102 protein-coding genes and 1 pseudogene (1 of these 103 running past the window's edge) are annotated in these 115,343 nt (G+C 54.1%); 66 read left to right on the top strand and 37 right to left on the bottom strand.

Going from position 1 to position 115,343, the window contains the following annotated elements:
- Positions 1-885: the 5' portion of an AI-2E family transporter gene (locus FE839_RS03965; RefSeq protein ID WP_138359374.1), read on the bottom strand. Its footprint begins 165 nt before the window's first position; only the first 885 of its 1,050 coding nucleotides appear in the window; the start codon lies at positions 883-885; its stop codon lies off the left edge, out of view.
- 135 nt (positions 886-1,020) lie between these two features.
- On the opposite strand from FE839_RS03965, the gene FE839_RS03960 reads away from it, so the two are divergent.
- Complete coding sequence (locus tag FE839_RS03960) at positions 1,021-2,241, top strand: MFS transporter (protein WP_138359372.1); 1,221 nt, start codon at positions 1,021-1,023, stop codon at positions 2,239-2,241.
- Here FE839_RS03960 and FE839_RS03955 read toward each other — a convergent pair whose 3' ends face one another.
- Together FE839_RS03955 and FE839_RS03950 are read right to left on the bottom strand one after the other, a co-directional pair.
- A complete protein-coding gene (locus tag FE839_RS03955) occupies positions 2,242-2,799 on the bottom strand; it encodes a DcrB family lipoprotein (RefSeq protein ID WP_138359370.1) in 558 nt (185 codons plus the stop codon).
- Between the two features lie 73 nt (positions 2,800-2,872).
- Positions 2,873-3,538: a 7-cyano-7-deazaguanine/7-aminomethyl-7-deazaguanine transporter gene (locus tag FE839_RS03950; protein WP_138359368.1), complete on the bottom strand. Its 666-nt coding sequence runs from the start codon at positions 3,536-3,538 to the stop codon at positions 2,873-2,875.
- 291 nt (positions 3,539-3,829) lie between these two features.
- Between FE839_RS03950 and tusA the strand changes: the two genes are divergently transcribed.
- Complete coding sequence (gene tusA, locus FE839_RS03945; protein ID WP_004106582.1) at positions 3,830-4,075, top strand: sulfurtransferase TusA; 246 nt, start codon at positions 3,830-3,832, stop codon at positions 4,073-4,075.
- A 73-nt stretch (positions 4,076-4,148) separates the two neighbouring features.
- Here the strand turns inward: tusA and zntA are convergent, their stop codons facing one another.
- Positions 4,149-6,377 (bottom strand): Zn(II)/Cd(II)/Pb(II) translocating P-type ATPase ZntA, encoded by a 2,229-nt coding sequence (gene zntA, locus FE839_RS03940; protein ID WP_138359366.1) that lies wholly within the window; start codon positions 6,375-6,377, stop codon positions 4,149-4,151.
- Positions 6,378-6,455: 78 nt separating this feature from the next.
- Entirely contained in the window at positions 6,456-7,082 is a 627-nt protein-coding gene (locus FE839_RS03935) for a lysoplasmalogenase (RefSeq protein WP_138359364.1), read from the bottom strand.
- A 150-nt stretch (positions 7,083-7,232) separates the two neighbouring features.
- Here FE839_RS03935 and FE839_RS03930 point away from each other — a divergent pair, with 150 nt between their 5' ends.
- Positions 7,233-7,583 (top strand): DUF2500 domain-containing protein, encoded by a 351-nt coding sequence (locus FE839_RS03930; RefSeq protein ID WP_171034818.1) that lies wholly within the window; start codon positions 7,233-7,235, stop codon positions 7,581-7,583.
- 15 nt (positions 7,584-7,598) lie between these two features.
- Here FE839_RS03930 and FE839_RS03925 read toward each other — a convergent pair whose 3' ends face one another.
- Together FE839_RS03925 and rsmD are read right to left on the bottom strand one after the other, a co-directional pair.
- Positions 7,599-7,877, bottom strand: coding sequence for a DUF1145 family protein (locus tag FE839_RS03925; protein ID WP_138359360.1), 279 nt, complete (start codon positions 7,875-7,877; stop codon positions 7,599-7,601).
- Positions 7,867-8,463, bottom strand: a complete 597-nt coding sequence (gene rsmD, locus FE839_RS03920; RefSeq protein ID WP_138359358.1) for a 16S rRNA (guanine(966)-N(2))-methyltransferase — start codon at positions 8,461-8,463, stop codon at positions 7,867-7,869. The genes FE839_RS03925 and rsmD overlap by 11 nt, the downstream gene beginning before the upstream one ends.
- A gap of 192 nt (positions 8,464-8,655) precedes the next feature.
- On the opposite strand from rsmD, the gene ftsY reads away from it, so the two are divergent.
- The 4 genes from ftsY (at position 8,656) to rpoH (ending at position 13,036) form a co-directional block, all read left to right on the top strand.
- A complete protein-coding gene (gene ftsY, locus FE839_RS03915; protein ID WP_138359356.1) occupies positions 8,656-10,203 on the top strand; it encodes a signal recognition particle-docking protein FtsY in 1,548 nt (515 codons plus the stop codon).
- A gap of 2 nt (positions 10,204-10,205) precedes the next feature.
- On the top strand, positions 10,206-10,874 hold the full coding sequence (gene ftsE / locus FE839_RS03910) for a cell division ATP-binding protein FtsE (RefSeq protein WP_138359354.1): 669 nt from the start codon (positions 10,206-10,208) through the stop codon (positions 10,872-10,874).
- The gene (gene ftsX / locus FE839_RS03905) at positions 10,867-11,925 is read left to right on the top strand and encodes a permease-like cell division protein FtsX (protein ID WP_138359352.1); all 1,059 of its coding nucleotides are present in this window, start codon (positions 10,867-10,869) and stop codon (positions 11,923-11,925) included. The genes ftsE and ftsX overlap by 8 nt, the downstream gene beginning before the upstream one ends.
- Positions 11,926-12,181: 256 nt before the next feature.
- On the top strand, positions 12,182-13,036 hold the full coding sequence (gene rpoH / locus FE839_RS03900; RefSeq protein WP_138359350.1) for an RNA polymerase sigma factor RpoH: 855 nt from the start codon (positions 12,182-12,184) through the stop codon (positions 13,034-13,036).
- Positions 13,037-13,069: 33 nt separating this feature from the next.
- Here rpoH and pdxR read toward each other — a convergent pair whose 3' ends face one another.
- Entirely contained in the window at positions 13,070-14,584 is a 1,515-nt protein-coding gene (gene pdxR, locus FE839_RS03895) for a MocR-like pyridoxine biosynthesis transcription factor PdxR (protein WP_138359348.1), read from the bottom strand.
- A 118-nt stretch (positions 14,585-14,702) separates the two neighbouring features.
- Here pdxR and FE839_RS03890 point away from each other — a divergent pair, with 118 nt between their 5' ends.
- Positions 14,703-15,968: a 4-aminobutyrate--2-oxoglutarate transaminase gene (locus FE839_RS03890; protein WP_138359346.1), complete on the top strand. Its 1,266-nt coding sequence runs from the start codon at positions 14,703-14,705 to the stop codon at positions 15,966-15,968.
- Between the two features lie 315 nt (positions 15,969-16,283).
- The gene (locus FE839_RS03885) at positions 16,284-17,387 is read left to right on the top strand and encodes a branched-chain amino acid ABC transporter substrate-binding protein (RefSeq protein ID WP_138359344.1); all 1,104 of its coding nucleotides are present in this window, start codon (positions 16,284-16,286) and stop codon (positions 17,385-17,387) included.
- 109 nt (positions 17,388-17,496) lie between these two features.
- On the opposite strand, the gene FE839_RS03880 is transcribed toward FE839_RS03885, so the two are convergent.
- The 3 genes from FE839_RS03880 to panM all read right to left on the bottom strand — a co-directional run bounded on the left by FE839_RS03880 (position 17,497) and on the right by panM (position 20,683).
- Entirely contained in the window at positions 17,497-19,548 is a 2,052-nt protein-coding gene (locus FE839_RS03880; RefSeq protein WP_138359342.1) for a DUF2207 domain-containing protein, read from the bottom strand.
- Positions 19,549-19,552: 4 nt separating this feature from the next.
- Positions 19,553-20,095: a LemA family protein gene (locus FE839_RS03875; protein WP_138359340.1), complete on the bottom strand. Its 543-nt coding sequence runs from the start codon at positions 20,093-20,095 to the stop codon at positions 19,553-19,555.
- 204 nt (positions 20,096-20,299) lie between these two features.
- On the bottom strand, positions 20,300-20,683 hold the full coding sequence (panM, locus tag FE839_RS03870) for an aspartate 1-decarboxylase autocleavage activator PanM (protein WP_138359338.1): 384 nt from the start codon (positions 20,681-20,683) through the stop codon (positions 20,300-20,302).
- Between the two features lie 422 nt (positions 20,684-21,105).
- Here panM and livK point away from each other — a divergent pair, with 422 nt between their 5' ends.
- From livK to livF, 5 genes are read left to right on the top strand one after another with little or no spacing between them, the layout of a single operon-like run.
- Positions 21,106-22,215, top strand: a complete 1,110-nt coding sequence (livK, locus tag FE839_RS03860; protein WP_138359336.1) for a high-affinity branched-chain amino acid ABC transporter substrate-binding protein LivK — start codon at positions 21,106-21,108, stop codon at positions 22,213-22,215.
- A gap of 60 nt (positions 22,216-22,275) precedes the next feature.
- The gene (gene livH, locus FE839_RS03855) at positions 22,276-23,202 is read left to right on the top strand and encodes a high-affinity branched-chain amino acid ABC transporter permease LivH (protein ID WP_138359334.1); all 927 of its coding nucleotides are present in this window, start codon (positions 22,276-22,278) and stop codon (positions 23,200-23,202) included.
- On the top strand, positions 23,199-24,476 hold the full coding sequence (locus FE839_RS03850; RefSeq protein ID WP_138359332.1) for a high-affinity branched-chain amino acid ABC transporter permease LivM: 1,278 nt from the start codon (positions 23,199-23,201) through the stop codon (positions 24,474-24,476). Before livH ends, FE839_RS03850 begins: the two co-directional genes overlap by 4 nt.
- Positions 24,473-25,240 (top strand): high-affinity branched-chain amino acid ABC transporter ATP-binding protein LivG, encoded by a 768-nt coding sequence (gene livG / locus FE839_RS03845; protein ID WP_138359330.1) that lies wholly within the window; start codon positions 24,473-24,475, stop codon positions 25,238-25,240. Before FE839_RS03850 ends, livG begins: the two co-directional genes overlap by 4 nt.
- Positions 25,241-25,257: 17 nt before the next feature.
- On the top strand, positions 25,258-25,971 hold the full coding sequence (gene livF / locus FE839_RS03840; RefSeq protein ID WP_138359328.1) for a high-affinity branched-chain amino acid ABC transporter ATP-binding protein LivF: 714 nt from the start codon (positions 25,258-25,260) through the stop codon (positions 25,969-25,971).
- Positions 25,972-26,130: 159 nt separating this feature from the next.
- Here livF and FE839_RS03835 read toward each other — a convergent pair whose 3' ends face one another.
- The 4 genes from FE839_RS03835 to FE839_RS03820 all read right to left on the bottom strand — a co-directional run bounded on the left by FE839_RS03835 (position 26,131) and on the right by FE839_RS03820 (position 31,123).
- Positions 26,131-27,726, bottom strand: coding sequence for a UxaA family hydrolase (locus tag FE839_RS03835; protein ID WP_138359326.1), 1,596 nt, complete (start codon positions 27,724-27,726; stop codon positions 26,131-26,133).
- Between the two features lie 34 nt (positions 27,727-27,760).
- Positions 27,761-29,071, bottom strand: a complete 1,311-nt coding sequence (locus FE839_RS03830; protein ID WP_138359678.1) for an MFS transporter — start codon at positions 29,069-29,071, stop codon at positions 27,761-27,763.
- Between the two features lie 18 nt (positions 29,072-29,089).
- On the bottom strand, positions 29,090-29,989 hold the full coding sequence (locus FE839_RS03825; protein ID WP_138359324.1) for a dihydrodipicolinate synthase family protein: 900 nt from the start codon (positions 29,987-29,989) through the stop codon (positions 29,090-29,092).
- Between the two features lie 366 nt (positions 29,990-30,355).
- Positions 30,356-31,123 carry an IclR family transcriptional regulator gene (locus tag FE839_RS03820; protein WP_138359322.1) on the bottom strand — a complete coding sequence of 256 codons (768 nt, stop codon included), beginning with the start codon at positions 31,121-31,123 and terminating at the stop codon, positions 30,356-30,358.
- Positions 31,124-31,389: 266 nt separating this feature from the next.
- Here FE839_RS03820 and ugpB point away from each other — a divergent pair, with 266 nt between their 5' ends.
- From ugpB to ugpQ, 5 genes are all read left to right on the top strand, one after another.
- The gene (ugpB, locus tag FE839_RS03815) at positions 31,390-32,706 is read left to right on the top strand and encodes a sn-glycerol-3-phosphate ABC transporter substrate-binding protein UgpB (RefSeq protein ID WP_138359320.1); all 1,317 of its coding nucleotides are present in this window, start codon (positions 31,390-31,392) and stop codon (positions 32,704-32,706) included.
- Between the two features lie 96 nt (positions 32,707-32,802).
- On the top strand, positions 32,803-33,690 hold the full coding sequence (ugpA, locus tag FE839_RS03810) for a sn-glycerol-3-phosphate ABC transporter permease UgpA (protein WP_138359318.1): 888 nt from the start codon (positions 32,803-32,805) through the stop codon (positions 33,688-33,690).
- On the top strand, positions 33,687-34,532 hold the full coding sequence (ugpE, locus tag FE839_RS03805) for a sn-glycerol-3-phosphate ABC transporter permease UgpE (protein WP_138359316.1): 846 nt from the start codon (positions 33,687-33,689) through the stop codon (positions 34,530-34,532). The genes ugpA and ugpE overlap by 4 nt, the downstream gene beginning before the upstream one ends.
- Positions 34,533-34,540: 8 nt before the next feature.
- Entirely contained in the window at positions 34,541-35,611 is a 1,071-nt protein-coding gene (locus tag FE839_RS03800) for a sn-glycerol-3-phosphate import ATP-binding protein UgpC (protein WP_138359314.1), read from the top strand.
- On the top strand, positions 35,608-36,348 hold the full coding sequence (gene ugpQ / locus FE839_RS03795; RefSeq protein WP_138359312.1) for a glycerophosphodiester phosphodiesterase: 741 nt from the start codon (positions 35,608-35,610) through the stop codon (positions 36,346-36,348). Before FE839_RS03800 ends, ugpQ begins: the two co-directional genes overlap by 4 nt.
- 51 nt (positions 36,349-36,399) lie before the next feature.
- Here the strand turns inward: ugpQ and FE839_RS03790 are convergent, their stop codons facing one another.
- Positions 36,400-36,678, bottom strand: coding sequence for a DUF2756 domain-containing protein (locus FE839_RS03790; RefSeq protein ID WP_138359310.1), 279 nt, complete (start codon positions 36,676-36,678; stop codon positions 36,400-36,402).
- 121 nt (positions 36,679-36,799) lie between these two features.
- Here FE839_RS03790 and ggt point away from each other — a divergent pair, with 121 nt between their 5' ends.
- Complete coding sequence (gene ggt, locus FE839_RS03785) at positions 36,800-38,542, top strand: gamma-glutamyltransferase (RefSeq protein WP_138359308.1); 1,743 nt, start codon at positions 36,800-36,802, stop codon at positions 38,540-38,542.
- An 86-nt stretch (positions 38,543-38,628) separates the two neighbouring features.
- Here ggt and yhhY read toward each other — a convergent pair whose 3' ends face one another.
- Positions 38,629-39,117 carry an N-acetyltransferase gene (gene yhhY / locus FE839_RS03780; protein ID WP_138359306.1) on the bottom strand — a complete coding sequence of 163 codons (489 nt, stop codon included), beginning with the start codon at positions 39,115-39,117 and terminating at the stop codon, positions 38,629-38,631.
- 583 nt (positions 39,118-39,700) lie between these two features.
- Between yhhY and yhhW the strand changes: the two genes are divergently transcribed.
- The 10 genes from yhhW (at position 39,701) to glgP (ending at position 54,676) form a co-directional block, all read left to right on the top strand.
- Positions 39,701-40,396, top strand: coding sequence for a quercetin 2,3-dioxygenase (yhhW, locus tag FE839_RS03775; RefSeq protein ID WP_138359304.1), 696 nt, complete (start codon positions 39,701-39,703; stop codon positions 40,394-40,396).
- 93 nt (positions 40,397-40,489) lie between these two features.
- On the top strand, positions 40,490-41,485 hold the full coding sequence (gene gntR / locus FE839_RS03770; protein WP_138359302.1) for a gluconate operon transcriptional repressor GntR: 996 nt from the start codon (positions 40,490-40,492) through the stop codon (positions 41,483-41,485).
- A gap of 183 nt (positions 41,486-41,668) precedes the next feature.
- Positions 41,669-42,202, top strand: a complete 534-nt coding sequence (gene gntK, locus FE839_RS03765; protein ID WP_138359300.1) for a gluconokinase — start codon at positions 41,669-41,671, stop codon at positions 42,200-42,202.
- Complete coding sequence (gene gntU, locus FE839_RS03760) at positions 42,199-43,539, top strand: gluconate transporter (RefSeq protein WP_138359298.1); 1,341 nt, start codon at positions 42,199-42,201, stop codon at positions 43,537-43,539. The genes gntK and gntU overlap by 4 nt, the downstream gene beginning before the upstream one ends.
- Positions 43,540-43,882: 343 nt before the next feature.
- Positions 43,883-44,989, top strand: coding sequence for an aspartate-semialdehyde dehydrogenase (gene asd, locus FE839_RS03755; protein WP_138359296.1), 1,107 nt, complete (start codon positions 43,883-43,885; stop codon positions 44,987-44,989).
- 253 nt (positions 44,990-45,242) lie between these two features.
- Positions 45,243-47,429: a 1,4-alpha-glucan branching enzyme gene (glgB, locus tag FE839_RS03750; protein ID WP_138359294.1), complete on the top strand. Its 2,187-nt coding sequence runs from the start codon at positions 45,243-45,245 to the stop codon at positions 47,427-47,429.
- Positions 47,426-49,402, top strand: coding sequence for a glycogen debranching protein GlgX (gene glgX / locus FE839_RS03745; RefSeq protein WP_138359292.1), 1,977 nt, complete (start codon positions 47,426-47,428; stop codon positions 49,400-49,402). Before glgB ends, glgX begins: the two co-directional genes overlap by 4 nt.
- An 80-nt stretch (positions 49,403-49,482) precedes the next feature.
- Positions 49,483-50,778, top strand: coding sequence for a glucose-1-phosphate adenylyltransferase (gene glgC / locus FE839_RS03740; RefSeq protein ID WP_138359290.1), 1,296 nt, complete (start codon positions 49,483-49,485; stop codon positions 50,776-50,778).
- A complete protein-coding gene (gene glgA / locus FE839_RS03735; RefSeq protein ID WP_138359288.1) occupies positions 50,778-52,211 on the top strand; it encodes a glycogen synthase GlgA in 1,434 nt (477 codons plus the stop codon). Before glgC ends, glgA begins: the two co-directional genes overlap by 1 nt.
- 17 nt (positions 52,212-52,228) lie before the next feature.
- Complete coding sequence (gene glgP / locus FE839_RS03730) at positions 52,229-54,676, top strand: glycogen phosphorylase (RefSeq protein WP_138359286.1); 2,448 nt, start codon at positions 52,229-52,231, stop codon at positions 54,674-54,676.
- A 69-nt stretch (positions 54,677-54,745) separates the two neighbouring features.
- Here the strand turns inward: glgP and glpD are convergent, their stop codons facing one another.
- Positions 54,746-56,266, bottom strand: coding sequence for a glycerol-3-phosphate dehydrogenase (gene glpD / locus FE839_RS03725; RefSeq protein WP_138359284.1), 1,521 nt, complete (start codon positions 56,264-56,266; stop codon positions 54,746-54,748).
- A gap of 201 nt (positions 56,267-56,467) precedes the next feature.
- Here glpD and glpE point away from each other — a divergent pair, with 201 nt between their 5' ends.
- The 3 genes from glpE to FE839_RS03710 all read left to right on the top strand — a co-directional run bounded on the left by glpE (position 56,468) and on the right by FE839_RS03710 (position 58,589).
- On the top strand, positions 56,468-56,797 hold the full coding sequence (gene glpE, locus FE839_RS03720) for a thiosulfate sulfurtransferase GlpE (protein ID WP_138359282.1): 330 nt from the start codon (positions 56,468-56,470) through the stop codon (positions 56,795-56,797).
- A gap of 184 nt (positions 56,798-56,981) precedes the next feature.
- Complete coding sequence (gene glpG, locus FE839_RS03715; protein WP_138359280.1) at positions 56,982-57,812, top strand: rhomboid family intramembrane serine protease GlpG; 831 nt, start codon at positions 56,982-56,984, stop codon at positions 57,810-57,812.
- Between the two features lie 18 nt (positions 57,813-57,830).
- The gene (locus FE839_RS03710; protein ID WP_138359278.1) at positions 57,831-58,589 is read left to right on the top strand and encodes a DeoR/GlpR family transcriptional regulator; all 759 of its coding nucleotides are present in this window, start codon (positions 57,831-57,833) and stop codon (positions 58,587-58,589) included.
- Between the two features lie 186 nt (positions 58,590-58,775).
- Here FE839_RS03710 and malT read toward each other — a convergent pair whose 3' ends face one another.
- Positions 58,776-61,481 carry an HTH-type transcriptional regulator MalT gene (malT, locus tag FE839_RS03705; RefSeq protein WP_138359276.1) on the bottom strand — a complete coding sequence of 902 codons (2,706 nt, stop codon included), beginning with the start codon at positions 61,479-61,481 and terminating at the stop codon, positions 58,776-58,778.
- A 621-nt stretch (positions 61,482-62,102) separates the two neighbouring features.
- On the opposite strand from malT, the gene malP reads away from it, so the two are divergent.
- Together malP and malQ are read left to right on the top strand one after the other, a co-directional pair.
- Entirely contained in the window at positions 62,103-64,493 is a 2,391-nt protein-coding gene (gene malP / locus FE839_RS03700; protein ID WP_138359274.1) for a maltodextrin phosphorylase, read from the top strand.
- A 10-nt stretch (positions 64,494-64,503) separates the two neighbouring features.
- Positions 64,504-66,600: a 4-alpha-glucanotransferase gene (gene malQ, locus FE839_RS03695; protein ID WP_138359272.1), complete on the top strand. Its 2,097-nt coding sequence runs from the start codon at positions 64,504-64,506 to the stop codon at positions 66,598-66,600.
- Between the two features lie 102 nt (positions 66,601-66,702).
- Here the strand turns inward: malQ and pckA are convergent, their stop codons facing one another.
- The 5 genes from pckA to FE839_RS03670 form a co-directional block, all read right to left on the bottom strand.
- Positions 66,703-68,325, bottom strand: a complete 1,623-nt coding sequence (pckA, locus tag FE839_RS03690; protein ID WP_138359270.1) for a phosphoenolpyruvate carboxykinase (ATP) — start codon at positions 68,323-68,325, stop codon at positions 66,703-66,705.
- A 354-nt stretch (positions 68,326-68,679) separates the two neighbouring features.
- Positions 68,680-69,564, bottom strand: coding sequence for an Hsp33 family molecular chaperone HslO (hslO, locus tag FE839_RS03685; RefSeq protein WP_171034817.1), 885 nt, complete (start codon positions 69,562-69,564; stop codon positions 68,680-68,682).
- An 18-nt stretch (positions 69,565-69,582) separates the two neighbouring features.
- Entirely contained in the window at positions 69,583-69,984 is a 402-nt protein-coding gene (hslR, locus tag FE839_RS03680) for a ribosome-associated heat shock protein Hsp15 (protein ID WP_138359266.1), read from the bottom strand.
- Positions 69,981-70,664: a GMP/IMP nucleotidase gene (yrfG, locus tag FE839_RS03675; RefSeq protein ID WP_138359264.1), complete on the bottom strand. Its 684-nt coding sequence runs from the start codon at positions 70,662-70,664 to the stop codon at positions 69,981-69,983. Before yrfG ends, hslR begins: the two co-directional genes overlap by 4 nt.
- 59 nt (positions 70,665-70,723) lie before the next feature.
- Positions 70,724-72,853, bottom strand: coding sequence for an intracellular growth attenuator family protein (locus tag FE839_RS03670; RefSeq protein ID WP_138359262.1), 2,130 nt, complete (start codon positions 72,851-72,853; stop codon positions 70,724-70,726).
- Positions 72,854-73,177: 324 nt separating this feature from the next.
- Here FE839_RS03670 and nudE point away from each other — a divergent pair, with 324 nt between their 5' ends.
- Positions 73,178-73,744, top strand: a complete 567-nt coding sequence (gene nudE, locus FE839_RS03665; protein WP_171034813.1) for an ADP compounds hydrolase NudE — start codon at positions 73,178-73,180, stop codon at positions 73,742-73,744.
- A gap of 298 nt (positions 73,745-74,042) precedes the next feature.
- Here nudE and mrcA read toward each other — a convergent pair whose 3' ends face one another.
- Complete coding sequence (gene mrcA, locus FE839_RS03660) at positions 74,043-76,601, bottom strand: peptidoglycan glycosyltransferase/peptidoglycan DD-transpeptidase MrcA (RefSeq protein ID WP_138359258.1); 2,559 nt, start codon at positions 76,599-76,601, stop codon at positions 74,043-74,045.
- Between the two features lie 117 nt (positions 76,602-76,718).
- Here mrcA and FE839_RS03655 point away from each other — a divergent pair, with 117 nt between their 5' ends.
- From FE839_RS03655 to trpS, 12 genes are all read left to right on the top strand, one after another.
- A complete protein-coding gene (locus tag FE839_RS03655) occupies positions 76,719-77,519 on the top strand; it encodes a type IV pilus biogenesis protein PilM (RefSeq protein WP_138359256.1) in 801 nt (266 codons plus the stop codon).
- A complete protein-coding gene (locus FE839_RS03650; RefSeq protein WP_138359254.1) occupies positions 77,507-78,046 on the top strand; it encodes a PilN domain-containing protein in 540 nt (179 codons plus the stop codon). Before FE839_RS03655 ends, FE839_RS03650 begins: the two co-directional genes overlap by 13 nt.
- Complete coding sequence (locus FE839_RS03645) at positions 78,030-78,467, top strand: HofO family protein (protein WP_138359252.1); 438 nt, start codon at positions 78,030-78,032, stop codon at positions 78,465-78,467. Before FE839_RS03650 ends, FE839_RS03645 begins: the two co-directional genes overlap by 17 nt.
- A complete protein-coding gene (locus tag FE839_RS03640) occupies positions 78,457-78,864 on the top strand; it encodes a HofP DNA utilization family protein (protein WP_138359250.1) in 408 nt (135 codons plus the stop codon). The genes FE839_RS03645 and FE839_RS03640 overlap by 11 nt, the downstream gene beginning before the upstream one ends.
- The gene (hofQ, locus tag FE839_RS03635; protein WP_138359248.1) at positions 78,773-80,014 is read left to right on the top strand and encodes a DNA uptake porin HofQ; all 1,242 of its coding nucleotides are present in this window, start codon (positions 78,773-78,775) and stop codon (positions 80,012-80,014) included. The genes FE839_RS03640 and hofQ overlap by 92 nt, the downstream gene beginning before the upstream one ends.
- Before the next feature lie 269 nt (positions 80,015-80,283).
- Complete coding sequence (gene aroK, locus FE839_RS03630; RefSeq protein ID WP_138359246.1) at positions 80,284-80,805, top strand: shikimate kinase AroK; 522 nt, start codon at positions 80,284-80,286, stop codon at positions 80,803-80,805.
- Positions 80,806-80,859: 54 nt separating this feature from the next.
- Positions 80,860-81,954 carry a 3-dehydroquinate synthase gene (gene aroB, locus FE839_RS03625; protein ID WP_138359244.1) on the top strand — a complete coding sequence of 365 codons (1,095 nt, stop codon included), beginning with the start codon at positions 80,860-80,862 and terminating at the stop codon, positions 81,952-81,954.
- An 84-nt stretch (positions 81,955-82,038) separates the two neighbouring features.
- Positions 82,039-83,295, top strand: a complete 1,257-nt coding sequence (damX, locus tag FE839_RS03620) for a cell division protein DamX (protein WP_138359242.1) — start codon at positions 82,039-82,041, stop codon at positions 83,293-83,295.
- A 78-nt stretch (positions 83,296-83,373) separates the two neighbouring features.
- Positions 83,374-84,198: an adenine-specific DNA-methyltransferase gene (dam, locus tag FE839_RS03615; RefSeq protein WP_138359240.1), complete on the top strand. Its 825-nt coding sequence runs from the start codon at positions 83,374-83,376 to the stop codon at positions 84,196-84,198.
- 20 nt (positions 84,199-84,218) lie between these two features.
- Complete coding sequence (rpe, locus tag FE839_RS03610; RefSeq protein ID WP_138359238.1) at positions 84,219-84,896, top strand: ribulose-phosphate 3-epimerase; 678 nt, start codon at positions 84,219-84,221, stop codon at positions 84,894-84,896.
- Positions 84,889-85,638, top strand: coding sequence for a phosphoglycolate phosphatase (gph, locus tag FE839_RS03605; protein WP_138359236.1), 750 nt, complete (start codon positions 84,889-84,891; stop codon positions 85,636-85,638). The genes rpe and gph overlap by 8 nt, the downstream gene beginning before the upstream one ends.
- A 3-nt stretch (positions 85,639-85,641) precedes the next feature.
- The gene (gene trpS / locus FE839_RS03600; RefSeq protein WP_138359234.1) at positions 85,642-86,646 is read left to right on the top strand and encodes a tryptophan--tRNA ligase; all 1,005 of its coding nucleotides are present in this window, start codon (positions 85,642-85,644) and stop codon (positions 86,644-86,646) included.
- Positions 86,647-86,723: 77 nt separating this feature from the next.
- Here trpS and cysG read toward each other — a convergent pair whose 3' ends face one another.
- From cysG to nirB, 4 genes and pseudogenes are all read right to left on the bottom strand, one after another.
- Complete coding sequence (gene cysG / locus FE839_RS03595) at positions 86,724-88,097, bottom strand: siroheme synthase CysG (protein WP_138359232.1); 1,374 nt, start codon at positions 88,095-88,097, stop codon at positions 86,724-86,726.
- A gap of 191 nt (positions 88,098-88,288) precedes the next feature.
- Positions 88,289-88,363: pseudogene (locus tag FE839_RS24820) on the bottom strand (hypothetical protein); the annotation flags it as partial.
- 78 nt (positions 88,364-88,441) lie between these two features.
- Complete coding sequence (gene nirD, locus FE839_RS03590; RefSeq protein ID WP_138359230.1) at positions 88,442-88,768, bottom strand: nitrite reductase small subunit NirD; 327 nt, start codon at positions 88,766-88,768, stop codon at positions 88,442-88,444.
- The gene (gene nirB / locus FE839_RS03585) at positions 88,765-91,308 is read right to left on the bottom strand and encodes an NADPH-nitrite reductase large subunit (protein WP_138359228.1); all 2,544 of its coding nucleotides are present in this window, start codon (positions 91,306-91,308) and stop codon (positions 88,765-88,767) included. The genes nirD and nirB overlap by 4 nt, the downstream gene beginning before the upstream one ends.
- A gap of 240 nt (positions 91,309-91,548) precedes the next feature.
- Here nirB and FE839_RS03575 point away from each other — a divergent pair, with 240 nt between their 5' ends.
- A complete protein-coding gene (locus tag FE839_RS03575; protein ID WP_138359226.1) occupies positions 91,549-92,871 on the top strand; it encodes a cytosine deaminase in 1,323 nt (440 codons plus the stop codon).
- On the opposite strand, the gene tsgA is transcribed toward FE839_RS03575, so the two are convergent.
- Positions 92,868-94,052, bottom strand: a complete 1,185-nt coding sequence (gene tsgA, locus FE839_RS03570) for an MFS transporter TsgA (RefSeq protein ID WP_138359224.1) — start codon at positions 94,050-94,052, stop codon at positions 92,868-92,870. The two genes, FE839_RS03575 and tsgA, sit on opposite strands and share 4 nt — an antisense overlap.
- A 277-nt stretch (positions 94,053-94,329) precedes the next feature.
- Here tsgA and ppiA point away from each other — a divergent pair, with 277 nt between their 5' ends.
- The 3 genes from ppiA (at position 94,330) to argD (ending at position 96,918) form a co-directional block, all read left to right on the top strand.
- Positions 94,330-94,899, top strand: a complete 570-nt coding sequence (ppiA, locus tag FE839_RS03565) for a peptidylprolyl isomerase A (protein WP_138359222.1) — start codon at positions 94,330-94,332, stop codon at positions 94,897-94,899.
- A 144-nt stretch (positions 94,900-95,043) separates the two neighbouring features.
- Complete coding sequence (gene pabA / locus FE839_RS03560) at positions 95,044-95,607, top strand: aminodeoxychorismate synthase component 2 (RefSeq protein WP_138359220.1); 564 nt, start codon at positions 95,044-95,046, stop codon at positions 95,605-95,607.
- Between the two features lie 90 nt (positions 95,608-95,697).
- The gene (argD, locus tag FE839_RS03555) at positions 95,698-96,918 is read left to right on the top strand and encodes a bifunctional acetylornithine/succinyldiaminopimelate transaminase (protein ID WP_138359218.1); all 1,221 of its coding nucleotides are present in this window, start codon (positions 95,698-95,700) and stop codon (positions 96,916-96,918) included.
- Here the strand turns inward: argD and FE839_RS03550 are convergent.
- Both FE839_RS03550 and crp read right to left on the bottom strand, forming a co-directional pair.
- Entirely contained in the window at positions 96,908-98,986 is a 2,079-nt protein-coding gene (locus tag FE839_RS03550) for a YccS/YhfK family putative transporter (RefSeq protein ID WP_138359216.1), read from the bottom strand. The genes argD and FE839_RS03550 overlap by 11 nt on opposite strands.
- A 51-nt stretch (positions 98,987-99,037) precedes the next feature.
- Positions 99,038-99,670, bottom strand: a complete 633-nt coding sequence (crp, locus tag FE839_RS03545; protein ID WP_000242758.1) for a cAMP-activated global transcriptional regulator CRP — start codon at positions 99,668-99,670, stop codon at positions 99,038-99,040.
- Between the two features lie 304 nt (positions 99,671-99,974).
- Between crp and FE839_RS03540 the strand changes: the two genes are divergently transcribed.
- Positions 99,975-100,379, top strand: a complete 405-nt coding sequence (locus FE839_RS03540) for an OsmC family protein (RefSeq protein ID WP_138359214.1) — start codon at positions 99,975-99,977, stop codon at positions 100,377-100,379.
- A 48-nt stretch (positions 100,380-100,427) separates the two neighbouring features.
- Here the strand turns inward: FE839_RS03540 and FE839_RS03535 are convergent, their stop codons facing one another.
- The 4 genes from FE839_RS03535 to FE839_RS03520 form a co-directional block, all read right to left on the bottom strand.
- Positions 100,428-101,297 carry a phosphoribulokinase gene (locus FE839_RS03535; protein ID WP_138359212.1) on the bottom strand — a complete coding sequence of 290 codons (870 nt, stop codon included), beginning with the start codon at positions 101,295-101,297 and terminating at the stop codon, positions 100,428-100,430.
- Between the two features lie 35 nt (positions 101,298-101,332).
- A complete protein-coding gene (locus FE839_RS03530; protein ID WP_138359210.1) occupies positions 101,333-101,551 on the bottom strand; it encodes a YheU family protein in 219 nt (72 codons plus the stop codon).
- On the bottom strand, positions 101,548-102,546 hold the full coding sequence (locus tag FE839_RS03525; RefSeq protein WP_171034816.1) for a hydrolase: 999 nt from the start codon (positions 102,544-102,546) through the stop codon (positions 101,548-101,550). The genes FE839_RS03530 and FE839_RS03525 overlap by 4 nt, the downstream gene beginning before the upstream one ends.
- A 184-nt stretch (positions 102,547-102,730) precedes the next feature.
- Positions 102,731-104,635: an ABC transporter ATP-binding protein gene (locus FE839_RS03520; RefSeq protein WP_138359206.1), complete on the bottom strand. Its 1,905-nt coding sequence runs from the start codon at positions 104,633-104,635 to the stop codon at positions 102,731-102,733.
- 178 nt (positions 104,636-104,813) lie between these two features.
- On the opposite strand from FE839_RS03520, the gene kefG reads away from it, so the two are divergent.
- The 4 genes from kefG (at position 104,814) to slyD (ending at position 108,055) form a co-directional block, all read left to right on the top strand.
- Complete coding sequence (gene kefG, locus FE839_RS03515; protein ID WP_138359204.1) at positions 104,814-105,374, top strand: glutathione-regulated potassium-efflux system ancillary protein KefG; 561 nt, start codon at positions 104,814-104,816, stop codon at positions 105,372-105,374.
- Positions 105,361-107,166, top strand: a complete 1,806-nt coding sequence (gene kefB / locus FE839_RS03510) for a glutathione-regulated potassium-efflux system protein KefB (RefSeq protein ID WP_138359202.1) — start codon at positions 105,361-105,363, stop codon at positions 107,164-107,166. The genes kefG and kefB overlap by 14 nt, the downstream gene beginning before the upstream one ends.
- A gap of 12 nt (positions 107,167-107,178) precedes the next feature.
- Positions 107,179-107,379: a YheV family putative zinc ribbon protein gene (locus FE839_RS03505; protein WP_138359200.1), complete on the top strand. Its 201-nt coding sequence runs from the start codon at positions 107,179-107,181 to the stop codon at positions 107,377-107,379.
- Between the two features lie 94 nt (positions 107,380-107,473).
- A complete protein-coding gene (gene slyD, locus FE839_RS03500) occupies positions 107,474-108,055 on the top strand; it encodes a peptidylprolyl isomerase (protein ID WP_138359198.1) in 582 nt (193 codons plus the stop codon).
- Between the two features lie 57 nt (positions 108,056-108,112).
- On the opposite strand, the gene FE839_RS03495 is transcribed toward slyD, so the two are convergent.
- A complete protein-coding gene (locus FE839_RS03495) occupies positions 108,113-108,331 on the bottom strand; it encodes a protein SlyX (protein ID WP_138359196.1) in 219 nt (72 codons plus the stop codon).
- A 222-nt stretch (positions 108,332-108,553) separates the two neighbouring features.
- Between FE839_RS03495 and fkpA the strand changes: the two genes are divergently transcribed.
- From fkpA to FE839_RS03445, 9 genes are all read left to right on the top strand, one after another.
- Positions 108,554-109,372, top strand: a complete 819-nt coding sequence (fkpA, locus tag FE839_RS03490) for an FKBP-type peptidyl-prolyl cis-trans isomerase (RefSeq protein ID WP_138359194.1) — start codon at positions 108,554-108,556, stop codon at positions 109,370-109,372.
- Positions 109,373-109,538: 166 nt separating this feature from the next.
- Complete coding sequence (locus tag FE839_RS03480) at positions 109,539-110,261, top strand: helix-turn-helix transcriptional regulator (RefSeq protein WP_110275001.1); 723 nt, start codon at positions 109,539-109,541, stop codon at positions 110,259-110,261.
- Complete coding sequence (gene tusD / locus FE839_RS03475; protein ID WP_138359192.1) at positions 110,261-110,647, top strand: sulfurtransferase complex subunit TusD; 387 nt, start codon at positions 110,261-110,263, stop codon at positions 110,645-110,647. Before FE839_RS03480 ends, tusD begins: the two co-directional genes overlap by 1 nt.
- Positions 110,647-111,006 (top strand): sulfurtransferase complex subunit TusC, encoded by a 360-nt coding sequence (gene tusC, locus FE839_RS03470; RefSeq protein WP_138359190.1) that lies wholly within the window; start codon positions 110,647-110,649, stop codon positions 111,004-111,006. Before tusD ends, tusC begins: the two co-directional genes overlap by 1 nt.
- A 7-nt stretch (positions 111,007-111,013) precedes the next feature.
- Positions 111,014-111,301, top strand: coding sequence for a sulfurtransferase complex subunit TusB (gene tusB, locus FE839_RS03465; RefSeq protein WP_138359188.1), 288 nt, complete (start codon positions 111,014-111,016; stop codon positions 111,299-111,301).
- A 124-nt stretch (positions 111,302-111,425) separates the two neighbouring features.
- Positions 111,426-111,800 (top strand): 30S ribosomal protein S12, encoded by a 375-nt coding sequence (gene rpsL, locus FE839_RS03460; RefSeq protein WP_002920115.1) that lies wholly within the window; start codon positions 111,426-111,428, stop codon positions 111,798-111,800.
- A 95-nt stretch (positions 111,801-111,895) separates the two neighbouring features.
- Positions 111,896-112,366: a 30S ribosomal protein S7 gene (gene rpsG / locus FE839_RS03455; protein ID WP_002436307.1), complete on the top strand. Its 471-nt coding sequence runs from the start codon at positions 111,896-111,898 to the stop codon at positions 112,364-112,366.
- Positions 112,367-112,462: 96 nt separating this feature from the next.
- Entirely contained in the window at positions 112,463-114,577 is a 2,115-nt protein-coding gene (fusA, locus tag FE839_RS03450) for an elongation factor G (RefSeq protein ID WP_138359186.1), read from the top strand.
- Positions 114,578-114,646: 69 nt separating this feature from the next.
- A partial coding sequence (locus FE839_RS03445) for an elongation factor Tu (protein ID WP_138359184.1) occupies positions 114,647-115,343 on the top strand: 697 nt, incomplete at its 3' end.

Genomic DNA, 115,343 nt, shown 5'->3' with positions numbered 1-115,343 from the left:
AACCACCAGCGTAGACATGCCCAGGCGGTGGCCCATCATGCGTGGTTCCAGAATATTACCGATAATCATATGCACCACCAGGAAAAGCGCGCCGACCAACATACATTCATAAAAACCATTAAACAGTAGCGCCTGAATCATCGGGGGAACGGCGGAAATCACTGAACCAATATTGGGTACATAGTTGAGCAGAAAAGCCAGTACGCCCCACATCAGCGCAAACTGTATCCCCATTATTACCAGCCCCAGCCAGACAATGACCCCGGTCCACAGGCTAAGTAATGTTTTTAGCGCCAGATAGTGCGAGACGCCTTTTAAGGCACGGTGGAGACCGGCGATGTGGATCTGGGGGTTACTGAGTGCAAAACGCAGTTTATAAGGGACATGACGGACTTCAAAGAGCATGAAGATAACGGTCATGACCAGCAAAACGACGCTGGCCATAGCGCCTGACAGCCCGCTCATTAGCGTGGTCGTTAACGTCATCAGTTTGTCGGAATCAATGCGTTGTAATATTCGCTCCGGAGATATGTGAATATGCAAAAATGGCAGAATCTCTTGCAGCCGCAGGAGCTTGACCGTCAGTTCCTGATTGTACTTCGGCAACATTGCGACGAATTCGTTAATGGAGGCCGCCAGCACGCCAATTAGCGCAGTAAGAACAATGAGCATCACTGCGACCACAATAGTGATGGCCACCGGACGTCGGATGCCACGGCGAATAAACCAGGTTACCAGCGGGTTGAGGACAATGGCGAAGAAAAGCGCCAGTAATAGTTGTACGATGATATCCGCTGCGGCATGAATACCGGCGAGAATAACGACCAGCGATGCCAGTTTGAGCAGAATATGCATGCCTGTTTTATCGGGCTGAGGGGTTGCCATTCACTGTTCCTTTTTGATGATATTCATTAAGTGTAGTGGCTGACTTGTCGCCGGACACAGCCTAATCTTGCTGCTGATTTTCAGCATGCAACATGGTAGAAACGAAACATTGTTGTAAAAATCTGGTGGAACCCGATGCCTGAAACCGTCGCCGAACCGGCGCTCAATGGATTGCGTCTCAATCTGCGGATTGTCTCTGTTGTGATCTTTAACTTTGCCAGCTACCTGACTATTGGCCTGCCGTTGGCGGTGTTGCCGGGTTATGTTCATGATGTGATGGGCTTTAGCGCATTCTGGGCCGGGCTAGTGATCAGCCTCCAGTATTTCGCGACGCTACTTAGCCGTCCCCATGCCGGGCGCTACGCCGACCTGCTGGGGCCGAAAAGCATCGTCGTCTTTGGTCTGTGCGGCTGTTTTTTGAGTGGTCTGTGCTATCTGTTAGCGGTTTTTAGCCATGGCTGGCCCATCGTTAGCCTGCTGTTGCTCTGTCTTGGACGCGTCATTCTTGGTATCGGGCAGAGCTTTGCGGGGACGGGCTCAACGCTATGGGGGGTTGGGGTTGTTGGCTCGTTGCATATTGGGCGCGTTATCTCCTGGAACGGGATTGTGACCTACGGGGCGATGGCGATGGGCGCGCCGCTCGGCGTGCTCTGTTACACCCTTATTGGGCTGCACGGTCTGGCGTGTACGATTATGGCTGTGGCGTTGGTGGCGGTGCTGTGTGCATTACCGAGAGCGGCAGTGAAGGCGAGCAAGGGCAAAGCGATGTCGTTTCGCGCGGTACTGGGGCGCGTCTGGCTCTACGGAATGGCGCTGGCCCTGGCGTCGGCCGGTTTTGGCGTTATCGCCACGTTTATTACCCTGTTTTATGATGCAAAAGGCTGGAGTGGCGCGGCCTTTGCCTTGACGCTGTTTAGCTGCGCCTTTGTCGGCACGCGTCTGCTGTTCCCGAACGGGATTAATCGTCTCGGCGGGCTGAATGTGGCGATGATCTGTTTTGTCGTCGAGATTATCGGGCTGCTGTTAGTCGGATTTGCCGGTACGCCGCTGATGGCGAAAATCGGCACACTGTTTGCCGGCGCCGGGTTCTCATTGGTGTTCCCGGCGCTTGGCGTGGTGGCGGTGAAAGCCGTACCGCAGCAGAATCAGGGGTCAGCGCTGGCAACTTATACGGTATTTATGGATCTTTCGCTGGGAATGACCGGTCCGCTTGCCGGGCTGCTGATGGCGTGGACGGGAATTTCATCGATCTATCTCGCGACAGCAGGGCTGGTGGCGGTGGCGCTGCTGCTGGGGTGGTGGTTAAAAAGACGGCCCCCGGTCAGGGAACCGGAGGCTGCGGGGTCAGGCCAGTGATTACTGAATGACGATAGTGTTAATGATATTTTCCGCTGCGGTCTGCGCCTGCTGCTGGTTGTCTGCGGGCAGCGTGACCTGAAGGGTCAGCAGCTTGTTATCCACTTTACCAAGAATGACGGAAGACCAGGCGGTCTGCCCTTTGGCAGAGATAATGCTGTCCAGCTGTTGCAGGGTGTGGCCTTTAATCTCAATGGATTTATTGGTTACAACCTGCAACTGCGGGTCGCGGCTGCGCTGCTGCTCTTCCAGACGCTGGGCCATCACGCCCAGGTCTTCAGGGGTGTTGTCGCCGACAATCACAATCACCGCTTTCTGGCCTGTGGCATCCGAATAGACGTGCATATTGTTAGCCTGGGTGCCCAGCTTGCCGCTCTGATCGGTCATACCGGCTGGCAGGGAGAAACTCAGTTTGCCATCCAGTAAGCTAATGGGTTGCCCGCTGGCGTTGCTTTCCGCGGCAGCGCCGGTAGTGGCTGTTTTTGTATCGCTGTTATCACAGGCCGCAAGCCCCATAACCAGCAGGCCAATACCGACATATTTAACCAAATTGCGCATTGACATCTTCCTTTCGATAAACGGCCATTAACGGCTCATTCGCTTATCTTATCACATCGTTCCGCCAGTACTCTTAACCTGGCTGCAATGCGGATAAATCAGATTTATCTGCCAGCTTTTTCAATAACATATTCAACAACATGCCATACATTGGCAAGAAGAATACAATGCTAATCAGTACCTTGAAGCAATAATCGACGATAGCGATTTCTCCCCAGTGCGCCGCCATAAACGGGTCCGGGCTGCGCCAGAAGGCGATAAAGAAAAAGGCCAGGGTGTCGCTGATGTTGCCGAAGAGAGTGGACGCCGTTGGCGCCAGCCACCAGCGACGATTCTGGCGCAGGCGATTAAAGACGTGGACATCGAGGATTTGCCCCAGCGCGTAGGCCATAAAGCTGGCGGCAGCGATACGGGCGACAAACAAGTTGAAGTGGGTTAATGCCGCAAAACCCTGCCACTCGCCCATATAAAACAGTGCCGAGACGACGTAGGAGATCATCAGCGCCGGAATCATTACCGCGAGGATAATCCGTCGCGCCAGCGGCGCGCCGAAAATCCGCACCGTCAGATCGGTGGCGAGAAAAATAAACGGAAAGCTGAACGCACCCCAGGTGGTATGAAAACCAAAAATAGAGATCGGTAGCTGTACCAGATAGTTACTGGAGGTTATTACCAGCAAATGGAAGAGCGAAAGCCAGACCAGCGCTTTTTTACGCTGAAGAGATGTAAACGGATTCATATTGTGACCTTTTTATGCCCGTTATACTTCAGGCTGCAGATGCGTTAGCTTTGTTACTCGGCTCATCCATGAGCCTCGCCCTTACGGGCCGTCGCTTCACTGCGTCGTCGCTTGTCTGCAACTCGAATTATTCAGGGACAGAGAGTTGGGGTGAGGGAACCCAATAAAACGGCTGCATAATACTGCGTTGTGTGCGTAATGCAATGGTTGTTTTTTGCGCAATCGTTAACCTGGCTTGCGAACTGGCGAACCAGGGGTAAACTAGGGCCGTTTTGTTAATGTGAGATAAAAATGAGCGAACTTTTCTCCAGCCCCGACCATACTCTTGATGCGCAGGGGCTTCGTTGCCCGGAGCCGGTGATGATGGTGCGTAAAACCGTGCGCACGATGCCGGTGGGCGAAACGTTGCTGATCGTGGCTGACGATCCGGCGACTACCCGCGATATTCCGGGTTTCTGCCGCTTTATGGAACATGAGCTGCTGGCGCAGGAAACCGAAGCGCTGCCGTACCGCTATCTGATTCGTAAAAGCCACTGAGCCCGTTCAGATTTCTCCGGGGCGGTGCTGCGCGCCTGGCCGCAGCGATGTGCCGCTTGTCGCCCGGTCAGCGTTAGCGCCGCCGGGGGCTTGCCGCTGACTGCTTACGCAGTAGCCGCAGGGCGTTGGCGGTGACCAGCACCGTTGCCCCGGTATCCGCCAGCACCGCCAGCCACAGGCCGGTCAGGCCGAGCAGGGTGGTGACCAGGAAAATCCCCTTCAGACCTAACGCGATGGCGATATTCTGCCGGATATTGGCGTGGGTGGCGCGCGCCAGGGAGATCATCTGCGCCAGCCCGGTCAGACGGTTATGGGTCAGTGCCGCATCGGCGGTCTCCAGAGCAACGTCGCTACCGCTGCCCATAGCAATACCAATGGTCGCGGCTTTCATGGCTGGCGCATCGTTGATACCGTCGCCGACCATCGCCAGCGGGGCTTGTGCGTTAAGCGCCGTCACCGCCTGTACTTTATCCTCAGGCAGCAGACCGGCGCGAAATTCCAGTCCCAGTTCGCTGGCGATAGCTGCCGCCGCGCGCGGGTTATCGCCGGTAAGAATTACGCCCTGAACGCCCAGTTGATGCAGTTCATCTACCGCCGGGCGGGCGTCGTCGCGCAGCGTATCGCGTAGCGCCAGAATTCCCAGCAGCATCTCATCGCGCAGTACCAGCACCACGGTTTGCCCGGCCTTCTCCAGTTGCTGGATACGCTCCTCGTACTGTGGGGCGGTATTTTTGCTGGCGGCGCAAATCAGTACCCGCCGTCCCTCGACTTGCGCCTCAATACCGGAACCGGCCAGCGCGCGCTGGCCGCTGGCCGACGGGAGGGTTAGCTGACGCCGTTCCGCTTCGCGTACGACGGCCTGAGCCAGCGGATGGCTGGCGCCCTGTTCGACGGCGGCCGCCAGCGCCAGTAGATCGTTTTCACCCATATCCGCGACGGTAATCGCGGCGGTTACGCGCGGCTGGCCGATAGTCAGCGTACCGGTTTTATCAAACGCGACCTGTCGTACGCGGCCGAGCTGCTCTAGCGCCGCGCCGCCTTTAATCAGCGCACCGTGGCGTGCCGCTACCGCCAGTCCGGAGGTGATCGCCGCCGGGGTGGAGATCACCAGCGCGCATGGACAGCCAATCAGCAACAGGGTCAAGCCTTTGTAGATCCACGGCAGCCAAACGCCGGCAAACAGTAGCGGTGGAATAACGGCAACCAACAGGGCGACAACCATAATCACTGGCGTATAGATTCGGCTAAAGCGATCGATAAAACGCTCAATTGGCGCGCGGCGTTCTTCCGCTTCTTCAATCAGCTTAAGGATGCGATCGATGGCGCTGTCGCCCGGTTCGGAAATAACCGCCAACTGTACCAGACGATCGACGCTGGTAGCGCCAGCCGCGACGCGTTCACCGGCGTTACGTTCTACCGGCACGGATTCGCCGGTCAGGGCGCTCTCATCAAAGCTGGCGAAGGGCGACAGCAACTGACCATCGGCAGGCAGACGCCCGCCAGCGGCCACTTCAATCACGTCGCCGGGGCGCAGGTCGTGCTGGGCCACGGTTTCGCGCACGCCGTTGCGAATGCGAATAGCGGTATCGGGTTTCAGCGCCATCAATGCGCTGACCCCCTGACGCGCGCGGCTGGCGGCCCAGCCCTCAAGGCGTTCGCCAATTAAGAACAGCAGCAGCACCATCGCCGCTTCGGCGGTCGCCCCGATAAACAGCGCGCCAATGGCGGCGACGCTCATCAGGGTTTCAATCGCGAACCAGCTACCGCTTTTGATCAGGCGTATTGCCTGTCGGGCGACCGGCCACAGGCCAACAAGGGTGGTGGCCACGAATGCCAGCTTGCCGAAGGGATGGTTGAACTGCTCCAGCCCCCAGCTTAACGCCATCATGAGGATCAGCGTGATGAGCGCCAGATTATCCCGTCGTCGGGTGGCCTGGCGCCCTTGCTGAGCGGTGTTTTCATCATGCAGTTCATAACCCGCGGCGCGCACGGCGCTTTCGACCTGTGCACGCACATCGCCATCAGCATTGACCAGCAGTTTTTCGGTGGTAAACAGCACCTGCACCTGGCTGACGCCCGGTACCTGGCGAACGGCGTTTTCTACCTTGCGGGCGCAGGCGGCGCAATCCATCCCTTCGATCAGCCAGCGATAGCGTGCGCCACTCAGGATGTTAGTTTCGATGGCGGTTTCGGCGGAGCACGCGTGGTCAGAGCAGCAGCCTTCTGGGGCCTGTGCCACAGGTGTAAATTTTAATGAGGAGAATTGTGGGACTTTTTTATCCTGCGATTCCGATGCCGACATGAGACCCTCCGGGTAATGATAATTTTCTCATTACCCGGAGGATACACTCTGGAGTCGACTCCAGAGTCAAGCGCTTAATTACAAATAAAGCGCCCGGACGATCAGGAAGTGCCCGGCGAAGTAAAATGCCGAAGAGATAGCGTTGTCAGCGCGGAAGCGACGACGATAATGGCTGATCAACCAGACTGCGTTACCGAGCAGCAGGAATGCTGCGCCAACAAAGCCTGACAGCGCGGTATCCGTCGGCCGGGCAAACCACAGTTCACCGGCCAGCCAGACCATCACCAGCGTCATACCAATAAAGGTAAATACCGGAATCCGCATCTCTTCCAGCCGGGTCCAGATAATCGCCAGCAGCAGAGCGCCGAGGATCAGCAGCACCAGCGGCAGCGGCCAGAAGAAAGACAGCGTTAGCTGGCTGGCAAACCAAATGGTGTAGAGCAGATGCGAGAGAAAGAATGCTCCCACGGCGTACATCACTCGCTGACGAGGCAGCAGGGTCAGCGCATCACCGACCAGTGAGGCGCAAAGTCCCGCCAGCACCAGGTAGCTGATGGCGTTAAACATCGGCGCTTGCCAGGCCAGTAACAGAAGCAGGATCAGCGTGACGGGTTTAAACACCCAGCGACGCCAGGCGGGCCCACGATAAGATGCATCGACGTAAAGCCATGCGGAGAAACAGACAGCAATAAATGACCAAAGCATAGTAAGTCCCTGTATCTGTTACCATTAGGTAAATGATTGTGCTGACGGTACTGCATCTCAGTGTAGTGGTTTGCAGTGGAAGATGACAATGTTAATCAAGCCACTGTACTCTTATTCCTGATAATTCCAGGGGGTAGGTGAATGACTAAAATTCCGCTTTTTTTTATTGTTGCTGTTGCCATCATCGCGATCGCCGCATCGTATCGCTATGTGCAGCAGCGTCGGGAAAAGATGGAGAATGATGCCGCGCCGCTGCTACAAAAACAGGTGGTGGTGAGCAATAAGCGGGAGAAGGTGATTAACGATCGTCGTTCACGCCAGCAGACGGTGACGCCTGCAGGGAGTGAAATGCGTTATGAGGCCAGCTTCAGGCCGCAAAGCGGTGGGCTGGAAATGGCGTTTCGTCTGCAGGCGGCGCAATATCATGCGCTCAACGTTGGCGATAAGGGCGTGCTCAGTTACAAAGGTTCGCGGTTTATCCGTTTTACGCCGGATCCCTGAACCCTTTGCCCGGTCTTATTTTTTCTTCATGGTCGCTTTGAGCTTCTTTTGCCAGGCGACCAGTTCAAATACGCCGAAGATGAAAATCCGAATTTGCTCAAAGCGCCCCAGCGGCGGCATCTCTTTTGTCTGCGTCGCCTTCAGCAGCGTCAACTGCAGGCCGTGCATCAGAATCATAAAGATCAGCGCCACGTTAACGAAGATATTCAGCGGTTTCGGGAACGGTTGAAACAAGTTTAGCAATAAAAACGCCCACACGCACAGCATCAGCAAGCGGCCAAAATTAATCAGCATGGGTTTCTCCTTGTGCCTCACGTTGGTAGAGGCGGTAGGCGACCTGTCCGGCCACTTTTTCACGGTGCAGATGCCAGCCCGCCGGCACTGGCGGTAAACCGTTTTCGACTTCACTCTCAATGTAGATGAGCGCTTCATCGCTAAGCCATGCGTTGTTTTCCAGCAGTTTCAGCGTCTCTTCAAGCAGCCCTTTGCGGAACGGGGGATCGACAAACACGATATGGTGCGGCGTGCCCGCCTGCGCGAGAAACGCCAGGGTGTTGGTATTAACGACCTTGCCGTTGCCAGCCTTTAGCGTCGCCAGATTTTTTTGCAGTTGCTGCGCGACGCCGCGTTCCATTTCCAGTAGCGTGGCGCTGGCCGCATAGCGGGAAAGGGCTTCAAGGCCCAACGCACCGCTGCCAGCGAAACAGTCCAGGCAGTTAGCGTCGACGATTGACGGCGCCAGCCAGTTAAATAGCGTTTCGCGGACCCGGTCAGTGGTCGGGCGCAGACCCGGGCTCTCCGGCACCGGTAATTTACGGCCTCGCCATTGCCCGCCGATAATGCGGATCTGACCGCTGCCTGCGTGGTTTGCTTTCTTCATCTCTTTGCTCAAGTCTCAACTTCCGGCCTGCTATTCTAGCGATCGATGGCAGTTGACGAAACCTTAATCCGGGGGCGGTGATGCGAGTTAAGTTAAGTGGTAGACTATCCGACTAATTTCATCATTTTTCAGCTTCCGCTATCAACAGGCCGAAGCTGTGCCATGAATTAACAGCGAGGAGTGTAGTCGCAAATGGCGAAAGACAAAAAACGTGGCTTCTTTTCCTGGCTGGGCTTTGGTCAAAAAGAACAGGCGCAGGCAACAGAAACAGAACAAAAAGTAGAAGCTCAGCAAGAGGGTGCGGAACCAGAACAGAGACCGGAGAGCCAGGCGCCAGCGCCTGTGGCGGAAACGGTTGAGGCGCAAGCGGCGGAAAAAGAAGACGCCGAGGCCTTTGCTGCCGACGTGGTCGACGTGACCGGGCAGGTTGCGGCAAGCGAACAGCCGCAGGCGGTTGTTGAATCGCCGGACGTTGAGGCGCAAACGGCGGCTGCAGAGATCGTCAGTGAGCCTTTGGTTGAAGAAGTGCTTGCCGAGCCGGTGGTCGCGGAAGCGGTGGTTGAACAGGCGCCGGAAGAGGCGGTGACTGAAACAGAATGTGTTGAAAACGCTGGAGATGCTGTCGTTGCAGAATCAGACGTTGAAGACGCGAAAATAGAAGAACCGGAAACAGAAGAGGCGGTAGAAGAGGTCGCACCGGCAATCACCGACGACGATCTGGACACCCAGGCGCTGGCAGCGGCCGATGCGGCGGAAAACGCCGTTGAATCGGCGGCGGATGAAGAAATCGTCACGCCGGCAGAGCAAGAAAAACCGACCAAAGAAGGTTTCTTCGCCCGCCTTAAACGCAGCCTGGTGAAGACCAAACAGAATCTCGGTTCCGGATTTATCAGTCTGTTCCGCGGCAAGAAAATCGACGATGATCTGTTTGAAGAGCTGGAAGAACAGTTGCTGATTGCCGATGTCGGGGTGGAAACCACCCGTAAGATCATTACAAATCTTACCGAAGGCGCTAGCCGCAAACAGCTACGCGACGCCGAAGCGCTGTACGGCCTGTTAAAAGAAGAGATGAGCGATATTCTCGCCAAAGTGGACGAGCCGTTGAATGTTGAAGGCAAAACGCCGTTTGTAATTTTGATGGTTGGCGTCAATGGCGTCGGTAAAACCACCACCATCGGCAAGCTGGCGCGGCAGTTCGAGCAACAGGGTAAGTCGGTGATGCTGGCGGCGGGGGATACTTTCCGTGCGGCGGCGGTTGAACAGCTCCAGGTTTGGGGGCAACGTAACGCTATTCCGGTCATTGCCCAGCACACGGGCGCGGATTCGGCATCGGTTATTTTTGATGCCATCCAGGCGGCGAAGGCGCGCAATATTGACGTCCTGATTGCGGATACCGCAGGGCGTTTGCAGAATAAATCGCACCTGATGGAAGAACTGAAGAAGATTGTCCGCGTCATGAAAAAACTGGATGTCGATGCGCCGCATGAAGTTATGCTGACTATTGACGCCAGTACCGGGCAGAACGCGATAAGCCAGGCCCGGCTGTTTCATGAGGCGGTTGGACTGAGCGGTATCACTTTGACTAAGCTGGATGGCACCGCCAAAGGCGGAGTTATCTTCTCGGTTGCCGATCAGTTCGGTATTCCGATTCGCTACATTGGCGTTGGCGAGCGTATTGAAGATCTGCGTCCGTTTAATGCGGGCGATTTTATTGAGGCACTTTTTGCCCGAGAGGATTAAAAATGATTCGCTTTGAACAAGTCAGCAAAGCCTATCTCGGTGGGAGACAAGCGTTGCAGGGGGTGACTTTCCACCTGCGCGCGGGCGAGATGGCGTTTCTGACCGGCCATTCCGGCGCGGGGAAAAGTACCCTGCTGAAGCTTATCTGCGGTATTGAACGGCCTAACGCCGGGAAAATTTTATTCGGCGGTCATGATATTACCCGTCTGAAGAGCCGCGAGGTGCCGTTTTTGCGCCGTCAGATCGGTATGATTTTCCAGGACCATCATCTGCTGATGGATCGCACCGTTTACGATAATGTGGCGATCCCGCTGATTATCGCCGGCGCCAGCGGCGATGATATTCGTCGCCGTGTATCGGCGGCGCTGGATAAAGTCGGGCTGCTGGACAAAGCGAGAAATCTGCCGATCCAACTTTCAGGCGGTGAGCAGCAGCGTGTGGGCATTGCCCGCGCGGTGGTCAACAAGCCGGCGGTTCTGCTGGCGGATGAACCGACCGGTAACCTTGACGAAGCGCTGTCAGAAGGCATTTTACGCCTGTTTGAAGAGTTTAACCGCGTTGGCGTGACGGTGTTGATGGCGACCCATGATCTGGGGCTGATCTCCAGTCGTCCGTACCGCGTCCTGTCTCTCAGCGACGGGCATATGCATGGAGGCCACATCGGTGAATAAGCGCGAGGCAATGAATCATATTCGCCGGTTCGGCAATAAGTTTGACCGTTTCCGCAATGCATCAGGCTCGGGCGCGAGCGGCGGGCGCAATGCGCCGAAGCGGTCAAAAGCGGCCCCGCCGCCAGCTTCTCGTAAGAGCAACGTGTTTAATGAACAGGTGCGTTACGCCTGGCACGGCGCGCTGCAGGATCTGAAAAGCACGCCGCTGGCGACGTTTCTGACGGTGATGGTGATCGCTATTTCATTAACCCTGCCGAGCGTGTGCTACATGGTGTACAAAAATGTCAGCGCCGCTGCGTCGCAGTATTATCCCACTCCGCAAATCACCGTTTACCTGGAAAAAACGCTGGATGATGATGCCGCTGCGCGGGTCGTCGGCCAGTTACAGGCGGAACCCGGCGTTGCGAAGGTCAACTATCTGTCGCGGGAAGAGGCCCTTGGCGAATTCCGTAACTGGTCAGGTTTTGGCGGCGCGCTGGATATGCTAGAAGAGAACCCGCTACCGGCGGTGGCGATTGTGGTACCGAAGATTGATTTCCAGAGCGTTGAGGCACTGAAGACGCTGCGTGACCGCGTGAGCCATGTTCAGGGGGTCGACGAAGTGCGCATGGATGATAGCTGGTTTGCGCGTCTCTCGTCGTTAACCGGGCTGGTGGGGCGGGTTTCGGCGATGATCGGTGTGCTGATGGTCGCGGCGGTGTTCCTGGTGATCGGCAACAGCGTGCGTCTGAGCATTTTTGCCCGTCGCGACACGATTAATGTGCAAAAACTGATTGGCGCGACCGATGGCTTTATTTTGCGTCCGTTCCTGTATGGCGGGGCGCTGTTGGGGTTCTCCGGGGCGTTTCTCTCGCTGATCCTGTCTGAAATTATGGTTATGCGCCTGTCATCAGCGGTCGCCGAGGTGGCGCAAGTGTTCGGAACGAAGTTTGAACTCAGTGGCTTAGGCCTGGACGAATGTCTGCTGATGCTGCTTATATGCTCAATGATTGGCTGGATCGCTGCCTGGCTGGCAACCGTCCAACATTTACGCCACTTTACTCCCGAGTAGTAAAAATCTGGTATAATCTTTCCCTGCACTGAATATCTCTCTGCAGGGAAAGCGCCCTGATGGCCGTTGCCCTTGACTTCATCTCCATGTCACATTTTGTGCGTAATCTATTCACATCATTGCATGGAACTTGTGGATAAAATCACTGTCTGATATTAATGTGGGTGATATTCTCGTTGCGCATCAATGCTGGCATATTTGTTGTTCTGTTGTGAGGACAGAATGGTGCCAGAAGATATCGATTGAGAGGATTTGAATGACCAAAGATATGCAAACTTTAGCTTTAGCCCCCGTTGGTAACCTGGAATCGTATATCCGGGCTGCTAACACCTGGCCGATGTTATCGGCTGATGAAGAGCGGGAGCTTGCTGAAAAGCTGCATTACCAGGGCGATCTGGAAGCAGCGAAAAAGCTGATTCTGTCTCACCTGCGCTTTGTTGTTCATATTGCTCGTAATTATGCGGGCTATGGCCTGCCGCAGGCGGATTTGATTCAGGAAGGTAATATCGGTCTGATGAAAGCCGTGCGCCGTTTTAACCCGGAAGTGGGCGTGCGCCTGGTTTCCTTCGCCGTACACTGGATCAAAGCGGAAATTCACGAATACGTGCTGCGTAACTGGCGTATCGTGAAGGTCGCGACCACTAAAGCGCAGCGTAAGCTGTTCTTTAACTTGCGTAAAACTAAGCAGCGTCTTGGCTGGTTCAACCAGGATGAAGTGGAAATGGTTGCCCGCGAGCTGGGGGTGTCGAGCAAAGACGTGCGTGAGATGGAGTCACGTATGGCGGCGCAGGACATGACCTTCGAAATGTCTGCGGATGATGAGTCCGATAGTCAGCCGATGGCGCCGGTGCTCTATCTGCAGGACAAAACGTCTAACTTTGCCGACGGTATTGAAGACGATAACTGGGAAGAGCAGGCGGCCAATAAACTGACCGACGCGATGCAGGGCCTTGACGAGCGGAGCCAGGATATCATCCGCGCCCGCTGGCTGGATGAAGATAACAAGTCCACGTTGCAGGAACTGGCGGATCGCTACGGCGTTTCAGCGGAGCGTGTGCGTCAGCTTGAAAAGAACGCCATGAAAAAGTTGCGCGCCGCTATCGAAGCATAATCTGAGCGCCAGCCTCCCCGATAACGCCCCACATTACGTTGGGGCGTTTTGTTTTTCAGCGCCAGCGAGAACCTGCGGGCAGTACCTTTGCAAACACTTCAGCAGCAGGTTAAATGCCGGTTCCATTTGCGCCTCCTCCAGGGAGGCGAAACCTATTAACAACCCTTTCTTACGCCGTTCCGTCAGGTAATAGCGCGACAGCGGACGCACTAAAATAGTGTCTTCGTTCGCATGTCGGGCAATGGTCACATCATCCACCTCATCCGGCAAATTCAGAATCAGATGCAGTCCGGCATTGTCGCTAAAATCCGACAATGCGTGCGGCCCGCAGTGGCGTTGAATCAGCTCGATCAGGCAGGCGCGACGGCGGCTGTATAGCAGACGCATGCGGCGAATATGCGCCGAGTAATGACCGGCGTTGATAAATTCCGCCAGCGCCAGTTGGGTAAGCGAATGGCCACCGCGATAGAGCTCGGCATGGGCGTTTTTGAGGTTGGCTGCCAGAGGGCGGGGGAGCACTACGTAGCCCAGTCGAAGCCCGGGATAAAGCGTCTTACTGAACGTGCCGATGTAGACCACCGGCGCTTCAGGGGCCAGGCCCTGCAATGCCGGTATTGGCTGGCCGGAAAAGCGAAACTCGCTGTCGTAGTCATCTTCTACAATCCAGCTTCCGTGTTGATGAGCCAGCGCCAGCAACCGCTGTCGGCGTTCGAGGCTCATCACCGCGCCGAGCGGATACTGATGAGATGGCGTAACGAAGATCAGCTTCGGCGTTTCGGCGAGGGTTTCGGGCGGGCACAGACCATTAGCATCGACGATAATGGGCTCCGCCTGTACTTCATTCATCGCCAGTACATGGCGAATGCCCCAGTAGGAGGGTTCCTCAACCCAGGCCAGATCGCCCCTGTCGCACAGCATGCGGGTAACCAGATCGATAGCCTGGTGGATCCCCTCGGTAATAAGAATTTGCTCTGCCTGACAATGGACGCCACGGGCTACTCTCAGATAATCGACCAACGCATGTTGTAGCTCGGCAGTCCCGCCGTTGCAGCTGTAGCTAAGCTGCTCTGGCTTTGGCCGTCGGCTGATACGCGCCAGGATTTTAGCGAACAACGGGTGAGGGAACGCGTTGACGTCCGGTACGCCGGGGATAAAGGCACCCCACTGGCGAGGGCTGGCGCTGACGTGGTCCAGCAGATGCAAGCCGCGCCGGGAGATCAGCGCGGTTGACGTTGATGCGGGAGCGTTTTTATCCGCGCGGGTTGCGGGGAGGAACATATCAGGCAGCGTTTTTGCCACGAATGTTCCGCTGCCGCGACGGGAAACCACATATCCTTCTGCCAGAAGTTGTTCGTAAACCGTTAGGATTGTGTTACGTGAAATGTGCAGCTCACCGGCCAGATCGCGTGAAGGGGGCAGGCGGCTGTGGGGCGGCAGAGAACCATCCAGAATTGAGCGGCGAATTGCCTTGTAAAGGCGTTTATGCAATAGCGGGTCTGATTCTTCCTGCAATCTGACCAGTAGCAAGTCTGCGACAAGCGAGCGCAATTGGATCTCTCAGATAATCTGAATTGGTACTCGATTATAGGGCCAAATACGGTGTAAATAAACGACATCATTTCGAATTTGTTGCGATAGCGTGATACACATGACAGGAGATTCTCGGGTGAAAAGTTCAGAACTGAATCAGCGTCGTCAGCAGGCGACTCCGCGCGGCGTAGGGGTAATGTGCGACTACTTTGTTGAAAAAGCAGAGAATGCCACCCTGTGGGATATTGAAGGCAATGAGGTGATTGATTTCGCTGCCGGTATCGCGGTGCTGAATACCGGTCATCGCCATCCTAAAGTGATGGCCGCTGTTGAACAGCAACTGCAGGCCTTTACCCATACGGCTTATCAGGTTGTCCCGTATGAAAGCTATGTCACGCTGGCTGAGCGGATTAACGCCCTGGCGCCAATTGCAGGCCCGGCGAAAACGGCATTCTTTACCACCGGGGCGGAAGCCGTTGAAAACGCGGTCAAGATTGCCCGCGCTTATACCGGACGCCCGGGATTGATTACCTTCGGCGGCGGTTTTCACGGGCGTACCTTTATGACCATGGCGCTGACGGGTAAAGTGGCCCCTTACAAAATTGGTTTTGGTCCGTTTCCGGGATCGGTTTATCACGCCGTGTACCCGAACGCCGTCCACGGCATCACCACTGCCGAAGCGATGAAGAGCCTGGAGCGCATTTTCAAAGCGGACATCGCGGCGGATCAGGTGGCGGCGATTGTGCTGGAGCCGGTTCAGGGTGAAGGCGGTTTTAACGTTGCCCCGCCTGACTTTATGCAGGCGCTGCGCGCGCTGTGCGATACCCACGGCATTCTGCTGATTGCCGATGAGGTGCAAACGGGCTTTGCGCGTACCGGCAAACTGTTTGCGATGCAGCATTATGATGTGAAGCCTGACCTGATGACCATGGCTAAAAGCCTTTCCGGCGGTTTCCCGCTTTCCGGCGTAGTGGGGCGTGCCGAGGTGATGGATGCACCTGCTCCGGGCGGCCTGGGCGGTACTTATGCCGGCAACCCGCTGGCGGTTGCGGCAGCGCTCGCGGTTCTGGAGGTGATCGAAGAGGAGAAGTTGTGTCAGCGTGCCGAACGGTTAGGTCAGCATCTGAAAGAGGTGCTGAATCAGGCGCGTCAGCACTGTTCAGCCATTGCGGATGTTCGTGGTCAGGGGTCGATGGTGGCGGTAGAGTTTAACGACCCGCAAACCGGGGAGCCATCGGCGGAAATTACCCGTCAGATTCAGCAGAAGGCGCAGGAAAACGGTCTGCTGCTGTTGAGCTGCGGCGTTTACGGCAACGTAATTCGCTTCCTCTATCCGTTAACTATCCCGGATGCGCAATTTACGCAGGCGCTGGATATTCTGTCCCGCATACTGAAGGACTAATCCTGTTGTTTGCGGCAGCCTCGGCTGCCGCAGATTTATCATCCCAGAACGTTATATAAGTCCAGTTTATCGTTCTGTGGGTGATGTTTTCTGTTGATGCAGATTTTTATTTGTCACTTATCTGTTACGTCTCTCTCATTTTCTCGTTCCCAATTCTCCTGAATGACGGTATGTTTAGCATAGTGTGCTGCATAAGCGCAGGCGGCAGACCCTAATCTAACTATCATATGCTTTTCTTATGTGTCTAATTAGAATAATGCGCTAGAAAACAACATCACAACAAATGCAAAAACCATGATAATGGGGAGCCTCAGGATGAATATGAAGGGTAAAGCGTTACTGGCAGGATGTATTGCCTTAATCATGAGTAGTGCGGCAATGGCCGAGGACATTAAAGTCGCCGTCGTAGGCGCGATGTCTGGCCCGGTAGCGCAGTATGGTGACCAGGAGTTTACCGGCGCAGAGCAGGCAATTGCGGATATCAACGCCAAAGGGGGTATCAAGGGCAATAAGCTGCAGATGATAAAATATGACGATGCCTGTGACCCGAAACAAGCGGTTGCAGTGGCGAACAAAGTGATTAACGACGGCGTGAAATATGTTATCGGCCACCTGTGCTCCTCCTCCACTCAGCCAGCGTCTGATATCTATGAAGACGAAGGTGTGCTGATGATCACGCCGGCCGCCACCGCGCCAGAATTGACCGATCGCGGTTATAAATTGATCCTGCGTACCACGGGTCTTGACTCCGACCAGGGGCCAACCGCCGCAAAATACATTCTCGACAAAGTGAAACCGCAGCGTATTGCGATCGTGCACGACAAGCAGCAATACGGCGAGGGGCTGGCCCGCGCGGTGCAGGATAACCTGAAGAAAGGCGGCGCTAACGTGGTGTTCTTTGATGGCATCACCGCCGGTGAAAAAGATTTCTCTACTCTGGTTGCGCGTCTGAAGAAAGAGAATATCGATTTCGTTTACTACGGTGGCTATCACCCGGAGATGGGGCAGATCCTGCGCCAGGCGCGCGCCGCCGGGCTGAAAACGCAGTTTATGGGGCCGGAAGGGGTCGCCAACGTTTCGCTGTCTAATATCGCGGGCGCTGCTGCAGAAGGCATGCTGGTGACCAAACCGAAGAACTACGACCAGATACCGGCCAACAAACCGATCGTGGATGCGATCAAAGCGAAGAAACAGGATCCGAGCGGCGCGTTCGTGTGGACCACCTACGCCGCGCTGCAATCTCTGGAAGCGGGTCTGAATCACTCTGATGATCCGGTTGAGATCGCCAAATACCTGAAAGGGACAACGGTGAATACCGTCATGGGGCCGCTCTCCTGGAACGAGAAGGGCGACCTGAAAGGTTTTGAATTCGGCGTGTTTACCTGGCATGCCAACGGTACGGCGACCGACGCCAAATAAATTTAACCTGCATCTTTCGCGCTGCAGGTGCGTTAGTTGCGTGTTTCAACCCCGGTTGCTTACTGATGTAAGCAACCGGGGGATTTCAGCGCTTGCCGCGCGACGGCATTTACCAGCCGCCACCACCACCGCCTCCGGAACCGCCACCAGACGATCCCCTGCCAGAGGAACCAGATCCGCTGTAGCCAGAACCTGATGAACTGCCGCTTCCTGAACTTCGGTCTGGCCTCTCGCTGGCAGCAGAATGACAGCTATGGCAAAAGTGATTCACACTAGCCCAATTTGCGTTCTCAAATACTTCCGACATCGCACCGCTAGTGGCCAGGTATTTGGCAAACGTATTCGCCCACGTTTTCCCTACGTCGAGCGCCAGTGCGACCGGCAATAGTTTTTCAAAGTGTGCAACCATCTGGTTGGGTGGATAAAGCGCCTGAAAGCGTGGTTTCTCAGCCGTTTTGATATACAGCTTCAGCCCTTTGGCTATGGCCAGGTCGTTCAGTCCACTCTGTGTATAGCGCGGGGTTTTCCAGCCAACGAACGCGCACAGTGCAATAGCGGTCAATAATGCGCCAATATAACCGGGTGGAATCTGGGTGACGGGCAACATAGTGAACAAAAAAATGCCACCGCTCAGCGTGGCGAAAGGGCCAAATATGAGCGCCATAAAAATGGGAATAGGTCCCCAACTGCGCCCTGTTTTTATCGGATGGCAAAAAAATTTCAGCAAAAATGACAGCAGCGAAACACCTACAGTCAAAAACAGCAGGCTTGGAATGGTCAGAAACGCTGCTGCCGGATTAAACAAGACGCCGCAAACGATCGGCACAAGCAGCGCTATGTAAATGCAACGCCGAAATGGTTTACCCCATTTTCGGCATAGCTGCGGTTTCTGCTCGTCGCAACGACTTTCCAGCCATTTACGGGCGTTAAGCATCAACTGTTGATGAGGGGTACTGAGGTTGATATTCTGACGTTTAGTGCTGAAAAGTATACTCAGCACCTTTTTGTCGGCGGCATTGAGCTGCCGATTATTTGCGTCGGGTGAGCGGGAAAGCCACTGTTCACCAACCGAGGCTGAAAGCCACACGCTTTCGGCCTTGCTCTTCTTTTTCTTCGTTAATGTCATCGCCCGTTTGGCAACCAGCCCCAGCAGATCGCTGCTGAATGCCACATCGTCATATTTACGCTGCGTGATGAAACGCAAATAGCCTGGCGACATCGCGTCAGGCAGCGAGAATTGTGGCACTACCGGCGGCATTTTTAGCCCTGTGATAGTGACGTTTTTGCGCCACCAGAGCCAGTAGTAGATGATAAGTAGTAACAGGGGGAGCCAGATAGCGCTGGTTGCAAACGTAGGCACCAGTAAATGAACCAGCGGCCAGACAGCTATCGGGGCGGCGGCATTGGTCAGGATGTCGCGCGGCCAGGTATAGACAACGGTTAACCCTTCTCCGGCGGCCAGGGGACGCGATGTCTGGACGCTGCCATCAGGCAAGATTGTCGCATTGTTTGTTTTTACGCCCGATTTACCGGTGTAAACGTCGATAGTACGCAACCTTGCATCTTTACCCTCGGCATCCAGGTTACCGATGGCATCAGGTAGTTCCACGTGAAAACGGACTTTGCTGATTGGCCAGTTCCAGTCGTTTCCTGTGACGTTCCAGTAAAGCTCATCCCACTCTGGAAAACGGCTGAAATGGTTGCTGACCAGGTAGCGGATTTCATAGTTATAAATACCAGGCTTCAGGATCTGTTCGGCGTTGCCTATACGAATGGTCAGCGTTTTTGTCGTATGATCGAGGCTGTATGGTTCTACCACTCCATCACGTAGGACTGATTTTATTGCATAATCCACACTGAAAATTTTGCCATCTTGCCGGTTCCAGGTAAGAGGCAGTGTGCGAAAAATCCCCCGCCGAATCTCGTTACTTAGCGAGAGCACTTTGATGTTTTCCTGCATCTCCATGCTGCCATCCGGATTAAAACGTGCCCGGGAATTGAAAGAGATAATATGTTCATATGCGGGTATCAACCGTGCGTTGCTGGGAAGCTGAGAGGCATCAGTGATGGTAATATTGTCGCTCGCAACTGAGCTAAAACCAATCAGCCACAGGATCAACACACCAAAACCGTGAAGGATCCGGGTGGGCAACCTCGACATGGGATCACTCCATCCTCGGCAATTTGGATTCTTCGAGTGAATCCAGTTCAAAGAAGAGTTCCGCTCTGAAATTAAACAAGCGAGCCAGCAGCAGGCTGGGGAATGATTCCACCAGAATATTATAATCGCGCACTGTACCGTTAAAATAGCGACGGGACATCTGAAGTTGCTCTTCTATTTCGGCCAGGGACTGCTGCAAAGAGAGAAAGTTTTCGTTGGCTTTGAGTTCAGGATACGCTTCTGCCAGGGCGAATATACGGCTCAGCGTCCTGGAGTATTGCTGCTCGCTGTCAGCAACTTGTCGGGGATCCCTCATCATGACGCTGCGCTGGCGAGCGATTTCTTCCAGTAGCTCTTTTTCGTGCTGCGCATAACGTTTTACCAGGCTGAGTAAATTAGGGGCCAGTTCGTGACGTCGCTTGAGCTGAACGGCAATACCGCTCCAGGCCTCGTCTTTAAACCGCCGCAGCGAGATAAAACGGTTATAGGTGATGATGGCCCAAAGAAGCATCACGGCGACAATTGCCGGTCCAATGTACATTTCCATATGGTAATTCCATGATTGTTGTCGATCATTGTCGATCAGATAGTTAAATATGAATGGTATCTGCGCAATTTTACGCGTTGGTGAATCTTACTTCACATGCAATGGTTGGGTAAATTGTGCATCCGTCAGCTGATATCTTGAACTGTCAGGAGAAAACAAACACGCTCTGCTTTACCCGATGAAATCGATTGGACAACGCTTTGACTAGCGCTTTTCCCAACCGCCGGTTTGTGCGCTAAAGCCCAGCGCCTGCATAAACGCCGCCATCACGCTTCTGTTTTCTACGCCGCTATCGGCTATTCGCCAGCAGGTTATTTCCGTGTTATCCCGCAAGGCTTCTTCCACTAAATATTGCCCGACGCCGCGGCGGCGAGTCACTTCACGCACGCACAGCGCGCTCAGTTCGCCTTCGACGCCAGTCAGCGTCACCCGAACGGCGCCCAGCAGGCGATCGTTAAAGCGAGCAGCATAGATACGATGATTATCATCCAGAATTAACGCCGACAGATTTTGTGACGGCCAGATTTTCCCTAAGTCGATGCGATCCTGATCGCTGAAGTGCTGCAAACGAATAATGGTCAGTTTCATGCGCGGAGAGTCCAGTTAAAACAGATGCGTCAGTGTAGCCAAATTCACTATCGGGCGGTGCGTTGTTTTTTTACCAATTCATCAGGGGATTCGTTTTCCTGGATGGGTCAGGGTAGCGCAATGCATTATGGATCGAAAAATAAGCAGAATTTTAACCTGGAATATAGCGTTTTATTCCGCCTTATGTATCGTTATTTTATGCTGTTTGTTGGACTTTTTTTGTTTATCTTCCCGCAAATACAGAATATTATATTTCCTTAATATCCTGAAAAATAGAGATTTTACTCTGTATTCAGGCAAAAAACCGCGCTAAATCATTAAAGATAATGATAAAAGTAGCGTTGTTTAATAAAAGCACAGAATGCTTTTTAACCATAAAAATACAAGATATTTACACCACATCACGAACGGGGTTCTGTAGTATGAAAAGGAGCGCGAAAACGGTTATCGCGGGGGTTGTCGCACTGGCGATGTCCCATGCGGTAATGGCCGGGGATATTAAAGTCGCGGTTGTTGGCGCGATGTCTGGCCCGGTAGCCCAGTGGGGCGATATGGAATTCAACGGCGCACGTCAGGCGATTAAAGATATTAATGCTCAGGGCGGCATTAAAGGCGATAAGCTGGTTGGCGTGGAATATGATGACGCCTGCGATCCGAAACAGGCCGTTGCGGTCGCGAACAAAATCGTCAATGACGGCATTCAATACGTTATTGGTCATCTCTGCTCCTCTTCCACTCAGCCTGCATCTGATATTTATGAAGATGAAGGCATTTTGATGATCTCACCGGGCGCAACCAACCCGGAGCTGACTCAGCGCGGTTATCAGTACATTATGCGTACCGCCGGTCTGGATTCTTCTCAGGGGCCGACCGCCGCAAAATACATCCTGGAAACCGTCAAACCGCAGCGTATTGCTATCATTCATGATAAGCAGCAGTACGGCGAAGGGCTGGCGCGTTCTGTCCAGGAGAACCTGAAAAAAGGCGGCGCGAACATTGTCTTTTTCGACGGTATTACCGCCGGTGAAAAAGATTTCTCTGCGCTGCTGGCGCGTCTGAAGAAAGAAAATATCGACTTCGTTTATTACGGCGGCTACTACCCGGAAATGGGGCAGATGCTGCGTCAGGCGCGCACCGTGGGTCTGAAAACCGTGTTTATGGGTCCGGAAGGCGTGGGTAACTCATCGCTCTCCAATATCGCCGGCAATGCGGCGGAAGGCATGCTGGTGACGATGCCGAAACGCTATGATCAGGATCCTGCCAACAGCGCTATCGTTGCTGCGCTTAAAGCCGACAAGAAAGATCCGAGCGGTCCGTATGTCTGGATCACCTACGCCGCCGTGCAGTCTCTGGCGCAGGCAATGGACAGAACCGGAAGCAAGGAGCCGCTGGATTTAATCAATGATCTGAAAGCGCACGGTGCGAAAACCGTGATTGGGCCGCTGAACTGGGATGAAAAAGGCGATTTGAAGGGATTTGAATTTGGTGTCTTCAAGTGGCACGCGGATGGGTCATCCACTCTCGCGAAATAAGCCATAAAACACGTTATCCCACCGCCCGCGCAACGCGGGCGGGTAGAGAAAGGTTACCTTATGTCCGAGCAGTTTCTTTATTTTCTGCAGCAGATGTTTAACGGCGTCACGCTGGGAAGCACCTATGCGCTGATCGCCATCGGCTATACCATGGTGTACGGCATTATCGGCATGATTAACTTCGCCCACGGCGAGGTATACATGATTGGCAGCTATGTCTCCTTCATGATCATTGCCGCCCTGATGATGATGGGAATTGATGCCAGTTGGCTGCTGGTGGCCGCCGGATTCGTTGGCGCAATTGTGATTGCCAGCGCCTACGGCTGGAGTATCGAACGGGTGGCTTATCGGCCCGTGCGCAACTCCAAGCGTCTGATCGCGCTGATTTCCGCTATCGGGATGTCCATCTTCCTGCAAAACTACGTCAGTCTGACGGAAGGTTCGCGCGATGTCGCGCTGCCAAACCTGTTTAACGGCCAGTGGACGGTGGGCAGCAGCGAAAACTTCTCTGCCACTATCACCACTATGCAACTGGTTATCTGGATCGTCACGTTCATCGCTATGCTGGCGCTGACCCTGTTTATCCGCTATTCCCGTATGGGCCGCGCCTGTCGCGCTTGTGCCGAAGATCTGAAAATGGCCAGCCTGCTCGGTATTAATACTGACCGCGTTATCGCTCTGACGTTTGTGATCGGCGCGGCAATGGCGGCGGTTGCGGGTGTATTGCTGGGTCAGTTCTACGGCGTGATCAACCCGTATATCGGTTTTATGGCCGGGATGAAAGCCTTTACCGCCGCCGTTCTCGGGGGTATCGGCAGTATTCCTGGCGCGATGATTGGCGGCCTGATTCTCGGTATCGCTGAAGCGCTCTCTTCTGCTTATCTCAGCACGGAATACAAAGACGTGGTCTCCTTCGCGCTATTGATCCTGGTTCTGCTGGTGATGCCGACCGGTATCCTGGGTCGCCCGGAGGTGGAAAAAGTATGAAACCGATGCATTTTGTGATGGCGCTGCTGTCAGCAGCGATGTTCTTTGTGCTGGCTGGCGTCTTTATGGGTGTGCAGCTGGAACTGTCCGGCACCAAACTGGTGGTGGATACCGCCGCCGATATCCGCTGGCAGTGGATCTTTATCGGTACCGCCGTGGTCTTCCTCTTCCAGTTGCTGCGTCCGCTGTTGCGGAAAACGATGAAGAACGTCTCCGGGCCGAAGTTTATTCTGCCGGCCATCGATGGCTCGACGCCTAAACAGAAGCTGTTGCTGGCTGCTCTGCTGGTTATTGCCGTGGCGTGGCCGTTTATCGTGTCGCGCGGGACGGTGGATATCGCCACGTTGACGATGATCTACATTATCCTCGGCCTGGGCCTTAACGTGGTGGTGGGGCTGTCCGGTCTGCTGGTACTGGGCTATGGCGGCTTCTATGCCATCGGCGCTTACACCTTCGCGTTGCTGAACCACTATTACGGTCTGGGATTCTGGACCTGTCTGCCGCTGGCGGGGCTGGTCTCGGCCGCAGCGGGTTTTCTGCTCGGCTTCCCGGTGCTGCGCCTGCGCGGCGACTATCTGGCGATTGTGACGCTTGGTTTCGGTGAGATTGTGCGCATCCTGCTGCTCAACAACACCGATTTGACCGGCGGCCCGAACGGCATCAGTCAGATCCCGAAACCGACTCTTTTTGGTCTTGAATTCAGCCGCAGCGCCCGCGAAGGCGGCTGGGATACGTTCAGCCACTTCTTCGGCGTGAAGTACGATCCGTCCGATCGCGTGATTTTCCTCTACCTGGTGGCCCTGCTGCTGGTGGTGTTAAGCCTGTTTGTCATTAACCGCCTGCTGCGTATGCCGCTCGGTCGCGCGTGGGAAGCGCTGCGCGAAGATGAGATCGCCTGTCGTTCGCTGGGCCTTAGCCCGACGCGTATCAAGTTGACCGCGTTTACCATCAGCGCGGCGTTTGCCGGTTTTGCCGGTACTCTGTTCGCCGCCCGTCAGGGCTTCGTCAGCCCGGAATCCTTCACCTTCGCTGAATCCGCTTTTGTGCTGGCGATTGTCGTCCTGGGCGGGATGGGCTCGCAGTTTGCGGTGATCCTCGCGGCGATTTTGCTGGTAGTGTCGCGTGAGCTGATGCGTGATTTTAATGAATACAGCATGCTGATGCTGGGGGCGTTGATGGTACTGATGATGATCTGGCGTCCGCAGGGCCTTCTGCCAATGACGCGTCTGCAGTTGAAGCTGAAAAACGGTCAGGCGAAAGGAGAGCAGGAATGAGTCAGCCATTATTATCTGTAAGCGGCCTGATGATGCGTTTCGGCGGCCTGCTGGCGGTCAATAACGTGTCGCTGGAGCTGCGTGAACGGGAAATTGTTTCGCTTATCGGCCCGAACGGCGCAGGGAAAACCACCGTTTTTAACTGTCTGACCGGCTTCTATAAACCGACCGGCGGCAGCATTATGCTGCGCGACCAGCATCTCGAAGGGCTGCCGGGCCAGCAGATTGCCCGTATGGGCGTGGTGCGGACTTTCCAGCACGTGCGTCTGTTCCGCGAAATGACGGTGATTGAAAACCTGCTGGTGGCGCAACATCAGCAGCTGAAAACCGGGATCTTCTCCGGTCTGCTAAAAATGCCGTCTTTCCGCCGCGCGCAGAGCGAAGCTCTGGACCGCGCCGCCGCCTGGCTTGAGCGTATCGGCCTGCTGGAGCACGCCAACCGCCAGGCCAGTAACCTGGCCTACGGCGACCAGCGGCGTCTGGAGATCGCCCGCTGTATGGTGACGCAGCCGGAAATCCTGATGCTGGATGAGCCTGCTGCGGGGCTAAACCCGAAAGAGACCAAAGAGCTGGACGAACTGATCGCCGAGCTGCGCAGCCATCACAACACCACTATCTTGCTGATTGAGCACGATATGAAGCTGGTGATGGGCATTTCCGACCGTATTTACGTGGTAAACCAGGGCACGCCGCTGGCCAACGGTACGCCGGAAGCGATCCGCAATAACCCGGACGTGATCCGTGCCTATTTAGGTGAAGCATAATGGTGGTGACGCATAAGATGGAAAAAACGATGTTATCTTTTGATAGCGTTAGCGCGCACTATGGAAAAATCCAGGCGCTGCACAACGTCAGCCTGCATATCAATCAGGGGGAGATCGTTACCCTGATTGGCGCCAACGGCGCGGGGAAAACCACGTTGTTGGGCACCCTGTGCGGCGATCCGCGCGCCTCCAGCGGGCGCGTTGTGTTCGATGGTAAAGATATTACTGACTGGCAGACGGCGAAAATCATGCGTGAAGCGGTGGCGATTGTTCCGGAAGGGCGTCGCGTCTTCTCGCGGATGACGGTGGAAGAGAACCTGGCGATGGGGGGATTTTTTGCCGATCGCGACCAGTTCCAGACCCGCATCAAGTGGGTGTATGAGCTGTTTCCGCGTCTGCTTGAGCGTCGGGTTCAGCGTGCGGGCACCATGTCCGGTGGTGAACAGCAGATGCTGGCAATCGGTCGGGCGCTGATGAGCCAGCCGCGCCTCCTGCTGCTGGATGAGCCTTCGCTGGGACTGGCGCCGATTATCATTCAGCAAATTTTCGATACTATCGAACAGCTACGCGAACAGGGGATGACCATCTTCCTCGTCGAACAGAACGCCAACCAGGCGCTGAAGCTTGCCGATCGCGGCTATGTGCTGGAAAACGGTCACGTGGTGCTATCCGATACCGGCGATGCGTTGCTGGCTAACGAAGCAGTACGCAGCGCCTATCTGGGCGGGTAGTTAATTAAAAACGCCGGGCGGCGCTTCGCTTGCCTGGGCCTACAGGCTCACAGGCCGGGCAAGGCATTAGCCGCCGCCCGGCAGAAATGCGAGAACGGCAAGTAACATCGGTTCGTTATCCATTCACGCCCGCCTTCTGGCGGGCGTTTTGCCCGATGCCTACAGTTCCAGAGAGCGTTTCCATAACATAAAATCAAACTGTTCGAGCGCATCCGCTTTGGTTCGCCAGCGTCCGCTGGCGGTGGCGATGATTTTCTCAAACAAGCCGTCGGCGATTTCTGCCAGCGGCGTGCCCTCAATAATAGGCCCGCAGTCATAATCGATAATATCCGGCATCTTTTTCGCGAGAGCCGAGTTGGTGGAGATTTTGAGTACCGGAACGATTGGGTTCCCTGTTGGCGTGCCTAATCCGGTTGAGAAGATAACGACATTGCATCCCGCAGCAACCAGCCCCGTCACCGCATCCACGTCGTTGCCCGGCGTACATACCAGCGAAAGCCCGCGCTCCGCCATCGGTTCTGCATAGTCGCATACCGCGCTAACCGGCGCTCTGCCGCCTTTTTTCGCCGCACCGGCAGATTTGATGGCGTCGGTGATCAAGCCATCGGCAATATTCCCTGGGCTGGGATTATCAGCGATGGTGGTGCCGAAGAAGTTAGCCACGTGTTCATAGTTTTTCATCAGCGACAGAAACTTCTCTTTTAGATCGCGACTGTTGCAGCGTTGAACGAGATCCCCTTCCGCGCCGCACAGTTCCGGGAACTCCGCCAGCCCGGAAGCGCCGCCCAGAGCGACGAGACGGTCCGAGACCTCACCCATTGCCGGATTCGCGCTGATCCCCGAGAAGCCGTCCGAGGCGCCGCATTTCACGCCGATTTTGAGTTCAGAGAGCGGGACCTCCTGCCGTTCAGCGACGGGCGCTTCGCGAATGGCGTTATAGGTCTCGGTCAATGCATCCTGCATCATTTTTTCTTCGCTGCTCCAGTCCTGCTGCCTGAAGTAGATCACCGGCTTGTTGAACTGCGGGTTGCGTTTCGCGAGCGCCGCTTTGAAATCGACAATACGCGCTTTTTCACAGCCCAGCGCAAAGACCGTTACGCCGAGCACATTAGGATGATCGGCATAGGCGGCCAGGACGTCGCACATGGTCATGCTGTCTGAGGAGGCGCCGCCGCAGCCTGAGTTGACGGTAATACAGCGGATGCCGTCAAGATGAGGGAAGGGGAGATGTCGCTTATCGTCGAAGACATCGGCCGAGGCCACCCGGCGCGCGAAATTTTTCAGGCCGTTATTGGCATAGCCCAGGGCGTCGTTCAGCGCATCGGTGACGCGCTGAACGTTGCGGTTTTCACAGAAAACCAGCGGAATGACCAGCCAGTAATTGGCCGTGGCGACCCGGCCATCTTCACGGACGATTCCCCGAAACGTCCGCGTCTGCCATGCGGAGATATCCGGCTGCTGCCAGTCATAGGGCGCGACGTCATCAAGCGAAACCGGGGCCGCGTAGTGTTTGATATTTTCGGTGGTGACGGCTTCGCCGCGGGCGATAGGCCGCGTTGCTTTGCCTACCGGGACACCGTACAGAGAAACAATATCGCCGGGTTCAATATCCTCGGTGGCGAACTTGTGTTTGGCTTTGACATCGCTACGCAGGAGATACTCTTCATTATTCCAGTTAACCCGCTGGTCTTTGCGTAAGTCTTGCAGCGCAACGATCAAGTTGTCAGTAGGGTCAATTTTTAAGATGGTCTGCATTTTAGTTATCCTTTGTTATCAGCACATCAGAACCTTAGTGATGGGGAACCGCGACGTTACTGGCCGCCTTTCTGCCCGCCAGCGCGGCAATCAGCAATGCGCAGCAGACGGTGATAAGGGACAGGGCGATCAGGCCCGCCGAATCATTGCCAAAGAACGCATCGACTTCAACGCGAATGAGCGGTGCCAGAAAGCTACAAAAAGCGCCCATCGTGGTACAAAAACCGATGCTGGCCGCCAGTGCCGACCCTGACACAATTTGCGCCGGAAAGGTCCAGAAAATCGGTTGTACAGAGAGGAAGCCGATTGCCGAGAGGGAGAGGGCGGCAATGGCCAGTACCGGGCCGGACCAGGCGGAAACGAACAGCCCCAGCGCCGCAGCCAGCATACAAATGACTGAAATCACAACCCGGCGGGTTGGCATTTTGTCCGCCAGACGTGGAATATAATAGACCCCTACTGCGGAACAGGCCCAGGGGATGGCGGCAACTAATGACTCCTTAAAGCCGAGCGTGGATCCCATCAGCGAGGCGACTTGCGAAGGCAGGAAGAACATCAGCCCATAAACGCTGATCTGGATGGTGCCGTAGATCAGCGCCAGGTGCCAGACTTTAAGGCTTTTCAGCGCGGTGATAACGCTGCTGGTTTCGGTCTGTTTCTGCTCCAGTTGAAGCTGCTCAATAAGGGCTTTTTTCTCCTCCTGGTTCAGGAAACGAGCCTGGGCCGGGGTATCGTCAAGCCAGAACCAGGCGAAGATGCCCATGATGACCGCCGGGATCCCTTCGATAAAGAACATCCAGAACCAGCCGGGCTTGCCGAGGAATCCGTGCATTTCCAGAAGCGCGCCGGAGATTGGCGAACCTAAGGTCAATGCCAGGGGAACGCCGAGCACGAAGATGCCGACCACAGATGCCCGAACCTTATTGGGAAAGTAGATCGAGGCCAGTAGCAGAATGCCGGGGTAAAAACCCGCTTCGCCCAGGCCCAGTAAAAAGCGCAGGACAATAAACTGAGTTTCCGTCTGGACCAGGCCGGTGAGCGCAGAGAGTACGCCCCACAGAATGGTGGTGATACTTAACCATTTTTGCGCCCCAATCTTATTCAGGATCAGGTTGGCGGGGATGCCAAACAGCGCATAGGCGGCGAAAAATATTCCTGCGCCGAGGGCAAAGGCGGAACTGGAGAGGCCAATATCGACCTGCATCGCCTCTTTGGCGAATCCCACATTGACCCTGTCGATAAAGGCGATGAAGTATAAAATAAACATCAGTGGCACCAGGCGCTTCCACGATTTCGTAATGGCGGAATTCAATACCGGGTTGTCGTAAGCGGCGATCGTTTTCATCATACCTCCGTGCTGGGGTCAGGCATTAATGGCGATACCAGCACGGGAAAGTATCTGCTGGATACTTGCGGTCTGGCAGGTTGATAGGGGGCTAAAAGGTGGCGTGCAGCGGTCGGACTCAATAATTCCGCGCAGTTGTAACGCTTTTTTGAATGTCGGAATGAACGGATCGTTAACCGCATAAATAGCCATTAAATCATCCACTTTTTGCTGATATAGCGAGATCTGGCGCAGATCGTTATCATTAAATGCCTGCATCCAGTCGCGGAAGATCTCAGGGCAAATATTGGATAAACCGCCAATACAGCCATTCCCTCCGGACAAGACATTGTGGGCAAAGTTATTGTCATAACCGGCATAGACTTCGAAATATGGTCGTTCAGATTTTACCTGGCGAATCACCTGCGAGGTATGACTGGTGTCCGCAACGGTGTCTTTCAGGCCGATAATGTTCGGGAATTCTCTGGCAAGCCGGAGACAGATTTCCGGCGAGACGGAATAGCCGGTGCGCTCCGGAAAGTTATAGATGAAGATTTTTGCGGCAGTTCGGCGCGCTATCTGACTGTAAAATGTATAAATTCCTTCATCAGTCAGGCGGAAGTACCAGGGGCTGATGATCATGACCCCATCAAGTCCGCACTCATCAGCGTAGTTTGCCAGTTCCACGCACTCATCAATATCCATGCGACTGGCGCCCGCATAAGCCTGTATTCCTCCGCGGGGAAATTCCGCCGCGATTTGAATAATCTGACGGGATGTTTTCATATCCAGGGAGAAAAACTCACCGGTGCTGCCCATGACGACAAATCCCGACACGCTATTTTTGATGAAATCGTACAGGCGGAAATTGCCTTCAGGATCCAGTCTTCCACGTTCATCAAAAACGGTTATTGCCGGGGTGATGTAACGACTTTGCATATTTTACCTCTTGCGTTGTTCGTATATACAAATGATGTTTGTATTTTCGATCATGAATAAGTAAACACATGGGGGAATGGGAAGTCAAATGGCGCAAAACGCGGCGGGATAAGTAATTAACTTAATGAATTAATAGATAAATAGACGGGCTGACAAGCAGCCACTACGGGGAATTAAATATTGATATTGTGTGGGTAATCACAATTCCGGCGGGATTGTCGACGAATCCATCTTAAATAATTTGAGTTGCATGACAAAGCGGTCAACCGTTTTGCACAGCGCTTGCGCGGGCCTCGTAGAGGTGAGGCCGTAGGCCGGGTAATCCACAGTCAACGCACAGGCAACGTGAAGGATGACGGGGATTGATCAGTAATTTTTGATATCGGGCAGCTTGTTCAGCACGCTTTCGATACGATTTTTCGCCTCTTGCAACGCATGAGTGACCTGCTGCGTTTTTTCATCGGTGGCGCGGAAAAACGGCAGTGAAACGCTGATCGCGGCCAGAATAATACCTTTCTGCTGCAGAGGAACGGCGAAGCAAATGGTATCGTCGTTGATTTCCCGATCGTCCATGGCATAGCCGTTGGCGGCGACCTGGGTTAACTGCTGACGAAGCTGAGTTATATTGCTGACGCTGCGTGCGGTGACGCGAGGAAAACCTTGCGGATAAAGTTCCAGAATCTCGTCGTCGCGGTGCTTATGTAACAGCGCTTTTCCTAATGCGGAGCAGATTGCCGGAAGGCGGGTACCGACCTTCGATACCAGTTGTACGGTCTGGTCGCCCTGGACTTTATCAACATAGAGCACCCAGGCATCATCAAGAATGCCGAGCTGGCAAACCTCATTGCATTCATTGACCACCGCCTGCATTTCGCTGTTGATCATTTTAAGCCAGAACTCTTTTTCCACCGTTGAACTGGCCAGAACCGCGCATGAGATGCCCAGGGTGTAAATACCGTTGCGATCATCGTAACTGATATATTTCCGGTATTGTAATGATTTGAGGATGGGAAATATGGTCCCTTTAGAAATGCCCGTTTTCTGCGACAGTTCAGAGAGCGTCATCCCCTCCGCGTTGGCTAATGTTTCCAGAATGAGTAAGACACGCTCGGTAGGTTTATGAAGCGCCTTCATATTTTTCCTTGTGACGGTTCGCCGGAGAGAACGTTTTAACAACCCCTATTTAACTACAGATCCTCATTTATCTGTAGTCCGCACAGCGTCTCTTTTTCACTTTGCCATTTATCGGCCCTTTTTCACTGTTTCATCACCATTTTGCCAATTAGCCGTAATGCTATTGTAATAAAACAGTTATTTTTCTGTCATTCGAGCGTGTCATGTTACTCCCGCGAACATAAAACGCGTGAAATCGCGCATTTGAAACACAAGAGAGATAACCGATGATATCGTTACGACATACAGCTTTAGGGCTGGCGCTTAGCCTGGCATTTGCCGGTCAAGCGCTGGCGGTAACCACTATTCCTTTCTGGCACTCAATGGAAGGGGAACTGGGGAAAGAAGTTGATTCACTGGCGCAACGTTTCAACGCAGCCAACCCGGACTACAAAATTGTTCCGGTGTACAAAGGCAACTATGAACAGAGCCTGAGCGCAGGCATCGCCGCCTTCCGTACCGGTAACGCGCCGGCTATTTTGCAGGTTTATGAAGTCGGCACTGCGACGATGATGGCGTCCAAAGCGATTAAGCCGGTTTATCAGGTATTCAGCGATGCGGGCATCAAGTTTGATGAGTCGCAGTTCGTGCCGACCGTTTCCGGCTATTACACCGATTCCAAAACCGGCCATCTGCTCTCTCAGCCGTTTAACAGCTCCACGCCGGTGCTGTATTACAACAAAGACGCCTTCAAAAAAGCCGGATTAGATCCGAACCAGCCGCCGAAAACCTGGCAGGATCTTGCGGCGTACAGCGCGAAGCTGAAAGCCGCCGGAATGAAGTGCGGTTACGCCAGCGGCTGGCAGGGCTGGATTCAAATTGAAAACTTCAGCGCCTGGAACGGGCTGCCGGTCGCCACCAAAAACAACGGCTTCGACGGTACCGATGCGGTGCTGGAATTCAACAAGCCAGTGCAGGTGAAGCATATCGCCCTGCTTGAAGCGATGAACAAGAAGGGCGATTTTAGCTACTACGGGCGTAAAGATGAGTCTACCGAGAAGTTCTATAACGGCGACTGCGCGATGACCACTGCCTCTTCCGGTTCGCTGGCCGATATCCGTCAGTACGCTAAGTTCAACTACGGCGTGGGTATGATGCCCTACGACGCCGACGTGAAGGGCGCGCCGCAAAACGCCATTATCGGCGGGGCCAGCCTGTGGGTGATGAAGGGTAAAGATAACGCCACTTATACCGGCGTCGCCAAATTCCTCGATTTCCTGACCAAACCGGAAATTGCCGCCGAATGGCACCAGAAAACCGGTTATCTGCCGATTACCACCGCCGCTTATAACCTGACCCGCGAGCAGGGCTTCTACGATAAGAATCCTGGCGCTGATATCGCGACGCGGCAGATGTTGAACAAGCCGCCGTTACCGTTCACCAAAGGCCTGCGCCTGGGCAATATGCCGCAGATCCGCACCGTCGTGGATGAGGAACTGGAAAGCGTATGGACCGGTAAAAAAACGCCTCAACAGGCGCTGGATTCCGCCGTTGAGCGCGGTAATCAACTGCTGCGCCGTTTTGAGCAGTCGACGAAGTCTTAACAAAATGCCGGGTGGCGCTACGCTTACCGGGCCTACAAGACCGTAGGCCGGGTAAGGCGAAGCCGCCACCCGGCGCTGTTCAGGAACCAAACGCTTATGTCATCATCCCGTCCGGTATTCCGCTCTCGTTGGCTACCATATTTGCTGGTCGCGCCACAGCTGGCGATTACCGTCATCTTCTTTATCTGGCCCGCGGGCGAAGCGCTGTGGTATTCCCTGCAGAATGTCGATCCATTTGGGCTCTCCAGCCAGTTTGTCGGCCTGGCTAACTTTTTCGCGTTGTTCCATGACCCGTACTACCTGGATTCTTTCTGGACCACGATTAAATTCAGCACGCTGGTCACCTTCAGCGGGCTGCTGATCTCGCTGTTTTTCGCCGCGCTGGTGGATTATGTGGTGCGCGGCAGCCGTTTTTATCAGACGCTGATGCTGCTGCCTTATGCCGTGGCGCCTGCGGTCGCCGCCGTGCTGTGGATTTTTCTGTTTAACCCAGGCCGCGGGCTGATTACGCATTTTCTCGCCGAACTAGGCTATGACTGGAACCATGCGCAGAACAGCGGCCAGGCAATGTTCCTCGTGGTCTTCGCCTCGGTATGGAAGCAGATTAGTTACAACTTCCTGTTCTTTTTCGCCGCGCTGCAATCCATCCCGCGCTCGCTGGTGGAAGCCGCCGCGATCGACGGCGCCGGGCCGGTTCGCCGCTTCTTCAGGCTGTCGCTGCCGCTGATTGCGCCGGTGAGCTTTTTCCTGCTGGTGGTTAATCTGGTATACGCCTTCTTTGATACCTTCCCGGTGATTGATGCCGCTACCGGCGGCGGACCGGTGCAGGCAACGACGACGCTGATTTATAAAATCTATCGCGAAGGTTTTGCCGGACTCGATCTTTCCGCTTCCGCCGCCCAGTCGGTGGTGCTGATGTTCCTCGTCATTATTCTGACGGTGGTGCAGTTCCGCTATGTTGAAAGTAAGGTGCGCTACCAATGATTGAGAACCGTCGCGGGCTGACGATTTTCAGCCACACTATGTTGATTTTAGGCATTGCCGTCATTCTGTTCCCGCTGTACGTCGCCTTTGTTGCCGCGACCCTGGATGGTAAAGCGGTCTTTGAAACGCCGATGACGTTGATTCCCGGCGCGCATCTGCTCGACAACATAAAAAACATCTGGCTGAACGGCGTGGCGGCCAACAGTGCGCCGTTCTGGCTGATGTTACTCAACAGCTTCATCATGGCATTGGGTATTACGTCAGGCAAAATCGCGGTATCGATGCTCTCCGCGTTCGCCATCGTCTGGTTCCGCTTTCCACTGCGTAACCTGTTCTTCTGGATGATCTTTATTACCCTGATGCTGCCGGTTGAGGTGCGCATTTTCCCGACCGTGGAAGTGATCGCCAACCTGAAAATGCTCGACAGTTATGCCGGACTCACGCTGCCGCTGATGGCTTCGGCGACCGCCACCTTCCTGTTCCGCCAGTTCTTTATGACGTTGCCGGATGAGCTGATTGAAGCCGCGCGTATCGATGGCGCGTCACCGATGCGTTTCTTCCGCGATATCGTACTGCCGCTGTCGAAAACCAATCTTGCGGCGCTGTTCGTCATCACCTTTATCTACGGCTGGAACCAGTATCTGTGGCCGCTGCTGATTATTCAGGATGTGAACCTCGGTACTGCGGTGGCGGGCATTAAAGGGATGATCGCATTTGGTGAAGGCACCACCCAGTGGAACCTGGTGATGGCGGCGATGCTGCTCACGCTGATTCCCCCGGTGGTCATCGTTTTAGCCATGCAGCGGGCGTTTGTGCGCGGCCTGGTGGACAGTGAGAAGTAGGAAATTTTATGGCTGGTTTAAAATTACAGGCAGTAACCAAAAGCTGGGATGCTAAAACCCAGGTGATCCAACCGTTGACGCTGGACGTCGCGGACGGCGAATTTATTGTGATGGTTGGGCCATCCGGCTGCGGTAAATCGACACTGCTGCGCATGGTGGCCGGGCTTGAGCGGGTCACCAGCGGCGATATCTGGATTGACCGCCAGCGCGTCACCGAAATGGAACCGAAAGATCGCGGCATTGCGATGGTGTTCCAGAACTACGCCCTCTATCCGCATATGAGCGTGGAAGAGAATATGGCCTGGGGGCTGAAAATCCGCGGCATGGGCAAAGGGCTGATTGCCGAGCGCGTCCGGGAAGCGGCGCGGATCCTCGAACTGGACGGTTTGTTAACGCGTCGCCCGCGTGAACTCTCCGGCGGTCAGCGTCAGCGTGTGGCGATGGGACGGGCAATTGTACGCGATCCGGCAGTGTTCCTGTTTGATGAGCCGCTCTCCAACCTTGATGCCAAACTGCGCGTGCAGATGCGCCTTGAACTGCAACAGCTACACCGTCGTCTGAATACCACTTCGCTGTACGTAACCCACGATCAGGTCGAGGCGATGACCCTCGCGCAGCGAGTGATGGTGATGAATAAAGGCATCGCTGAACAGATTGGTACGCCGGTCGACGTGTACGAAAAACCGGCCAGCCGCTTTGTGGCAAGCTTTATCGGCAGCCCGGCAATGAATCTGCTGGAAGGCCGGGTCAGCGACGATGGCAGCCGCTTTGAGCTTGAGGGGGGCGTCTGCTTGCCAATGAATAACGCGCATCGCCGCTACGCCGGGCGTAAGATGACGCTGGGTATCCGCCCGGAACATTTTGCATTAAGCTCTCAGGCGGAAGGTGGCGTACCGTTGGTTATGGATACGCTGGAGATTTTAGGTGCTGATAACCTTGCCCACGGGCGGTGGGGCGAGCAGAAGCTGGTGGTTCGGCTGCCGCACCAGCAGCGTCCTCAGGCTGGCTATACGCTGTGGCTGCATTTGCCGCAGGATCATTTGCACCTCTTTGATAGTGAGACAGGACGACGCGTATGAGTCACTGGCCTTATCCCTCAATTGTTGCCCATCGCGGCGGCGGTAAACTGGCCCCGGAAAATACTCTGGCGGCCATCGATACCGGTGCGCGTTATGGCCATACGATGATTGAGTTTGACGCTAAGTTATCGAAAGACGGGCAGATTTTTTTATTGCACGACGACAACCTCGAACGCACCAGCAACGGCTGGGGCGTGGCGGGCGAGCTGGCGTGGAGCGATCTGCAAAAAGTGGATGCCGGGAGCTGGTACAGCGGTGAATTCCAGGGCGAGCCGCTGCCGTTGCTGAGTGACGTTGCCGCGCGTTGCCGACAGTACGGTATGATGGCGAATATCGAAATTAAACCGACCACCGGCACCGGTCCGCTGACCGGTAAAATGGTGGCGCTGGCGGCCCGTGAGCTCTGGCAGGGAATGACGCCGCCGCTGCTCTCATCGTTTGATATAGATGCACTGGAAGCGGCGCAGGAAGCGACGCCCGAGCTGCCGCGCGGGCTGTTGGTAGATGCGTGGCGTGATGACTGGCGCGAACTGACGGCTCGCCTTGGCTGCGTCTCTCTCCATCTTAATCACAAGCTGTTGGATGAAACGCGCGTAGCGAGCCTGAAGGCGGCGGGTTTATATATTCTCGTCTATACCGTCAATAAACCGCAGCGTGCCGCCGAACTGCTACGCTGGGGCGTGGATAGCATCTGTACCGATGCGATTGACGTTATCGGCCCCCGGTTTTCAGCGTAATCTGTAGCAGACGGCCCTGATGGGGACGTCTGCCGCAGCAACGTTTCCTCGCTATTGTTCGGTATTCACATTGTTATTCTGCTGTATTCGCCGCTGATTGTTATTCAGTTGCGTCTGTAGATGCTGCTGCTGCGTGCGCGTCTGGCTCTGTATATCCTGTTTTAGTTTGTTTTGTTGCTGCATTTGCTGCGTCTGCATCTGGTTTAGCATCCGCTGCTGGCTGGGTATCACGTATCCTGGCTGATTAGGATTGTTATTGTTATTACTATTGAGCGGCTGCGCTAAAGCGCTCAGCGGGATCAGCGCCGCCAGATATAAAATGGCTTTCATGATTATCTCCTCCCTTGTGTGGGATCGTTTTAGTTTACCTTCTTTCCGCTACCACAATGATCTTTTAGGATTTATCGACCACTATTATGCTGGGGTAACAACACATTTCGGGAGTATGGCAATGATAAAAACAACGCTCTGGCGTCAGGTGGTCATCGCTGTTTTACTGGCATGCGGGAGTTTTAGCGTCGCGGCGAATCCCGCTCCACCTCCGGTTTCTTATGGTGTAGAGGAGGATATTTTTCATCCGGTTCGCGCTCATCAGGGGATGGTGGCCTCGGTGGACGCGCTGGCAACAAAGGTCGGCGTGGATATTCTGCGCCAGGGCGGCAACGCGGTGGATGCCGCCGTGGCAGTGGGCTATGCGCTGGCGGTGACGCATCCGCAGGCCGGTAATATCGGTGGCGGCGGTTTTATGATGCTGCGCACTAAAGACGGTCATACGACGGCGATCGACTTCCGTGAGATGGCCCCGGCGCAGGCCACCCGCGATATGTTCCTTGACGATCAGGGTAATCCGGACAGCAAGAAATCGCTGACTTCGCACCTGGCCTCCGGTACGCCGGGCACCGTTGCCGGCTTCTCCCTGGCGCTGGAGAAATACGGCACGATGCCGCTTAACAAGGTGATTCGCCCGGCGATTAAGCTGGCGGAGGAAGGATTTATCGTCAACGATGCGCTGGCTGATGATTTGAAAACCTACGGGAGCGAAGTAATCCCCGACCACGCCAATAGTCGCGCTATTTTCTGGAAAAACGGCGAACCGCTGAAAAAGGGTGACAGGCTTGTGCAAAAACAGCTGGGCAAGAGTCTGGAACTGATTGCCGAGCATGGCCCCGACGCCTTCTATAAAGGTGCTATCGCGCAGCAGATTGCTGATGAGATGAAGAATAACGGCGGGCTGATCACCAAAGCGGATCTGGCGAATTACAAAGCGGTTGAACGCACGCCGATTAGCGGTGAATACCGCGGCTATCAGATCTTTTCCATGCCTCCGCCCTCGTCCGGCGGGATTCATATCGTGCAGATCCTCAATATTCTGGAAAACTTCGATATGCATAAGTTCGGCTTCGGCAGCGCTGATGCCATGCAGGTGATGGCGGAAGCGGAAAAACATGCTTATGCCGACCGTTCGGAATATCTTGGCGATCCGGATTTCGTCAACGTGCCGTGGCAGGCGCTGACCAGCAAAGCGTACGCCAAAGCCATTGCCGAACAGATCGATATCAACAAAGCGAAACCGTCGAGTCAGATTCGCCCCGGCAAGCTGGCGCCCTACGAAAGCAATCAGACCACGCATTTCTCGGTGGTGGATAAGGACGGTAATGCCGTCGCGGTAACGTATACGCTGAATACAATCTTTGGCACTGGTATCGTCGCGGGGAATTCCGGTATTTTGCTGAATAACCAGATGGATGACTTTTCCGCTAAACCCGGCGTGCCGAACGTCTATGGTCTGGTTGGCGGTGACGCCAACGCCGTCGAGCCAAAAAAACGTCCGCTGTCGTCCATGTCGCCGACCATTGTGGTGAAAGACGGCAAGACCTGGCTGGTGACCGGCAGCCCCGGCGGCAGTCGTATCATCACCACTGTGCTGCAGATGATAGTGAATACTATCGACTTCGGTATGAACGTCGCGGAAGCAACCAATGCACCGCGCTTCCATCATCAATGGTTGCCGGATGAACTGCGGGTGGAGAAGGGATTTAGCCCGGATACGCTGAAGCTGCTGGAGGACAAAGGGCAGAAAGTGGCGGTAAAAGCGGCGATGGGCAGCACGCAGAGTATTATGATTGGCCCGGATGGTACGCTGTATGGCGCGTCCGATCCGCGTTCGCCGGATGATTTAACGGCCGGGTACTGATTTATAGGCCGGGCGGCATTGCGTTAGCCCGGCTCACGAGAGCGTAGATCCGGTAAGCGTAGCGCCACCGGGAAATTCCTTAAAGATTACTTCAGCCGCGCCATAAAGTACGCATCCACATACTCGCCGTTACGCAGGGCGAATCGCTTGCCGGTGCCTTCCACAACAAAGCCAAATTTGCGGTAAAGCGCTATAGCGGCGGAATTGTCGGTAAATACGGTTAACTCAATGCGTTCGATACGCAACCAGTTATCGCACAGGTTAACCATTTCGCGCATCAGCGCGCTGCCAACGCCGCGACCGTGCGCCTGGGATGCCACGCTAATGCCGAAGGTCGCTACGTGGCTGCGACGAGGATTTGGCTCCACGCTGAGCACCACATGGCCGACAACTTGTTCGTTGATAGTGGCCACCAGATGACGTCTGCCGGGCCTGGGTTGCAGGCGTTCCTGCCACATTTCCATCGCCGGATGGGGGAGCTGTAGCGTGTCGTGATAGACCTCCGGATGCGCAGTTAACTGACGTAAAGGTTCAGCATCGCGTGGTTCGGCATGGCGTATCACTATGTCACTCATTCTTCTTATCCTTAGTGGGTTGCAAGTCCCTTTCAACATCTCTGACGGTAAAAAAATCGTCAACGACTATTTTTTGTAAAAAAAGAGTAGACAAGTGCGAATGAGAATGATTATTATTGCTTTGCGTTCAGGGAGACCCTTGCGGAAAGCCTGAAAGCACGACATTGCTCACATTGCTTCCAGTATTACTTTAGCCAGCCGGGTGCTGGCTTTTTTTTGTTCTTTTTCTGCAGCACTGGAAGTCGGGTTACCTCTTCATGCCTGAGGTTTGTACCATCTTTCTCTCTGCGATTTCGGCTGTACAGCCCACGGTATTACGCTTTTCGGCAACCGGCGGCAACCTTATCTCTGACGTAAGCTACGTCAATGAATCTGAAGTTATGATACCTTCTGATGCGCAGGAAGAGCCAGAAATATGCGTCTGTGCTGCCATTGAATACCACCATATTCCTTACCAGATAAGCGACCTGGGTATCTCCTTACTTATTCATATTTTTTGAACAGAGGAGTCAATTTTCACCCTCTATGATTGTTTAACGATCGCGTCCACACTTACTCCATCGAAAACATATGGGGGTGCAATATGATCTATTTACGCAAAGCTAACGAACGTGGCCACGCTAACCACGGCTGGCTGGATTCCTGGCATACGTTCTCTTTCGCTAACTATTACGATCCGAACTTTATGGGCTTTTCAGCGCTGCGCGTTATCAATGATGACGTGATTGACGCGGGCCAGGGCTTCGGTACGCATCCGCACAAGGATATGGAAATCCTGACCTATGTGCTGGAAGGGGCCGTTGAGCACCAGGATAGCATGGGCAACAAAGAGCAGGTTCCGGCGGGCGAGTTCCAGATCATGAGTGCAGGAACTGGGATCCGTCACTCTGAGTACAACCCAAGCGACACGGAAAAACTGCATCTGTACCAGATCTGGATCATTCCGGAAAAAAATGGCATCACTCCGCGCTATGAACAGCGGCGCTTTGACGCTGTACAGGGCAAACAGCTGGTATTGTCGCCGGATGCCCGCGACGGTTCGCTGAAGGTGTTTCAGGATATGGAGTTGTATCGCTGGGCGTTGCTGAAAGACGAACAGTCGGTACACCAGATTGCCGCCGATCGCCGGGTATGGATCCAGGTGGTAAAAGGTGACGTGACTATTAATGGAACAAAAGCCACTACCAGCGATGGTCTGGCGATTTGGGATGAGCAGGCGATCTCCGTACATGCCGACAGCGATAGCGAGATTCTGCTGTTCGACCTGCCGCCGGTATAAATAATTTAATCAACCTTTCCTAAGGATCAGGAAAGGTTGAGCTTTGTCCGTGATAAACTGGGAAAATGTCTCCCATTTATCACAGTCAGGACGATGAAAAAGAAAAGACCCGTACTTCAGGATGTCGCCGATCTTGTCGGCGTGACCAAAATGACGGTCAGCCGCTACTTACGTAACCCGGAACAGGTTTCCGAAGCGCTGCGTGGCAAGATTGCCGTTGCTCTCGATGAACTGGGTTATATTCCGAATCGCGCGCCTGACATCCTTTCCAATGCAACCAGCCGCGCCATTGGCGTGCTGTTGCCCTCGCTAACGAATCAGGTATTTTCGGAAGTGCTGCGCGGCATTGAAAGCGTGACCGACGCTTTCGGCTACCAGACCATGCTGGCGCACTATGGTTATAAGCCGGATATGGAAGAAAAACGCCTGGAATCGATGCTCTCATGGAACATCGATGGCCTGATCCTTACCGAACGAACCCATACGCCACGTACCCTGAAGATGATTGAAGTGGCGGGTATCCCGGTGGTTGAACTGATGGACAGTAAGTCGCCGTGTCTCGATATTGCCGTCGGTTTTGATAACTTTGAAGCGGCGCGCCAGATGACCGCGGCGATAATCAACCGTGGCCACCGTCACGTTGCCTATCTGGGCGCGCGCCTTGATGAACGTACCATCATCAAACAGAAAGGGTATGAGCAGGCAATGCTTGATGCCGGGATGACGCCCTACAGCGTGATGGTCGAGCAGTCTTCGTCTTATTCCTCGGGGATTGAGCTGATGCGTCAGGCGCGCCGCGAATATCCGCAGCTTGACGGCATCTTCTGCACCAACGACGACCTTGCGGTCGGCGCTGCATTCGAGTGTCAGCGCCTGGGGCTGAGGATCCCTGACGACATGGCGATCGCCGGTTTCCACGGCCATGATATCGGCCAGGTGATGGAGCCGCGTCTGGCCAGCGTCCTCACGCCGCGTGAACGAATGGGGCGGATTGGCGCTGAACGTTTGCTGGCGCGTATTCGCGGTGAAGTGGTTACGCCAGAGATGTTAGATTTAGGTTTCACATTGTCACCAGGCGGATCTATTTAAACTGACAAATTTGAAGTAGATCACACATATTCACATCTGACAGCAATGGTTATTGCTTCTCCACATCGTCGGCATGACAATGTTACCGATAACAGTTACCCGTAACAATTCATCGCTACGCGAGCATATTCACACTGTTTAAAGCAGTCAGAGCTGCGCGTATGTGTCCAGTGGGAGGAAGCTTTGAGCACGACTAACCATGATCACCACATTTATGTCCTGATGGGCGTTTCCGGCAGCGGTAAATCTGCTGTCGCCAGCGAAGTGGCGCATCAACTACATGCCGCGTTTCTCGACGGCGACTTTCTGCATCCGCGCAGCAATATCAACAAAATGGCGTCCGGCGAACCGTTGAATGACGATGATCGTACGCCGTGGCTGCAGGCGCTGAACGATGCCGCATTTGCCATGCAGCGCACCAATGAAGTGTCGTTGATTGTCTGTTCTGCGCTGAAAAAGAGCTATCGCGACATTCTGCGTAAAGGCAATCCGAATCTCTCTTTTATCTACCTGAAGGGCGATTTTGCGGTCATTGAAAAACGCCTGAAGGCGCGTAAAGGCCACTTCTTCAAAACCCAGATGCTGGTCACGCAGTTTGCAACGCTGCAAGAGCCGGGGACGGATGAACACGATGTTTTCGTCGTTGATATCGATCAGCCATTGGAGGGTGTGGTCGCCAGCACCATTGAGGTGATTAACAAAGGCAGTCACGAGTGAGTACATTAACGCTTGTTTTAACAGCAGTCGGCTCCGTTTTGCTGCTGCTGTTTTTAGTCATGAAGGCGCGTATGCATGCTTTCCTGGCTTTGATGGTGGTTTCTATTGGCGCAGGGCTTTTTTCCGGTATGCCGTTGGATAAAATCGCGGCGACGATGGAAAAGGGGATGGGCGGCACGCTGGGCTTTCTGGCCGTTGTCGTCGCGCTAGGGGCGATGTTCGGTAAAATTTTGCATGAAACCGGCGCGGTCGACCAGATTGCCGTCAAGATGCTGAAGTCCTTTGGCCATAATCGCGCTCACTACGCGATAGGCCTGGCCGGGCTTATTTGTGCGCTGCCGCTGTTTTTTGAAGTGGCGATCGTGTTGCTGATTAGCGTGGCTTTCTCAATGGCGCGTCACACCGGCACCAACCTTGTGAAGCTGGTGATCCCGCTGTTTGCCGGGGTCGCCGCTGCGGCGGCATTCCTGCTGCCGGGGCCGGCGCCGATGCTGCTGGCTTCTCAGATGCACGCTGACTTTGGCTGGATGATCCTGATTGGTCTGTGCGCCGCAATTCCGGGGATGATTATTGCCGGGCCGCTGTGGGGCAATTTTATCAGCCGCTACGTTGAGCTGCATATTCCCGATGATATTAGCGAGCCGCACCTTGGTGAAGGCAAAATGCCGTCATTTGGCTTTAGCCTGGCGTTAATTCTGTTGCCGTTAGTGCTGGTTGGCCTGAAAACCATCGCCGCGCGTTTCGTAGCAGAGGGCTCAGCGGCCTATGAATGGTTTGAATTTATCGGCCATCCATTTACCGCTATCCTGGTGGCCTGCCTGGTGGCTATCTATGGGCTGGCGGTGCGTCAGGGAATGGCGAAAGATCGCGTAATGGAGATTTGCGGCCATGCGCTCCAGCCTGCGGGGATTATCCTGTTGGTCATCGGGGCGGGCGGCGTGTTCAAGCAGGTACTGGTGGATTCCGGAGTAGGTCCGGCGCTCGGCGAAGCGCTGACCGGTATGGGGCTGCCAATTGCGATCACCTGCTTCGTGCTGGCGGCGGCGGTGCGTATTATTCAGGGCTCTGCGACCGTCGCCTGCCTGACGGCCGTGGGCCTGGTGATGCCGGTTATCGAACAACTGCACTACAGCGGCGCGCAGATGGCGGCGCTCTCTATCTGTATCGCCGGTGGGTCTATTGTGGTCAGCCACGTCAACGATGCGGGTTTCTGGTTGTTCGGTAAGTTCACCGGCGCAACAGAAGCGCAAACGCTGAAGACCTGGACGTTGATGGAAACCATCCTCGGCACGGTTGGCGCGATTGTCGGTATGATTGCGTTTACGCTGTTGAGCTAAGCGTCTGAATAATGACCCGGCGAAGTAAAACACGGCCGGGTTAATCCCCTTTCTCCCGCGATTTTTTTAGCGAAATATTATCACTTTCGACCCCGGCTAATTTCCCTTTACGGGGAATGCGCCAAAGATGGCATCGTTCATCATTCTGGCTAATTCACTGATAATTATTATGGTTTTCTGAAACCAATGGCGTCAGCCGCAATACGGAATTAGCCGTGTTACTGATTAGTGGTCAATCATTGATTAATTTCACTTGCGACTTTAGCTGCATTTTGTAATGTGAGGGGCTAACCAGTAGGAAACTGGCCTGGAACAAACAGCACACACCTCGCAGGAATATGTTATGAAAAATGTTGGTTTTATCGGCTGGCGCGGAATGGTCGGCTCTGTTCTCATGCAACGCATGGTTGAAGAGCGCGACTTTGACGCCATTCGCCCTGTTTTTTTCTCCACCTCTCAACTGGGGCAGCCTGCACCCTCCTTTGGAGGACGCACCGGTGGCACGCTTCAGGATGCGTTTGATCTGGAAGCGCTGAAGGCGCTGGATATTATTGTCACGTGTCAGGGCGGCGATTACACCAACGATATTTATCCAAAGCTGCGTGAAAGCGGCTGGCAGGGTTACTGGATCGACGCAGCGTCTTCGCTGCGTATGAAAGAGGACGCCATCATTATTCTTGACCCGGTGAACCAGGATGTGATCACCGCCGGTCTGAATAATGGCGTGAAAACCTTTGTCGGCGGCAACTGTACCGTCAGTCTGATGCTGATGTCTCTCGGCGGCCTGTTTGCTCAGGATCTGGTCGAGTGGGTCAGCGTGGCGACGTATCAGGCGGCATCCGGCGGCGGTGCGCGTCATATGCGTGAGTTGCTGGGCCAGATGGGGCAACTGTACAACCATGTTGCCGTTGAACTGGCGGACCCGGCTTCTGCGATCCTTGATATTGAACGCAAAGTGACCTCGTTGACCCGCAGCGGAGAGCTGGCGGTGGACAACTTCGGCGTTCCGCTGGCGGGCAGCCTGATCCCATGGATCGACAAACAGCTGGATAACGGTCAGAGCCGTGAAGAGTGGAAAGGGCAGGCGGAGACCAACAAAATCCTCGCGACGGCTTCTCCGATCCCGGTCGACGGTCTGTGTGTTCGCGTTGGCGCCCTGCGCTGCCATAGCCAGGCGTTCACGATTAAGTTGAAAAAAGATGTTTCTATCCCGACCGTTGAGGAACTGCTGGCCGCGCATAATCCGTGGGCCAAAGTGGTACCGAACGATCGCGACATTACCATGCGTGAGCTGACTCCGGCCGCCGTCACCGGCACCTTGAGCACGCCGGTGGGCCGCCTGCGTAAACTGAATATGGGGCCGGAGTATCTGTCGGCCTTCACCGTTGGCGATCAGCTGTTGTGGGGAGCCGCCGAGCCGCTCCGTCGCATGTTAAAGCAATTAGCGTAATTCATTGTCACAAGATGAGAAAAGGGGTGTTGAATCACCCCTTTTTTTTGCGTAATACAGGGAGTAGACGCGAATGTTTTTTATTTTTCTTAACGGAGGTAATTCAGCCTTGGCTATGCTTTAAGTAAGGAGCCATGGTGTTTCCTTACCTGAAGGTGGGACGGCGCAGGAAGGTGCAAAATGTGCTGCGTCGTTCAGGGCAAAAAAAGTCGCCGCATGCAGGAAAGGGCGACACCTACAACAGGACGAAACCATGTCTAATCGTATTGATAAGGACGTGATTAATGCGCTTATTGCCGGCTATTTTGCGGACCCTTTTTCCGTGCTTGGCATGCATTACACCGACGCAGGGCTGGAAGTTCGTGCATTATTACCCGATGCCACCGATGTGTGGGTCATCGAACCAAAAACCGGGCGCAAAGTCGGCAAACTAGAATGCCTTGATTCGCGCGGTTTCTTTAGCGGTGTTCTGCCGCGGCGTAAAAACCCTTTTCGTTATCAGCTGGCCGTCACCTGGCACGGTCAGCAAAATTTGATTGATGATCCGTACCGTTTTGGCCCGTTGTTGCAGGATCTGGATGTCTGGCTGTTGTCGGAAGGTACGCATCTGCGACCCTATGAAACGCTGGGCGCGCACGCCGACACGATGGATGGCGTCGTGGGTACCCGTTTTTCGGTCTGGGCGCCTAACGCTCAACGGGTTTCGGTCGTCGGACAGTTTAATTATTGGGATGGTCGCCGTCATCCAATGCGATTGCGCAAAGAATCCGGTATCTGGGAACTGTTTGTTCCTGGCGCGCTCAACGGCCAGTTGTATAAATTTGAGCTTATCGATGCTCATGGTCATTTGCGGGTGAAGTCCGATCCCTACGCGTTTGAAGCGCAGATGCGCCCGGATAGCGCCTCGCTGATTTGCGGGCTGCCGGAGAAGGTCGAACAGCCGGAAGCACGCAAGCGGGCGAATCAGTTTGATGCGCCAATATCAATTTATGAAGTACACCTCGGTTCCTGGCGTCGCCATACCGATAATAACTTCTGGCTGAGCTACCGCGAACTTGCCGATCAACTGGTGCCTTACGCCAAATGGATGGGGTTTACGCATCTGGAACTGTTGCCGGTTAACGAGCATCCGTTTGATGGCAGTTGGGGATATCAGCCAACCGGGCTGTATGCGCCAACCCGCCGCTTCGGGACGCGAGAGGATTTCCGCTATTTTATTAACGCTGCGCACGCCGCAGGCCTCAACGTCATCCTTGACTGGGTTCCGGGTCATTTCCCGGTAGATGATTTTGCCCTCGCCTCGTTTGATGGTACGTCGCTGTATGAGCATAGCGACCCGCGTGAAGGCTACCATCAGGACTGGAACACACTGATTTACAACTATGGTCGTCGCGAGGTCAGCAATTATCTGGTCGGCAATGCCCTGTACTGGGTTGAACGCTTTGGCATTGATGCGCTGCGGGTGGATGCGGTGGCATCCATGATTTATCGCGACTACAGTCGCAAAGACGGCGAGTGGGTGCCGAATGAATATGGCGGCCGGGAAAACCTTGAAGCGATTGAGTTCCTGCGTAATACCAACCGGGTGCTGGGTGAACAGACGCCTGGGGCGGTGACGATGGCGGAAGAGTCCACCGATTTTGCCGGAGTTTCACGTCCTTCCTCCACGGGGGGGTTGGGATTCTGGTTCAAGTGGAACCTCGGCTGGATGCACGACACTCTCGATTATATGAAGCTCGACCCGGTGCATCGCCGTTATCATCACGACAAGATGACCTTCGGTATGCTCTACAACTACACCGAAAATTTTGTCCTGCCGCTCTCCCACGACGAAGTGGTACACGGGAAAAAATCACTTCTCGACCGCATGCCGGGCGACGCCTGGCAGAAATTCGCTAATCTGCGCGCCTATTACGGCTGGTTGTTTGCCTTCCCGGGTAAAAAGCTGCTGTTTATGGGGAATGAATTTGCTCAGGGGCGCGAGTGGAATCATGACGCAAGCCTTGACTGGCACCTGCTGGACGGTGGGGATAACTGGCATCACGGCGTCCAGCGGCTGGTGCGCGATTTAAACCACACCTATCGTCACCACAAAGCGTTGCATGAACTGGATTTCGATCCTTATGGCTTTGAATGGCTGGTGGTGGACGATCATGAGCGCTCGGTGTTTATCTTTGTGCGTCGCGACAGAGCGGGTAATGAAATTATCGTCGCCAGCAACTTTACCCCGGTGCCGCGTTATGACTATCGCTTTGGCATCAACCAGCCTGGCCGCTGGCGTGAAGAGCTGAACACCGATTCAATGTATTACCACGGGAGTAATACCGGCAATGGCGGAATTGTGGCAAGCGACGCGATTGCCAGCCACGGCCGTGCGCACTCCCTTTCGATTACGTTGCCGCCGCTGGCGACGATCTGGCTGGTGCGGGAGGCGGAATGATCGCACTCACAGCAGGAAAACCCGCGCCTTTGGGGGCCAGCTACGACGGTAAAGGGGTAAATTTCGCGCTCTTTTCCGCCCATGCGGAACGGGTGGAACTCTGTGTATTTGACGAACAGGGCAATGAGCGGCGTGTTGATCTGCCCGAACGCAGCGGTGATATCTGGCACGGCTGGCTGGCCGACGCCGGACCGGGGTTGCGTTACGGCTATCGCGTCCACGGTCCCTGGGACCCGGCGCGAGGGCATCGTTTTAACCCGGCCAAGCTGTTGATCGATCCCTGCTGTCATCAGGTGGACGGCGAGTTACCTGACGATGAACGTCTTCACGGCGGCGATCATGTTGCCGATAACCGCGATAGCGCGGCGATAGCGCCAAAGTCGCGGGTGGTGGATCTGCATTATGACTGGCGCGGCGATAAGCCGCCGCGCACGCCGTGGGGCAAGACGGTGATTTATGAAGCCCACGTCAAAGGGCTGACGTATCTGCACCCTGAACTGCCGGAGGCGCTTCGCGGCACCTACAGCGCGCTGGGGCATCCGGTGATGATCGACTACTTCAAGGCGCTGGGTATTACCGCGCTGGAGCTGATGCCGGTAGCGCAGTTTGCCAGTGAGCCGCGTCTTCAGCGGATGGGGTTAAGCAATTACTGGGGCTACAATCCGCTGGCGATTTTTGCCCTTGATACGCGCTACGCCAGCGTGCCGGAGCAGGCGCTGAAGGAGTTTCGCGATGCGGTAAAAGCACTGCATGCGGCGGGCATTGAGGTGATCCTTGATGTGGTGCTGAACCATAGCGCTGAGATCGATCTCGAAGGGCCGACCTTCTCTCTGCGCGGTATCGACAACCGTAGCTATTATTGGATCAGAGAAGATGGGGACTACCACAACTGGACGGGCTGCGGAAACACTCTCAACCTCAGCCACCCCGGCGTGGTGGAGTATGCCCGTCAGTGCCTGCGTTTTTGGGTGGATGAGTGTCACGTTGATGGCTTTCGCTTCGACCTGGCCTCGGTGATGGGGCGTACGCCGGCGTTTCGTCAGGATGCGCCGCTGTTTGAGGCTATCCGTAATGACCCGCGCCTGGCGGAAGTGAAGCTGATCGCCGAGCCCTGGGATATTGGCCCTGGCGGCTATCAGGTGGGTAATTTTCCGCCGTTTTTTGCTGAATGGAACGACCATTTCCGTGATACCACGCGTCGTTTCTGGTTACAACAAAATGTCTCATTGGGCGACTTCGCTCAGCGTTTTGCCGCGTCCAGCGATGTCTTTCAGCGTAATGGAAGAGCGCCGGCGGCAGCGGTCAATCTGGTCACCGCGCACGATGGTTTTACCCTTCGCGACTGCGTTTGTTTCAATCAGAAACATAATGAGGCAAACGGGGAAGAGAATCGCGATGGGACTAACAATAACTACAGCAACAATCATGGTATAGAAGGGTTAGAAGGGAGTCTTGCTGTGATTGAACGACGTCGCGCCAGCGTTCATGCCCTGCTGGCAACGCTGCTGCTGGCGCAGGGGACGCCGATGCTGCTGGCGGGTGACGAACATGGCCACAGTCAGCATGGCAACAATAATGCTTACTGCCAGGACAATGTGTTGACCTGGCTGGACTGGAACCAGGCTAACCGCGGATTGACCGCGTTCACTGCCGCACTGATTCATTTGCGCCAGCGTATTCCGGCATTAACCGAAAACCGCTGGTGGCAGGAGGGAGACGGTCGTGTGCGCTGGCTAAACCAGAATGCGCAGCCGCTGTCTGCCGAGGAGTGGCAGCACGGCGTACCGCGTATGCAGATCGTCTTATCCGATCGCTGGTTGATGACGTTCAATGCCACCGCCGAGGTGGCTGAGATGACTTTACCAACGGGGGAATGGCATGCCATTCCACCTTTCGCCGGAGAGGATAATCCGGTCACTATAGCTGTCTGGCATGGGCCCGCGCACGGATTGTGCGTATTTCAAAGGTCGTAACCTCGAGGCTTCCGGTTGGTCTCGAAGCGGCGGCGCGGCGAGAAGGGCAGGCAAGCTGGGGAGTAAAAAAGGAGTTAATTATGGTTGGAATAGAAAAGAATGATCCGTTGATGCTGGCGCGTCAGTTGCCGATCAAATCTGTTGCGCTGATCCTTGCCGGGGGGCGTGGTACCCGTCTGAAGGATTTAACCAATAAACGCGCGAAACCTGCCGTGCATTTCGGCGGTAAGTTCCGCATTATCGATTTTGCATTATCTAACTGTATTAACTCAGGTATTCGCCGCATCGGCATTATCACTCAATATCAATCCCATACGCTGGTGCAGCATATCCAGCGCGGCTGGTCGTTTTTCAATGAAGAGATGAACGAGTTTGTCGATCTATTGCCCGCCCAGCAAAGAATGAAGGGGGAAAACTGGTATCGCGGCACAGCAGACGCGGTGACGCAAAACCTCGATATTATCCGCCGCTATAAGGCCGAGTATGTGGTTATCCTCGCAGGCGACCATATTTACAAGCAGGACTACTCGCGCATGCTTATCGATCATGTCGAAAAAGGCGCACGTTGCACCGTGGCCTGTATGCCTGTGCCCATCGAAGAAGCATCGGCGTTTGGCGTGATGGCGGTAGATGAGAACGATAAGATCATCGATTTTGTCGAAAAACCGGCTAACCCTCCGGCAATGCCCGGCGATGCCAGCAAGTCACTGGCAAGTATGGGAATTTATGTCTTTGATGCTGATTATCTTTACGAGCTTCTGCAAGAAGACGACAGTGACGACATTTCCAGCCACGATTTTGGTAAAGACATCATTCCAAAAATTACTAAAACTGGCATGGCTTATGCACATCCCTTCCCGCTCTCCTGCGTGCAGTCAGATCCACAATCCGAGCCCTACTGGCGCGATGTCGGAACCCTGGAGGCGTACTGGAAAGCGAACCTCGACCTGGCTTCGGTAACCCCTGAACTGGATATGTACGATCAAAACTGGCCGATTCGTACTCATATGGAACCTTTGCCACCGGCAAAATTTGTCCAGGACCGTTCGGGGAGCCACGGAATGACCCTGAATTCGCTGGTCTCCGGCGGCTGTATTATCTCCGGTTCTGTTGTCGTGCAGTCGGTACTGTTCCCGCGCGTGCGGGTGAATTCATTCTGTAATATTGACTCGGCGGTCTTGTTGCCGGAGGTTTGGGTTGGCCGTTCGTGCCGTCTGCGTCGCTGTATTATTGACCGGGCCTGCGTGATCCCGGAAGGTATGGTGGTTGGTGAGAATGCGGAAGAGGATGCTCGTCGTTTCTACCGCTCGGAGGAAGGTATCGTGCTGGTTACTCGCGATATGCTGCGGACATTGGGGTACCCACAGGAGCGCTAATGCAGGTATTACATGTGTGTTCAGAGATGTTCCCGCTGTTAAAAACCGGTGGGCTGGCGGATGTGATAGGCGCGCTGCCTGCGGCGCAAATTGCGGGCGGCGTGGATACGCGCATACTGCTGCCCGCGTTTCCCGATATCCGCCGCGGTATTACCGATGCACAGGTGGTGACTCGCCGGGAGACTTTCGCCGGGCCGATTACGCTGCTGTTTGGCCATTTCAATAGCGTGGGCATCTATTTGATTGATGCTCCGCATCTTTACGATCGTCCGGGGAGTCCCTACCACGATACGAATCAGCACGCCTATACCGATAACGTGTTGCGTTTTGCGCTGCTGGGTTGGGTAGGCAGCGAAATGGCCTGTGGTCTGGACCCCTTCTGGCGTCCTGATGTTGTTCATGCCCATGACTGGCATGCGGGACTGACGCCAGCATACCTGGCGGCACGTGGCCATCCGGCGAAATCGGTCTTTACGGTGCATAACCTGGCCTATCAGGGAATGTTTTACTCGTGGCATATGAATGACATTGAACTGCCATGGTCGTTCTATAACATGCACGGGCTGGAATTTAACGGCCAGATCTCCTTCCTGAAGGCCGGTCTCTACTACGCTGACCACATTACCGCGGTGAGCCCAACCTATGCCCGTGAAATTACAGAGCCGCAGTTCGCTTACGGAATGGAAGGACTGCTGCGCCAGCGTCAGCATGAAGGGCGTTTGTCCGGGATCCTTAACGGAGTGGATGACCAGATCTGGAATCCGCAAAGCGACTTGCTACTGGCTGCGCGCTACGATCGCGATCGGCTGGAGGAAAAAGCAGAGAACAAGCGTCAGTTGCAAATTGCGATGGGGCTGCAGGTGGATGATAAAGCGCCGTTGTTTGCCGTGGTCAGTCGCCTCACCAGCCAGAAAGGGCTGGATCTGGTGCTTGAAGCGCTACCGGGCCTGCTTGAGCAGGGTGGCCAACTGGCACTGCTGGGGGCGGGCGATCCGGTTCTGCAAGAGGGGTTTCTTGCCGCCGCTGCCGAGCACCCCGGTAAAGTCGGCGTGCAGATTGGCTACCATGAAGCTTTTTCGCATCGCATTATGGGCGGGGCCGATGTGATTCTGGTGCCCAGCCGCTTTGAGCCGTGTGGCTTAACCCAGCTGTATGGCCTGAAATATGGCACGCTACCGCTGGTGCGGCGCACCGGCGGCCTGGCGGATACCGTGTCCGACTGTTCGCTGGAGAACCTCGCCGACGGTCTGGCCACCGGGTTTGTTTTTGCAGACAGCAACGCTTTGTCACTGCTGCGGGCTATTCGACGCACATTTGTTTTGTGGTCGCGCCCGTCGCTCTGGCGTTATGTTCAGCGTCAGGCAATGAATATGGATTTTAGCTGGCAGGTTGCCGCCAATTCTTACCGCGAACTTTATCAACGCTTGCTGTAATCACAGGAGCCAAAGCTATGAATGCACCGTTTAGCTACGCATCGCCTACGTTAAGCGTTGAGGCGTTAAAGCACTCAATTGCTTATAAGCTGATGTTTATCATCGGCAAAGATCCGGCTATCGCCAACAAACATGAATGGCTCAATGCCACATTGTTCGCGGTTCGCGATCGCATGGTGGAGCGCTGGTTGCGCTCCAACCGGGCGCAACTCTCTCAGGAAGTTCGCCAGGTTTACTATCTGTCAATGGAATTTCTGATTGGGCGTACCTTGTCCAATGCATTGCTGTCGCTGGGTATCTATAACGATGTCAACAGCGCGCTGGAAGAGATGGGGCTGAGCCTTGAAGAACTGATTGATGAGGAGAACGACCCCGGATTAGGTAACGGTGGTCTTGGGCGTCTGGCGGCCTGTTTCCTTGATTCTCTGGCGACACTGGGTTTGCCCGGCCGTGGCTACGGTATTCGTTACGACTACGGCATGTTTAAGCAGAACATTGTTGATGGCCGGCAAAAAGAGTCTCCGGATTACTGGCTGGAATACGGCAACCCGTGGGAGTTCGAGCGCCACAATACCCGCTATAAAGTGCGTTTCGGCGGGCGAATTCAGCAGGAAGGTAAAAATTCACGCTGGGTGGAAACCGAGGAGATTTTTGCCGAAGCCTATGACCAGATTATTCCAGGCTTTGATACCGATGCGACGAACACGCTGCGCCTGTGGAGTGCGCAGGCCAGTAATGAAATCAATCTGGGTAAATTCAACCAGGGGGATTACTTCGCGGCGGTAGAGGATAAAAACCACTCTGAAAACGTTTCCCGCGTGCTCTACCCGGATGATTCTACCGATTCCGGGCGTGAGCTGCGCCTGCGCCAGGAGTATTTCCTCGTTTCTGCGACGGTGCAGGATATCCTCAGCCGTCACTATCAGTTGCATAGAACCTACGACAATCTGGCGGATAAAATCGCCATTCACCTTAATGATACGCACCCGGTGCTGTCGATTCCGGAGCTGATGCGTCTGCTGATTGATGAGCATAAGTTTAGCTGGGATGAGGCGTTTGAGGTGGCCTGTCAGGTCTTCTCTTATACCAACCACACCCTGATGAGCGAAGCGCTGGAGACCTGGCCTGTTGATATGCTGGGTAAAATCCTGCCGCGTCATTTGCAGATCATCTTTGAGATTAACGACTACTTCCTGAAAACGTTGCAGGAGCAATATCCCAACGATACCGCGCTGTTGGGCCGGACGTCGATTATTGATGAGTCCAACGGTCGTCGCGTTCGTATGGTCTGGCTGGCGGTGGTCGTTAGCCACAAAGTCAACGGAGTGTCGGAACTGCACTCCAGGTTGATGGTGGAGTCGCTGTTCGCCGAGTTTGCGAAAATCTTCCCGATGCGCTTTACCAACGTGACCAATGGCGTGACTCCGCGTCGCTGGCTGGCGCTGGCGAATCCGCCGCTGTCAAAAGTGCTTGATGACAATATTGGTCACACCTGGCGCACGGATTTGAGTCAACTGGAGGAACTGGAACAGCATATTGATTACCCGTTGGTGAACAAGGCTGTGCGCCAGGCGAAACTGGAAAACAAGCAGCGACTGGCGAGCTATATCGCCCAGCAGCTTAATGTAGTGGTGAACCCGAAGGCGCTGTTTGACGTGCAGATCAAGCGTATTCATGAGTACAAACGCCAGTTGATGAACGTGCTGCATGTGATAACCCGCTACAATCGCATTAAGGCCGACCCTGACGCGGAGTGGGTACCGCGAGTGAATATCTTCGCCGGGAAGGCGGCGTCCGCTTACTACATGGCCAAGCACATTATTCATTTGATTAATGATGTGGCGGCGGTGGTGAACAGCGATCCGCAGATTGGCGATAAGCTGAAAGTGGTGTTTATCCCTAACTACAGCGTGAGTCTGGCGCAGTTGATCATTCCGGCAGCCGATCTTTCAGAGCAGATCTCGCTGGCGGGAACGGAAGCGTCCGGGACCAGCAATATGAAGTTCGCGCTTAATGGCGCGTTAACTATCGGTACGCTGGACGGCGCTAACGTTGAGATGCAGGAGCACGTTGGTGAAGAGAATATCTTTATCTTCGGCAATACCGCAGAAGAAGTGGAAGCCCTACGGGCCAGCGGTTACAAGCCGCGTGATTATTATGATCAGGATGAAGAGCTGCATCTGGCGCTGACGCAAATCGGCACCGGTCTGTTCAGCCCATCAGAGCCGGGTCGTTACCGCGATCTGCTGGATTCGCTGATTAACTTTGGCGACCACTATCAGGTACTGGCGGATTATCGTAGCTATGTGGATTGCCAGGATAAAGTGGATGAGCTGTATCGTCATCCGGAAGAGTGGGCGATTAAAGCGATGCGCAATATCGCCAATATGGGCTATTTCTCCTCCGATCGTACGATTAAAGAGTACGCCGACCATATCTGGTATATCGATCCGGTAAGGTTGTAGCGGTTTGACGCTTGAGAACGGGGCCAGACGGCCCCGTTTTTATCTTATCTGGCTTAATCGAGCGGGTCTCTAAGACGCCAGCGAAAGTTCAGACTTTCGTTCAGACTTTCCCGCGTGCTGCGCCAGCCATTCGCTGATGCGATCCTGCTGTTCGGCTGTCAGCCACATTCCCTGTTTAGTCCGCCGCCAGATAGCGTCATCCAGGGTGCGAACCCACTCATGTTCGACCAGATATGTAAGTTCGGCTTCGAAAAATTCATGGCCGAAATCTTCCCCCAGATCGGCCAACGATGTGGCTGTATCCAGGAGTTTTTCGCTGTTGCTGCCGTAGGTCCGCGCATAGTGGCGGGCCATTGACTCACTGATAAACGAGAAACGACGGCGCAGTTTTGCCGCGTAGTCATCCCGATCGCCGCCGATATCGCCGCCGGGCAGAACGGCTGTTTTCGTCCATGCCGGGCCGATACCTTTGTAGTAGGGGACCAGTTTTTCCAGCGCATGTTCAGCCAGTTTGCGATAAGTCGTGAGCTTACCGCCAAATACTGATAGCAGCGGCGCCTGGCCGTTTTCATCATGGATATCAAGGGTGTAATCGCGGGTGATCGCCTGCGGTGAATCAGACTCGTCATCACAAAGCGGGCGGACACCGGAATAGCTCCAGACGATATCGTCGCGAGACAACGTCTTTTTAAAGTGTGCGTTATAGACATTCAGCAGATAGCTAACTTCTTTGTCATCAATAGCAACAGTTTTCGGATCGCCCGTATACTCGACGTCAGTGGTACCGATTATCGAGAACTCATCCATCCACGGGATCACAAACACAATGCGTTTGTCTTCATTTTGCAGAATATAAGCCTGTTTCTGCGTATGCACGCGCGGCACGACGATATGGCTGCCCTTAATCAGGCGAATACCGTACGGTGAACGCAGGTGCATCCCTTCGTCGAAGAATTGTTTGACCCACGGGCCGGTGGCATTAACCAGACCGCGTGCCTGCCAGGTGAACTTTTCGCCCGTATCACGATCTTCCGCTTCGACCACCCATAAACCGTTTTCACGTTTAGCCGAGAGGGCACGGGTACGGGTTCGCACTTCGCCACCTTTCTGTACAACCATTTGCGCATTGGCGAGTACCAGTCGCGCATCATCGACCCAGCAGTCGGAATATTCGAAACCGCGCACAATTTCAGGTTTAAGCACCGACTCTGCGCCAAAACGCAATCCGGTCGAGCCGGGCAAACTGGTACGCTTGCCCAGATGATCGTACATAAACAGACCAATACGGATCATCCATGCCGGGCGCAGATGCGGGCGGTGCGGTAAACGAAAGCGCATCGGAAAGGCGATATGCGGCGCCATTTTTAGCAGCACCTCACGTTCCGCCAGCGCTTCGCTCACCAGACGGAATTCGTAGTGTTCAAGGTAACGCAGGCCGCCGTGAATCAGTTTTGAGCTGGCGCTGGACGTCGCGCAGGCCAGATCGTTTGCTTCCAGCATCAGTACGGATAAACCACGCCCTGCGGCATCTGCTGCGATACCCGCACCGTTGATGCCTCCCCCTATCACAATCAGATCTTTGGTTTCCACGCTCGCCACCTCTCACGCTTTCGTTTAAGTTCATAAATGTTCGATATCGCTCAATATAGCAAACAATCACGCTGTTGGTAACATCAAAAAAACATTTCAGAGTGATGCGTGTAACATATTGGCGTTTATTTACCGCCACGCTGTACACTAGGCGCTAAAATCTGGGGCGTTTCGCCGCCTGCCTGTATAAGAAGAGAGCTTATGGATCACTTTGAATGTATTAACGTAGAAGAAGCCCATCAGAAAATGCACCAGCAGACGGCGGTGCTGGTGGATATTCGCGACCCGCAGAGCTACGCGATGGGCCATACGCCGGGCGCGTTTCATTTGACCAACGACACGCTGGGGGCATTTATGCGCGATAACGATTTTGATACCGCCGTTATGGTGATGTGTTATCACGGCAATAGCAGTAAAGGTGCCGCGCAGTATCTGCTACAGCAGGGTTACACGGAGGTTTATAGCGTCGATGGCGGGTTTGATGCCTGGCATCGGCATTTTCCGGCGGAAGTCGCACATGGCGCACGTTAGGCGTTAGCGTCGGTTGTGGCTGTACCCGGCATACTTCAAGCTGCAGATACGTAGGCTACGTCCGCTCATCCCGGTCACTTACTTGAGTAAGCTCCTGGGAATTCGTGTACTTGTCGCCTTTCTGCAACTCGAATTATTTAGGGTATATAATATCTCCCTTTGTGTGGAATAAGCGATCCGCTGCATGTTAATGATTACCTCTTTTGCTAATCCGCGCGTGGCCCAGGCGTTTGTCGACTATATGGCGACTCAGGGCATTATTCTGACTATTCAGCAGCATGCTCAGAGCGATATCTGGCTGGCTGATGAGAGTCAGGCCGGGCGCGTACAGGCCGAGCTGGCCCGTTTTCTGGAAAATCCCGCCGATCCACGTTACCTGGCCGCCAGTTGGCAGTCGGGGCAGACTAATAGCGGATTGCATTACCAACGTTTCCCCTTTTTAGCAACGCTTCGCCATAACGCCGGGCCATTTACCTGGGTCGTCTTATTCGCCTGTATTCTGGTGTTTATTCTGCAAACGGTTTTCGGCGATCAGGCGATGATGCTGTTGCTGGCCTGGCCCTATGATCCCTCGCTGAAATTTGAAGTGTGGCGCTACTTTAGCCATGTTCTCATGCATTTCTCCTTGCTGCATATTCTGTTCAACCTGTTATGGTGGTGGTATCTCGGCGGGGCGGTAGAAAAACGTATTGGCAGTGGAAAGCTGGTAGTGATTACCGTGATTAGCGCCTTGTTAAGCGGCTTTGTTCAGCATCAGTTTAGCGGCCCCTGGTTTGGCGGCTTGTCGGGCGTCGTCTATGCGCTGATGGGCTATGTCTGGCTGCGGGGGGAGCGTGAACCGCAGAGCGGCATTTATTTACAGCGAGGCTTAATACTCTTCTCTTTAGTATGGTTAATTGCTGGATGGTTTGATGTTTTCGGCATGTCGATTGCGAACGGCGCGCATGTGGCTGGCCTGGTGACCGGGCTGGCGATGGCGTTTGTTGATACGCAGAATGGGCGAAAACGAACGTAGAGGCTCTCAGGATATTTCATGAAACAAACACAACGTCATGACGCGATTATTGAGTTGGTAAAAAAACAGGGATATGTCAGTACCGAAGAGCTGGTCGAGCAGTTTGCCGTTAGTCCACAGACTATTCGTCGTGACCTGAACGATTTAGCCGATCAGAAAATGATTCTGCGTCACCATGGCGGCGCGGCCCTGCCTTCCAGTTCGGTGAATACTCCCTGGCACGACAGGAAATCGACACAGACGCAGGAAAAAGAGCGCATTGCCCGCAAGGTGGCGAGCGAGATCCCCGACGGCGCGACCCTGTTTATCGATATCGGTACGACGCCGGAAGCGGTGGCGCATGCCTTACTCAATCATAACGATCTGCGTATCGTCACCAATAACCTGAACGTCGCCAATACGCTCATGGCGAAAGAGGACTTCCGCATTATTCTGGCAGGCGGCGAGTTGCGTAGCCGGGATGGTGGCATTATCGGCGAGGCCACACTGGATTTTATCTCCCAGTTTCGTCTTGATTTCGGCATTCTCGGCATCAGCGGCATCGACAGCGATGGCTCGTTGCTGGAGTTTGACTACCACGAAGTGCGCACCAAGCGGGCGATTATTGAAAACTCGCGTCACGTGATGCTGGTGGTTGATCACTCGAAATTTGGCCGTAACGCGATGGTCAACATGGGCAGTATTAGCATGGTTGATGCGATCTACACCGATATGATGCCGCCCGCTGGCGTGCTGAAGGTGATTACCGACAACAACCTCCAACTGGAACTGTGCTGAGTATGTTGGGTTTCCGGCCTCTGGTGCTGATAAGGTTGTTACTTCTCCGCTGGCGCGTATTGTGCTGGCCGGGGAGGATCCTGAGGGCGGGTTGCTTAACAAACACGCGGGTTATCGCCGGCGATGGCGAAGGGAAGACGCCAGGCGGATGGCGGCCTTTCCGCCTGGGATTAAGTTCGGTTATCGCTATACGCCATATCCCATCATTTTCAACAACTGCTGGGCATGCTGTACGGCATCCTGGCGGTGCGCTACGCCAAGCTTCTGGTACAAATTGCGAATATGGGTCTTGATGGTGGTGGCCGCAACATCCAGTTCACCGGCAATTTGCTCGTTGCTATAGCCGGAATAGATAAGCCCGAGTACCTGCCATTCGCGCTGGGTCAGCGGGCTGGTACGAATCAGTTCCGGGACATCCGGATGATTCAGCAGGCGTTCGACAAAGCTTTCATCAAAGTGGGCGAATTTGTGACGGTGATGCTGGTTGATATCGCGCAGAATGCGCTGAGCACGATGCTGTTCCAGTTCCGGTAGCGTATTGAGCTGAATCAACTGGCGTAGCTGCTGCGCCATCGTCTCGCCTTCAATGACAAAATGGTTAATGAATCCGGTACGGTTGGCGAGCGCGAGCGCTTCCAGTAGCGCTTTCTGAGCTTCGCTTTTACGCCCTGCCTGCCAGTAAAGCTGGTTGAGTAACAGCAGGTTGCGGTTCAGATCGCTCATCAGACGCAGCGAGCGGGCATTGTCGTTTAACTCATCCAGCACCATTTCGGCGGAATCAAAATCACCGAGCAGGATCTGCGCGCGGGCGATATTGCGCCACTGACTCTGCAGGAAGTGGTTATTGGCAAATTCCGGTTTTGGCGTCTGACGCAGCCAGTTCGCCGCTGCGGCTTTATCGCCGGTCATTTGCCAGTAAATCACCCGGACTTTATCGGCATTGGATACCCAGTCGCTATGGTAATTGCCGTTTCCGAGCAGATTTTCAAGACGATTCAAATGACTGCGGGCATTATCCAGATCGCCGCGCGCCAGCGAACACTGGATCATCAGGGTCAGGCACTGTAACTGTTGCTGCGGTTGATAGGAGGAAAGTACGTTCATGCCATTGCGCGCGGACGTCTCCGCTTCATCCAGGCGCGCCCAGGCCCACAGGAGTTGGGAACGAATGCGCAACAGGAATTCATGCATGGGCAGTTGCTCAAGATGCTGCTCGCGAATTAACTGAAAGGCTTTTTCCTGAATCTCCCAGGCGGCCTGCAGGAAGCCCTGAGCAAACAGAATTTCGCTCTGCTGGATCATACTCCACAGCGCATAGTGCCAGACATCATGATGGCGGGACATCTGTTCCGTTTGCTGCATGACCGCCAGCGACTGGCTCAACTGGCCTTTGCAGTGCAGCACTTCGCCGTGTACTGATGTTGCAACGATACGACTGTAGTAGCTGGCCAGCGGCAGTTCATCAAGGGCCACCATCGCCAGGCGTTCGGCTTCGTCCTGATCGCCGGCATTAATCGCCACCTGGGCTCGCAGGGCATTGAAATCCCCATGCATGGCAATATCCATTTCCCGGTCCATCTCCTGCTCGGCGCGCGCCAGCAGGGTATTCACTTCGCTATAGCGGTGCTGGCTTTGCATAAGCCAGGCCTGCAACAAAATTAAACGCGGGTTTTCCAGCAGGTTTGACCATGGCAGCGCGGCGAGGGACTGCTCCAGCAAACTCAGCTCGCTGTGGTTAAACATGCCCCACGCGTGATTGAGCAGAATATCGCGCAGCATGGTGGCATCACCAGCGGCCAGAGCGTGGTGAATAGCCTCGCTCGGAAAGCCTTGCGCCATCCAGCTCTCGGCTGCCGCGCGGTGTATATCCGGCAGTTCGACCGCCAGCTCCCACTGGCAGCGCTGGCGCAGGAAATTGCCGAATAGCGGATGGTAGCGGAACCACTCGCCGGAATCGTCCATTCGTTGCAGGAATAATCCCTGGCGCTCAATCTCTTCCAGCTTCATCTGGCCATTCTCTTCCCCGGTGACGCGGACGATGAGCGCATCGTTCATTGAACGCAGTAACGCGCTTTTCAGCAAAAAGTTACGCGTCTGAGGATCAACGTTATCCAGCACCTCATCGACCAGGTAGTCAGAAAGGTGACTGGCGTTAATGCCGGCAAGACGTCGGGCTGAGTGATGCGCGGAAGTATTGTTATTTCGTGCCGAAAGCGCAATCAACTGCAGGGCGGTGGCCCACCCGGCAACATCGTCACACAGCCGTTTGCTCTCGTCGGCTTCAATTGGCGAGCTGAGACGGCAGTCAAAAAACTGCTTGGTTTCCTGATGGGTAAAAGCGAGTTGTTGACTGCCGATTTCAAGGAGCTGATCGCGCACGCGCAGGTTGGCAATCCCCAGTTGCGGCAGGTTACGCGACAGAACCACCAGGGTCATATTTTCCGGCTGATGGCGGAGAAAGAAGCGCATTGCATCATGAATGACCGGGTTGCTAATCAGGTGGTAATCATCAATGACCAGGAAAAGCGGATTCTGCCAGTCGGCAAGCTCAATGAATAATTGTGCGAAGAGGGAAGGCAGGCTGGCATACTGGCGCTTTTGCACCATTGTTTCACTGGCCGTACAGTGACCACCGGTGGCCTGTTGAATGGCAGCGATGAGGTAACTGGCAAAACGCTCCTGTTGGTTATCACCTTCATCCAGTGAGAACCAGCCAAGGTGATTTTTCCCTGCTGCCCATTGAGCAACGAGCGTGGTCTTACCGTATCCTGCCGGACTGGTCACCAGCGCGAGACGATAATTGTTCGCGCCGGAAAGTTTCGCCAGTAATCGCTCACGAACGACGGTGTGTTCAAGGCGGACCGGACGACTTAATTTAGACGGAATCAACATAGTTCTTCATTATTTCGCTGTGCAAGGGCGGAGTTACGTTTTTTTTTGCGCTTCGTAATTAATATCTAACAAGGTTGACCAGAATGAATTTTATTGCAAGTTATGTCCGGGATTTATACTCTTTAATTTGCTCTATGTCACAAATTTATATGCTGAGTGAAATGTGCATAAAAAGATGCCAGTATGCGCGGTTGCTGGGTTCAGAGGGATTTCGAGGGCTGAAGGGCACGTTTTTTTTACAATGTGAGTAGTTGTTTGTTTTTATTAAATTATTATCAGTAATTTCTTAGAATCCCTCTTTTGAACTATTTCTCCATAGAAGTCTGTTTATTCCTCTAATATTTATTTTTATTTATCCATATTTACAAAACAAACTTTTACTTACCTATATTGTTCTGTCACGTAACGCATTTCAGCATCATCATGGGGGAGAGATTTGCTGTTCCGGTATGGCGATTTTTGCCGCATAATTCGCCAGTAAGCTAACATAACGGTGGCCACTATCACACTTTTCGCTCATCCCTGCGACTCCTCCCCGGCTAATCCCTGGCGGGATGAGGACGTGACTCCGGGAGGTCGGCACACTAACGCTAACGTTTTCGTAAAGGACCCGGATTTCTTATGTCACAGACTTCTTTTAACAAAGCTCAGTTTCAGGCTGCACTGACGCGTCAGTGGCAGCATTTTGGTTTACAGTCCGCTGCCGGGATGACCCGGCGTCAATGGTGGTGTGCCGTGAGTGGTGCGCTGTCCGAGATGTTGTCAGCGCAGCCGGTGGCGAAAGCGGCCGAAGGTCAGCGTCATGTAAACTATATCTCAATGGAATTTTTGATCGGTCGCCTGACCGGCAACAACTTGCTTAATCTTGGCTGGTATCAGGCGGTAAGCGATGAACTTCAGACGCATGATATTAATCTGAGCGATCTGCTGGAAGAGGAGATCGATCCGGGTTTAGGGAACGGCGGCCTTGGTCGTCTGGCGGCCTGTTTTCTGGATTCAATGGCGACCGTTGGCCAGTCGGCGATCGGTTACGGCCTGAACTACCAATACGGCCTGTTCCGTCAGTCTTTCGTTGACGGCCAGCAGATGGAAGCGCCGGATGACTGGGGGCGTAACCGTTACCCGTGGTTCCGTCATAACGAAGCGCTGGATGTCCAGGTTGGCCTCGGTGGTAAAGTCACTAAAGGCGGCGAGTGGATACCGGCATTTGTGATTACCGGCGAAGCCTGGGATCTGCCGGTACTTGGCTATCGCAATAATGTCGCTCAGCCGCTACGTCTGTGGCAGGCTCAACACGCGCATCCCTTTAATCTGACTAAATTCAATGATGGTGATTTCCTGCGCGCTGAACAGCAGGGCATTGACGCTGAAAAACTGACTAAGGTTCTGTATCCGAACGATAACCATCAGGCGGGTAAAAAACTGCGTTTGATGCAGCAGTACTTCCAGTGCGCCTGTTCGGTTGCCGATATTCTGCGTCGCCATCATCTCGCTGGCCGCAAGCTGACGGAACTGGCGGATTACGAAGTGATCCAGCTTAACGATACGCATCCGACAATTGCGATTCCGGAACTGCTGCGGGTGCTGATCGACGAGCATCAGTTGAACTGGGACGACGCCTGGGCGATAACCAGCAAAACCTTCGCTTATACCAACCACACCCTGATGCCGGAAGCGCTGGAGTGCTGGGATGAGAAACTGGTGAAAACGCTGTTGCCGCGTCATATGCAGATTATCAAAGAGATTAACGACAGATTTAAAACGCTGGTGGATAAAACCTGGCCGGGCGATGAGCTGGTATGGGCAAAACTGGCGGTGGTTCACGATAAACAGGTTCGTATGGCGAATCTGTGCGTGGTGGGCGGATTTGCGGTAAACGGCGTTGCCGCGCTGCACTCCGACCTGGTGGTGAAGGATCTGTTCCCGGAATATCACCAGTTGTGGCCGAATAAATTTCATAACGTCACCAACGGTATTACCCCGCGCCGCTGGATCAAACTGTGCAACCCGGCTCTGGCTTCGCTGCTGGACAAGACGCTGAAGAAAGAGTGGGTTAACGACCTCGATCAGCTGATCAACCTGGAAAAATATGCCGATGATGCGAAGTTTTGCCAGACTTATCGCGACATTAAACAGGCCAACAAGGTTCGCCTGGCGGAGTTTGTGAAGCGGCGTACCGGCATTGAGATTAACCCGCAGGCGATTTTCGATATCCAGATTAAACGTCTGCATGAGTATAAACGTCAGCACCTTAACCTGCTTCATATTCTCGCGCTGTACAAAGAGATCCGCGAAAATCCGCAGACAGACCGCGTACCACGCGTGTTTCTGTTCGGCGCGAAAGCCGCGCCGGGCTACTATCTGGCGAAGAATATTATTTGGGCGATCAACAAGGTCGCGGCGGCGATCAATAGCGATCCGCAGGTGGGCGATAAACTGAAAGTCGTCTTCCTGCCGGACTACTGCGTGTCGGCGGCGGAAATGCTGATCCCGGCGGCGGATATCTCCGAGCAGATCTCCACCGCGGGTAAAGAAGCTTCCGGTACCGGTAATATGAAACTGGCGCTGAACGGCGCGCTGACCGTTGGAACCCTGGATGGCGCGAACGTAGAAATCGCTGAGCAGGTGGGAGAAGAAAACATCTTTATCTTCGGCCATACGGTGGAAGAGGTGAAAGCGCTGAAGGCGAAGGGCTACGATCCGCTGAAATGGCGTAAGAAAGATAAACTGCTGGATGCGGTGCTGAAAGAGCTGGAGAGCGGTAAATACAGCGATGGCGATAAACATGCCTTTGAACAACTGCTGCATAGCTTGTTGAAAGGCGGCGATCCGTATCTGGTGCTGGCTGATTTTGCGGCTTATGTCGCGGCGCAGAAGCAGGTTGATGAGTTATATCGCGACCAGCAGGCCTGGACTCGCGCGGCGATTCTGAACACCGCGCGCTGCGGCATGTTCAGTTCTGACCGATCGATTCGCGATTATCAGCAACGTATCTGGCAGGCAAAACGCTAAGGACGGGCCTATGGAGAGTAAACGCCTTGATAACGCTGCCCTGGCGGCGGGAATAAGCCCAAATTACATCAACGCGCACGGTAAGCCGCAGTTAATTGCTGCGGCGACCAAGCAGCGGCTACTGGATGCGATGCATCGTACGATGACTGCCACGAAAGTGGCCGTTAATCCGCTACCGGTTGTGCAGGTATTTACCTACGGCAAAAGGATGTCGCTGCCGGTGACGGGCCAGGGGGAATTCAACTGGATCCTTACCACTGAAGAAGGGAAACAGTATCAAGGCCAGACGCGCGGCGGTGAGGCGCTGCCGTTGCCTGCCAGACTACCGGAAGGCTATCACACCCTGACGCTGACCCAGGATGGCGAGCGTTGGCACAGCCGGATCATCGTGGCGCCTGTGCGTTGCTACGAGCCGCAGGCGTTGCAGGATGGCCGGAAACTGTGGGGAACCTGCGTGCAGCTTTATACCCTGCGCTCGGAGAAGAACTGGGGGATTGGCGACTTTGGCGATTTACGCGCCATGTTGCCGGAAATCGCCCGTCGCGGCGGTTCGTTTATTGGCCTTAACCCAATTCATGCGCTCTATCCGGCGAACCCGGAGAGCGCCAGTCCGTATAGCCCCTCTTCGCGCCGCTGGCTCAACATTATCTATATTGATGTCAATGCGGTAGACGATTTCCGTCACAGCAAAGAGGCGCAGAAATGGTGGCAATCCCCGGCTACACAGCAGGCATTGCAGGCCGCACGGCAGTGCGATGATGTGGACTATACGGCCGTTACTGCGCTGAAACTCACCGCGCTGCGCATGGCATGGAAAGGGTTTTCCGCCCGCAATGATGAGACAATGGCAGCGTTTCGTCAGTTTGTCGCCCGGGAGGGTGAAAGCCTGTACTGGCAGGCGGCGTTTGACGCGCTGCATGCCTGGCTGATGCAGCAGAATTCAATGTACTGGGGATGGCCGGTCTGGCCGAAAGCTTACCAGGATACGAATAGCCCGGAAGTGAAAGCCTTCTGCACTGAGCGTGCCGATGAGGTGAATTTTTACCTGTGGCTGCAGTGGCTGGCTTACACGCAGTTTGCCAGGTGCTGGCACACCAGCCAAAACGACGACATGCCAATTGGCCTGTATCGCGATTTGGCGGTCGGTGTTGCGGAAGGCGGCGCGGAAACCTGGCGTGACCGCGAGCTGTACTGCCTGAAAGCCTCCGTTGGCGCGCCGCCGGATATTCTGGGGCCGCTGGGGCAGAACTGGGGCCTGCCGCCAATGGATCCGCATATCATCCTGGCGCGTGGCTATGAGCCGTTTATCGAGCTGCTGCGCGCGAACATGCAAAACTGCGGCGCGCTGCGGATCGATCATGTAATGTCAGTGCTGCGTTTATGGTGGATCCCATACGGTGAGACGGCCGATCACGGGGCTTATGTGCAGTATCCGGTGGATGATCTGCTGTCGATTCTGGCACTGGAGAGCCAGCGTCATCGTTGTATGGTGATTGGTGAAGATCTGGGTACGGTGCCGGTTGAGATTGTCGGTAAGCTGCGTAAAAGCGGCGTTTACTCTTATAAAGTGCTCTATTTTGAAAATGACCACGAAAAGACTTTCCGCGCGCCGAAGGCGTATCCGCAGCAATCAATGGCTGTGGCAACGACGCATGATCTGCCAACGCTGCGCGGCTACTGGGAAAGTGGCGACCTGACGCTGGGGAAATCGCTGGGACTGTATCCGGATGAGGTGGTGCTACGCGGGTTATATCAGGAGCGCGAGCGGGCGAAACAAGGATTGCTGGATGCGCTGCATCGCTACGGCTGTTTGCCGAAGCGATGCGGACATAAAGCCTCGCTGATGGGGATGACGTCAACCCTGAATCGCGGAATGCAGCGCTATATTGCCGACAGCAACAGCGCGCTGCTGGGGCTACAGCCGGAGGATTGGCTGGAGATGGCTGAGCCTGTCAATATTCCGGGAACCAGCACGGAATATCCCAACTGGCGGCGTAAACTTGCCACCACGCTGGAGGCGATGTTTGCTGATGAGCAGGTAAACAGACTGATTAAGGATCTGGATAAACGTCGTAAGGCAGCGGGAAAGAAGAAGCTGGACCGATAAGTCGCTTAATTACCATAAAAAGCCGGGATATTCCCGGCTTTTTATGGTCAATCTTAAACCACCTCTTATGGAGGTGGTGATCGCCTGGTTTTGACGAACCGCTTAGCGTTTCGGCCCGGCGGTCACCAGCGCGGCGCCTGCTGGGGTATCGGTATACTTTTCAAAGTTCTCGACGAACAGTTGCGCCAGTTGCCCGGCTTTCTCCTGCCACTGCTCTGGCGAGCCGTAGGTATTACGCGGATCGAGGATATGGCTATCCACACCCGGCAGCGCTGTCGGGATCTGCAGTTCAAATATCGGCAGGGTGAAGGTTTCGGCATTGTCCAGCGAGCCGTTGAGGATGGCATCGATAATGGCGCGGGTATCCTTGAGCGAGATACGTTTGCCGGTGCCGTTCCAGCCGGTGTTGACCAGGTAAGCCTGTGCGCCGGAAGCCTGCATCCGCTTGACCAGCACTTCCGCGTATTGCGTCGGGTGCAGCGACAGGAACGCGGCGCCGAAGCAGGCGGAGAAGGTGGGTGTTGGCTCGGTTACTCCGCGTTCGGTACCGGCCAGTTTGGCGGTGAAACCTGACAGGAAGTGGTACTGGGTCTGATCGGCGGTCAGGCGAGAAACCGGCGGTAACACGCCAAACGCATCGGCGGTCAGGAAGATAACCTTAGTGGCATGGCCAGCTTTCGAGATCGGCTTAACGATATTTTCGATATGGTTGATCGGGTAAGAAACACGCGTGTTCTCGGTCTTCGAGGCATCATTAAAATCAATGGAGCCATCGGCCAATACCACAACATTCTCCAGCAGCGCATCGCGGCGAATCGCATGGTAGATATCCGGCTCAGCGGCTTCGGAAAGCTTAATCGTCTTCGCGTAGCAGCCGCCTTCGAAGTTAAATACGCCATCGTCATCCCAGCCGTGTTCGTCATCGCCAATCAGACGACGTTTCGGGTCAGTGGAAAGGGTGGTTTTACCGGTGCCGGAAAGGCCGAAGAAGATGGCGACATCTTCTTTTTCCCCGACGTTGGCGGAGCAGTGCATGGAAGCGATACCTTTCAGCGGCAGCAGGTAGTTCATGATGGAGAACATGCCTTTTTTCATTTCACCGCCATACCAGGTCCCGCCAATCAGCTGAATGCGTTCGGTCAGGTTGAAAGCAACGAAGTTTTCGGAATTCAGGCCCTGCTCTTTCCATTGTGGATTCGTGCATTTCGCGCCGTTCATCACGATAAAATCCGGTGCGAAGGTTGCCAGCTCTTCATCGTCTGGGCGAATAAACATGTTTTTCACAAAATGCGCCTGCCAGGCGACTTCGGTAATAAAGCGGACGCTCAGGCGAGTGTCGGCGTTTGCGCCGCAGAAGGCATCAACAATAAACAGTCGCTTGCCAGAGAGCTGGCGAGTAACCAGACCTTTCAGGTGTTGCCACGTTTCTTCAGACAGCGGCTTGTTGTCGTTCTTTCCTTTGCCTTTATCAGACCACCACACGGTATCGCGAGTGGTATCGTCACGAACGATATATTTATCTTTTGGAGAACGGCCGGTAAAAATACCGGTATCGACGGCGATCGCGCCGAGATTGGTTAATACGCCCCGTTCATAACCTTCCAGGTTAGGGGCAAGTTCTTCCTGATATAAAGTATCGTAGCTGGGGTTGTAAACGATATCATGGACGTCAGAAATACCATAAGCCTTGAGATCCTGCGGGGTTAAACCATTATTAACGCGCATGTCACTGCTCCTTAGCCAATTTATATTACTGGAAATTGTAGGGGTTATTACGGGGTATAGACCGCGACCAGGCTCATAGATTTACGTATCTCGACAAACGCCAGGCTGACGAAAAACGTTGTGACTCCTGTCACGAAGCGTGAGGAATTATTGCAGAAAACAGGCTGTCAGTGAGGGTCAATGTTTCTTAATGGTTAAAAAGTAATTAAAAAAACTGCTGAAATGTGAATGTAATCGCTTACCTGAAAGAAAATTACGTAACTCTTTCATTGAGAATCGATTCATCCCGTAAATAAAAACTTGACGCCAGGCACCGGGAACAAAAGCGCGTTCGGACGCCTGGCGGAAGGGTAATTAGTGAATCTGCGGGTCAGCCGGAGAAGCGTTGTTGCGGATCTCGGCGATGTCCATTGCATTAAAGAGGTAATGATTGCCGCAGTAGTCGCAGTGCATATCAATCTCCCCTTCATCTGCCAGGATGCTGTCAATCTCCTCATCCGGCAACGTTTTCAGCGCGCCGGCACAGCGTTCACGAGAGCAGGTACATTTAAACTCTACGTTCTGCGGCTCGTAGACGGTCACTTCTTCTTCGTGGTACAGACGCCAGAGCACGTCGTTTGCTGGCAGGGTGAATAGCTCTTCAGCTTTGATGGTATCGGTCAGGGTGCTGAGATGTTCGAAATCAGCCGCCTGCGCATCTTGCGCAGGCAGAACCTGCAACAGCATGCCACCTGCCATCGGTTTGCCGTCATGCTCACCGCTACGAATGATCAGACGAGTGGGCAGCTGTTCTGAGCGCTGGAAATAATCTTCCAGACAAGCCGCCAGCGTATCGCCCTCCAGACCGACCACGCCCTGATAGCGCTCGCCTTCTTCCGGCGAGATCGTAATGACCAGATATCCATTACCGACCAGGGTTTTCAGATCCGCGCCTTCCGGGATCTCGCCCTGGGTGCGGGCGACGCCGCGCATCTGCTGCTGATTGTTGCCGTTAATTACCGCCAGCGATAGCGGGCCATCACCCTGCAACTGAACGGTAATATCGCCAGCAAACTTCAGCGTTGCGGTCAGCAGGCTGGTGGCGACCAGTAGCTCCGCCAGCACGGTTTTAACCGGCTGCGGATAGCTGTGGTTCGTCAGAATCTGTTCTAAGGTTTCTGAAACGGTTACCAGCTCACCGCGTACGGCATAATTTTCAAACAGATAGCGGTGTAATTGATCGTGTTGAGTCATAATAATCTCTCTTGCTGGCCACAGTTATTCACTATTGCCGTGTTTAAATCTCATCAGGTCGCGGCGCTCTTTCTTATCCGGACGTCTGTCGGGATGCGGCATGGTTAGCGCGTTCATTTTGCGCGCCAGCGCCATTTTCTCGCGTTTCTCAATGCTTTCCGCCGTCTCTTCGTAAAGCGCGACAGCTTCGCTGGCTGGCCGACGTTGTCCGCTAATGCCTTTTACCACAATAGTGCGCTCATCATTGCCCTGGCGGAGCATCAGGGTGGCATTCAGCTCGACCACTTTCCCTGGTTTGCTACGCTGCCCGTTGTAATGCACCTTACCGCCTTCAATCATCTCGCGCGCCAGCGCGCGGGTTTTATAAATGCGTGCTGCCCAAAGCCATTTGTCCAGCCGGATGGCTTCGACGGATTTTTCTTTCATGGCCTCTCCTGTTGGGTCAGTGAGGGGATCAGTCGCCGGTAGTCATTCAGTCCCGGATGATGCGCATAGCTTTTTTCCTCAAGCCCGGAATCGGGGTTGGTGACACCCAGGCAATAGCGGATGCCAAATGTTGCCGCCGCATCCAGAATCGCTTCGTTATCGTCAACAAAGAGCGTTTTGCGCGCATCAATGCCGATTTCTTCGGTCACTGCGCGCCACAGTCGCTGATCCTCTTTCGGATAACCAAATGTGTGGGTGGAAAGCAATAAATCAAGGTGCGCGTCCAGCCCGGTATGTTTTAGCTTTACCGCCAGATTATGCGGATGGGCGTTAGTCAGTAAAATCCTGCGCTTACCGTGGGTTTGCAGGGCATCAAGAAACGGCACGGTATCGTCACGCAGCGCGGCCCGCGGCCCCTGCTCGCTGGTCATGGCATAAATATCCAAATCCAGGCGTTCGCTCCAGTAGTCCAGACAGTACCAGTTTAGCGTATGTTGCACCGCGTGATACTCCTGACGTATCGCTTCCCTGGCTTCCTGCAGATTGAGCCCCCGCGCGGCTCCCCAGGTTTCCGGGACCAGTTTTTGCCAGAAATAGTTGTCAAAGGCGAGGTCGAGAAGCGTACCGTCCATATCCAGCAGAACGGTATCAACTTCCTGCCAGGCGATATCAACATGCATGGTAAGTCTCCAGAGAAGGGAATGGCGCGACAGGGTATCATACCCTGTCACGCAGAGAATTATTCTTGCGTGTCTGGCGAGGAGAGCAGAACCGGATTCAGACAGTTTTCGTAGTATTTCTGGATCTCTTCCTGGCGTTGACGGTGCCGCTGATAGCGACGTATAGCCTGGATACTGTGATAGACCATGCAGCCCAGCATTGCCAGCAGCAGTAGCGTTGTCCCGAGGTAACGCCACAGACCGGTACGATCGGGGATTCGGTGCAGATTAACATGCTGGGTACCGTTGGCATCGGTATAGAGGTTCGTGACGATCCCTTCCGCCTGAAACGGCGTGTGCATCAACATACCCGCCAGCCGCTGCAGTTCGCTCCACTGCTGATGTGCGGGAAAGTCATATAGTCCGGCAGTTGGCCATGGTTGATTCACCAGGCTGCTTCCTTCATCGCTGATAATCAAGAAACCGCCCGGCGCCGGGCTATTTAGCGCCTGGGCTGCGCGTGAGGTTTCGCGGCTGACAAATGGCGCGGTGGATGTAGTGACCAGGTTTTCCAGCGACTCAGCGCTGACCGGCCGCAGAAGTACATTGACGCCATCCAGTTTACCCGTGTTCGCGCGTTTGATCAGGGTTTCCCAGTTATGCGTGTTGCCAAGATTGACCAGCGCATTCTTCAGCCGAATACAGTCATCTTTTGCCGAACAGAGATCGTTGGTTTTTGTCACGATATCGCCAAAGTCATCAAGCAGCACCATCCCTGATTTCTGGATGGCGGAACGCAGCGCTGGACTGACGTGTGACTGATCGGTTGATTCGGGATGGAGCTGGCGCTGAACGGTTTGCATTAACGCTGTCGCCCTGGTGACAATATCTGACTCCGGCAGTGGCAGGGGAGGGGCATCATTCCAGACGATTTGCGAACAGTCGAATGGCCTGAACGGCAGGTTCTCTTTTGCTGTCCAGGCGCCCGGCGTGTGGATATTACACATGCCGCTTCCCTTCAGGCGCAGCGTGTCGCCGATCCGGATATGTGACTTCTCTAGCTGGGCGACCGTTGTGGCTTCAATAGTCTGTGCGCCTTTCAGCCATGAAAGGGTGAATTTAAAAGGCATATCCAGCGGTACGCTGGCCCATAACATAACAACAACCAACAGCGCGCCCGAGGCGATAATCGCGCTGCGTAGCCAGTATTGAAGCGGGAAGTTTTTGACCTCATCATGCAGCGACAGAAAACGCCCCTGGCGGACAACATGGCGACTGAGGTAGATATCAATATCCGTTTGCTGGCCGAGATCCTGGGTAATCCACGGTTGCCAGTGGCGTGGGTAGATGAGGTCGATAATGCCGAGAGAAATATTGTTGATATGTTCCTGGTTATTTTCGCCAAACAGTCCCCAGCGTTTAGGCATGCCGCGCAGGCAATGAATTTCCCGAAGTGTTGTTTTACGCGGCGGCGCATAAATGCCCCATACACCGGCCAGTAGCAGCAAAACGCCACCGATCAGTAGCCAGGGGGCAAAGACCTCAGGGCTGAGCAGACTACAATAAAACAGCAGGAACGCGACAACGACCAGGACCGCTTCACGCAGGCTATCAGGGCGGCTGAGCGCGTGCTCTTCCGTTGTTTCCGGGCGGATACTCAACAGTTCAACTTGCTCGCTCTCTTCTCCACGGATAGAGGCCTGTGTCGCCGTCGTTGGCTCAAGGGCGAAGCCCCTTGCCTCCTGAGGGTAGTCCTTCAGCGTTTGCCCGTTGAGGGCAATGACCAGCGGCAGGCTATCGGTTGGAATTAACTCGACGCTGTTTTCATCGTTGATATGTTGTTCCCAGAATGGAGGAAGATGAACTTCTACTGAATCAAGGAAGTAGCGCCACTTATTCAGATCGTCAGTGGTGATGCCGTAGCGGGTAATCGCCCGGGTAACAGTAAAAACGGTGTCACTCTGTTCATTCAGCCGCAGGTTGACCGGCGCGGCGCTGGCGCCCGAAGCCGGCAGTTGCTGGTTGCGACTGAGATCGCCGAGATATTTTTCCGCAGCACTGCGCTCGTCATCAGCGAGCTTGCGCGTCGCGGCATCGCTAAATGCATGCAACAGCGGCAGGCGGCGACGTCTGGCGTGCGTTCGATACCACCACCCTATAAGCAATGCACAGATTAGCAGAGCTAGCAAAAAAATCAGAAAGGTGCCCATGCCCATCCCATCATAATTATTCTTTTCTTACTGGTATCGTCGGTAGCCGTTCACACCGGAGGTAAAAAGTCGTACGTATTCGGCATATGTCGTGTCAAAACGGGAAAATTGATAGCGCCACGCAGCAGAATACAACCTTATCAAAAACGTTAAAATCCAGGAATCAGTAAATTCTCAAAAGCTATTCAACCTATTGACTTTTTTGTCTTTATATCAACGGCATTTAAGATGGTTAAGTTGCAACTATGTAAATTAATGGCGAATTGAATTGCCGAAACCGTGCTGCGTATCGCACAATAACCTCTGTAATCACAGCATAGACCGATGACAATGAGCAAATCATTACAAAAACCTGCCATTCTCAATGTTGAAACTGTCGCGCGCTCGCGCCTTTTTAATGTTGAAAGCGTGGATCTGGAGTTCAGCAACGGCGTGCGCCGCGTGTATGAGCGGATGCGGCCTTCTACCCGTGAAGCTGTGATGATTGTGCCGATTGTCGATGAGCATATTATATTGATCCGTGAATACGCTGTCGGTACGGAGTCTTATGAACTGGGTTTTTCTAAAGGTCTGATTGATCCGGGGGAAAGCGTGCCGGAAGCCGCTAATCGCGAGCTGAAGGAAGAAGTTGGGTTTGGGGCGCGAAAGCTGACCTTTTTAAAAAAACTGAGCATGGCGCCTTCCTATTTCTCCAGCAAAATGAATATCCTGGTAGCGGAAGATCTCTACCCGGAATCGCTGCCGGGCGATGAGCCAGAGCCGTTGCCGCAGGTCCGTTGGCCGCTGTCGCAACTGATGACGCTGCTGGATGAAGAGGACTTCAATGAGGCGCGTAACGTTAGTGCGTTGTTCCTGCTGCGTGAATGGCTGCAGGCTCAGGGGCGGCTTTAGGCGTACGTTGCCAGATACAGATTAAACACCCGCGGATTAATGCCAGTTAGTTAAGCAATTTATTGAAGTTTATGCTGCCTTTTTGGGATCCCTCTGGCGAAAACCACATACGGTCTGCTCGTTTTCTCTCCTGATTCAACCTGAATAATTTCGGCTATCGTCTGTTTTTTATGGCTTTCAACTGCCGGGTAGCCGCAGGGAACATCAGGAAACCTGACGAGAGTGCAAACGCGTAGAAACTGGGTGAACCTGACAAATGGGGCTTAACGATCCATGTTAGCCCCAGATGCGTGTTTTGTCAGAACAGTTCGTGGGTCTCGCCCCCGCCATCGGTGAGGGTGGTGCCGACTTCATGAACCGCTTGTTGCGTCGGTTGAGTACCATCGATAAAGTATTCAGGACGGCCATTACCGCCGCTGGCCAGTTGGCCCGTACTGGGATCGATATTCACCGTAATGATGCCAGGCGGTGGCGTTAGCGGCTGCTCTGGTACGCCCGCCAGCTCGATTTTCATAAACTCATCCCAGGCCGGTTGCGCGCTTTTAGCGCCACCTTCGTAACCCGATATTTGATCTTTGATGACGCCGGAGGCAGTGGTACGCCCCAGATCACGACGGTGATCATCAAAGCCAATCCAGACCGATGTCACCACGCCGGGACCGTAGCCGGAGAACCACGCATCCTTTGAATTATTGGTGGTCCCGGTTTTGCCGCCAATATCGTGACGTTGCAGGTCGCGACCTGCGCGCCAGCCTGTCCCCATCCAGCCGGGTTCGCCGAAGATATTGGTGTTCAGGGCGCTTTTAATCAGGAAGGCCAGCGGTGTGTTGATGACGTGTGGCGCATATTCCGGCACACCGCTCTGCGCAACCAGCGATGGGTTCACCTGCTCAAGCTGAGGCTGCGGAGGAACACTGGCGTTTTGCGGTTCCTGAGAAGTGGCAACGTCCTCAACATCCTTATTCTCCAGCACATTTGATTTCGGTGTATCGCCATAAATCACCGGAATGTTGCACTGTGGACAGGCCGTTTTCGGCCGTTCCTCGAAAACGACGCCGCCCTGATCGTTCTCTATTTTGCTGATGAAATACGGGGTGATCAGGAAACCGCCGTTAGCCATGACGGAATAGCCGCGTGCAACCTGGAGCGGCGTGAAGGATGCTGAACCCAGCGCCAGTGACTCGGTCCGCACAATGTTTTGTGCCGGGAAGCCGAAACGCTGGAGATAGTCGGCAGCATAGTCCACCCCCATGGCGCGCATCGCGCGGACCATCACGACGTTCTTCGATTGCCCTAATCCCTGGCGCAAGCGGATGGGGCCCGCGTATTGCGGCGGCGAATTCTTGGGCCGCCAGTCTGAGCCGGAACCCGCATCCCAGCGGGAAATCGGAACATCGTTGAGCATGCTCGCCAGCGTTAAACCTTTATCCATTGCCGCAGTATAAAGGAATGGCTTAATGTTCGAGCCGACCTGGCGCAGCGCCTGAGTCGCACGGTTGAATTTACTCTGGTTAAAATCAAAACCGCCGACCAGCGCGATAATTGCGCCGTTTTGCGGATTAATTGATACCAGCGCGGAGTTGACATCCGGCACCTGCGCCAGCCACCAGTTATTACTCACCTGGCGTATCCAGACCTGCTGTCCGGCCTGCAGAACATCATTCACTTTACGCGGCGTGGCGCCTTGCTGAGTGTCGGAAATGAACCGACGCGCCCAACGCACGCCTTCCATATTCAGCGACACCGATGTTCCGTTACTCAGCAGCGCGATGGCTTCCTGCGGACTCACCGACGTGATAACCGCCGGCGTGAGGGGGCCAAAGCCGGGAATTTTTTTCAACGCGTCGATGATTTTGTGGCTATCCCATGGCGTTTCGCCGACTTTCCACAGCACGCCTGCAGGGCCGCGATAACCGTGACGCATATCATAATTTATCACGTTATCGCGTACTGCCTGCTGAGCAGCCAACTGGCTTTTTCGCGTAATGGTGGTATAGACGCGATAGCCGTCTTCGTAAGCCCGCTCGCCGTAACGGCTGACCATCTCCTGACGCACCATTTCGCTGAGATAGGGGGATGAGAAGGCGATTTTCGGCGCATGGTAACTGGCGTCAATGGCCTGACTACGCGCCTGATCGTATTGCGACTGGGTGATGTAGCCTTCGCTCAGCATACGCGAGAGCACCACGTTGCGGCGTGCAGTGGCGCGGTCCAGAGAATAGAGTGGATTAAATGTTGACGGTGCTTTAGGCAAGCCGGCGATCACGGCTATCTCACTCAGCGTGAGCTGGTCGACGGTTTTACCGAAATATACCTGAGCGGCGGCACCGACGCCGTAGGCGCGATAACCGAGATAGATTTTGTTCAGGTACAGTTCAAGAATTTCATCTTTCGTGAGCAATTGTTCAATGCGGATCGCCAGGAAGGCCTCTTTCACCTTACGCATCAGCGTCTTCTCGGGGCTCAGAAAGAAGTTACGCGCGAGCTGTTGAGTGATAGTACTGGCGCCCTGAGAAGCGTGACCGGAGAACATCGCCACGCTGGCGGCGCGGAAAATCCCGATCGGGTCGACGCCATGGTGCTCATAAAAACGGCTGTCTTCGGTGGCGATAAACGCGTTTATCAGCGCAGGCGGTATTTGTTTTAGCGTGACGGGAATACGGCGTTTTTCGCCGTATTGCGCGATCAGCTCGCCATCCGCGCTATAGACCTGCATCGGGATTTGCAGGTGTACATCCTTCAGCGTCGCGACGTCAGGGAGCTGAGGCTCTATGTATTTATAGAGACCAAAAATTGAGCCTGCTCCCAGCAATACGCAACAGATGGCAAGGATAAAAAGATACTTTACGAACTTCACCGGAGATTTCTCATTTAGTTTGAATTGGGCAGTTTATAAACAAACGCGCAGTAGTATAAAGGCAAGCCTGGTGCATTGATATAGCGAAACATGTTGGCTGATAAGGAGATCGTCAGAATGGCCTTTAGAAACTGGCGCATAGGAATGCATATCCAGCAGGATCATATCGCGATTGTCGCGCTGGCGTATGAGCGCTCACGCTGGGCGTTACGTCGCTGGTGGGAAATCCCATTAACGCCCGGTACCGTGCGTCAGGGGTTGGTTGTCGATGTCGACGCATTGGCCCGGCAACTGCAGAACTGGCGGCGTGAACTACCTTTGCAGCATCAGGTTTGTATTGCTTTTCCAGCGGCGCGAACATTGCAAAAACAACTGCCGTGTCCGCAAACTTCATTAAATGAAAGCGAGCAGGCGGCCTGGATAGCCAGCGCAATGGCGCAGCAACTGGAATGTTCTGCTTCTTCATTATGTGTCGATTATTCTGCGAGCGGCATGGATGACGGCTGGCGAGTCACCGCGGCACAGCGGTTAGATATTAATGTGCTGTGCCGCCTGGCGAAACGTCTCAAGCTGAGTGTCGTGGGGATTGTTCCGGATGCCTGCGCGCTCAGAGCTTTTTTCCCCTGGTTGCCCTCCCGGACCCATGGTCTGGCGTGGCGAGGCGAAGATAGCTGGCTTTGGGCGACAGTCGATAGCTGGGGATGTTGCGTATACAGCGAAATCCCATCTTTTTCCCGTCTGGTGTCACAGGTGGGCGCAGGGGAATTTTGGCTCTGCGCTTCCACGCCGTGCGACGAGCAAAGCTTTGACGTCTGGAGCGTCATTCATCGGTTGCAGCCTCCTCTCCCGGCCTGTAGCGACAGCTTTACCGTTGCGCTGGGCCTGGCGCTGGGAGGTCGTCAACCATGGTCCAGATAGTCAACTTTCTGCCCTGGCGTGAAACGCGCCGACGGCAGCGTCTGCAGATGGGCGGACTACTGGTCGCAGGGTTCCTGCTTATCCTGCTCGCGCTGTTGGTTACCTCACGGCTCAACAGGCAAGTTAACCACGCGTTTGAAACGGTGAGAATAAACGCTGAAAACCGCCTTTACACCGCGTTTCAACAGCGTGAACGAGTAATGCAGCAACAGCTACAGCAGTACGAGCGGCTGCGCCAGAGTCGGCGGCGGCGAGAGAAAACCGCTGCATGGCAACCAGGATTGCGAATGATCGCCGCCCGGTTACCGGCACAAGCCTGGTTAACGCATCTGGAATACCGACAAAATGCGCTGTTACTGCGTGGGCTAACGTTAAATATTAAAGGGTTAGCCGCGCTGGAGAAGGCGCTGGAGAACATAACTGGTTTCCGTCCGGCTCAGGCCGGTGAAACACACCGCGATAGCGAAGGGCGCTGGTTATTCAGCTTTTCCATGGCCGGAGAGAGTGAAGATGCGGGCGTGCATTGAGCGTTGGCTGTCTGAGTGTAAAAGCCTGTTCGTGTTGCCTGTTATTTTGCTTCTCATTGTCGGGGGCTGGCTGTGGCTCTCGTCTTCTGCGCCAGACACACAAGAAAGGGATCTGCAGCGTATGCAGGCGCAGTGGAAGAAACTGTTGCCACTGCGAGCCACGTTACAGAACGCCAGAAGAGATGACGTCCCCACTCAGGTCTTTTCTCCTGTTGATATTCCCGTTAGGAGGGCGGCGCTTGTTGCCTGGCGACCGATGGGGGGAGGGGGAGAGATGCAACTGTCAGTTGACTGGCAAGCGGTGCCTGTGCTGTTTTCCTGGTTCGCCCGCTGCGGAATGGGGGTAACGGCATTTTCAATACGGCCGGAAAAACAGGCTTTACTGCTGACTGTGCAACTGGAGGCCGAAGATGCGCAATAAATGGTCGTCTTTATTGCTATTTCCGTTTCTGCTGTTCGCAGAAGAACGCGATCCGTTTCAGCCAGCGATTGATCTTTGTCGTACGACGCAACTTAACCAGTGGCGCTATGGCGGGGCAATCGGCGATTCACTGGTTCTTACTGGAATTTTGCAGGATAGCGACGGAAAGTGGCGCCGTGTGAAGGTGGATGAAACGTTGTCAACGAACTGGCGTATTACGCTTCTGACGACAGAGAAAATCGTCATCGTGACCGGCCCGGGGTGTGAGCCTGCGCAATGGGTCTGGCAGCGCAAGGGAATAAAAAATGATGAGATGGATAAATCTGCTGTTTCTGCTGTTGCCGGTAATCGTCACCGCGGCCAAAAAAGATCTTCCCGTGTCGCTGATCGTCGATGATGCGCCGGTGGCTCAGGTGCTGCAAACGCTCGCGGAGATAAAACAAAAAAATCTTGTGGTGGCCCCGGATGTCAGCGGTACCGTATCTCTGCATCTTAAGAATGTGCCCTGGTCGCAGGCACTGCGCTCGGTGATCGACAGCGCGGGTCTGGCGCTGGCGCAGCAAGGCTCGGTATTGCATGTTCATACCCAGGCCTGGCAGAAGGCGCAACGGGGGCAGCTTGAGGCGGAGAGAGCAAAGCGTTTACAGAATCTCCCTTTGCAAGGGCATAGCGTGACTTTACATTATGCCAATGCTGAAGATCTCGCTAAAGCCGGAGAAAAATTACTGAGCGCTCGCGGGCACTTGACCGTCGATAAACGCACAAACCGTTTACTTATCAGGGATGATGAGCGACACCTCCCGGCGTTAAAGGCATGGGCAAGGGAAATGGATATACCCGTTGGCCAGGTCGAACTGGCGGCACATATTGTTTCAATGAGCGAAACCAGCCTGCGTGAGCTGGGCGTTAAATGGAGTCTGGAGGAAGCCAGCAGTCCGCCGGGGTCGGGGAAGCTAACGGTTTTAAACAGCAACCTGGCGTCAAGCGATGCCGCCACGCGAGCGGGTTTTAATATTGGTCGTATAAGCGGGCGGCTGCTGGCGCTGGAACTCTCCGCGCTTGAGAAAAAACAGCAGGTAGACATTATCGCCAGCCCGCGGCTGCTGGCTTCGCATATGCAGCCCGCCAGCATTAAGCAGGGCAGCGAAATCCCTTATCAGGTCTCCAGAGGAGACAACGGTGCAACCTCGGTTGAGTTTAAGGAGGCGGTGCTAGGGATGGAGGTGACGCCCACCGTCTTACAACAGGATCGTGTGCGTTTAAAGCTCAGAATCAGCGAAAACACACCGGGACAAGTGCTGAAACAGGAACACGGCGAGGCGCTGGCTATTGATAAACAAGAAATTGAAACACAGATCGAAGTGAAAAGCGGTGAGACTCTGGCCTTAGGGGGTATCTTTTCGCAAAGAAATAAATCTTCGCGCGATGGTATCCCTCTGCTTAGCGATATCCCCTGGCTTGGGTCGTTGTTCCGTCGTGACGGTAAAGATAACGAAAAACGTGAACTGGTTGTCTTCATTACTCCACGGATTCTGGCAGCTCATTAATCGGGTTTTTCATGCTAAACACGTTTCAGGTGTTTGACGTGAGGACGGATTTAGCATACAAGGAGTACCGATTTGAGAGTCGTGTACGACATCAATCCTCCCTTTCTTGCCCGGTGATTTATTCTGTTGCCAAACCAGCCGGAGTATTGAGATAATTTTTAGTCTGACTCTCGCTCTATCGCATATGAGGTTTCAGTTCATGCCCTGCTGCGCCGGTTGTCTGCGCAGCGGGTTTATCATTAACGAATAGTCTTAGTAGTACCGAAAAAATGGCAGAGAAACGCAATATCTTTCTGGTTGGGCCTATGGGTGCCGGCAAAAGCACTATTGGGCGCCAGTTAGCCCAACAGCTCAACATGGAATTTTACGATTCCGATCAAGAAATTGAGAAACGCACTGGCGCAGATGTGGGTTGGGTCTTTGATGTCGAAGGCGAAGACGGCTTCCGCGACCGTGAAGAAAAAATCATCAATGAGTTGACGGAAAAACAGGGAATTGTGCTGGCGACTGGCGGCGGCTCTGTAAAATCCCGTGAAACGCGTAACCGTCTCTCCGCCCGCGGCGTGGTGGTCTACCTGGAAACAACTATCGAAAAGCAGCTTGCCCGTACGCAGCGTGATAAAAAGCGTCCTTTATTACAGGTTGATTCGCCGCCTCGCGAAGTTCTGGAAGCGTTGGCGGATGAACGGAATCCGCTGTATGAGGAGATTGCCGATGTCACTATCCGCACCGACGATCAAAGCGCGAAAGTGGTAGCAAACCAGATTATTCATATGCTGGAAAGCAACTGATTCTGGCTTAATAAGGTTCGTCAGAGTAAAAGCAACTGAGGTGGATGTCGCGTTATGGAGAGGCTTACTGTAACCCTCGGGGAACGTAGTTACCCGATTACCATCGCGGCTGGTTTGTTTAACGATCCAGCTTCCTTCCTGCCACTGAAATCAGGCGACCAGGTTATGCTGGTCACCAATGAAACGCTGGCTCCGCTCTATCTGGATACTGTGCGTTCTGTGCTTGAGAACGCGGGCGTGAAAGTCGACAGCGTGATTCTTCCTGATGGCGAGCAGTATAAAAGCCTGGCTGTGATGGATAGCGTTTTTACCGCTCTGTTGCAAAAACCACACGGCCGTGACACCACCTTAGTGGCGCTCGGCGGTGGGGTGATCGGCGATTTAACCGGATTTGCCGCAGCCAGCTATCAACGCGGGGTACGTTTTATCCAGGTTCCCACCACGCTCTTGTCGCAGGTGGATTCTTCGGTTGGCGGTAAAACGGCGGTCAACCATCCTCTTGGTAAGAATATGATTGGCGCCTTCTGGCAGCCAGTTTCTGTTGTTGTCGATCTCAACTGCCTCAAAACACTGCCTAAGCGTGAGCTTTCTTCCGGTCTGGCTGAAGTCATCAAGTACGGTATTATCCTCGACGGCGAATTCTTCGACTGGCTGGAAAATAATATTGATGCTTTGATGGCGCTGGACGAAAAAGCAATGGCTTACTGCATTCGTCGCTGTTGTGAACTGAAAGCTGATGTTGTCGCGGCCGACGAGCGAGAAACCGGGCTGCGTGCTTTACTCAATCTTGGACATACTTTTGGTCATGCTATCGAAGCTGAAATGGGCTACGGTAACTGGTTACATGGTGAAGCGGTGGCTGCCGGTATGGTTATGGCGGCGCGCGTATCCGAGCGTTTAGGGCAGTTTAGCGCGCAAGATACGCGGAGAATTATTCAGTTATTGCAGCGTGCGGATTTACCGATATGTGGGCCGGAGGCGATGCCTGCAGAAGCGTATTTGCCTCACATGATGCGTGATAAAAAGGTGCTGGCAGGTGCAATGCGACTGGTGCTCCCTCTTGCGATAGGGAAGAGCGAGATACGCGGTGGCGTGTCGCATGATGTGGTTATGGGCGCGATTGCTGATACCCAGCTTGCGCAAAAATAAGAAGGTCTGGCCGCGCTCGCGCGGCGTTATCATTTCGGGTGATATGCAATAGTCGTGAGCATAAGCCTTTTAGTGGGGTGTTAAATGGATGAATTAAAGCCAGAAGACGATATGAAAGCCGATCGCAACGATCGTCGTACTGGTCGTTCTCGTCAGTCAGCAGAGCGTGATGCCGATCCGCAAATCAATTTTGATGATCTTGATATTGATGATGCTGACGATAATCGTCCGACCCGCGGCAGTAGAACACGCCGCGCGCACGATGAAGAACAATATGAAGAGTATGACGAGGATCTGGAGCCGGATGATGACGGTGGCGAAACGCCTCAGGTTGAACGTCGTCCGCGCAGGCGTAAGAAGGCGCCGGCTAAACCTGCTTCCCGTCAGTACATTATGATGGGCGTGGGGATACTCGTCCTTCTGCTGCTGATTGTTGGCGTTGGGTCGGCGTTGAAATCACCTTCCTCTTCATCTGGTGAGCAAACGGCTTCTGGCGAGAAGAGCATCAATTTGTCCGGTGTTGAGGATAATCATGCCCAACCTGCCGCGCAGGATGCGACAGTGGCGAACAATTCGCAACCGCAGGACGTCTCTCTGCCGCCAGTCGCTTCTAACCCGCAGGCCCCGACAACCACAGAACCGCAAGGGCAGCAACGTGTTGAGGTTCAGGGTGACCTGAACAGCGCGCTGACCCAACAGCAGGGCCAGATTGATAGCGTGGTAGCGGATTCTACGTTGCCAACTGAACCCGCTACGGTCGCTCCGATCCGTAATGGTAACGCACCTCGGCAGGCAACAGTGGAACGTCAGACGGCAGCGGAGCCGCGTCGGGCTGAGCGTAAGCATACGGTGATAGAGCCTAAAACGCAGGCTAAGGTGAAAGCGCCAGCTGAGCCGAAACCGGTGGTGATTCAGCCGAAGCGTGTAGAAAGCGTTGCCGCCGCAGCGCCTGTAAAAGCGCCAGCGGCCCAGCCGACTAAGCCTGCGGCCTCCGCGCAGACGAAACCGGCTCAGCCAGCAGCGGTTGCAGCGACTACCGCAGCCCGGAAAAGTACGGGTGACATTGGCGCGATGAAGTCTGCGCCATCCAGTCACTATACTCTGCAGCTCAGTAGCTCCTCTAACTACAACAATCTCAACAATTGGGCGAAGAAAGAGAAGCTGAACAAATATGTTGTCTATGAGACTACGCGTAACGGTCAGCCGTGGTATGTTCTGGTGAGCGGAATTTATGCTTCGAAAGATGAAGCGAAGCGAGCCGTTGCCACTCTGCCGGCAGATGTACAGGCAAAGAACCCGTGGGCGAAACCGCTGCACCAGGTTCAGTCTGACCTGAAATAATGCCGCAGTGTAGTCTGAAGCGCAGGATGCTGTCGGAGCTTTCTCCACAGCCGGAGAATGTGTAATTAGTTAGGCAGCATGAAAAAGAATCGCGCTTTTCTGAAATGGGCGGGGGGGAAATACCCCCTGCTTGATGATATTAAGAAGCACTTGCCGCAGGGCGAATGCTTGATTGAGCCTTTTGTGGGGGCCGGGTCGGTATTTCTGAATACCGATTTTTCGCGTTATATCCTCGCTGATATCAATAGTGATTTGATCAGTCTGTATAAGCTGGTCAAACTGCAAACCGATGAGTACGTTGCGGCGGCGCGCGAAATGTTTACTCCTGAGAACAACGTCGCAGAACGGTACTACCAGTTTCGTGATGAATTCAATCAAATCGAGGAGCCGTTGCGTCGGGCGGTGCTGTTCCTGTATCTGAATCGCCATGGGTACAATGGCCTGTGCCGTTACAACCTGAGCGGTGAATTTAATGTGCCGTTTGGCCGCTATAAAAAGCCTTACTTTCCAGAGGCTGAGCTGTACCATTTCGCGGAGAAAGCACAGCATGCAGAGTTTCATTGTGAGTCTTATGAAGATTGTATGAAACGTGCGGATCATCGCTCGGTTGTTTATTGCGATCCACCGTATGCCCCCCTGTCGTCAACGGCGAATTTTACGGCCTATCATACAAATAGCTTTAGTGAGCAACAGCAGGAATTACTGGCGAAAAAGGCGGAATCGCTGATGAAAAAGCGTATTCCTGTGCTTATCTCAAACCATCGTACGCCGCTGACTCAGGAGTGGTATAAAAATGCCGCTGAGACACATATCGTGAAGGTTCGCCGCAGCATCAGCAGTAACGGTGGGACACGTAAGAAGGTGGACGAGCTTCTGGCTCTGTACTGTCCGCCCAAGACCTAATAAATTTCAAGGAGATGCGGATGAAGCAGTATTTGATTGCCCCTTCGATTCTGTCGGCAGATTTTGCTCGTTTGGGCGAGGATACCGCCAGTGCGCTGGCCGCGGGTGCGGATGTTGTGCACTTTGACGTGATGGACAACCACTATGTGCCAAATCTGACTATTGGTCCTATGGTGCTGAAAGCGCTGCGTCATTACGGTATCACCGCCCCTATTGATGTGCATTTGATGGTTAAGCCGGTTGACCGTATCGTCCCTGATTTCGCCGCCGCGGGCGCCAGCATTATTACCTTTCACCCTGAAGCCTCTGAGCACGTTGACCGCACGCTACAGCTCATCAAAGAGCACGGTTGTAAAGCGGGGCTGGTGTTTAATCCGGCGACGTCGCTAAGCTATCTTGATTACGTGATGGATAAGCTGGATGTCATTCTGCTGATGTCCGTGAATCCGGGCTTTGGCGGTCAGTCTTTTATTCCTCATACCCTTGATAAACTGCGTGAAGTTCGTCGCCGTATCGATGCGTCGGGCTACGATATTCGTCTGGAAGTTGATGGCGGCGTAAAAGTCAATAATATTGCAGAGATTGCCGAAGCCGGTGCGGATATGTTTGTGGCCGGATCGGCTATTTTCGATCAGCCTGACTACAAAAAAGTGATTGATCAAATGCGTAGCGAATTAGCAAAGGTTAGCCATGGATAAGTTACAAACCATTCGCGGCGTGGCGTTTGATCTTGATGGGACGCTGGTGGACAGCGCGCCGGGATTGACCGCTGCCGTTGATAACGCGTTGTATGCGCTGGAACTCCCGATGGCGGGCGAGGCGCGCGTTGTGACCTGGATTGGCAACGGCGCGGATGTCTTGATGCAACGGGCTTTGGCCTGGGCACGTCAGGAGCGTACGACGCTGCGTGCCGCGCAGGGCAAACCTTCCGTCGAGCATGATGATATTCCGCAGAGCGAACAGCAGGCTATTTTGCGTAAGTTGTTCGACCGCTACTATGCAGAAACCGCGGAAGAGGGAAGCTTTCTGTTCCCGAATGTAGCGGATACGCTTGCCAGGCTGCATGCTAAAGGCTTGCCGCTGGCGCTGGTGACCAATAAGCCAACGCCGTTTGTCGCGCCGATTCTGGGGGCGCTGGATATCGCCAGCTATTTTAGCGTGGTGATTGGCGGTGATGATGTGAAGAACAAGAAGCCACATCCCGATCCGTTGCTTCTGGTGGCCAAAAAACTGGGGCTGACACCGGCTGAGCTGCTGTTTGTCGGCGATTCACGTAATGATATTCAGGCGGCGAAAGCGGCAGGTTGCTGTTCAATCGGCCTGACTTACGGCTACAACTACGGCGAGCCAATTTCACTGAGCGAGCCGGATTATATCTTTGACCAATTTAATGAACTTTTGCCTGCTTTCGGGCTACCGTTCAGTGAGACTCAGGAATAAAAAATGACTAAGCCCATCGTTTTTAGTGGCGCACAGCCCTCCGGTGAATTGACCATTGGCAACTATATGGGGGCGCTGCGTCAGTGGGTAAACATGCAGGACGATTACCACTGCATTTACTGCATCGTTGATCAGCATGCGATTACCGTCCGCCAGGATCCGCAGCAACTACGTAAAGCTACGCTGGATACGCTTGCGCTGTACCTGGCGTGCGGCATTGACCCGGAAAAAAGCACCATCTTCGTGCAGTCTCACGTGCCGGAGCATGCCCAGTTGGGCTGGGCGCTGAACTGCTACACCTATTTCGGCGAGCTGAGCCGGATGACCCAGTTTAAAGATAAATCATCCCGTTACGCGGAAAATATTAACGCCGGTCTGTTTGACTATCCGGTGCTGATGGCTGCCGATATTCTCCTGTATCAAACCAACCAGGTACCGGTCGGCGAAGATCAGAAACAGCATCTGGAACTGAGCCGAGATATCGCCCAGCGCTTCAACGCTATTTACGGCGACGTGTTTAAAGTACCGGAACCGTTTATCCCGAAATCCGGCGCACGCGTGATGTCTCTGCTGGAGCCGAGCAAAAAGATGTCCAAGTCAGACGATAACCGTAATAACGTTATCGGCCTGCTGGAAGATCCGAAATCGGTAGTGAAAAAAATCAAACGTGCGGTTACTGACTCTGACGAGCCGCCGGTTGTTCGTTACGATATTGAAAATAAAGCGGGCGTTTCCAACCTGCTGGATATCCTCTCGGCGGTCACCGGTCAGAGTATCCCTGAGCTGGAACAGCATTTTGCAGGCAAGATGTATGGTCATCTGAAGGGGGAAGTGGCAGAAGCGGTTTCTGGTATGCTGACCGAGCTGCAGGCGCGCTATCACCGGTTCCGTAGTGACGAAGCCTTCCTGAATCAGGTGATGAAAGAGGGCGCGGAGAAAGCCAGCGCTCGCGCTTCCGTGACGTTGAAAGCAGTCTACGAAGCGATTGGGTTTGTTGCTAAACCCTGAGCCATCTTGATGGTCGCAACGAAATAAAAAAGCCGGGTGCGATGCATCCGGCTTTTTACTATGGATGAGCGGAAAGATTAGTGGTTTGAGAACCAGTTCAGCTTATCGCGCAAACCGACCACGCGGCCCACGATAATCAGCGCCGGACTGGCCATCTGCTGAGCCAGCAGATCCAACTGTTCTAAGGTACCGGTGACCACCTTCTGAGTTACCGCCGTACCGTTCTCAACAATTGCTGCAGGCGTGTCGGCCGCCATACCGTGGGCTATCAGTTTTTCCCTGATAGCGGGCGCCTGATTCAGGCCCATATAGAACACCAGCGTTTGCTTTTCGGCCGCCAGGTTTTCCCAGTCCAGTTCGCCACCGGTCTTGAGATGACCAGTGACCAGACGCACCCCCTGAGAATAATCACGATGGGTGAGAGGGATACCGGAATAAGCCGAGCAGCCGGAGGCGGCGGTAATGCCCGGCACGACGGAGAAAGGAATCCCTGCCTGACACAGGGTTTCCAGCTCTTCACCGCCGCGACCAAAGATAAACGGGTCGCCGCCTTTCAGCCGAACTACGCGTTTCCCGCTCCTGGCTTCACGCAGCAAAATCTGGTTAATCTCTTCCTGCGGAACGCAGTGATAGCCTGCGCGTTTGCCGACAAACACCCGGTCGGCATCGCGGCGCACCAGGTTCATAATATCGTCGGAAACCAGGCGGTCATAAACCACCACATCCGCCTGCTGGATTTGCTGTAGCCCTTTTAGCGTGAGTAGCCCTGCGTCACCGGGCCCTGCGCCAACCAGAACGACTTCGCCGCGATGATCCAGCGGTTCAGTCAGCAACTGTTCCGTAGTATCCACCACGGCCTGACGATCTTCATTGGCCAAAGATTGCGCCAGCCTGTCGTTAACAAACAGTTTTTCCCAGAAGCGCCGCCGTTCCCCGACGGTGGCAAACTGTTTCTTCACCCGGGAACGCAACTGGCCCGCGTAGTGGGCCAGTTGACCCAAATGTAACGGCAAAACCGACTCCAGCTTTTCGCGCAGCAGACGAGCCAGTACCGGTGAGGTACCGCCAGATGAGACGGCAACCATCAGCGGCGAGCGATCGATAATCGACGGCATGATAAAGCTGGCTTGCTGAGGCGCGTCCACCACGTTGCAAAATATTCGCCGGGCTTCCGCCGCATCGCTAACCTGCTGATTGACCGCTTCGTCGTCGGTAGCGGCAATAGCCAGCCAGCAGTTATTGAGCAGGGCGGGGTTAAACTCGCCTTTCACCAGGGTCAGTCTGTGTGAATCGGCCCACACCTGGAACTGGGGGATGAAATCCAGCGCATTGACCGTTAATCTGGCGCCCGCGTCCAGCAACAGACGGGCTTTACGCTCGGCGACATCGCCGCCGCCGACTAACAGGCAGTCGCGATCGCGTAATTGACAAAATATAGGCAAATGGTCCACGACATTACCTCTTAAATTATTGGCTGCAGCCTTTCTGGCTTGTCAGGTTATCTTGTTTGCTCGTTCGAACGCCTCGCAGGGCGAGCGTGGCAAACCCTTCTCACGTGCCGCGTGTACGTGAGAAGGGGGGGCGCACAGCGCGTATTCAAACCTGCTAAAACAGACTCCTGTTTATTTTTCCGGAGCCGGGGCTCCGCTTTTGTCGTAGCATACCAATAACCTGATCCCATGAATACGATACCGGACAAAGTATTCCCGAGAGTAATTCACGGCCGGTGAGCCTCCATTGTCGTCAGGCTGCCTGACTGACGCGTTCAGTACCAGGCGTTGCGCCTCCAGATTCATCAAATGCGCAGTTGCACCACGCCGTCTTTCACGCGAGCTTCGTAGTGCGCGACGGAATGGCTTTCATCTTCCATGCACAGACCGTCACTCAGACGGAAACGCTGTTTTTTCAGCGGACTGGCAACCCACAGTTCGCCCTGATGCTCGGCAATCAACCCGCGCGACAGCACGCTGGACTCAAAAAACGGGTCGATATTGCTGATCGCGAATACCTGGTCGCTGTGATATGGACGGAAAATGGCGACCTGCTTTTCGCCTGACAGCGCGCAGACGCCGGTTTCCGGCAGAATGTCATCGATTTTGCAGATGTTTTTCCACTGGCTCATGCGTTTTCCTCCACCAGAGTTACCGGAATGCGTTCGTACGGCGTTGCCGGACGATGCTGTTCACGCTCAGGAACCACCTGAACATTCGGGTCGCGCTTATCGCTGTTGATAAAGTGTCTGAAACGAACCTGCGCAGACGGTGTATTCACGGTCTCCGTCCACTCGCACACCACCGCTTCACGCAGGCGGGTCATCTCTTCTTCCAGATGCGCGTTCAGGCCCAGTTTGTCGTCGATGATGACCGACTTCAGGTAGTCGATGCCGCCTTCCAGGTTATCTAACCACGGTGCGGTACGGGTCAGTTTGTCGGCGGTACGGATGTAGAACATCATGAAGCGGTCGAGGTATTTAACCAGCGTTTCGCGGTCGATATCCGCCGCCAGCAGGTCTGCATGACGCGGTTTCATCCCGCCGTTACCGCAGACGTACAGGTTCCAGCCTTTTTCCGTGGCGATAATCCCCACGTCTTTACCCTGGGCTTCCGCACATTCACGGGTACAGCCGGAGACGCCAAATTTCATTTTGTGCGGGGTACGGATGCCTTTGTAGCGGTTTTCCAGCTCGACGCCGAAGCCGACGCTGTCGCCCACGCCGTAGCGGCACCAGGTGCTGCCCACGCAGGTTTTCGCCATACGCAGCGCTTTGGCATACGCGTGACCGGTTTCGAAGCCCGCTTCAATCAACTGACGCCAGATTTCCGGCAGATCGTCTTTCTGCGCGCCGAACAAACCAATACGCTGAGAACCGGTAATTTTGGTGTACAGGTTAAACTCACGCGCGATGCGACCTACGGCCACCAGACCTTCCGGCGTGATTTCGCCGCCCGCAGAACGCGGGATCACGGAGTAAGTGCCGTCTTTCTGGATGTTCGCCAGGAAGTTGTCGTTGGTATCCTGTAGCGGGGTGTGCTGTGGCTTCAGAATGTATTCGTTCCAGCAGGAGGCCAGCAGAGAACCGACGGTCGGTTTACACACTTCGCAGCCGTAGCCTTTACCGTGTTTCGCCAGCAGTTCTTCAAAGGTTTTAATGCCTTCCACGCGGATGAGGTGGAACAGTTCCTGACGTGAGTACGCAAAGTGCTCACACAGGTTGTTGTTCACTTCAATACCCTGTTTCGCCAGTTCGGCGTTCAGAACCTGAGTAACCAGCGGAATACAGCCGCCGCAGCCAGTACCGGCTTTGGTTTCCGCTTTCAGCGCCGCAACGGTGTGGCAGCCTTTGTTGATGGCGGCGACCAGCATCCCTTTGGTGACGTCAAAGCAGGAACAGATTTGCGCGCTGTCCGGCAGTTTATCAACGCCAATGGAAGGCTTACCGCTGCCAGAATGTGCCGGCAGGATCAGCGAGTCCGGGTTTTCCGGCAGTTCAATCGCGTTCAGCACCAGTTGCAGCAGGTTGCCGTAATCGCTGGTATCGCCCACCAGCACCGCGCCGAGCAGGGTTTTGTTGTCTTCGCTGACGATGAGGCGTTTGTAGACCTCTTTGCTTTCGTCGAGGTAAACGTAGCTACGCGCGCCCGGCGTGCGGCCATGCGCATCGCCAATGCCGCCGACGTCTACGCCCAGCAGCTTCAGCCTGGCGCTGAGGTCTGCGCCTTCAAATGCGTTTTCGGTTTCGAGGATGTGGTCAACGGCAACCTGCGCCATTTTGTAGCCAGGCGCGACCAGACCGTACACGCGGTTGTGCCAGCTGGCGCATTCGCCAATCGCGTAGATATCCGGGTCAGACGTCTGGCAGGCGTCGTTAATCACGATACCGCCGCGCTGAGCGACCTCCAGGCCGCACTGGGTGGCCAGTTTGTCACGCGGGCGGATACCGGTAGAGAAAACGATGAAATCGACTTCCAGCTCGCTACCGTCGGCAAAACGCATGGTTTTACGCGCTTCGGTGCCTTCCTGAACGATCTCTTTGGTGTTTTTGCTGGTATGTACGCGCACGCCCATGCTTTCGATTTTACGGCGTAGCTGCTCGCCGCCCATCTGATCCAGCTGTTCTGCCATCAGCATGGGGGCAAATTCGATAACGTGGGTTTCGACGCCTAAGTTTTTCAGCGCTCCAGCGGCTTCCAGACCCAGCAGGCCGCCGCCGACCACCGCGCCGCGTTTGCTGCGACGGGCGCAGGCTTCAATGGCGTTGAGATCTTCAATGGTACGGTAAACAAAGCAGTCCTGGGTTTCGGAACCTTTAATTGGCGGGATCCACGGCCAGGAGCCGGTCGCCATGATCAGTTTATCGTAATAGACCGTACGACCCGCGCTGGAGTGGATGACCTTCTCCTGACGGTTGATCGTAATGGCGCGTTCGCCGACCAGAACGTTAACGCCGTGCTTCTCATAAAAGCCTTCACGCACCAGAGACAGCTCTTCAGCGGTGTGGTGGGAGAAGTAGGAAGAGAGGTGGACACGGTCGTATGCTTTGCGGGGTTCTTCACAGAACACGGTAATGTCAAAATTGGCAGCGTCGGATTTATCAAGAAGGTCCTCAATAAAGCGATGGCCGACCATACCATTACCGATAATAGCGAGTCTGACTTTGCTCATTTTTGCCTCGATTTCTTTTCTATTACCGCCTACCTTAACGATTCAGTCGTGACGCTTATTGATGCAAATCAATTGCACCTTTGCCTACCACTTAATGGGTATATTCATGATTTGTCAGTGTTTTTATAAGTTATGGAAAACGCTGGCTTTTCCTTTTTGCTTTTTTTATGTACAACGCTAGCTACAAGCAACCACACCGGGTTACGCCTACCTTCAGCAATATTTACGGGAGCCATCGATATGACAGCAGCGCCGCTTTGGTTAATTGAGAATGTTCGTCTGCCCGATCGCGAAGGGTTATGGCAGATAGCGATAGACAAGGGGCGCTTCGGGGATATCACCCCAATGAGAGAGGCGCGTAGCGAAAGTTATGAAGTGTTGAATGCCCGCGGTGGACTGGCGATTCCGCCTTTTATTGAACCGCATATTCACCTCGATACGACCCAAACTGCCGGTGAGCCGAACTGGAATCAGTCCGGGACGTTGTTTGAAGGAATTGAACGCTGGGCGGAGCGTAAGGCGTTATTGAGCCATGAGGACGTGAAAACCCGGGCGTGGAAAACGCTGAAATGGCAGATTGCCAACGGCATTCAGTTTGTCCGTACCCATGTGGATGTTTCTGATCCTACGCTGACCGCGCTCAAAGCGATGCTGGAGGTAAAACAGGAGGTGGCGCCGTGGGTAGAATTACAGATTGTCGCCTTCCCGCAAGAAGGCATTTTATCTTACCCCAACGGTGAAGCTTTGCTGGAAGAGGCGCTACGCCTGGGAGCCGATGTGGTGGGCGCGATCCCCCATTTTGAGTTCACGCGGGAATATGGCGTGGAATCCCTGCATATCGCTTTTCGCCTGGCGCAGAAGTATCAGCTGCCGCTGGATATTCATTGCGATGAAATTGATGATGAGCAGTCGCGATTCGTTGAAACCGTGGCGGCCCTGGCGCTAAAAGAGGGGATCGGGCCGCGAGTGACCGCCAGCCATACTACCGCAATGCACTCCTATAATGGCGCTTATACCTCGCGTCTTTTCCGCTTACTGAAGCTTTCCGGTATTAATTTCGTTGCGAATCCGCTGGTTAATATCCATCTGCAGGGACGGTTTGATGACTATCCGAAGCGTCGCGGAATTACCCGGGTTAAGGAGCTGCTGGCGGCGGGAATAAACGTCTGTTTTGGTCATGATGATGTCTTTGACCCGTGGTATCCGCTGGGGACCGGCAATATGCTGCAGGTGCTGCACATGGGGCTGCACGTTTGTCAGATGATGGGCTATCAGCAGATTAACGATGGGCTGAAACTGGTGACGGAAAACAGCGCCCGCACGTTGGGCCTGAGCGATTACGGTATTGCGACCGGGAATATGGCGAATCTGGTGATTCTGCCTGCCGAAAATGGTTTTGAAGCGGTACGCTGCCAGGTTCCGGTACGCTGGTCAATTCGTCAGGGGAGAGTGATCGCCACAACGCAGCTGGCGCAGACCTGGGTGCAGACGGATAGCGGCGGAGAGGAGCTGTTTTTTAGCCGAAATGGCCCCTTTGCCGGAACAAAGGGGCCTGAGGCTTAGTGCGATGCCACAGCCGCGTTGTTCTGGCGGTGACGGGAAACAAAGCCGAGGATCAGACACATCACAAATACTACGGCATAGAGGCCGTTAGCGGTATGCAGCGCGGCCAGCGGGCCGCTGGCGGCGACGATAGGGCCGGTCACGACGAAGGTCAGCATGGTGCCGACGGTGCCGCAGGTCAGAATAAAGTTGACCAGTTTAGGGGATGATACTTTAGTCTGCAGCGAGCCCAGGGTGATGATCGAAGTGTAGATCGCGCTGGAGAAGAAACCGAGGCTCAGGATAAACCACGGCATATGCTCCGGCGAACCGTTAATAAACAGATACATCAGTACCGTCGCCAGGCCAGCCAGCACGGTCAGAATACGCTGCAGGTCAAAGAAGCGCAGGATAACGCTGAATGACCACATACCGATCATGTACGACATCCAGAAATCGCTCACCAGTTTACCCGCATCGCCAAGACTCATACCCAGGCCTTTGGCGTATTCCGGCACCCAGGAGATAAAACCTAACTGGCCGAGGATATAGCACAAGGCGGCAATGGAGAGAAACAGCACGCCGATACCCCATTTCTCTTTTACCACCGGCTGGCTGTCCTGCTGGGCTTTTTTACCCAATACCGGGAATTCACAGCCAAAAGTCAGCACGAAAATAGCGACGTAGACCAGGCCGATGCAGGCATAAACCCAGTACCATTCGATGCTGCGCGCCAGCAGATAAGCCGCCAGCATCGGGAAGATCATGCCCGCCATGCTGAAGAAAGAGTCGGTAAACAGCAGACGCGCGCCGCGCTGACGCCCTTCATACAGATGGGTGATCAGGAAGGTACCGATCGACATGGTGATCCCGCTGACCAGGCCCAGGACAAACATTGACGCGGAGAACAGCGCCAGGCTGTGGCTGAACATCAGCCCCGCGACGGCCAGCACCATCAGAATAAAGCCGAAGCGAAGCTGGGTTTTCAGCGGAACGATTTCCATCAGCCAGGCATTCAGAAAGATAGAAATCAGGATACCGGCGTTAAGGAAGGTAAAGGTGTTGCTCATACTGGAAACGGGCAGATGGAAATAATCTGCGATGTTTCCCATCACCATCCCGGTGACGATCACCAATGCGCCGGTCAGGGCGTAGGAGAAGAAGCTGATCCATGTGAGCTTGATACGGTTGCTGTTAGTCATGACTGGCCTGTGAATAGAAATGTAAAGCGCGTTGACTTTGCGCCGGGCGGACAGATTTTATTCGTTTGGGTGATGTAAGCAATGTTTATTATGAAATATAAATATTTTTGCATATTTATATGTGACATAAATCACATTTATTATTGGCCGTTCAATGAGGGAGGAACGTTACAAGTGTTTCAGCTAAGTAAAATTAGGTAAAAGGCTGGCCCACGGGACAAAGGCTCTTTAGAATCAAGCCACTTGCTTTTTTATCCTGCTCCGTTAAGGAATGTCCATGCTCAAATCAACTCTCGCGGCGGTGGCTGCCGTTTTTGCCATTTCAGCATTTTCCCCTGCCATGGCGGCAAAGGGGGATCCCCATGTGTTGCTGACTACCTCTGCGGGCAATATTGAGCTGGAGCTAAATAGCCAGAAAGCGCCGATCTCGGTTGAGAATTTCCTGAAGTACGTTAACAGTGGTTTCTATAACCACACCACCTTTCACCGTGTCATTCCGGGTTTTATGATACAGGGCGGCGGTTTTAACGAACAAATGCAGCAAAAGCAGCCGAATCCACCGATTAAAAATGAAGCCGATAACGGTCTGCGCAATACCCGCGGGACCATCGCGATGGCGCGTACCGCCGATCGCGACAGCGCCACCAGTCAGTTCTTTATCAATATTGCGGATAACGCTTTCCTCGATCACGGTCAGCGTGATTTTGGCTATGCGGTCTTTGGTAAAGTGGTAAAAGGCATGGACGTGGCGGATAAGATTTCTCAGGTACCGACTCATAATGTTGGGCCATATCAGAATGTCCCGTCTAAACCTATCGTTATTCTGTCGGCAAAAGTGCTGCCATAAAGCATTCCTCCTGCGCGGGTGCGATGCTCGCGCAATGTCCTCTCCGTATCGCCCGCCAGATAAATCAACCTGTCTTTTGCAAAGTGATAAGCGAAAACCGCGAATCTGAGTAAAATAGCCCGGTTTGTGACTTCCGGAGCCGCTATGATCCTGCTTATCGACAACTACGATTCTTTCACCTGGAATTTGTATCAGTATTTTTGTGAACTGGGGGCGGAAGTGCTGGTCAGGCGTAACGATGAGCTGACGCTGGAGGGGATTATCGCGCTTGCGCCGACGAAAATTGTTATCTCTCCGGGCCCCTGCACGCCAGATGAATCAGGGATTTCGCTGGCGGTGATTCGCCACTTTTCCGGCAAGATCCCACTTTTAGGCGTTTGCCTGGGCCATCAGGCAATCGCGCAGGTTTTCGGCGCCACTATCGTGCGGGCCGTCAGAGTGATGCACGGTAAAACGTCGCCTGTCAGCCACAATGGTCAAGGCGTGTTCCAGGGGCTGAATAATCCACTTACCGTCACCCGCTACCACTCTTTGTTGATTGCTCCTTTGACGTTACCCGAATGCTTTGAGGTGACCGCCCGAAGCGAAGAGGGCGAAATTATGGGGATTCGCCACCGTGAATTTGATCTGGAGGGCGTGCAGTTTCATCCGGAGAGTATTCTCAGCGAGCAGGGGCATCAACTGCTGGCAAACTTTCTCAATCGGTGATTTGTGGTTGCCATTGAGTGATTTTTTATGCATATTTTGTGATTAGATTATCATAATCATCGCTGCATAACGAAGAAGGATGGGCATGACATGGCAACAGAACAACCGGCAATCACCCGCGCGACATTCGATGAGGTCATTTTGCCGATTTATGCACCGGCAGAATTTATTCCGGTGAAGGGTAAAGGTAGCCGCGTATGGGATCAGCAGGGCAAAGAGTACGTTGATTTCGCTGGCGGTATTGCTGTAACCGCGCTCGGTCATTGCCATCCGGCGCTGGTGGCGGCACTCCATGAACAGGGTGAAAAGCTGTGGCACACCAGTAACGTTTTCACCAATGAACCGGCTTTGCGCCTGGGCCGGAAGCTGGTCGATGCGACGTTTGCTGACCGCGTGGTATTTATGAACTCCGGGACGGAAGCCAATGAAACGGCTTTCAAACTGGCACGCCATTACACCGTGACGCGTCATAACCCGTACAAAACTAAAATTATCGCTTTCCATAACGCTTTCCACGGTCGGTCGCTGTTTACCGTGTCCGTCGGCGGCCAGCCAAAATACTCCGATGGTTTTGGCCCGAAACCCGCCGATATCATTCACGTGCCGTTCAATGACCTGCATGCGGTGAAGGCCGTGATGGACGATCATACCTGTGCGGTGGTGGTTGAGCCAATTCAGGGGGAAGGCGGCGTTATGGCGGCAACGCCTGAATTCCTGCAAGGGCTGCGTGAACTGTGCGACCAGCACCAGGCACTATTGGTGTTTGATGAAGTACAGTGCGGCATGGGGCGCACAGGCTCGCTGTTCGCGTATATGCACTATGGCGTGACGCCGGATATTCTGACCAGCGCTAAGGCGCTTGGCGGCGGTTTCCCTATTAGCGCAATGTTGACTACCCATGAAATCGCCAGCGCTTTCCATGCGGGTTCTCATGGTTCAACCTACGGCGGCAACCCGCTGGCCTGCGCGGTCGGCGGGGCGGCGTTCGATCTGATTAATACGCCGGAAGTGCTTGAGGGGGTCACGGCTAAACGGGCGTTGTTCGTTAAACAGCTCCAGCAAATTGACGCCAGGTTCGAGCTGTTCAGCGATATCCGCGGGATGGGGCTGTTGATCGGCGCTGAGCTGAAACCACAGTATAAAGGCCGGGCGCGTGATTTTCTGTATGCCGCGGCAGATGCCGGGGTGATGGTACTTAATGCCGGCCCGGACGTGATGCGTTTTGTGCCGTCGCTGGTGATTGACGACAGCGATATTGCCGAAGGGATGACGCGCTTTGCCCATGCGGTTGAGCGCGTGCTTAGCGCTTAGCGGCCCGTAGCCAGATGCCATGATGTGGGCGCTGACGCCATGCCACCGACGAAATCGTGTGCATGGTGTTCAGATGCCCAAGGATCCGCTGCAAATGCTGCTCCATGGCGCTGAGCGGGCCGCGGGGAACCTCGGCATCCTGCGCTTCCATAATGTTCACATCTCCTGCGCTGCCTGGCCCATCGGAATCCAGACGTTGCTGACAGCGCTGGAGCGCAATTTCGCACGACTCCAGATAACGTTGCGCTAAATCCGGCGTCAGCATATTGTGCTCGCGCGCCAGCGTTGTCATGGCATTAATATGTTCGACGATGAACTGGCTATGGGTGACCCACAGCTTCATATCTTCCAGATAGTGTGTGTTAAAACCAGGTTCCAGCATCGCCTGATTCAGTGAGTTAAACAGCGCATTATGGGCCTGATTGACGCGCATTCGCTGATAGGCCAGCGCAGGGGCCTGATGATCGTCGCTAAGAATAAGCCGGATGGCTTCCTGATCGGCTTCCAGCGCATCGTGGGCGTTTTTGCGTAGCAGGCCGCTCTGCCACTGCGGCCATAACCAGAGCATTCCGCCGAAGGCAATCAGGCAGCCAATCAGCGTATCAACCAGCCTGGCAACAATAATCTGTTCGCCGTTCAGGGTGAGCAGTTGCAGGGTATATACCGCCGTAACGGTAAACCCGACCATCGCCCAGCCGTAATTCTTACGAATAATCAGGTAGCTTAATAGCGTGATGAAGAGCATGGCGGTTAGCGTATAACCTTCCGGGACGTGAAAATGCAGCGTCAGTCCGGCGATGACTAATCCGGCAAATGTCCCGGCAGCCCGGTGGACGATCCGCACCCGTGTTGCGCTGTAGCCGTTTTGCGTCACGAAGAGCACGGTCATCAAAATCCAGTAGGGTTTTGGTAAATGCAACGCGCTGCCCATCAGGCTGGCGACACTCAGCATTACGCTGATGCGCGCCGCGTTACGTAACGCCGGTGATTTAAGCGACAGATAGCTTTTCAACGCCGGTAGCAGCGGCAGGCGGCGGGTTTTATCCGCCATCAGATTTCGGGAGTACAGAGGGCGCTGGGTGCGTAAAACCCGGGCAATGCGACTGAAATGCCAGGCGCAAAACTGGCCGACCGGGTTATCCGGATGCTGCCAGGCGATCTTTTCCAGAGCGCCGATCTGTTTATCCATCTGAAAGCGCTGAGGATAGCGATGGTAAAGCAGATCATCCGCCAGTTCGCGCAGTCGAGCGGCGATGGTTTGCGCGTTCCAGCGAATTACCGCTTCTGCGTGGCTGCGCTCCACCAGTTTCTGCACCTCTTCCGGTTGGTGCAGGCTGACGGAGATGTGCTCCTGGAGATCCAGACCAACCTGGAAAGCGCGCAGCAGGCGTTTATGATCGCTGTGCTGGTTGGCCGCCAGCATATGCATCTGCTGGTAGCACTGGGTAATCAGATCGACCACTTTTTGTTGGCGGTTGAGCAGGGGCGGCAACGAGGTGGCCGGATCGGTATGCTGGGTCAGCAGGCTGTATTTGGCTTCACAATAACTGGCCAGCTCCCGATAGAGCAGGCTCAGAGATTCGCGCAGCGGCTGTTCGCGCCACAGCCAAAACCAGAACCAGTTAAAAATTCCATACCATAGGGTGCCGAGTGCATAGATTAGTAACGGTTCCTGGATCGGCATATTGCCTGCAAGGCTCAGAGTAAAACTGGCGGCGATAAGCGAGGCGGGTAACAATCTCGCATGAAGCGAACTGATTTCGGCAGTAACGCCGAGAACCAGGGTCAGCCCGGTCAGGATTAGCGGTAAAGGAATTTCCCGCTGCAGAAGGAGCTGGACAATCAGGCTACTGCCAGCGAACAAGCAGCCGCCAATGATCAGGCGCTTAAAGAAGCGTTTATGCGGTGTATCCAGACCGGCAATATTGCAGCAGGCAGGAACGAGGGAAAACAGGAGTCCCTGCTGTAAATGACCAAGAAGAAGTCCCGTTGCAACTGGCAGACATAACACCAGCGTTTGCCGCAGTGCATAGTTGACTTCCGGGTGATAAATCAGCCTGCGCCACATGGGGAGGAAACAAAAACGGCGTATTGTCAGACAATACGCCGTTTTACCGACTTAACGGGTACCGTAGACGACGATAGTTTTACCGTGCGCGGAGATCAGGTTTTGATCTTCCAGCATTTTCAGTATCCGGCCAACGGTTTCGCGGGAGCAGCCGACGATCTGACCAATTTCCTGACGGGTAATTTTAATTTGCATACCGTCCGGGTGGGTCATTGCATCCGGCTGTTTTGCCAGATTCAGCAGCGTCTGAGCGATGCGACCGGTAACGTCGAGGAAGGCAAGGTTACCCACTTTCTCAGACGTAACCTGCAGGCGACGCGCCATTTGCGAAGAGAGACGCATCAGGATATCCGGGTTTACCTGGATCAACTGACGGAATTTTTTGTAGGAGATTTCAGCCACTTCACATGCGGTTTTAGCACGTACCCAGGCGCTACGTTCCTGACCTTCTTCAAACAAGCCTAATTCACCGATGAAATCGCCCTGGTTGAGGTAAGAGAGGATCATCTCTTTGCCTTCTTCATCCTTGATGAGTACAGCCACTGAGCCTTTAACGATGTAGTACAGCGTTTCTGCTTTCTCACCCTGGTGGATCAGCGTGCTCTTTGAGGGGTACTTATGAATGTGGCAATGAGACAAGAACCATTCGAGGGTAGGGTCTGTTTGCGGTTTGCCAAGCACCATGCGCGGTTATCCTCTGTTATCAGCTATCTCCGGGTGCCGACACTACACGGCATCCGGGCATGCAATCGTATTAAATCCCTGTACCTGGGAATCTGGCTGGAATTTTTCCGCAGCCTGTAATGTGAACTCCTCTGCATACATGCAGTACATCAATGTATTACTGTAGCATCCAGACTGTTTTAGCATAGCTTTCGCTGCATGTCTCCTGGTGTCTCGCTTCAGCATGACCCAGGTCGCCTTCCGTTGCCAGAATTGTTATGTGCGCGTAATCTGTCAGGAAAATTACAGCTCTGGAGTTCAATTTATGCAAGCGCGAGTGAAGTGGGTTGAAGGGTTAACCTTCATTGGAGAGTCGGCTTCTGGTCACCAGATTCTGATGGACGGGAATTCCGGTGATAAAGCCCCCAGCCCGATGGAAATGGTGCTGATGGCGGCGGGCGGATGCAGCGCGATTGACGTCGTCTCCATTTTACAGAAGGGGCGCCATAACGTCACCAACTGTGAAGTCAAGCTGACCTCGGAACGTCGGGAAGAGGCGCCGCGTCTGTTTACCCATATTAATCTGCATTTTATCGTGACCGGTAAGGCGCTGAAAGAGGCTGCCGTTTCTCGTGCTGTTGACCTGTCAGCGGAAAAATATTGCTCGGTGGCGCTGATGCTGGAGAAAGCGGTAAATATTACCCACTCTTATGAAGTGATCGAAGAGTAAGCCAACAAGACCCCGGCAGACGTTCGCGCTACCGGGGGGAGTCATTCGTTAACTGATTTTCCTGCCTTCCATCAGCCGCTCGACCAGTGGCGTCATGATCAGCTCCATCGCCAGTCCCATTTTGCCTCCCGGTACAACCAGAGTGTTCATATGTGAGATAAACGAGCCCTGAAGCATGGCCAGAAGCCAGGGGAAATCGATGTTTCTCAGATTACGGAAATGGATAACGACAAAGCTCTCATCCAGTGAAGGAATGGCTTTGGTCGCAAAGGGATTGGAGGTATCCACCGTGGGAACGCGCTGGAAGTTGAGATGGGTACGCGAAAACTGCGGGGTGATGAAATTGATGTAATCCTCCATTGAGCGAACGACGGAATCCATTACCGCCTCACGGGAGTGCCCGCGTTCGCTGGTGTCGCGGATAAGCTTCTGGATCCACTCCAGATTGACGATGGGCACGACGCCGACCAGCAGGTCGACATGGCTCGCGACATCATGCTGCGGCGTAACGACGCCGCCATGCAGCCCTTCATAAAACAGTACGTCAGTGGGTTCGGGGAGTGGTTGCCAGGGGGTGAAGGTCCCCGGCACCTGGTTCCACGGCACGGCTTCATCATAGGTATGTAAATACTTGCGCGACTGACCTTTGCCGCTCTGCCCGTATTCAACGAAAGTCTGTTTCAGCAGGCCGAAGTCGTTCGCTTCAGGGCCAAAGTAACTGATATGCTTGCCCTGATCCCGCGCCTTGCGGATCGCCATGTCCATTTCCGGGCGGGTATAGCGGTGAAAGCTGTCGCCTTCCACTTCAGCGGCGTGCAGGTTTAACTGCGCGAAGATTTTGCGAAAGGCGAGGCTGGTGGTCGTGGTTCCCGCGCCGCTGGAGCCCGTGACGGCAATCACCGGATGTTTGGCAGACATAACAACTCCCAGGGTAAACGATAGTGTGCGCCGCTTTAGCCGTGAAACTGCTTGCGGGGCATGATGTTGACCGTCTCGTGCAGTTCTGACCACACCAGCACGGCTTCTCCGCTTTTTAGCTGTTGTTTAACATCAGAGACTTTATCTGTCAGCGAACGTTCATGCTCACCATAATCGGTGCCTTCGCGTAATACAAAGCTTTCAATCAGATTATCCAGCGTTTCGGGATCGAGATCCTGCCAGGGAATAATCATATTTTCCCTCCTAACCAGCGGGTTAGCCAGGCCGGAATCCGTTTTTCCAGCCACATCTCTGGCTTACGCAGCGTACCGCCGACGAAACCAACATGCCCGCCGTGCTCCGTTAGCTGATATTCGACATTTGCCGGAAGCTGTTCCTGCGGGGGAATCGAATGGTGATCCATAAAAGGATCGTCTTTCGCATGAATAATCAACGTTGGTTTCGTGATATCGCTTAAGCGCGGCATGGCGCTGCACTGGCGATAGTAGTCCAGCGCATCGGCAAAACCGTGGATCCGGGCGGTAATGCTGTCGTCAAACTCCCGGATGCGGCGCATGCTTTTTAGCTGACGTAAATCGACGGGCAGCGAGCCTGGATAGGCTTTTAGCTTGCGCGCGGCGTTAGCTTTCAACAGGTTGAGCAGGTAGCGTTGATAAACACGGGAAAACCCTTTGTCCATATGATAGCTACAGGCTTCCAGCATAAATGGCGCTGAGACGATCACTGCGGCATTGACGGGAATATCGTCGCCTTCTTTCGCCAGCAGGCAGCCCAACATATTGCCTCCGAGGGAATAGCCTACCGCGGCCGTCGGTACGCAGCCATATTCGCGCTGGAGCCAGCGCAGGAACCAGGTGGCATCTTCCGTTTCGCCTGAATGGTAGATGCGGTTATTGCGGTTCGGCTCGCCGCTACAGCCGCGAAAATGCATCACCACGCCCAGCCAGCCACGCTGCATCGCCGCATGGATTAAGCCGTGGGCATAGGGGCTATGCAGGCTGCCCTCAAGGCCATGAAACACCACCAGGCGCGGTTTATGGCGCGCCTGGGAAGGATCTTCGCTCCATGCCAGATCAACAAAGTCGCCGTCCGGTAATTCAAGGCGCTGCCAGTGTGGTGTGAAACGGAGCTTGCGACGGATTAGCCGCGGCAACATGGTTTGCAAATGACGATTGCTTACGCCGCGCATCGGATGAAACTGCTGCGAGTCGTCTTCAGGAGGCGTCATTTCAGTGGGGGTAATATCAACCATAGCACCAGAGCTGTTCGGAATCTTTATACATACTATACCGCGCATAAAATACGCAGGTTAGCCAATATGTGGTCTTGTGGCCAGGCGAAACCCGCGTTGCTCTGAAGTTTGACATTGCTCTTGCGCGTTTAGCATGTCTGACCGGAATAGTGGGCCACCTTTAACTCTCCTGCAACATTTGCTCCAGTTGTTCCTGGGCTTCCAGCCAGGCCATTTCACACTCTTCAAGCGAGGATTTGGCGCTGGCCTGTTGCTGTAAACACTCTGTGAGCTCTGTTTTGCGGCTTTGCTCGTATAAACCGCTGTCGCTGAGCTTCTCCTCGACCAGCGCCAGTTTAGCGTTCAACTTTTCCATCTCTTTTTCCAGACGGGCAATCTCTTTACGCAGCGGCTGGGTTTGAGCACGCAATTCGGCTTCCCGACGCTTTTGGTCTTTACGTGCCTGCGCGCTATTGCTGTTCTCTTTCGATCCCGCTGGGGATTGATTTTCCTGTTTTTGCGTATCGCTCAACCACTGCTGGTAGTCTTCGAGATCGCCGTCGAAAGGTTCGACTTTGCTATCGTGCACCAGATAAAGATCGTCGGTGGTGGAGCGAATCAGATGACGGTCATGCGAGACCACCACCAGCGCGCCTTCAAAATCTATCAGCGCTTCGGTCAGGGCCTGACGCATATCAAGATCGAGATGGTTGGTGGGCTCATCCAGCAGTAACAGATTTGGCCGCTGCCAGACGATTAACGCCAGAACCAGGCGCGCTTTCTCGCCGCCGGAGAAGCGTTTTGTCTCTTCATTGACCTTGTCGCTCTGGAAGCCAAAACCGCCAAGATAGTCGCGCAGTTTCTGCTCCGTCTCCTGCGGCGCCAGACGCGCCAGATGTTGCAACGGCGATTCGTCCGCACGCAGAAATTCAAGTTGATGCTGAGCGAAATAGCCGAGCTTGATGCCCTTCGCCAGAGCAATTTCACCGTGCAGCGGCTGTAATTCACCGGCCAGCAGTTTTATCAGCGTTGATTTACCGGCGCCGTTACGCCCCAGAAGACCGATACGTGAACCCGGGACCAGATTCAGCTTGATTGAGTCGAGAATCACTCGCTCACCATAACCCGCGCTGATCTTTTCCATCTTCAACAGCGGGTTGGGCAGGCTTTCCGGCGCGCGGAAGCTAAAGTGGAACGGGTTATCAACGTGGGCCGGAGCAATGAGCTCCATGCGTTCAAGCATTTTGATGCGGCTTTGCGCCTGTTTGGCCTTGGTGGCTTTCGCGCGAAAACGGTCGATATAGCTTTGCAGATGTGCGACACGCTGCTGCTGGCTCTCATACATCGCCTGCTGTTGCGAAAGGCGCGTTGCGCGCTGAATTTCAAACGAACTGTAATTACCGGTGTACTCAAACATCGTCTGTTGTTCGATATGGATAATCTTATCGACGATCGGGTCAAGGAAATCACGATCGTGCGAGATCAGGATCAGCGTACCGGTATAACCCCGAAGCCACTTTTCCAGCCAGATGACCGCATCGAGATCGAGGTGGTTAGTGGGTTCATCAAGCAGCAACAGGTCGGAGCGGCAAATCAGCGCCTGCGCCAGGTTAAGGCGCATACGCCAGCCGCCGGAAAAGTCGCTTACCGGCCTTTCCAACTGGTCATTGCTGAAACCCAGACCGTGCAACAGGCTGGCGGCGCGTGAGCGAACGGTCCAGGCGTCGATGGCGTCCAGTTTGCCGTGTATCGTCGCAATAGCATGACCGTCGTTGCGTTCGTTGGCCTCGCGCAAAGCGGCCTCCAGATTGCGGAATTCGCGATCGCCATCAATAACATAGTCAATGGCGGGCTGTGGCAGCGCCGGGGTTTCCTGATTAACCCATGCCAGCTGCCAGCTGCCAGGGAAGGTCGCAGAGCCGCCATCGGCGCTGATCTCGTTTTTCAACAGCGAAAGCAGCGTGGATTTACCGCAGCCGTTTTTACCCACCAGGCCAACTTTTTGCCCGGGGTTGATAGTGGCAGTCGCGTTGTCCAGCAGGACGCGTACGCCGCGACGAATCTGTAACGAGGAGAAAACAATCATAAGGCGCCGTATGTTCTGACTATGTTAATTTGTCATTATGATAATGTAGTGTGGAGCGAAGCGCTCGCTCAACCGGGCCGCAATGGTAGCCCAAAATGAAGATGATACACAAAGTCATTCTGGTTGCGTCGGAACGCAGCCGCTGCACAGGCCGCCAGAAGACGTTCGGGAGGGAAAGATGTCTCAGGCAGCGAAAGTCTTGCTGTTGTATGCCCACCCAGAATCTCAGGATTCCGTGGCCAACCGGGTTTTACTTGAACCGGCGTTACAACTGCCGAATGTTACCGTGCACGATCTCTATGCACATTATCCGGATTTTTTTATCGATATCGCCTGTGAGCAGGACCTTCTGCGCCAGCATGAAGTGATCGTTTTCCAGCACCCGTTATATACCTGGAGCTGTCCGGCGCTAATGAAAGAGTGGCTGGATAGAGTGTTAAGCCGCGGTTTTGCCAGCGGAGCGGGAGGGAATCAACTGGCGGGAAAGTACTGGCGCAGTGTGATAACGACCGGAGAACCGGAGAGCGCCTACCGACGTGATGCCTACCGTTACCCGATGAATGACATTCTCCACCCTTTCGAACTGACAGCCGGTATGTGCCGTATGCACTGGATGAACCCAATCATCGTCTACTGGGCGCGGCGTCAGGCTCCCGACGAACTGAAAAGCCGCGCCCGCGCTTATGGCGACTGGCTGGCGAGCCCTGTTACGGGGGGAGGTTCAAATGGCGGGAGCTGATCTATTACTGGCAGGCGTATTATTTCTCTTTGCCGCCGTGGTGGCGGTACCGCTGGCGGCGAGATTAGGAATTGGCGCTGTACTGGGCTATCTGCTGGCAGGGATCGCCATCGGCCCCTGGGGATTGCGATTTATTAGCGATGTCGATGAAATTCTTCACTTCTCGGAATTAGGCGTCGTCTTCCTGATGTTTATCATTGGGCTGGAACTGAATCCGTCCAAGCTCTGGCGACTGAGAAGCTCTATCTTTGGCGTAGGGGCGGCACAGGTTGCTTTAAGTGCACTCATTCTTGGTGGTTTGTTAATGCTTAGCGACTTCTCGTGGCGGGCCGCGGTGGTGGGGGGAATTGGTCTGGCGATGTCCTCCACTGCGATGGCGCTGCAACTGATGCGCGAGAAAGGGATGAGCCGCAGCGAGTCAGGGCAACTGGGCTTCTCCGTATTGCTGTTTCAGGATCTGGCGGTTATCCCGGCCCTGGCATTGGTGCCTGTGCTTGTCGGTTCAGGCGACGACCATGTTGATTGGATCAAAACAGGAATGAAAGTTCTGGCCTTCTCCGGGATGCTGATCGGCGGCCGTTTTCTGCTGCGACCGGTATTCCGTTTTATTGCCGGCTCTGGCGTACGGGAGGTCTTTACCGCGGCATCTTTGCTATTGGTTCTCGGATCGGCGCTGTTTATGGAGGCGCTTGGTTTGTCGATGGCTCTGGGGACCTTTATCGCGGGAGTCCTGCTGGCAGAAAGCGAGTACCGTCATGAACTGGAAACCGCCATTGAGCCATTTAAAGGGCTCTTGTTGGGGCTGTTCTTTATTTCCGTTGGTATGGCGCTAAATATTGGCGTGCTGTACACCCATTTGTTGTGGGTCATTACCAGCGTTGCGATTCTGGTGACGGTGAAAGGCGGCGTCCTGTATCTTCTGGCGCACGTGTACGGTTTACGCCGTCCGGAGCGAGTACAGTTTGCTGGCGTGCTGAGTCAGGGCGGGGAGTTTGCTTTTGTGCTGTTTTCGATTCCGGCTTCGCTTCACCTGTTTCAGAACGACCAGATGGCGCTACTGTTAGTAACGGTGACGCTGTCGATGATGACCACGCCGTTGCTGATGAGGCTGATTGATAAGGTGCTGTCGCGGCGATTCAACACGCCGGAGGAAGAGGATGAGGTTCCGTGGGTTGAAGACGATAAACCGCAGGTTATTATCGTCGGTTTTGGGCGTTTCGGCCAGGTGATTGGCCGTCTGCTGATGGCCAACAAAATGCGCATTACGGTGCTGGAGCGCGATATCAGCGCGGTGAATCTGATGCGCAAATATGGCTATAAAGTTTATTTTGGCGACGCCACGCAACTGGAACTCCTGCGCTCGGCAGGGGCGGAAGATGCGCAGTCGATTGTGATTACTTGTAACGAGCCGGAAGATACCATGAAGCTGGTGGAAATATGTCAACAACACTTTCCACATCTGCATATTCTGGCGCGCGCGCGGGGACGCGTTGAAGCACATGAACTGCTGCAGGCCGGAGTGACGCAATTCTCGCGCGAAACGTTTTCCAGTGCGCTGGAGTTAGGACGCAAAGCGCTTATCTCGATAGGTATGCATCCTCATCAGGCGCAGCGCGCGCAGTTGCACTTTCGGCGTCTTGATATGCGAATGCTGCGCGAGTTAGTGCCGGTGCAGAGTGATACGCTTCAGGTGTCCCGCGTGCGGGAAGCCCGGCGCGAGCTGGAGGAGATCTTTCAGCGAGAGATGCAAAAAGAGAGCCGGCAGTTAGATGGCTGGGACGAGTTTGAATAAAAGGTAAAGGGTATGGCGGTGCGTAAACGTTTTATTGCCGGCGCGAAATGTCCGGCGTGCCAGGCTCTGGATTCGCTGGCGATGTGGCGTGAGAATAATGTCGATATTGTTGAGTGTGTTAAGTGCGGTCACCAGATGCGTGAGGCGGATAAAGCGGTCCGTGAGCATGTACGCAAAGAAGAGCAAGTGATAGGCATTTTTCATCCGGACTAGCGTTATCGGGCGGCTTTTTTTAAGCTAGAGGGTACACGGCTGCAGAATTCCGCTACAATCTGCGCCACTATTCTTCCCATGCTCAGGAGATATCATGAAAGTAGCAAAAGACCTGGTGGTCAGCCTGGCCTATCAGGTACGTACAGAAGACGGTGTGTTGGTTGATGAGTCTCCGGTAAGCGCGCCGCTGGACTACCTGCATGGTCACGGTTCCCTGATTTCCGGCCTGGAAAATGCGCTGGGCGGTCACGAAGTGGGCGACAAATTCGACGTAGAAGTCGGCGCTAACGACGCGTACGGCCAGTACGACGAAAACCTGGTTCAGCGCGTGCCTAAAGACGTTTTCATGGGCGTTGATGAACTGCAGGTTGGCATGCGCTTCCTGGCTGAAACCGATCAGGGGCCAGTGCCGGTTGAAATTACCGAAGTGGGTGACGAACACGTTGTTGTCGACGGTAACCACATGCTGGCCGGCCAGAATCTGAAGTTCAACGTTGAAGTGGTCGCGATTCGCGAAGCAACGGCTGAAGAGCTGGAGCATGGTCATGTACACGGCGCTCATGGTCACGACCACGATCATGACCACGACCATGACGGGTGCTGCGGTGGCCACGGCCACGATCACGATCATGGCAAAGGTGGTTGCGGCGGTCACGGCGGCTGCGGTTGCCACTAATTCCGTCGTGCTAGCGCTCTGCAATAAAAAAGCGGGGAGACCCGCTTTTTTTGTGTCTCAATAGTGGGGCGGCGGCGTTTCTTCTGCCTGTGAAGCCATGTGTGACGGTTGAGTGGCCTTCAGCTTTTCCACCATCAGGCGCATATGTTCGCGCATTCTGGCCATTTCTATCTCATGGGCGGTAACGGTCTTGTTGAGGTCTTCAATAGTGATTTCCTGAAACGCCAGCCTGCTTTCCAGCTCGGCAAGGCGAGTCTCTAAAGTGCGATCGTGCATGAGTAACCTCTTCTGTCTGATCCTGCGGGCGGATTCTACTGAAGTTTCAGCATTCGCGCAGCATCGTTGGGCGCGACAGGAAACTAATTCATACAAAAATAGTCCTAAATGAGTCGATATTCAGGCACGTCTGTATATAGATTTGTTCGGCAACGTTCTATAGTACGTTTTTTGTTTTTTACGATAACCCTGGGGTGAGATGCCCCGGCCCTGGAGAAATGGATGAAATCACTGTTTAAAGTAACGCTGCTGGCGACCACAATGGCCGTCGCCCTGAATGCACCGCTGACATTTGCGGCTGATACCGCAGCGAAAGCGACCCCTGCAACGGACAGCAAATCGGCATTCAAAAATGACGATCAGAAATCTGCTTATGCGCTGGGTGCATCCCTGGGACGTTACATGGAAAACTCCCTGAAAGAACAAGAGAAACTGGGCATCAAACTGGATAAAGACCAGCTGATCGCCGGTGTGCAGGACGCGTTTGCCAATAAGAGCAAACTGTCCGACCAGGAGATCGAACAGACTCTGCAGACGTTTGAAACCCGTGTAAAAACCGCCGCTCAGCAGAAAATGGAAAAAGACGCATCTGAAAATGCGGCTAAAGGTAAAGCTTACCGCGATGCCTTTGCAAAAGAGAAAGGGGTGAAAACGTCTAAATCTGGTTTGCTGTACAAAATTGAGAAAGCCGGTACCGGTGATGCGCCGAAAGATAGCGATACTGTTGTGGTCAACTACAAAGGTACGCTGATCGATGGTAAAGAGTTTGATAACTCCTACACCCGTGGCGAGCCGCTCTCTTTCCGTCTGGACGGCGTGATCCCTGGCTGGACCGAAGGCCTGAAAAACATCAAGAAAGGCGGCAAAATCAAGCTGGTCATTCCACCGGATCTGGCTTACGGCAAAACAGGCGTTCCGGGTATCCCGGCTAACTCTACGCTGGTGTTTGACGTAGAACTGCTGGATATCAAACCGGCACCGAAAGACGATGCTAAACCGGAAGCCGCTGCTGAAGCACCAGCCGCTGACGCTAAGAAGTAATCTGATTTAAGCCGCCGCCTTCAGGGGCGGCGGCTTTTTTATTGCAGACAGATATAATTAAGACTGGAAAGAACCTCAGGCGCTGTATTACTTTAGACAGATTAATAATGATGATGAGCCTGCCCTGACAATAACGACAGGCTCCTGAAAAGGAGTGCTTTTTTTCATGTCCAGGTCGCTTTTAACCAATGAGACCAGTGAGCTTGATTTACTGGATCAACGTCCTTTTGACCAGACTGACTTCGATATCCTCAAATCCTATGAAGCGGTAGTGGACGGGTTAGCGATGCTCATCGGTTCCCACTGTGAAATCGTACTGCATTCATTGCAGGACTTAAAATGTTCCGCCATTCGTATCGCTAACGGTGAGCACACCGGTCGTCAAATTGGCTCGCCCATTACTGACCTTGCGTTGCGCATGTTGCATGATATGACAGGAGCCGATAGCAGCGTTTCCAAATGCTATTTTACTCGCGCCAAAAGCGGTGTGCTGATGAAATCGGTCACGATTGCTATTCGCAACCGCGAGCACCGGGTTATTGGTCTGTTATGTATTAACATGAACCTTGATGTGCCTTTCTCGCAGATCATGAGCACCTTTATTCCGCCGGAAACGACGGAAGTGAACTCTCAGGTTAATTTTGCCTCATCAGTAGACGACCTGGTTGCCCAGACGCTTGAGTTCACCATCGAAGAGGTGAATGCCGACCGTAACGTTTCTAACAATGCTAAAAATCGTCAGATCGTATTGAATCTCTACGAGAAAGGGATCTTTGATATCAAGGATGCCATTAACCAGGTTGCCGATCGGTTGAATATCTCGAAGCACACGGTATATCTCTACATTCGCCAGTTCAAAAGCGGGGATTTCCAGGGGCTGGATAAGTAATGCGCTTTGCTATCACGGTGACTGGGCCTGCTTACGGTACGCAACAGGCCAGTAGCGCGCTGCAGTTTGCCCGCGCCGTTTTGCAGGAAGGTCACGAACTGATCAGCATCTTTTTCTATCGTGAAGGTGTCTACAACGCGAATCAACTGACGGCTCCTGCCAGCGATGAGTTTGATCTGGTTCGGGCGTGGCAGGTTCTGCATGACGAACATGCTGTCTCCTTGCATATTTGTGTCGCCGCCGCTTTACGTCGCGGAGTGACCGATGAACAGGAGGCCCGGCAGCTTGAGCTGCCTGCGCATAATTTGCAGCCAGGATTTACCTTGAGCGGGCTGGGCGCGCTGGCGGAAGCCGCGTTAACCTGTGATCGCATGGTGCAGTTTTGATGAAGCGCGTCGCCTTTATTTTTTCCTCCGCACCACACGGCTCTGCCTCGGGAAGAGAGGGGCTGGACGCCCTGCTGGCCACTTCAGCCCTGACGGAAGAGATCGGCGTTTTCTTCGTCGGCGATGGTTTATTTCAGCTACTGCCTGGGCAGCGGCCTGCCGCAGTTCTGGCGCGTGATTATATCTCCACCTTTAAACTGCTATCGCTGTACGACATCAATCAGTGCTGGTTCTGTGCCGCTTCAGGGCGTGAACGCGGCCTGAATCCGACAACGCCATTGGTTGTGGATGGCGAATGGCTGGAGCCAGAGGCGTTACGCGCCCGGCTTGATGATTTCAGCGTGATACTGCGTTTTTGAGGCTCGTATGCTCCACACACTAAGCGCATCACCCTGGCATACCGATATTTCGACAATGCTCCGCTTGATTAAAGAGGGGGACGATCTGTTGTTGCTCTCAGACGGGGTTGTTGCGGCCATCGCTGGAGGCCGTTTTGTTGAAATACTGCAATCTGCCCCCATAACTCTCTACGCTCTGCAAGACGATATTGAGGCCCGCGGGCTGACGGGGCAAATTGCGGACAGTGTCGTCAGAGTTAGCTATACTGATTTCGTCAGGCTCATCGCCAAACATCCAGGGCAGTTAGCCTGGTAACGGTGGGATCGTTGTATATTTCTTGACACCTTTTCGGCACCGCCCTAAAATTCTGCGTCCTCATATTATATGAGGCGATTTATTACGTGTTTACGAAGCAAAAGCTAAAACCAGGAGCTATTTAATGGCAACAATTAACCAGCTGGTACGCAAACCACGCGCGCGCAAAGTTGCAAAGAGCAACGTGCCGGCGCTGGAAGCCTGCCCGCAGAAACGTGGCGTATGTACTCGTGTATATACTACCACTCCTAAGAAACCGAACTCCGCACTGCGTAAAGTTTGCCGTGTGCGTCTGACTAACGGTTTCGAAGTCACCTCCTACATCGGTGGTGAAGGTCACAACCTGCAGGAGCACTCCGTGATCCTGATCCGTGGCGGTCGTGTTAAAGACCTCCCGGGTGTTCGTTACCACACCGTTCGTGGTGCGCTTGACTGCTCCGGCGTTAAAGACCGTAAGCAAGCTCGCTCCAAGTACGGCGTGAAGCGTCCTAAGGCTTAATGGTTCTCCGTTAAGTAAGGCCAAACGTTTTATATTAATGTCAAACTAAACTCGTAGAGTTTTGGACAATCCTGAATTAACAACGGAGTATTTCCATGCCACGTCGTCGCGTCATTGGTCAGCGTAAAATTCTGCCGGATCCGAAGTTCGGATCAGAACTGCTGGCTAAATTTGTCAATATCCTGATGGTAGATGGTAAAAAATCTACTGCAGAAGCAATCGTATACAGCGCGCTGGAGACCCTGGCTCAGCGCTCTGGTAAATCTGAACTGGAAGCTTTCGAAGTTGCGCTCGATAACGTGCGCCCGACTGTCGAAGTTAAGTCTCGCCGCGTTGGTGGTTCGACTTATCAGGTTCCAGTTGAAGTCCGTCCGGTTCGTCGTAATGCCCTGGCAATGCGTTGGATCGTTGAAGCTGCTCGTAAACGTGGTGATAAATCCATGGCTCTGCGTCTGGCGAACGAACTCACTGATGCTGCAGACAACAAAGGTACTGCAGTTAAGAAACGTGAAGACGTTCACCGTATGGCCGAAGCCAACAAGGCGTTCGCACACTACCGTTGGTAATCCCTTCGGAGTCATAGTCACCAGGCGGGCGCTTCAGATAAGTCGCCCGTTCTGGATAACTTAATTGAGCGCCTAAAGAAATAAACGAGGAATCAAATGGCTCGTACAACACCCATCGCACGCTACCGTAACATCGGTATCAGTGCGCACATCGACGCCGGTAAAACTACTACTACCGAACGTATTCTGTTCTACACCGGTGTAAACCACAAAATCGGTGAAGTTCATGACGGCGCTGCCACCATGGACTGGATGGAGCAGGAACAGGAGCGTGGTATCACTATCACCTCCGCCGCGACTACTGCATTCTGGTCTGGTATGGCTAAGCAGTATGAACCACATCGCGTTAACATCATTGACACCCCGGGGCACGTTGACTTCACAATCGAAGTAGAACGTTCCATGCGTGTGCTTGATGGTGCAGTAATGGTTTACTGCGCAGTTGGTGGTGTTCAGCCGCAGTCTGAAACCGTATGGCGTCAGGCAAACAAATATAAAGTTCCGCGCATTGCGTTCGTTAACAAAATGGACCGCATGGGCGCGAACTTCCTGAAAGTTGTTAGTCAGATCAAAACCCGTCTCGGCGCGAACCCGGTTCCGCTGCAGCTGGCGATTGGTGCTGAAGAAGGTTTCACCGGCGTTGTTGACCTGGTGAAAATGAAAGCTATCAACTGGAATGATGCAGATCAGGGCGTTACCTTCGAATACGAAGATATCCCGGCTGACATGCAGGATCTGGCTGACGAATGGCACCAGAACCTGATCGAATCTGCAGCTGAAGCTTCTGAAGAGCTGATGGAAAAATACCTGGGTGGTGAAGAACTGACTGAAGCCGAGATCAAAAATGCTCTGCGTCAGCGTGTTCTGAACAACGAAATCATCCTGGTAACCTGTGGTTCTGCATTTAAGAACAAAGGTGTTCAGGCGATGCTGGATGCGGTAATTGATTACCTGCCATCCCCGGTTGATGTACCTGCGATCAACGGTATCCTGGACGACGGTAAAGACACGCCGGCTGAGCGTCACGCGAGCGATGATGAGCCTTTCTCTGCACTGGCGTTCAAAATCGCTACCGACCCGTTCGTGGGCAACCTGACCTTCTTCCGCGTGTACTCCGGTGTGGTTAACTCTGGCGATACTGTACTGAACTCCGTGAAAACGGCGCGTGAGCGTTTCGGTCGTATCGTTCAGATGCACGCTAACAAACGTGAAGAGATCAAAGAAGTTCGCGCGGGCGACATCGCTGCTGCAATCGGTCTGAAAGACGTTACCACCGGTGACACTCTGTGTGACCCGGATGCGCCGATCATTCTGGAACGTATGGAATTCCCGGAGCCGGTAATCTCCATCGCCGTTGAGCCGAAAACCAAAGCTGACCAGGAAAAAATGGGTCTGGCTCTGGGCCGTCTGGCTAAAGAAGACCCGTCATTCCGCGTATGGACTGACGAAGAGTCTAACCAGACTATTATCGCCGGTATGGGTGAGCTGCACCTCGACATCATCGTTGACCGTATGAAGCGTGAATTCAACGTTGAAGCGAACGTCGGTAAACCTCAGGTTGCTTACCGTGAAGCGATTCGCGCGAAAGTTACTGATATCGAAGGTAAACACGCTAAGCAGTCTGGTGGTCGCGGTCAGTACGGTCATGTTGTTATCGACATGTACCCGCTGGAGCCGGGTTCTAACCCGAAAGGTTATGAGTTCATCAACGACATTAAAGGCGGTGTAATCCCTGGCGAATACATCCCGGCCGTTGATAAAGGCATCCAGGAACAGCTGAAAGCGGGTCCGCTGGCGGGTTACCCGGTAGTTGATCTGGGCGTGCGTCTGCACTTCGGTTCTTACCACGACGTTGACTCCTCTGAACTGGCGTTTAAACTGGCTGCGTCTATTGCCTTTAAAGAAGGCTTTAAGAAAGCAAAACCCGTTCTGCTTGAGCCGATCATGAAGGTTGAAGTAGAAACGCCGGAAGAGAACACTGGTGACGTTATTGGTGACTTGAGCCGTCGCCGCGGTATGCTGCGCGGTCAGGAATCTGAAGTTACTGGCGTTAAGATCCACGCTGAAGTTCCGCTGTCTGAAATGTTCGGATATGCAACTCAGCTGCGTTCTCTGACCAAAGGTCGTGCATCATACACCATGGAATTCCTGAAGTATGATGATGCGCCGAACAACGTTGCTCAGGCCGTTATTGAAGCCCGTGGTAAATAATCCACAGGATTAAAACCCAAGTCCCGTGCTCTCTCCGAAGGTGAGAGCACTATAGTAAGGAATATAGCCGTGTCTAAAGAAAAATTTGAACGTACAAAACCGCACGTCAACGTCGGTACTATCGGCCACGTTGACCATGGTAAAACTACCCTGACTGCTGCCATCACTACCGTACTGGCTAAAACCTACGGCGGTGCCGCTCGTGCTTTCGACCAGATCGATAACGCGCCGGAAGAAAAAGCACGTGGTATCACCATCAACACTTCTCACGTTGAATATGACACCCCGACTCGCCACTACGCGCACGTAGACTGCCCGGGCCACGCCGACTATGTTAAAAACATGATCACCGGTGCTGCGCAGATGGACGGCGCGATCCTGGTTGTTGCTGCGACTGACGGCCCGATGCCGCAGACCCGTGAGCACATCCTGCTGGGTCGTCAGGTAGGCGTTCCGTACATCATCGTGTTCCTGAACAAATGCGACATGGTTGATGACGAAGAGCTGCTGGAACTGGTTGAGATGGAAGTGCGTGAGCTGCTGTCTCAGTACGATTTCCCGGGCGACGACACGCCGATCGTTCGTGGTTCTGCTCTGAAAGCGCTGGAAGGCGATGCAGAGTGGGAAGCGAAAATCATCGAACTGGCTGGCTACCTGGATTCTTACATCCCGGAACCAGAGCGTGCGATTGACAAGCCGTTCCTGCTGCCGATCGAAGACGTATTCTCCATCTCCGGTCGTGGTACCGTTGTTACCGGTCGTGTAG

This window comes from Klebsiella indica (assembly GCF_005860775.1).
Classification (GTDB): Bacteria; Pseudomonadota; Gammaproteobacteria; order Enterobacterales; family Enterobacteriaceae; genus Klebsiella; species Klebsiella indica.
This window is presented reverse-complemented; position numbering and strand designations above follow the sequence as displayed.

Excerpts from the sequence above, each read along its gene's own strand:
- FE839_RS03960 (WP_138359372.1), top strand. The coding sequence starts at position 1,021 with ATGCCTGAAACCGTCGCCGAACCGGCGCTCAATGGATTGCGTCTCAAT.
- FE839_RS03955 (WP_138359370.1), bottom strand. The coding sequence starts at position 2,799 with ATGCGCAATTTGGTTAAATATGTCGGTATTGGCCTGCTGGTTATGGGG.
- FE839_RS03950 (WP_138359368.1), bottom strand. The coding sequence starts at position 3,538 with ATGAATCCGTTTACATCTCTTCAGCGTAAAAAAGCGCTGGTCTGGCTT.
- tusA (WP_004106582.1), top strand. The coding sequence starts at position 3,830 with ATGAGCGAACTTTTCTCCAGCCCCGACCATACTCTTGATGCGCAGGGG.
- zntA (WP_138359366.1), bottom strand. The coding sequence starts at position 6,377 with ATGTCGGCATCGGAATCGCAGGATAAAAAAGTCCCACAATTCTCCTCA.
- FE839_RS03935 (WP_138359364.1), bottom strand. The coding sequence starts at position 7,082 with ATGCTTTGGTCATTTATTGCTGTCTGTTTCTCCGCATGGCTTTACGTC.
- FE839_RS03925 (WP_138359360.1), bottom strand. The coding sequence starts at position 7,877 with ATGCTGATTAATTTTGGCCGCTTGCTGATGCTGTGCGTGTGGGCGTTT.
- rsmD (WP_138359358.1), bottom strand. The coding sequence starts at position 8,463 with ATGAAGAAAGCAAACCACGCAGGCAGCGGTCAGATCCGCATTATCGGC.
- ftsY (WP_138359356.1), top strand. The coding sequence starts at position 8,656 with ATGGCGAAAGACAAAAAACGTGGCTTCTTTTCCTGGCTGGGCTTTGGT.
- ftsE (WP_138359354.1), top strand. The coding sequence starts at position 10,206 with ATGATTCGCTTTGAACAAGTCAGCAAAGCCTATCTCGGTGGGAGACAA.
- rpoH (WP_138359350.1), top strand. The coding sequence starts at position 12,182 with ATGACCAAAGATATGCAAACTTTAGCTTTAGCCCCCGTTGGTAACCTG.
- FE839_RS03885 (WP_138359344.1), top strand. The coding sequence starts at position 16,284 with ATGAATATGAAGGGTAAAGCGTTACTGGCAGGATGTATTGCCTTAATC.
- FE839_RS03880 (WP_138359342.1), bottom strand. The coding sequence starts at position 19,548 with ATGTCGAGGTTGCCCACCCGGATCCTTCACGGTTTTGGTGTGTTGATC.
- FE839_RS03875 (WP_138359340.1), bottom strand. The coding sequence starts at position 20,095 with ATGGAAATGTACATTGGACCGGCAATTGTCGCCGTGATGCTTCTTTGG.
- panM (WP_138359338.1), bottom strand. The coding sequence starts at position 20,683 with ATGAAACTGACCATTATTCGTTTGCAGCACTTCAGCGATCAGGATCGC.
- livK (WP_138359336.1), top strand. The coding sequence starts at position 21,106 with ATGAAAAGGAGCGCGAAAACGGTTATCGCGGGGGTTGTCGCACTGGCG.
- livH (WP_138359334.1), top strand. The coding sequence starts at position 22,276 with ATGTCCGAGCAGTTTCTTTATTTTCTGCAGCAGATGTTTAACGGCGTC.
- FE839_RS03850 (WP_138359332.1), top strand. The coding sequence starts at position 23,199 with ATGAAACCGATGCATTTTGTGATGGCGCTGCTGTCAGCAGCGATGTTC.
- livG (WP_138359330.1), top strand. The coding sequence starts at position 24,473 with ATGAGTCAGCCATTATTATCTGTAAGCGGCCTGATGATGCGTTTCGGC.
- livF (WP_138359328.1), top strand. The coding sequence starts at position 25,258 with ATGGAAAAAACGATGTTATCTTTTGATAGCGTTAGCGCGCACTATGGA.
- FE839_RS03835 (WP_138359326.1), bottom strand. The coding sequence starts at position 27,726 with ATGCAGACCATCTTAAAAATTGACCCTACTGACAACTTGATCGTTGCG.
- FE839_RS03830 (WP_138359678.1), bottom strand. The coding sequence starts at position 29,071 with ATGAAAACGATCGCCGCTTACGACAACCCGGTATTGAATTCCGCCATT.
- FE839_RS03825 (WP_138359324.1), bottom strand. The coding sequence starts at position 29,989 with ATGCAAAGTCGTTACATCACCCCGGCAATAACCGTTTTTGATGAACGT.
- FE839_RS03820 (WP_138359322.1), bottom strand. The coding sequence starts at position 31,123 with ATGAAGGCGCTTCATAAACCTACCGAGCGTGTCTTACTCATTCTGGAA.
- ugpB (WP_138359320.1), top strand. The coding sequence starts at position 31,390 with ATGATATCGTTACGACATACAGCTTTAGGGCTGGCGCTTAGCCTGGCA.
- ugpA (WP_138359318.1), top strand. The coding sequence starts at position 32,803 with ATGTCATCATCCCGTCCGGTATTCCGCTCTCGTTGGCTACCATATTTG.
- ugpE (WP_138359316.1), top strand. The coding sequence starts at position 33,687 with ATGATTGAGAACCGTCGCGGGCTGACGATTTTCAGCCACACTATGTTG.
- FE839_RS03800 (WP_138359314.1), top strand. The coding sequence starts at position 34,541 with ATGGCTGGTTTAAAATTACAGGCAGTAACCAAAAGCTGGGATGCTAAA.
- ugpQ (WP_138359312.1), top strand. The coding sequence starts at position 35,608 with ATGAGTCACTGGCCTTATCCCTCAATTGTTGCCCATCGCGGCGGCGGT.
- FE839_RS03790 (WP_138359310.1), bottom strand. The coding sequence starts at position 36,678 with ATGAAAGCCATTTTATATCTGGCGGCGCTGATCCCGCTGAGCGCTTTA.
- ggt (WP_138359308.1), top strand. The coding sequence starts at position 36,800 with ATGATAAAAACAACGCTCTGGCGTCAGGTGGTCATCGCTGTTTTACTG.
- yhhY (WP_138359306.1), bottom strand. The coding sequence starts at position 39,117 with ATGAGTGACATAGTGATACGCCATGCCGAACCACGCGATGCTGAACCT.
- yhhW (WP_138359304.1), top strand. The coding sequence starts at position 39,701 with ATGATCTATTTACGCAAAGCTAACGAACGTGGCCACGCTAACCACGGC.
- gntR (WP_138359302.1), top strand. The coding sequence starts at position 40,490 with ATGAAAAAGAAAAGACCCGTACTTCAGGATGTCGCCGATCTTGTCGGC.
- asd (WP_138359296.1), top strand. The coding sequence starts at position 43,883 with ATGAAAAATGTTGGTTTTATCGGCTGGCGCGGAATGGTCGGCTCTGTT.
- glgB (WP_138359294.1), top strand. The coding sequence starts at position 45,243 with ATGTCTAATCGTATTGATAAGGACGTGATTAATGCGCTTATTGCCGGC.
- glgX (WP_138359292.1), top strand. The coding sequence starts at position 47,426 with ATGATCGCACTCACAGCAGGAAAACCCGCGCCTTTGGGGGCCAGCTAC.
- glgC (WP_138359290.1), top strand. The coding sequence starts at position 49,483 with ATGGTTGGAATAGAAAAGAATGATCCGTTGATGCTGGCGCGTCAGTTG.
- glgA (WP_138359288.1), top strand. The coding sequence starts at position 50,778 with ATGCAGGTATTACATGTGTGTTCAGAGATGTTCCCGCTGTTAAAAACC.
- glgP (WP_138359286.1), top strand. The coding sequence starts at position 52,229 with ATGAATGCACCGTTTAGCTACGCATCGCCTACGTTAAGCGTTGAGGCG.
- glpE (WP_138359282.1), top strand. The coding sequence starts at position 56,468 with ATGGATCACTTTGAATGTATTAACGTAGAAGAAGCCCATCAGAAAATG.
- glpG (WP_138359280.1), top strand. The coding sequence starts at position 56,982 with ATGTTAATGATTACCTCTTTTGCTAATCCGCGCGTGGCCCAGGCGTTT.
- FE839_RS03710 (WP_138359278.1), top strand. The coding sequence starts at position 57,831 with ATGAAACAAACACAACGTCATGACGCGATTATTGAGTTGGTAAAAAAA.
- malT (WP_138359276.1), bottom strand. The coding sequence starts at position 61,481 with ATGTTGATTCCGTCTAAATTAAGTCGTCCGGTCCGCCTTGAACACACC.
- malP (WP_138359274.1), top strand. The coding sequence starts at position 62,103 with ATGTCACAGACTTCTTTTAACAAAGCTCAGTTTCAGGCTGCACTGACG.
- malQ (WP_138359272.1), top strand. The coding sequence starts at position 64,504 with ATGGAGAGTAAACGCCTTGATAACGCTGCCCTGGCGGCGGGAATAAGC.
- pckA (WP_138359270.1), bottom strand. The coding sequence starts at position 68,325 with ATGCGCGTTAATAATGGTTTAACCCCGCAGGATCTCAAGGCTTATGGT.
- hslR (WP_138359266.1), bottom strand. The coding sequence starts at position 69,984 with ATGAAAGAAAAATCCGTCGAAGCCATCCGGCTGGACAAATGGCTTTGG.
- yrfG (WP_138359264.1), bottom strand. The coding sequence starts at position 70,664 with ATGCATGTTGATATCGCCTGGCAGGAAGTTGATACCGTTCTGCTGGAT.
- FE839_RS03670 (WP_138359262.1), bottom strand. The coding sequence starts at position 72,853 with ATGGGCACCTTTCTGATTTTTTTGCTAGCTCTGCTAATCTGTGCATTG.
- nudE (WP_171034813.1), top strand. The coding sequence starts at position 73,178 with ATGACAATGAGCAAATCATTACAAAAACCTGCCATTCTCAATGTTGAA.
- FE839_RS03655 (WP_138359256.1), top strand. The coding sequence starts at position 76,719 with ATGGCCTTTAGAAACTGGCGCATAGGAATGCATATCCAGCAGGATCAT.
- FE839_RS03650 (WP_138359254.1), top strand. The coding sequence starts at position 77,507 with ATGGTCCAGATAGTCAACTTTCTGCCCTGGCGTGAAACGCGCCGACGG.
- FE839_RS03645 (WP_138359252.1), top strand. The coding sequence starts at position 78,030 with ATGCGGGCGTGCATTGAGCGTTGGCTGTCTGAGTGTAAAAGCCTGTTC.
- FE839_RS03640 (WP_138359250.1), top strand. The coding sequence starts at position 78,457 with ATGCGCAATAAATGGTCGTCTTTATTGCTATTTCCGTTTCTGCTGTTC.
- hofQ (WP_138359248.1), top strand. The coding sequence starts at position 78,773 with ATGATGAGATGGATAAATCTGCTGTTTCTGCTGTTGCCGGTAATCGTC.
- aroK (WP_138359246.1), top strand. The coding sequence starts at position 80,284 with ATGGCAGAGAAACGCAATATCTTTCTGGTTGGGCCTATGGGTGCCGGC.
- aroB (WP_138359244.1), top strand. The coding sequence starts at position 80,860 with ATGGAGAGGCTTACTGTAACCCTCGGGGAACGTAGTTACCCGATTACC.
- damX (WP_138359242.1), top strand. The coding sequence starts at position 82,039 with ATGGATGAATTAAAGCCAGAAGACGATATGAAAGCCGATCGCAACGAT.
- dam (WP_138359240.1), top strand. The coding sequence starts at position 83,374 with ATGAAAAAGAATCGCGCTTTTCTGAAATGGGCGGGGGGGAAATACCCC.
- rpe (WP_138359238.1), top strand. The coding sequence starts at position 84,219 with ATGAAGCAGTATTTGATTGCCCCTTCGATTCTGTCGGCAGATTTTGCT.
- gph (WP_138359236.1), top strand. The coding sequence starts at position 84,889 with ATGGATAAGTTACAAACCATTCGCGGCGTGGCGTTTGATCTTGATGGG.
- trpS (WP_138359234.1), top strand. The coding sequence starts at position 85,642 with ATGACTAAGCCCATCGTTTTTAGTGGCGCACAGCCCTCCGGTGAATTG.
- nirD (WP_138359230.1), bottom strand. The coding sequence starts at position 88,768 with ATGAGCCAGTGGAAAAACATCTGCAAAATCGATGACATTCTGCCGGAA.
- nirB (WP_138359228.1), bottom strand. The coding sequence starts at position 91,308 with ATGAGCAAAGTCAGACTCGCTATTATCGGTAATGGTATGGTCGGCCAT.
- FE839_RS03575 (WP_138359226.1), top strand. The coding sequence starts at position 91,549 with ATGACAGCAGCGCCGCTTTGGTTAATTGAGAATGTTCGTCTGCCCGAT.
- tsgA (WP_138359224.1), bottom strand. The coding sequence starts at position 94,052 with ATGACTAACAGCAACCGTATCAAGCTCACATGGATCAGCTTCTTCTCC.
- ppiA (WP_138359222.1), top strand. The coding sequence starts at position 94,330 with ATGCTCAAATCAACTCTCGCGGCGGTGGCTGCCGTTTTTGCCATTTCA.
- pabA (WP_138359220.1), top strand. The coding sequence starts at position 95,044 with ATGATCCTGCTTATCGACAACTACGATTCTTTCACCTGGAATTTGTAT.
- argD (WP_138359218.1), top strand. The coding sequence starts at position 95,698 with ATGGCAACAGAACAACCGGCAATCACCCGCGCGACATTCGATGAGGTC.
- FE839_RS03550 (WP_138359216.1), bottom strand. The coding sequence starts at position 98,986 with ATGTGGCGCAGGCTGATTTATCACCCGGAAGTCAACTATGCACTGCGG.
- crp (WP_000242758.1), bottom strand. The coding sequence starts at position 99,670 with ATGGTGCTTGGCAAACCGCAAACAGACCCTACCCTCGAATGGTTCTTG.
- FE839_RS03540 (WP_138359214.1), top strand. The coding sequence starts at position 99,975 with ATGCAAGCGCGAGTGAAGTGGGTTGAAGGGTTAACCTTCATTGGAGAG.
- FE839_RS03535 (WP_138359212.1), bottom strand. The coding sequence starts at position 101,297 with ATGTCTGCCAAACATCCGGTGATTGCCGTCACGGGCTCCAGCGGCGCG.
- FE839_RS03530 (WP_138359210.1), bottom strand. The coding sequence starts at position 101,551 with ATGATTATTCCCTGGCAGGATCTCGATCCCGAAACGCTGGATAATCTG.
- FE839_RS03525 (WP_171034816.1), bottom strand. The coding sequence starts at position 102,546 with ATGACGCCTCCTGAAGACGACTCGCAGCAGTTTCATCCGATGCGCGGC.
- FE839_RS03520 (WP_138359206.1), bottom strand. The coding sequence starts at position 104,635 with ATGATTGTTTTCTCCTCGTTACAGATTCGTCGCGGCGTACGCGTCCTG.
- kefG (WP_138359204.1), top strand. The coding sequence starts at position 104,814 with ATGTCTCAGGCAGCGAAAGTCTTGCTGTTGTATGCCCACCCAGAATCT.
- kefB (WP_138359202.1), top strand. The coding sequence starts at position 105,361 with ATGGCGGGAGCTGATCTATTACTGGCAGGCGTATTATTTCTCTTTGCC.
- FE839_RS03505 (WP_138359200.1), top strand. The coding sequence starts at position 107,179 with ATGGCGGTGCGTAAACGTTTTATTGCCGGCGCGAAATGTCCGGCGTGC.
- slyD (WP_138359198.1), top strand. The coding sequence starts at position 107,474 with ATGAAAGTAGCAAAAGACCTGGTGGTCAGCCTGGCCTATCAGGTACGT.
- FE839_RS03495 (WP_138359196.1), bottom strand. The coding sequence starts at position 108,331 with ATGCACGATCGCACTTTAGAGACTCGCCTTGCCGAGCTGGAAAGCAGG.
- fkpA (WP_138359194.1), top strand. The coding sequence starts at position 108,554 with ATGAAATCACTGTTTAAAGTAACGCTGCTGGCGACCACAATGGCCGTC.
- FE839_RS03480 (WP_110275001.1), top strand. The coding sequence starts at position 109,539 with ATGTCCAGGTCGCTTTTAACCAATGAGACCAGTGAGCTTGATTTACTG.
- tusD (WP_138359192.1), top strand. The coding sequence starts at position 110,261 with ATGCGCTTTGCTATCACGGTGACTGGGCCTGCTTACGGTACGCAACAG.
- tusC (WP_138359190.1), top strand. The coding sequence starts at position 110,647 with ATGAAGCGCGTCGCCTTTATTTTTTCCTCCGCACCACACGGCTCTGCC.
- tusB (WP_138359188.1), top strand. The coding sequence starts at position 111,014 with ATGCTCCACACACTAAGCGCATCACCCTGGCATACCGATATTTCGACA.
- rpsL (WP_002920115.1), top strand. The coding sequence starts at position 111,426 with ATGGCAACAATTAACCAGCTGGTACGCAAACCACGCGCGCGCAAAGTT.
- rpsG (WP_002436307.1), top strand. The coding sequence starts at position 111,896 with ATGCCACGTCGTCGCGTCATTGGTCAGCGTAAAATTCTGCCGGATCCG.
- fusA (WP_138359186.1), top strand. The coding sequence starts at position 112,463 with ATGGCTCGTACAACACCCATCGCACGCTACCGTAACATCGGTATCAGT.